This window comes from Aquidulcibacter paucihalophilus (genome assembly GCA_030285985.1).
In the GTDB taxonomy this organism is placed as follows: domain Bacteria; phylum Pseudomonadota; class Alphaproteobacteria; order Caulobacterales; family Caulobacteraceae; genus Brevundimonas.
Window position 1 is genome coordinate 1,438,576 of sequence record CP127384.1, and the last position, 115,343, is coordinate 1,553,918.

Here is a 115,343-nt window from a genome sequence, read left to right on the forward strand (position 1 = left end):
CTGGCGCAGTCGCGCTCCATCTGGATGGGCGCAAACCCCGTCTGGTCCGCATCGGGCCGGTGACAGCTGGCGCAGGTCAGGGCGGCCCCATAGCCGCGCCCGCCCAGGGTCTGGGCCATGCGCGCCGGGCCGCCGCCGGGCGACAGGTGCAGATCGTGGGGGAAGGTCAGGCCGGACGCCTCGCGCGGGCGGCTGTCGAGGGACACCCGGGTCAGACCGGCGGGGCCGGGCAGGGTGGGGCGGAAATTCGGATGGCGGGCCCAGGACGGCGCATCGGCCAGGTCGGTGTCCTTCAGCCGGTGGGTCAGGCCGGTATGGCACTGGATGCAGGTCTGGGTGGGCGTCAGGGTCGGGATCGGCTCGGGCGGACGGCCCGCGACCGGGTTGGCGACATGTTCGACGTGGCAGCTGGCGCAGCGTTGCTCGGGCAGATTGAAGGCGCGCCGGACCCAGGCGGTGGCCTGGCCGGTGATGCCGGCCGGAGGCGGTGCGCCCCAGAGAATCCGGCCGCGAGGCGCGTGGTCCCTGACGAACGACAGCGTGTCCGGCGAGCCGGCTTGGCGCACAGAGGTCGCCGCGGCGGCCATCATGGCGGGGGTCTGGTCGCCGGCGTGGCAGGTCTTGCAGGAGGCATCGGTGACCGCGACGAAGGCTTCCTGGTGGCAGGACTGGCAGTCGTCCTCGAGGAAGGCGTGCGCCGAGGAGAGGGGGCCGGTCGACCACTGCTGGTCCGGGTCGATCCGGGCCGTCAGGTGGCCGTGGAACGCGGCCAGCGGCCAGAGCAGGCAGAGGGCGACGATGCCCAGCCCGAGGGTCCATGCGATGCGACGGCGCCCGAAAATCCGGGCCTTGGGTATGACGCCGCCGGCCGGAACGCCCGAGGCGGAGTCGCCTTCCGCCGGCTCGGCGGTGGCGAGGTTGATCAGGATGCGGCCGCCGTCGCCGTGCGACAGCGTCAGGATGTGATCGCCGAAGGTCAGACGCGGGGCGCGGCTGACGTCGATGTCGGTGCGAGTGACGAACCGGCCGTCGACGCCGAACGGCTCGCGTCCGGCCGAGACGACGCTCACCTGTCCGGGCCCCGTCAGGGTCAGGGTGGCGTGGTGCAGGCTGACCGCCAGGTCGGGCAGACGGATCTCGCAGTCCGCGCCGCGTCCGATGCGTGCGACGTCGGTCGGAAGGACCTTCTCGCGGACGATTTCGGCCCCGCTGACGCGGCGTGTCACCTGGCGAAGGACAAGGGTCATCGGGCCATCACCAGTAGATGAAGACGCTGAAGACATGGGCGGTGATCGCGGCGATGAGCGCGATGGTGGTCGGCACGTGGACCGCCAGCCAGACGCTCAGCCAGGCCCGGATCTGCAGGTGGCGACGGACCTGGGCGAGGGCGGCGGCCTTGCGCTGGAGCAGCTCCTCGATCCGGTCGAGCATCTGCAGTTGGACGTCCGTCGCCTGGCGACGCAGGCCACTCAGGCGTGACAGGGCGCGTCGGTTGCCGCAGCCCCCGCGTCCGCCCGACAGCCGCCGCCACAGGTGGCCGCCGACCCGGCTTTCGTCGAGCGACATCTGTACCACCCGCGCCTGCGCCTCGGACAGCGGCTGTGCGGCATCGTTGATCTGCCGGTCCAGCGCCTTGAGCGTCTCCAGCATCTGCTTCTGGGTCGTCTCGCCGCGGTTGCGGCTGAGGTAGCGCGGGAGGATGGCGTAGACGGTGATGCCGAACAGGCCGGAGACGACGACCAGAACCATCAGGCCGTAGGCCAGGGTGTGGACGTTCCAGCCGAACTGGAAGCCCGAATGCAGGGTCGCGACCACCATGACGGCCAGGCCCAGATAGACGTGGGCCGACACCCAGGCCTTCAGCGACCAGTCGCCCGAAGTTATGGCGCGCTTTCGCAGGCCCAGCAGCGTCAGCCAGAGCACCAGCAGCGCGGCGACGGTGCCGGCCACATAGCCGAAGACGCTGCCGCCGTTCGGCCGAGGTTCGGCGTCCATCAAAAAATAGGCCGCGATGGCGATCACACAGAGGGCACCCGCCCGCCAGGCCCAGCGAAAATTGCGGTAACCCAGGAAGCCGTCGTGCTGGCCGGGATTGGAGCGTTCGCCTGTTTTCGCTGTCTTCGCCAAGGGTCTAGTCGCCCCTGTTCATGCGTTTGACGGTCAGGAACTCTTCGGGCGAAACCCGGATCGCCGCCCCGGTCGGACAGGCGCGCACGCAGGCCGGGCCGCCCGCCTTGCCGATACACATGTCGCATTTGATGGCGACCTTGGGCGGTTCGGCGCCCTTGGCCTTGTTCTTCGCACGCCAGGCCTTGTCGGGCTCGCCCGGCCCGGGTCCGACACCGAACAGCAGCCAGGAGATCAGGTCCGGCTTCTTCGGCGGCCGCGAGTCCATGCGGATCACGTCATAGGGACAGTTCCGCTGGCAGTTGCCGCAGCCGATGCAGGTCTCGTCGATAAAGACCTCTCCGTCCGGCCCGCGATGGATCGCATTGGGCGGGCAGTCGGTCATGCAGTACGGATGTTCGCAGTGCCGGCACGAGGTCGGCACGTGCAGATGGGCGTAGGTTCGACCGGCCTCGCGATCCAGCCGCGACAGGCCGTCGTGAACGTCGGCGCAGGCCTTCTCGCAATTGTCGCAACCGATGCAGAGGGTTTCGTCGATCAGAAGGACGTCGGTGGCCTCGCCGATCCCCTGGTCTACCAGGAAGTCGGCCACGGCGCTGTACATGTCGACGACGTCGCCGAACTTGCCCTTCTGCTCCTCGATATAGCCGTTGACCTTGCGACGGTCGGCCATGTCGGCGCGGAGTTTCTCCTCCAACTCGGGCTTGCGCTTCAGCAGGGCGCGGAAGCGATCGCCATCCAGTCTGACGACTTCGGAGCGGATCGCGGCCTGGACCGTGGCGCTGCGCCGGCCGCCGTCGACCAGCGCCATCTCCCCGACGTAGGAGCCCGCCGGCAGATAGGACAGGAAGACCGGCTTCCCGCCGATCTCCTTCTCGACGACCATGCTGCCCGAGCGGACGACAAAGATGTCGTAGCCGTCCTCGCCCTCGCGGATGATCGCTTCGCCGGTCTTCACCTGAAGGATTTCCGCCGTTTCCAGCACATCCGTCAGATCGGCGGGCGTCAGGCCCGAGCCGAACATCTGCAGCAACTGGCGCTCGGTGGTGATGCGGTTGACCGTGTCGCGCGCCTCCTTGACCGAGGCCATCAGGCGCAGGGCCGCGATGCGCGGAATCTCGAGCAGGATTGTGGGCTCGGCCGCCCGCACGGTGGCCCCCCGGGGGCGACCGGAGATGAGGCCGACCTCGCCGACGATCGATCCCGTCGGGATCGGGACGGTCATCCGCCTCTTGCCGGCACCGACCTCGACCTCGACCGAACCGGAGGCGATCCCGAACAGCGAGGAGCCGACGGAATTGCGCTTGAAGATGACGGCGCCCGGGTTGAAGGCGCGCACGTCTGAATCGAGCAGGAATTCCCGCATCTGAAGCGGCGACAGGCCGCGCAGGATTTCGATCTCCTGGCGCAGGAACTCCAGCCACTGGGCGACTGACCGGTTGCCGGGCAGTCCTTTGAGCCGGGCTTCCAGAATGGGTTCGTCGGCCGGCTTCAGATCGACAGCACCGCCGATGTATTCGACGACGTCATAGCCCTGGTTGATGCAGTGTTTGATCAGCGGATAGCCGGCCAGGGCCCCGATCACATAGATGCCGGGCACGGTACTTTCGAACGTCGGCGACAGTTTGGGGAAGGCCTCGCGCGCGGCGCTGGTGAACTCCAGCCCGATCGACTCCACGAATTTGCGCGGCGGGGCCGAGCCCAGTCGGGCGATGACCCGGTCGCACTGGAATCGGGTCGCGCCTTCCGGGGTGTCGACGGTGATCCAGCCCGGCTCGATCAGGGTCGTTTCTGCCGTGGTCAGCAGGGTGATGTGACCCGCTTCCTGCGCCGCCAGAAGGGCCTTGGCATTGGCCTCCTTGGCCCGTGCGAAGTCGGCACCGCGGTTGACGAGGGTGACCGTATTGCCTTGCGCCCGGTCGGCGATGAGGCCCAGCGCGTTCTCGATGCCCGCATCGCCGCCGCCGACGACGCAGATGTGTTCGTCGACATATTCGGCGGGGTCGTCGAGCTGGTACTGGACGTGGGAGAGGCCGCCGCCCTCGCAGGACATGAGGTTCGGGTTGCCCTGGGTGCCGATGGCCAGGACGATCGTCTCGGCGCGGACCACGGAGCCGTCGGACAGGGCGATGCTGAAATTGCCCCTGGTGCCCGTGATGGATTTCACCTCGGCGTGGTAGCGGACTTTGACCTTGTGCTTCGCCGCCTCGTTCGACCAGGTGTCGAGTATGGTCTCGCGCTTGCCGGGCTCGAAACTGACATCGGCGCGCACGACCAGCTGGCTGGGCGTGGCCATGATGTGTTTGCCGCGCTGGTAGCGGAATATGGTGTCCGACAGGTGGTCCGACTTCTCGAGCAGTACGTGGCTCACGCCGCGCGCAGCCGCGTGCGCGGCCGCACTCAGGCCGGCGGGCCCAGAGCCCAAGATGGCGATCCGATGGACCCCCTCCACCACGTCCCCCCAATGTAGCGCCTGGACGACAAGCGGCGCATTTTGCCGCTACGGTCCATCCCCCGCGCAGCTTTACCATAGGGGTGCTGCTCGCTACAGTACAGGTCGGGCGGTGGAGCATACTGAATGAGCGCGGAAATCGGCCAGCTGGCGCTGATCCTCGCCTTCATGCTCGGACTGGTCCAGGGGGTTGCTCCCCTGCTGGGCGCGCACCGCGGCGATCGCGTTCTCATGTCCCTCGGACGGGCCTCGGCCCTGCTGCAGATGGTCTTTGTCGTCCTGGCCTTCGGGGCTCTGGCCACGGCCTATGTGACGATGGACTTCTCCGTCGAACTGGTCGCCAAACACAGTCACAGCACCCAGCCGCTGCCCTATCGGATCGCGGCCACCTGGGGGAGCCATGAGGGCTCAATGCTGCTGTGGGTGCTGATTCTCGCCCTGCACGGCGGTGCCATCGCCTTCTTCGGACGCACGCTGCGCGAGACGCTGCAGGCCCGGGTGCTGGCGGTTCAGGGGATGCTCAGCGCGGCCTTCCTCGGCTTCTGCCTGTTCACCTCCAACCCGTTCTCCCGGCTGAATCCGATCCCGCTGGACGGGACCGAGCTGAACCCGCTGTTGCAGGACCCCGGCCTGGTGATGCACCCGCCGCTCCTCTACCTCGGCTATGTCGGCTTTTCGGTCGCCTTCTCCTTTGCCGTCGCCGCCCTGATCGAGGGCCGGGTTGATGCGGCCTGGGCGCGCTGGGTCCGTCCATGGGTCTTGTCGGCCTGGATTTCGCTGACCGTCGGCATCGCCCTGGGCAGCTGGTGGGCCTATTATGAGCTCGGCTGGGGCGGCTGGTGGTTCTGGGACCCGGTCGAGAACGCCTCGCTGATGCCGTGGCTGATGGGCACGGCGCTGCTGCATTCGGCCCTTGTGCTCGAAAAGCGCGGTGCCCTGATCAGCTGGACCATCCTGCTGGCCATCCTGACCTTCTCGCTCAGCATGATCGGCACCTTCCTGGTCCGGTCCGGGGTCCTGACCAGCGTGCACGCCTTTGCCGTCGATCCCGAGCGGGGTGCCTATATTCTGGTCTTCATCCTGATCGCCACCGGTTCGGCGCTCGGCCTCTATGCCTGGCGCGCGCCGGCGATGCGGACCGGGGCCTTGTTCTCGCCCCTGTCGCGCGAGGCGGGGATCACCGTGAACAACCTGTTCCTGCTGGCGGCCACCGCCACCGTCTTCCTCGGCACCTTCTATCCGGTGTTCATCGATGTGCTGAACGGCGACAAGATCTCGGTCGGGCCGCCCTACTACGCCATGACCTTCGCCCCGCTGTTCGTCCCCCTGCTGGTGCTGGTGGCCTTCGGGCCGATGCTCAACTGGAAGCGCGATACAGCGCGGGCGGTGCTGATGCGGCTCCGCTGGCCGATCGCTGTCACAACCATCGCGGCGGGCGTCGGGGTTGTGGCCTTCGGTATCGCGAAGGTCGGTGCGGCGCTGGGCATCGCGCTCGGCGTCTGGCTGATCGCGGCCGCCTTCATGCTTCTGGCCCGGCGCTGGGGCATCGGCCGCAAGGGGGCAGAGACCGGACGACTGATCCGCACCACGCCACTGGCTTTCTGGGCCGTTGCGGTGGCCCACGCCGGCCTGGGTGTCACCACCATTGGCGTCACGGCCATGACCGCCTGGACCGTGAGCGAGGTCGTGACCATGGTCCCGGGCCAGACCATCGAGTTCGCCGGCCGGCGCGTCACCCTGGATGCGCTCGGGCCCGGGACGGGGCCAAATTACCAGGCGGACCAGGCCCGGTTCCGCATCGAGGGCGGCGGGCAGCCGTTCCTGATGCTGTCCGAGAAGCGTTTCTATCCGTCCAGCCAGACCCAGACCACCGAAGCGGGGATCCGCGGCGAGGCGATGGGCAATCTCTATATTTCCGTCGGTGAGAGCGCGACCCTCGGCGGTGCCACCGTGCGGCTCTGGTGGCATCCCCTGGTCGGCTGGATCTGGGGCGGGGCCCTGATCATGGCCTTCGGTGGCGTCCTGTCGCTGTCCGACCGCCGTACCCGGCTTGGCATGCCTGTCCGCAAGGCCGCACCGGCCAAGGCAGGGAAGGCGGCGGCATGAGGCGGCTGGCCTTCATCGTTCCCATCGTGCTGTTCCTGATGGTCGCGGCAGCCCTCGGTCTGGGCCTGCGCCGTGACCCCAGCATCCTGCCTTCGATGCTGATCGACCGGCCGATCCCGACCTTCGACCTGCCGGGCCTGACGCCCGAGGACACCGTGGGGCTGGCCTCCTCGGACTTCACCGGCAAGCCGGTGCTTCTGAACGTCTTCGCCTCCTGGTGCGTCGCCTGCGTGATCGAGCATCCGATGCTGCTGCGCCTCCAGTCCCAGGGCGTGACCATCCATGGACTGGACTGGAAGGACGAGCCCGCCGACGGGGCCGCGTGGCTCGCCCAGCGCGGCAATCCCTACACCCTGATCGGTTCGGACCCGCGCGGCCGCACCGGCATCGACTTCGGCGTCACCGGCGCGCCCGAGACCTTCGTCATCGACGGGCACGGCCGGGTTCGCTACCGCCACGTCGGCCCGATCACCCCGGAGGTCTGGACGGAGACGCTGCAGCCGATGCTGGCTCGACTGGAGAACGAGACATGAAACGTTTCGTCCTCGGCCTGTTCTGCGCCCTGTTGATCGCCGGACCCGTTGCGGCCGTGCTGCCGGAAGAACAGCTGGCCGATCCGGTGCTCGAGGCGCGGGCGCGGGCGATCAGTCAGGAACTGCGCTGCGTCGTCTGCCAGAACCAGTCAATCGACGACTCGGACGCGCCGCTCGCCGCCGACCTGAGGGCCATTGTGCGGGAGCGGCTGTCAGCCGGGGACACCGACGCGGAGGTGATGGCCTATATCGTCGACCGGTACGGCAATTTCGTCCTGCTCAAGCCGCCGCTGGACCTCGAGACCATCCTGCTGTGGAGCGCGCCGCTGCTGGTGCTGATCCCCGGCGGCCTCGGCCTTGCTCTCTATCTGAGACGTCGCAGCCGCGCCGGCGGCGCCGATCCCGCGCCACTGTCGGCCGAGGAGCGCCGCGCGCTCGCAGACATTCTGAAAACCGGTGACGCGCCATGATCCTCTGGATTGTCCTGACCCTGATGATCGCCCTGGCCGTGGTCGGGCTGGCCATACCGCTGATCCGTCCGGGCGGCGTGCTGGACCGACGGACCACTTCCGCCGAGGTGCTCAAGGCGCAGCTGGCCGATCTCGACCGGCAGGCCGAGGCGGGCACGGCCCCGGCGGAGGACATTGCGGCCCTGCGTCTGGAGGTCGAGCGTCGCGCCCTGGCTGAGGGAGTCGAGGCGACGCCCACCGGCCGGCCTTTGGGTGAGAAGGCCCTGATGCGACTGGCATTGGGCCTCGCAGCGGTCGTGGCCCTGGGCGGGGCCGGTCTGTACGCCCTTCTGGGACGGCCTGATCTTCCCGGCGCGGGCCCTCGCAGCGCAGCCATGGCCGCGGCTCCGGCGGATGCGGCGCATGACGGCGCGGACGTCCAGGCCATGATCGGCCAGCTCGAAACCCAGCTCAGGCAAACGCCGGAGGACGTCAACGGCTGGCGGCTGCTCGGCTGGTCCTATTTCCAGACCGGCCGGTTCGCCGATGCGGCTGAGGCCTATGGTCGTGCGGCGACGCTGGAGCCGGCAAACGCCGAGCATTTCTCGGCCCAGGGCGAGGCCCTCGTTCAGGTCGGAGGCGGGCAGGTGACGCCGGCGGCCCTGACCGCCTTCCGCGGTGCATTGCGTGCGGACCCGCAGGATCCCCGCGCCCGCTATTTCATAGCCGTCGAGATGGACCAGCGCGGCGAGCGCGAGGCGGCGATGACGGCCTGGATCGACCTGATCAATTCGGCCCCGGCCGGCGCGCCCTGGGCGGCCGAGGTCCGCACCTTCGTCGAGGATCTGGCGCGTGAGCGCGGTCAGGACATCTCCAGCCGCCTGCGGCCCGCGCCGGCGGGATCTGCGGCTCCGGCGGCGGTTCCGCCCGGGATCCCCGGACCGACAGCGGCCCAGGTCGCCGAGGCCGGTTCGATGTCCGAGGCGGACCGACAGGCGATGATCCAGGGCATGGTCGGGGGGCTCGAAGAGCGGCTCCGGACCTCGCCGCGGGATCGCGACGGCTGGGTGCGGCTGATGCGGGCGCGGATGGTGCTGGGTGACGCGGCCGCGGCGACGACGGCATATCGCAACGCGATGCGCGCCTTCACCGGGTCTCCGACCGAGCAGGCCGCCCTGACCGAGGCGGCGCGCGGGCTGCGCGTACCGGGCGCCTGATCAGACGGACTAGCGCGCGGCGCGACCGCGCGTGACAAATAACAGCGTTCCGGTTCAAGGTGCCGCGCAGGCGGGGGCTGGGCGCAATGACGGTGTCATCGATAGGGGACGCGATCCTGCCGGCGGTCGCCCATCCGCTGGTGGCCGGAGCGCTTCTGGCCGGCGGGCTGATCGTCGTGCTGGCCGCCATGGCGCGGCGCCGTCGCCGGCCCGTACCGGGCCATCCTGCCGCCTCGCCGGAACAAGCCAATCCCGTAGCGCTTTCCCCATCCGCCCGGTCCGTGCCCGCGCCGGCCGCCGCTCCCGTATTGGAAAAGACGATGACCAAGGCCTCGGATCTTTTTGTCGCCTGTCTGGAAGAGGAAGGCTGCGAATACGTCTTCGGTGTGCCGGGCGAGGAGAACCTCGATTTCCTCGACAGCCTGTCACGCAGCCGGAAGATCAGGCTGATCCTCACCCGGCATGAGCAGGGGGCGGGCTTCATGGCGGCCACCTATGGCCGGCACACGGGCAAGGCCGGTGTCTGTCTGGCGACCCTGGGACCGGGCGCGACCAATCTGGTGACGGCCGCCGCCTATGCCCAGCTGGGCGGGATGCCGATGCTGATGATCACCGGGCAGAAGCCGATCAAGTCGTCCAAACAGGGCCGGTTCCAGATCCTCGACGTGGTCGACATGATGCGGCCGATCACCAAATTCACCCACCAGCTGGCCTCGGCCGACAACATCCCGGCGAGGGTGCGCGAAGCGGTGCGGCTGGCCCAGGAAGAGAAGCCCGGCGCGACCCATCTGGAGTTCCCCGAGGACGTCGCCCACGAGCAGACGACCTCGCCGGTCATCGTCGCCAGCCAGGTGCGTCGCCCGGTGGCCGACGACAAGTCGATCCGCATCGCCGTCGATCGCATCGCGCGGGCGAAGTCGCCGCTGTTGATCATCGGGGCGGGCGCCAACCGCAAGCTGACCAGCCGGATGCTGACTGAACTGGTTGAAAAAACTGGCATTCCCTACATCACTACCCAGCTGGGCAAGGGGGTGATCGACGAGCGCAATCCGAAATATCTGGGCTGCGCGGCCCTCTCCTCCGGCGACTTCGTGCACCGGGTGATCGAGGCGGCTGACGTCATCATCAACGTCGGCCACGACGTGATCGAGAAGCCGCCCTTCTTCATGAAGCCGGGTGGGTGCGACGTGATCCACATCGGCTTCCGGACGGCCGAGGTCGATCCGGTCTATTTCCCGCAGATCGAGGTGGTCGGCGACATCGCCAATGCGATCTGGCAGATCAAGGAGGGCCTGGCGGCCCAGCCACACTGGACCTTTGAGTCCATGGTCCGCGCCCACCGGGCGGAACTGGATCACACCGCCGCCGCCGTCAGTGACATGCGCTGCCCGGTCTATCCGCAATATCTGGTCGATCAGGTTCGCAAGGTCATGCCGTCGGACGGCATCCTGTGTCTCGACAATGGCGTCTACAAGATCTGGTTCACGCGCAGCTATCCGGCGCACATGCCCAACACCTTCCTGGTCGACAATGCGCTGGCGACCATGGGGGCGGGCCTGCCGTCGGCCATGGCCTCCAGCATGATCTTCCCGAACCGCAAGGTCATGGCGGTCTGCGGCGACGGCGGCTTCATGATGAACAGTCAGGAGCTGGAGACCGCGGTGCGGCTGAAGCTCAACCTCGTGGTGCTGATCCTGAACGACAACAGCTACGGCATGATCCGCTGGAAGCAGGCCAATATGGGCTTCGAGGACTGGGGCCTGACCTATGGCAATCCGGACTTCGTCAAATACGCGGAGAGCTATGGTGCCCATGGCCACCGGGTGACCTCCGCCGAGGGCCTGCCGGCGCTCCTGAAACAGTGTCTTGATACGCCGGGGGTGCATGTGGTCGAGGTGCCTATCGACTATGCCGACAACGACCGCATCCTCAACAAGGATGTCCGTGAACTCAGCGCGGCCTTGCCGGTTTAACCTCCAGTCCCCCGCCGGAGCCGTCCCATGCCGTCCCTCAAAGCCTCCTATCCGCTCTATCTGGCCAATGAGGCGCTGACGCCCAACCAGGACCTTGAGGTCACCGACAAATACACGGGCAAGGTGGCGACGCGGGTGGCCATGGCCGATGCCGCCACGATCGACCGTGCGATCGGCGCGGCGGTCAGGGCGACGGAGCCGATGGCCCGGATGGCGGCCTATGAGCGGCAGGCGGTGCTGGCCCACTGCGTCAAACGCTTCCAGGAACGCTCCGACGAGTTGGCCTATGCCCTGTGCATCGAGGCGGGCAAGCCGATCAAGGACTCGCGGGGCGAGGTGACCCGGCTGATCGACACCTTCCGCATCGCCGCGGAGGAGTCGGTGCGCATGACCGGCGAGGTCCAGCCGCTGGACATCTCGGCCCGAGCCAGGGGCTATCAGGGGATGTGGAAGCGGGTGCCGATCGGGCCGTGCTCCTTCATCTCGCCGTTCAACTTCCCGCTCAACCTGGCCGCCCACAAGATCGCGCCGGCGCTGGCCGTGGGCTGTCCCTTCGTGATGAAGCCGGCCTCGCGCACGCCGCTGGGCGCCCTGATCATCGGCGAGGTTCTGGCCGAGACCGACCTGCCCAAGGGGGCGTTCTCGATCCTGCCGGCGACGCGCGACGGGTCGGACCTGTTCACGACCGACGACCGGCTGAAGCTGCTGTCCTTCACCGGCTCGCCCGACGTCGGCTGGGCGCTGAAGGCGAAGTCCGGCAAGAAGAAGGTGGTGCTGGAACTGGGCGGAAACGCCGCCGTCATCGTCGACCGCGACAGTGATCTGGAGGATGCGGCCGAGCGGATCATCTTCGGCGCCTTCTACCAGTCGGGCCAGTCCTGCATCGGGGTGCAGCGCATCCTGATCCACGACGACATCTACAGCCCGATGCGCGACCTGCTGGTGAAGAAGGCGCGGGCCCTGATCTGCGGCGATCCGCGCGAGGAGACCACCTTCATCGGTCCCATGATCGACGAGAAGGAGGCAATCCGGCTGGAGACCTGGATCCAGGAGGCACGCGCTGCCGGGGCGACGGTCCTGTGCGGCGGCAACCGCACCGGTGCCATGCTGGACGCGACCCTGCTGGAAGGCGTCGGGCGGGGGCTCAAGATCCGGGAGGAGGAGGCGTTCGGACCGGTCGCCATCCTGTCGCACTTCTCGGACTTCGAAGCGGCCCTGGCCGAGGTGAATGATTCAAAATTCGGCCTGCAGGCAGGCATCTTCAGCCGCGATATCCACAAGGCCATGCGGGCCTGGGACGTGCTGGAGGTCGGCGGCATCCTGATCGGCGACGTGCCCAGCTACCGTGTCGACAACATGCCCTATGGCGGGGTCAAGGACTCCGGCCTCGGCCGCGAGGGCGTGAAGTTCGCGATGGAGGACATGACCGAGATCCGCAATCTGGTCATTCGCCAGCGGCCCGTGGAGAGTGCTCCGGCGGCCGCGCCGCGCGCCGCAGCGCCGGAGCCGGCCCAGCCTTCGCCATCTCCGGCCGGTCGCACAGGCTGGTTCGGAAGGAAGACCTGAGCGCGCGTCTGCCTCCGCCCTTGGCAACGGTCCGCAGAATGAACTCTTTGTCACGCGGCAGCAGGTTGTGGCGCTTCCGTGACTGGGCCATGGTCTCACTCGTTCGGGTTGGAGCCCTGAGGGAGAGAAGCATGCGTTTCCGTATGATGTTGGCCGGCGTGGCGGCGGCCGGTTTGATGGCGTTTCCGGCGATGGCCGAGGACGGCCAGTATGCGCCGCAACTGACCCGGATCATCGGCGAGGCCGCGCAGGGAACCTGCCTTGCGGCCCTGATGGCACAGCCGCTGCTTGACGCCTGCAACGGCCAGATTGCCGCGATGTCGCCGGGGCTCCAGGCGCTCGGCCCGATCGAGACAATGACCTTTGTAAGCGCGCAGGACACGCCCGAGGGCAAGGTCGAGACCTACAGCGTGAAATTCACCAGCGGCCGGACGATGAACTGGTTCATCGGCCAGGAACGCGACGGCAAATTCAGCGTCGTCGGCGCCGGAGGCTAGAGCCTTGGTTGCGGCCGCTGCCGCGGCGCTATGGCTGGCCGGACTTGCGGCGGGGCCGCAGACGCCGCCGATCTTCAATCCCGGTGCGCCGGGTGCGTCCTCCCGCGTCATCAGCGCCGCGGAGGCTGTGGAGCTCGGTCGCACCAGCTTCACGGCCGATGATGTCGCCTTCATGCAGCATATGATCGTTCACCACGGTCAGGCCGTGGAGATGGTCGAACTGCTGCGGACGCGGGGCGTCCATCCGACGGTGCGCCGGCTTGGCCAGCGGATCGCCATGAGCCAGGAAGCCGAGATCGCCGTCATGCGCGGCTGGCTGACGGATCGCGGGCAGCCGCTGGAAATGCCGGGCATGGGCGGCGGGCATGCCGGGATGGATCACTCGGCCCACGCCGGCCACGCCATGCCGGCCTCCGACACACCCATCATGGCCGGCATGCTCTCGCCGGCGCAGATGCAGGCGCTGGCCGCCGCCAGCGGTCCGGCCTTCGACCGCCTGTTCCTCGAAGGCATGATCCGGCACCATCAGGGGGCGCTCGACATGGTCGACGCCTTGCTGGCCAATCCGGATGCAGCCGAGGATACGATGTTGTCCGACTTCACCACCTCTGTCGTCGCCGACCAGTCGGCGGAAATCCTGCGTATGCAGTCCCTTTTGTCTGACCTCTGAATCCCTTCCCGAAGGACCGGCCATGAACGTTCGCAGCACACTGCTTTCCACTGTCGCCGCCCTCGGGCTGGTCCTGGGGGCCAATGCCGCCGCGGCCCAGTCCAGCGGGCCGGGCGACGCCCAGGTCATCCAGGCTGACGGCCGCAGCACCCTGTCGGCCGGGCTGGCGGACGCCGGTCAGCTGGCGTCGGGCATGGTGCTGGAGCATTCCATCGGCATGGCGCCGGGGTTTGCAGATCCGGACATCGGCTTCTCGCCCCCGACCAGCCGCGAGGAAGGTGAGGCCATGATGGCCCGCGCGCGCGGCAATCCGAACTTCAGCCCGCTGGGGCGGGCCAACACCGACATGGCGGTGTCTGACGGCAAATTGTTCGTCGGCAATTTCAACGGTTTCAACGCCTATGACATCTCCGGCGACGGCGCGCCGCAGCTGGTCATGTCGGTCGTCTGCCCCGGTGGTCAGGGCGACGTCTCGGTGCACGGCGACCTGCTGTTCATGTCGGTCGAGGAGAACCGGGGTCGCCTGAACTGCGGCGCCGCGACCAATGAGGACGACGTCGTCAGCCAGCGGTTCCGCGGCATCCGCATCTTCGACATCAGCGATCTGAACGCTCCGCGCCAGATCGCGGCCGTGCAGACCTGCCGGGGTTCACACACCCATACGCTGGTCCCGCATCCGACCGACGCCAATGTCCTGTACATCTACAACTCGGGCACGGCGGATGTCCGCGGCGCGGCGGAGCTGGCCATCTGCACCGACGGCCAGCCGGACCAGAACCCCGAGACCGCCCTGTTCTCGATCGATGTGATCAAGGTCGAGCTGAACCGCCCGCAGGACGCGGCGATCGTCAACCGGCCGCGCATCTTCGCCGACAGCCAGACCGGCCGCGTGGCGGGTCTGTGGCGTGGGGGCCGGGCCGGCATCGCCAGCCAGAACACCGCCCAGACCAACCAGTGCCACGACATCACCGTCTTCCCCGAACTCGGCATGGCGGCCGGTGCGTGCAGCGGCAACGGCATCCTGCTGGACATCTCCGATCCGGAGAACCCGCGCCGGACGTCGGACATCTTCGACCCGGACATGGCCTACTGGCACTCGGCCACCTTCAACAATACCGGCGAAAAGGTCGTCTTCACCGATGAGTGGGGCGGCGGCATCGGTGCCCGTTGTCAGGCCACGAACCCGGCGACCTGGGGCGCCAACATGGTCGCGACCATCGAGAACCGGACCCTGGCGGGCAAGAGCTTCCACAAGCTGCCGAGCGCCCAAGGCGCGACGGAAAACTGTGTCGCTCACAACGGGATGATCATCCCGGTGCCCGGCCGCGACCTGATGGTCCAGGCCTGGTACCAGGGCGGCGTCTCGATCATGGACTTCACCGATCCGGCCAAGCCGGTCGAGATCGCCTTCTTCGACCGGGGACCGATCGACGCGAGCCGGCTGTATGTCGGCGGGTCGTGGTCGGCCTACTGGTTGAACGGCCGGATCTATTCCAGCGAGATCGCGCGTGGTCTTGATGTGCTGCGTCTGGTCCCGAGCGACCAGCTGTCTGCGGCTGAAATCGCGGCGGCAGAGGCTGTGTCCCTGGAGACGATCAATCCCCAGACCCAGACCCGGATCACCTGGGCCGATACGCCCGACGTCGCCGCCGCCTATCTGGATCAGCTGACCCGCGCCGGCGGCGTGGAGGCGGACCTCGCCGGCCAGGTCCAGACCGGAATCGATCAATGGCGGCGTGGCGGTCGCGCCGACCGGCGCGGCGCGGCGACGCTCGCCGGCCTTCTGAACGAGGCCTCGGGCAAGGCTACCGGGTTGAACAAGACCCGGCTGAAATCCCTGGCCGATCTGTTCGAGCGTCGCGGCCGCTAGAAAGCGGACCGGACGGCGACGGGCGGTCGAACGGCCGCCCGTCGGGTCTCAGGCCCTGATCCACGATTCGGCCTCGCCCGGCAGTCGCCCATGACGGCGATTGCCGGGCAGGATGGCTTGCGCTCCGGCTCCAATCTTACCGTGCACGCCATAAAAGAGTGGGCGGAGAGTCCTCGCGAAAATCCCGGCCAACCCGAAAATGCTGCACTAGCGAAGAGCTTCGAGAGGCAGTAAATTTACGGTGAAGGCGCTGCGAGAGCGATAAAATACCCCCGTATCCGTCGTTTCCAGCAGCCTCAGAGCGACAATTAATCGAAAGCCCCCGGAGGCCCGCTTGCTAATTTCGCAAACGCGGTAAACATTTCGCAAATGCGTAATGTTGTCCTTGGGGGATCAAATGACACGACTTCGTATCGGGCTTTCGGGTGCAGTCCTTCTATTGGCCGGGGGCGTAGCCGGCACAGCCTCGGCGGCGGCCAGCGCGACGCCCGCGCTGCTGGCGCATCAGGTACCGCTGGCGCTTGACGGGGCGGCGACCGGCTGGATCCTGACCTCCACGGCGCTGGTCCTGCTGATGACCCTGCCGGGGTTGGCCCTGTTCTATGGCGGCATGGTGCGTCGCAAGAACGTCATCGCCACCATCACCCAGTCGTTGGGCGTTGCGTCCGTCGTCACGCTGGCCTGGTTCATTGCCGGCTACGGGCTGTCCTTCGGCGTCGGCCAGCCGATCGGCGGCTATTCGGGCGATGACGTTCAGCCCTACATCGGCTCCTTCCAGGCGCTGTTCCTGAACGGCGTCACGACGACCACGGCGCACAGTCTGGCACCCGGCCTGCCGGAGTTCCTCTGGATCGCCTACCAGCTGACCTTCGCCATCATCACGCCGGCACTGATCGCCGGGGCATTCGCCGAGCGGATCAAATACTCCGGCCTGCTGCTGTTCACCGGCCTTTGGACCCTGCTGGTCTATGCGCCCATCTGTCACTGGGTCTGGGGCGGCGGCTTCCTCGGTGCGGCGGGCGTGCTTGATTTCGCCGGCGGTGCCGTCGTGCACGTCAATGCCGGCGTGGCCGGTCTGGTCTGCGCGATCTTCCTTGGTGCCCGGAAGGGCTACGGCAAGGAGAGCATCGTTGCCCACAATCCGGTGCTGACCATGATCGGTGCCTCCCTGCTGCTGGTCGGCTGGATCGGTTTCAACGCCGGCTCGGCCTGGACGGCGGACTCGATCGCATCGGTCGCCCTGCTGAACACCATCCTGGCCGCCATGGCCGGATCGCTGACCTGGAAGATCGTCGAGATCATGGAGAAGCGGAAGCCGTCGCTGATCGGCGTGCTGTCCGGTCTGATCGCCGGTCTGGTCGCCATCACCCCGGCCGCCGGACTGGTCGACCCCAAGGGGGCGGTGATCATCGGCCTGGCCTCGGGGCCGGTCTGCTACGCGGCCTCGGTCTGGATCAAGAAGCTGCTGCGCTATGACGACAGCCTCGACGCGTTCGGCATCCACGGCGCCGGTGGCATCCTGGGTGCGGTTCTGACCGGCGTGTTCGCCTCCGCCGCCGTCAACGGCGTCGCCGAGGGCGCGACCGTCGCCAAGCAGGTCTGGGGTCTGGGTGTCACCATCGGCTGGAGCGCCGTCGCGACCTTCCTGATCCTGATCGTCTGCAAATTCACCACCGGCCTGCGGGTGACCGCGGAACAGGAGCAGGAGGGCCTCGACGGGCACCTGCATGGTGAGGTGATGGAGGGCGTCTGACCTCCATCCGACGGCGGCGCGGAGCCTCCCCTCCGCGTCGCCACCAGTATGCGTGAGTCTCGAAAACCATCGACAACAAGGGGATACGATGATGAGAACCGCTCTTGCCTGCGCGGCTGCCGTAGCCGTGCTTCTGACCGCCGGGGCCGCTTCGGCCCAGGAGGCACCCGAGGTCGCCTGGAACCTGGGGGTGACCAGCGACTATGTCTTCCGCGGCTACAGCCAGACCAGCGAAGACCCCGCCATCTTCGGCGGCGTGGACGTCACGGCCGGCAGTTTCTACGCCGGGGCCTGGGCCTCGAACGTCGACTTCGGCGACGACACGGAAGCCGAGTTCGACATCTATGGCGGCTATCGCACCGAGGTCTCCGGCTTCGCGGTCGATGTCGGCGTGGTGGGCTATCTCTACGTCTCCCAGCCCGGCGGTGCGGACTATGACTATGCCGAGTTCAAGGCGGCTGCGTCGCGGGCGATCGGGCCGGTGACCCTGGCGGCTGCCGTCTACTGGTCGCCCGACTTCTTCGGGGTCGACGAGGAGGCCACCTATGTCGAGGCCAATGCGGCCTTCTCACCGGCCCCCCAATGGACGGTATCGGGAGCTGTCGGGCGCCAGGCGCTGGACGTCAACGCCGACTACGCCACCTGGAACGCCGGCGTCGCCTATGCCTTCAGCGACAATGTCGCGATCGATGTCCGCTACCACGACACAGACGTAACGGGTCCGCTGTCCGATGATCGGGTGGTCGCAGGACTCAAATTCCTGTTCTGATATTTGCGTTGCACAAATCGAGCCGGTCGAACGTTGCGAAAAAATCTGTTCGGCCGGTTCAACTTTGCACGATGGGCGGCATGATGTGCACGCACTGCACGGAAGTTGCTGTTGCGCTGACGGACTCCTAAGCCTTGTGCAGTAGCGAAAGGCTTGCAGTGGCGTCGTTGAACCAGACATTCGTGATCACCCCGAGGACGGGACCGGCCAAGACGCCGGCGGCCGACCGCGTGCGTGACTTCTCCGAGATCTACGCGGACTTCAGTCCGGTGGCCGGGGCGGGTCAGTCGAGCCGCTGCGCCCAGTGCGGCGTGCCCTTCTGTCAGACCGGCTGCCCGCTTCAGAACAACATCCCCGACTGGCTGCGCCTCGCCGCAGAAGGCCGCGCCGAGGAGGCCTGGCGCCAATCGGAAGGGACCTCGACCATGCCCGAAATCTGCGGCCGGATCTGTCCGCAGGACCGGCTGTGCGAGGGCGCCTGCACACTCGAGCAATCGGGATGGGAGACGGTGACCATCGGTTCGGTCGAGCGCTGGCTGGGCGATCTGGCGTTTGAAAGCGGCTGGGTTGAGCCGATCCGCCCGCGGGTCGAACGCGGTCAGTCCGTGGGAATCGTCGGCGCCGGGCCGGCGGGGATGGCGGCGGCGGACCGCCTGCGGTCGGCCGGCTATGCGGTGACGATCTACGACCGGCACGACCGTGCGGGCGGCCTGCTGATGTACGGCATCCCCGGATTCAAGCTGGAGAAGCCCGTGGTCCAGCGACGGCTCGACCGGCTGGCCGACGGCGGTGTGACCTTCCGGCTGGGCGTGGACGTCGGAGGCGATCTGCCGTTCGCCGAGGTGCGGGCGGCGCACGACGCCGTGCTGGTGGCGACGGGGGTCTATCAGGCACGGCGTCTGACGGCTCCGGGATGCGGCTCGACCGGGGTGATCGCGGCGCTGGACTATCTGATCGCCTCGAACCGCAAGGGGCTGGGCGATCCGGTCGCGGCCTTCGACAGTGGTGCGCTGGACGCATCAGGCAAGCGGGTGGTCGTGATCGGCGGCGGCGATACGGCGATGGACTGCGTGCGCACGGCGGTGCGGCAGGGCGCGACGTCGGTGACCTGCCTCTATCGCCGCGATCGGGACAATATGCCGGGCAGCGCCCGCGAGGTCGCCAACGCCGAGGAGGAAGGCGTGGTCTTCGAATGGCTGGCCGCGCCCCGGGCGGTGCTGGGCGAGGCGGATCGGGTGACCGGAGTCCGGGGCCAGCGCATGACCCTCGCTGCCCAGTCCGCGGACGGCCGCTGGAGCGTTGAACCGGTTCCGGGCGGAGAGTTCGACCTGGCCGCCGATCTGGTCATTGAGGCGCTCGGCTTCGAGCCCGAGGATATGCCGGGCCTGTTCGCCGAGCCCGATCTGGCCCTGACCGACTGGCGGACGATCCGCACGGCAGGGCACACCAAGGCGACGACCCTGGAGGGCGTATTCGCCGCCGGCGACATCGTGCGGGGAGCGTCGCTCGTCGTCTGGGCCGTCAGGGACGGGCAGGACGCCGCGGCTGAAATCGAGGCCTGGCTATCCAGCCGGGAGAGGGCGGCCGCATGACCTTCGACCCGGAACACTACGCGCTCGACCGCCAGCGGCTGATCGACGGCCACGCCTATGATCCCTCATCCGAGCGCGATGCCTGTGGTGTCGGCCTGGTCGCGGCCATTGACGGCAAGCCGCGGCGCGAGGTGATCGACCTGGCGCTCAAGGCGCTGAAGGCGATCTGGCACCGGGGCGCGGTGGACGCCGACGGCAAGTCGGGCGACGGCGCCGGAATCCTGATCGGCCTGCCGAGGGCCTTCTTCGAAGCCCAGGTGCGCGATGCCGGGCACGCGCCACGGCCAGGCCCCATTGCCGTGGGGATGATCTTCCTGCCCCGCGTCGACCTGGCCGCCCAGGAGCGGGCGCGGACGATCGTCGAACGTGAGGTGATGGCGGCGGGGTTCTGGCTTTACGGCTGGCGGCAGGTGCCGACCCATGCGCTGGTGCTGGGCCAGCGGGCAGCGGCGACCCGGCCCGAGATCGAACAGATCATGCTCAGCCCCCCGGAGGGGCTGGACGGCGAGGCGCTCGAGCGGGCGTTGTACCTGCTGCGCCGCCGGATCGAGGCGCGGGCAACCGCTTCAGGCCTGCAGCATTTCTACATCTGCTCCCTGTCGGCGCGGTCGGTGATCTACAAGGGGATGATGCTGGCGCAGGCGCTGGCGGACTTCTATCCGGACCTGAACGACCCGCGGGTCGAGGCCAATGTGGCGCTGTTCCACCAGCGCTATTCGACCAACACCTTCCCGGAGTGGCGGCTGGCCCAGCCGTTCCGGATGCTGGCCCACAACGGCGAGATCAACACCCTGCGCGGCAACGCCGGCTGGATGCGCAGCCACGAGATCCGCATGACTGCGGAGGCATTCGGGGCCGATGACGGGATCGTCAAGCCGGTGATCCAGGCCGGCGGTTCGGACTCGGCGGCGCTGGACAATGTCTTTGAGGTGCTGGTCCGCGCCGGTCGCCCCGCGCCCATGGTCAAGGCCCTGCTGATGCCCGAGGCGCCGATCGAGGGCGTGATCTCGGACGACCACCGTGCCCTCTACGCCTATTGCAACGCCGTGATGGAGCCCTGGGACGGTCCGGCCGCCGTCTGCGCCACCGATGGTCGCTGGGTGGTCGCGGGCAAGGACCGCAACGGGCTGCGTCCGCTGAGGGTGGCCGAGACCATCGACGGCCTGCTGATCTGCGGCTCCGAGGTCGGGATGACCGGCATCGCCGATGACCGGATCAAGCGGCGGCTGCACATCGGCGGCGGGCGGATGATCTCGATCGATCTGGAAGCCGGCGTTCTCTACGACGAGACCCAGACCGTGGATCGTCTGGCGGCGGCGCTGCCCTATCGGCAGTGGCTCTCGAACATGGTCGAACTGGAGCCGCTGGTCGGGCCGGGCCCGGAGCCCCGGCGCGTCTCGGGCGAGGCCCTGACCCGGTTCCAGGCGGCTGTCGGCTGGACCCAGGAAGACATCGACACCTTGCTGGATCCGATGGCGGGCGACGGTAAGGAGGCCGTGGCCTCCATGGGCGACGACGCGCCGCCGGCGGTGCTGTCGCATCAGGACCGGCCCTTCGCCCACTATTTCCGCCAGGCCTTCGCCCAGGTCACCAATCCGCCGATCGATCCGCTGCGCGAGGCCGGGGCGATGAGCCTGCGGACGCGGTTCAAGAACCTCGGCAACATCCTCGCCCAGGACGAGACCCAGACGAAGGTGTTCGTGCTCGACAGTCCGGTCCTGACGACCGGCATGTACGAGCGGATGCTGGATGTCGTCGGCGCGGGCGCGACCACGGTGATCGACTGCACCTTCCCGGCCGGCGAAGGGGGGCTGAAAGCCGCGCTGGATCGTATCCGGGCTGAAGCGGTCGCCGCGGCGCGCGGCGGGGCCGGGCTGATCGTCCTGACCGACGAGCGGATGGGCGCGGATCGACCGCTGATCCCGATGATCCTGGCCGCAGCGGCGGTGCACGGCCGGCTGGTGGATGAGGGGCTGCGAACCTTCTGCTCGCTGGTGGTGCGCGCGGCCGAGGCGATCGACGCCCATGCCTTCGCCGTGCTGGTCGGTGTCGGTGCCACGGCGGTCAACGGCTGGCTGGCGCAGGAGACGTTTCTCGAGCGGCTTGAGGGCGGGCGCTATCCGGGCCTGACGCTGCGCGAGGCCTGCCTGAACCACAAGGCGGCGGTCGAGGCGGGGTTGATGAAGATCCTCGCCAAGAAGGGGATCTCGGTCATCTCCGCCTATCGCGGGGCCTGCGAGTTCGAGGCGCTGGGGCTGTCGCGGGCTCTGGTGGCCGAGTTCTTCCCCGGGATGACGTCGCGCATCTCTGGCATCGGTCTGGCCGGGATAGAAGCGCAGGCCGTCCGCAAGACGGGGCGCGGATTTGACGTCTGGAAACCGTCGCTCCGCATCGGCGGCTCGCACCGCATCCGGGCGGGCGAGGAGACCCACGGCTGGGACGCCGAGCTGATCCACCGGCTGCAGGACGCCACCACGCGCGGCGACTACGGTCGGTTCAAGGCCTACAGCCGAAGGGTGCGTGAACTACCGTCGACGGCGCTGCGCGACCTGCTGGATTTCCGCGAGGCGACGCCGGTCACAGTGGACGAGGTCGAAAGCGTCCATGATATCCGCCGCCGGTTCGTCACGCCCGGCATGTCGCTGGGTGCCCTGTCACCCGAAGCCCACGAGACACTGAACATCGCCATGAACCGGATCGGGGCCCGCTCGGTCTCCGGTGAGGGCGGCGAGGATCCCGAGCGCTACAGGCCGCGCCCCAACGGCGACAACGCCAACAGCGCGGTCAAGCAGATCGCCTCAGGGCGGTTCGGGGTGACCGCCGAATATCTGAACCAGTGCCGCGAGATCGAGATCAAGGTGGCCCAGGGTGCCAAACCCGGCGAGGGCGGTCAGCTGCCCGGGTTCAAGGTCACCGAGTTCATCGCCCGGATGCGCCATTCGACCCCGGGCGTCGGCCTGATCAGCCCGCCGCCGCATCACGATGTCTATTCGATCGAAGACCTTGCCCAGCTGATCTACGACCTGAAACAGGTCAATCCGGACGCCCGCGTCACGGTCAAACTGGTGTCCCAGTCGGGCATCGGGGCGGTCGCGGCGGGCGTGGCCAAGGCCAAGGCCGACGTCATCCTGATCGCGGGGCACAATGGCGGCACGGGTGCCTCGGCGCTCGGTTCGATCAAACACGCCGGCATGCCCTGGGAACTGGGGCTGTCAGAGGCGCATCAGGTGCTCAGCCTGAACGGGCTGCGCGGCCATGTGCGGCTGCGCACCGACGGCGGGCTGCGCACCGGGCGCGACGTCGTCATCGCGGCCATGCTCGGGGCGGAGGAGTTCGGTATCGGCACGGCCAGCCTGATCGCCGTCGGCTGTCTGATGGTGCGCCAGTGCCATTCCAACACCTGTCCGGTCGGCGTCTGCGTCCAGGACGAACGGCTGCGTGCCATGTTCACCGGCACGCCCGAGAAGGTCGTCAATCTGTTCAGCTTCATCGCGGAAGAGACGCGCGAGGTGCTGGCGTCGCTGGGCCTGCGAACGCTGCACGAGGCGGTGGGTCGGACCGACCTGCTGCGCCAGGTCTCGCGCGGCGACGCCCATCTGGACGACCTCGACCTCAACCCGCTGCTGGTGCGGGTGGGGGAGGGCGAGACGCGCTCCGCCGAGGCCCCATACAACACTGTAGCGGACACGCTTGACGCCCGGATCGTCGTGGATGCGGCGCGCTTCCTCGACCACCGGGAGAAGATGTCCCTGACCTATGCGGTGACCAACACCCAGCGGGCCATCGGCGCGCGCATGTCATCCCATATCGTGCGGCGGTACGGCTCCGATCTGCCCGCAGGGCACCTGACGCTCAAATTGCGCGGCGCGGCGGGCCAGTCGCTGGCGGCCTGGGGCATGACCGGCCTGCGCATCGAGCTGGATGGCGAGGCCAACGACTATGTCGGCAAGGGGCTGTCGGGTGCCGAAGTCGTTGTCAGGCCGACCGCCTGGGCCGTCGGCGAGGCCCTGATCGGAAACACCTGCCTGTACGGCGCCACCTCGGGAGCGCTGTTCGCGGCGGGTGCTGCGGGCGAGCGTTTCGCGGTCCGCAACTCGGGGGCCACGGCCGTGGTCGAGGGCTGCGGTGCACACGGCTGCGAGTATATGACCGGCGGGACCGTGGTGATCCTCGGCGAGACGGGCTGGAATTTCGGTGCCGGTATGTCGGGCGGCGAGGCCTTTGTCCTTGATTCGGATGGCAGGGCTCAAACGCGCCTGAACGCGGATTCGGTGGTGTGCGGCCCGATCATCGGCGAAGCCAACGAACGCTTGAAGGCGCTGGTGGTCCGGCATGCGGCGGAAACCGGTTCGCCCCTGGCGCTGCGCCTGATCGAGACCTGGCCCGATGCGGCAAGGCGGTTCCGGCATGTGCTGCCCCGCACCCAGGCGCATGCCGCGGCGAGTGTGTCTGGAGCGGGGAAGACGGCGGCGCGCCACTAACGCCGTCCGGATCCGCGCCCGCCGGCCCGGGGCTGCCCTTGGGCTGCGCGCCACAGGCCGTCAGGGCCCGTGGCGCAAGAGGCCGAAGAAATGACCTGGCAAGGCGTCTGCTCTGCGGGGCCGGCCGGGTTGTACAGACCGACGCAAGACGGTCAGGACGGGCAAACTCAGGCGGCTACTGCCTCCGTGGGGTCGAGCCCGCGGACAAAGGCCTGCAGGCGACGGAGGGCTCTTTGGTCGCGACCGTCGCCCCGGCCATCAGGGCCCTGTTCGACGAGCACCTCGAGAAGCACTTCGGCCTCGCGGGAGTTTCTCGGCCTGTGGTCGAGAATGAAGGCTTCGGCGGCGACGAAGCGATCCCAAACGATTTCAAGATCGCTGCGGTAGTGTTGGCGCCAAAATGCAATGGCCGCCTCCAGGGTCCATCTCTGAGACATGACTCCGCCCTCCTTGGGCAAGATCAAGGCGGCCACAGCCGCCGTGCTGATAGAAAAATGGCCTAGCGAGTGAGCCGGGCGGACCGGGCGTAGGGCGCGTTCCGGCACTCCCAGACGCCGAACAGGCCGATCAACATGAGCTCCACCCAGACCACGATGCGAAACGTAACGCTGGCCCAGACCTGGACGTCCGGCGTGAGAAGGGCGACCAGATAGGTGGCGATCGACAACAGCTGGATTCCCGCCGCGGCCAACAGCCACCACCGTTCAGTCGTCAGACCCAGCCAGACCAGGGTCCCGAAGAGGAGTATGGCCAGAAGGCCGACGCCCCATCGCAGACCGTCGACCTGAAAGCCGTCGACGAGTGGCGTCGCCAGCATGGCGACCAGAAAGGCCGTCGCCGCGATCCGCTCAGCCGTCCTTCCCTTCCACAGCTGCAAACCAATGCTGACTGCGCTGAGGCAGAGAATGGAGAGTTGGATGACGCTCATGCTCATTCCCCGGCCCCGGTCAGGCCGCCGCGCCGATCGCTCCGACGACCACTGGCCTGGTCTTCTCTTCGAGAGGCCCTTCAAGGCGCCAGAGGACGCCATGGGTCGAAGCGACGGCCGCAAGTCCTCCGTGGCCCTCCACGACCGCGCCCCGCGCTTCGGCAAGCTGGTTCAGGCCGCGCACGACATTGAGCAGGGCAGGGTGGCCGACATCGGCGGCGAACCCGGCATCTGCCCGCCCCTCGATCATGGCTTGAATCAGGGCCGTCGTCTCGATCATGGCCCTGTCGACCGCGTGTTCCGCTGTCTGGAGGCGGCGGGCAATCCGCACGCCGACATGTCTGCTATTCATTGGCATAGCTCCTAACGCTCAAGAGTCAGTCAGGCGTCAGGACGGCGTTCGGCGGCGCATGGGAGGCGAGGGCTCCAACGGCCCCTGACACCACATTGACGATACCGACCGTGATCAGGGCGGCGACGGCGGCGAAGACGAAGATCAGGGCCAGGCGGGCACTTGGCCGCGGAGGCGGCGGCAGAATCCAACCTGATAATTTCCCGACCGTGCTGGCCGTGTCGTCGACCGGATCGCCCGGCGCAGGCCGATCTGGGCCGGGATCGACGGGGGCCGGTATAGCCTCTGATCCGTATAGCGGATCCAAGGCTAGGCGGCGCAGGGCGGCCTTGCGTGATGAGACCTGCAGGCGTCGCATGGCCTCGCGGACGTGGAGGCTGACGGTGTGGTGCGAGATGCAAAGGTGCCGACCGATGTCCTTGTCGGTCATCGTCGCTGAGAGCCGAAGACACTCCAGCTGCCGCTCCGTAAGTCGACCCGTCATCGCCCCTCCGCTCCGGAACCTATGTTGGTCAGGGCGGGGATACCAGACGATTTTCGGACCAGGTGAGTCTGCCGGACAGCCACGCCGGTCGGGCGGACGTCCATGCCCCGGACGTCAGCGCACCCGCTTGACTGTCAGGATCGTCGTCGCCCCTCCGATGGCGATGAGACCTGACAGGGCGAACAGCAGCCGGAGATCGTCGCCGACAGGCTGCAACACCCGGTTCGCACTGAACGCAGCGGCTCTGCCAGTCCGGGTGCACCGCGTGCGCGGACCGGCGGCCTCATCCCCGGTCAAATCAGTCCATGATCGACTGATAGCTGAGCTTGAAGGCATCGCGGAGCGCCGAGACGCGACGGTTGTCGAAATCAGCGCCCCGGCAGGCGAAGGCGATCTGGCGGGTCGGCGCGTTCTTCCCGAGCGATATCTGGCGGACGGGATAGGCGTCGACCATCGCGCCCCGCGCATCGGGAATGATCGAAACACCCAGCCCGGATGAGACCATGGCCAGCACCGCTTCGATGGACTCGAGCTCGAACTTGGGGGTCATCGAAGGCGCGATCCGGCGCATGTAGGTCGCGGCGACCCGCCCGCTGGTCAGCGAGGTGTCGAACTGCAGCCAGTTGTAGCGTCGGACCAGGGCCGCGATCGATTCGCCTTCGCTGTCCGGCGGGGCGACGAACACGAACGGCTGTTCCGTCAGATCCTCCCAGTACAGCCGGCTTGATCCGCCGGAGGTAGGACGGATCAGGGCGACACCATCGAGGCGGCCCGCCTTCAGCTGGTCGAGGAGTTCGACGGAATCGCCCTGGATCACCCGGACGCTCAGCTCCGGATGCCGGCGGTTGATCTCGCGCAGGACCAGGGGAATCATCGTCGGTTGCAACGACCGGATGGTGCCCAGAACCACCCGGCCAGTGAGGGCGATGGTCTGACGCGTGCGCGCGGCCTCGACGGCATCCAGCGCGGCGCGCACGTTTTCGGTCAGTTCCCGGGCGAGCGGTGTCGGCTTCGACGTCCGTCCGGACCTGTCGAACAGCGGCTGCCCCAGATATTCCTCAAGGCGTTTGACCTGAAGGCTCACGGCACTGGCGCTCAGGCCCATGTCCTCCGCTGCGCCGGCGAAACTGCCATTCCTCAGGATGGAGTCCAGGGTGATGAAGAACTCAAACTTCATGTGGGCTCTCGCGGCTTGAGCAGCACAGTTCGCGCGCCGGACCCGGTATACGCCTATGATGCATAATCGATGAGCTTATCTCATCTTTGGCTGAACGAAACATCACTATTGCTTTAGTGCAGCCGGGTCTACGTCTCTCCATACGGGTTCAGGTCCAGGGATGAGTCCCGGCCTGCACCCCGACCGACACGCCCGGAGAGGCGCTTGCGGTTAGGAAGGAAATACGGTGCCACGCCAACAAGCGATCAAGCTGCTCATCGACGGCGTCTGGGTTGAAGGCGACGGGGAGTCCATCTCCGTTGTCGACAAATACTCGGGCCAGCCGATCGGTCTTATCCAGTGTGCCTCGACCGCCCAGGTCGACGCCGCGGTTGCTTCGGCGCGCCGGTCTTTCGAGTCCATCAAGCTTGAGCCCCATGAACGCTACCGGCTGCTGATGCGGGTGGCGGACCTGATCGAGGCGAACCGCGAGGCGCTCGCCGGGCTGATCATCAGCGAATCCGGCGTGCCCTGGAAGGATTCGAACAATGAGGTCGGCCGCGCCGCCGAGACCTTCCGCCTGTCCGCAGAAGAAGCCCGCCGCCTGGTCGGTGAAATGGTGCCGATCCAGGGCGCGGCCGGTCAGTCGCACCGGATGGCTTTCACAATCCGGGTTCCGCGCGGCGTGGTCGGCGGGATCAGTTCGTTCAACTCACCGCTCAACATGGTCGCCCACAAGGTCGCCCCGGCCCTGGCGGCCGGCAACAGCGTGGTCTTCAAACCGCCGGCGGCGACGCCCCTGTCCGCCACCCGGCTGTTCGAGCTGATGCTCGAGGCCGGCGTGCCGCCAACCCACATCAACCTGGTGCATGGCGAAGGCCGCGGCGTCGGTCAGCAGCTGGTCGACCATGAGGGCATCGACTTCTTCACCTTCACCGGCAGCACGCCGGTCGGGAAGCTGATCCGCCAGAGCCGCGGTCTGCGCCCGGTCGCGCTCGAGCTTGGCAGCATCGCCGCCACCATCGTCTGCGCCGACGCCGACCTGGACCGGGCCGCCGTGCGATGCGCCCAGTCGGGCTTCCGCCGTCAGGGGCAGGCCTGCACCTCGACCCAGCGGCTGTTCGTCCAGCGGGAGGTCCTCCGGACCTTCACCGCGAAACTGATGTCGGAGGTCGCGTCACTGGTGGTCGGAGATCCGCGCGATCACCACACCGATGTCGGGCCGATGATCAGCGAGAAGGACGCGGCTCGCGCCGAGGCCTGGGTCCAGGAGGCCGTCGCCCGGGGCGCGACGCTTCTGGCCGGCGGTGTCCGGACCGGTGCCGTCCTGCCGCCGACCGTGCTGACGGACGTCACGCCGGACATGCGGGTGATGTGCGAGGAGATCTTCGCGCCGGTGCTGTCGATCATTCCCTTCGACACGCTCGATGAGGCCATCGACCGGGTCAACGCCACGGAGTTCGGCCTCGCCGCCGGCCTGTTCACCCGGGACATCCAGCGAGCGCTCGAAGGCGCGGCGCGCCTGCATGTCGGCGTGGTCCACCTCAACGATGCCTCGAGCAGCCGCGTCGATCTCATTCCGTTCGCCGGGGTGAAGGAGAGCGGCGTCGGCGTCGAAGGCCCGAAATACGCGATCCGCGAAATGACCGAAGAGCGCCTCGTGACGGTGACCCTGTGATGGATGGAACGATGAACGACCAGGGCGTGACCGGCGCGATCTTCATGGCCCAGTGCCTGAAGGAGGAGGGCGTCGAGAAGGTCTTCGGCCAGTGCGGTCACACCAACTACGCCCTCATCGACGCCTGCCAGCGGCTGGGCATCGAATACATCTCCTTCCGCCACGAGCAGCAGGCGGTCCATGCCGCCGACGCCTACTACCGGGTGTCGAAGAAGCTGGCGGTCATCAATGTCCACCTGTCGCCCGGCCTGACCAATACGGTCACCGGCGTCGCCTCCGCTGCCATGGACGGCACGCCGATGGTGGTGATCACGGGCAACACGCCGTCCTACCATCACCCGCGTGAGGCCCATCAGAGCATGCGGCTGCATGCCGACGCGTCCCAGGGCGATATCTTCCGGCCGATCTGCAAACGGGTCTGGCGCGTCGACGACGCCAAATTCCTGCCCGAGATCATGCACCGGGCGCTGAACATCGCCCAGACCGGGCGGCCCGGCGCCGTGCTGCTCGACATCCCCATGGACGTCTTCTCGCAGAAGATCTCCGCCGCCCCGGTGACCCGCTCGCGTCGCCCCAACTTCCCCCGCTCCATGGGCGACGCCCAGGGCGTGGCCGAGGCGGCCCGGCTACTGTCCTCCGCCGTCAATCCGGTGATCTTCGCCGGCAATGGCGTGGCCCTGTCCGGCGCCTTCGCAGCACTCCAGGCGCTGGCCGAACGCCTGGGCGCGCCGGTGGCGACCACCCTGGTGGGCAAGGGCGTCTTCCCCGAGACCCACCCCCTGTCGCTCGGCACCACCGGGATCTGGGGCTCGCGGGTCGCCAACGAGAGCGCGCGCAACGCCGACGTCATCCTGGCCGTCGGCACGGCCTTCGGCGAGGCGGACTGCAGCTCATGGCGGCCGGAGCACACGTTCAATATTCCCGGGACGACCCTGATCCAGATCGACATTGATCCGCAGGAGATCGGCAAGAGCTATCCCGTCGACATCGGCATTCTCGGTGACGCCAAGGCGACCCTGGCCCAGCTCGCAACCGCGCTCCTGGATACGCCTCGCCCGTCGGCCGCAGCCCAGGCCCAGGCCGCGGTCACGGCCACGCGCAAGGCGGCCTGGCGCGAGGAGCTCAAGGACACCCAGCTGGTCGACACCAAGCCGATCCATCCGGCCCGCCTGCTGATGGAACTGTCGAAGGCGGCCCCGGCCGACGCCGTGTTCGTGACGGACGTCGGCTGGAACAAGAACGGCGCCGGCCAGCAGCTGGAGATCGCCAGCCCGGCCGGCTTCATCACCAGCGGCGGCATGGCGACCATGGGCTATTCGCCCGGTGCCGCGATCGGGGCCAAGCTGGGCGCGCCGAACCGCAAGGTGCTCGGCCTCGTCGGCGACGGCGGCCTGATGTCGGTGCTGGGTGCCCTGACCACGGCGGTCGAGCTGGATATTCCGGTCCTCTGGGTCCTGTTCAACAACTTCTGCTATTCGACGATCCGCACCGTCGGCACGACCTATTTCGACAACAGCTACGGCACCGAATTCCGGACCCCGGACGGTGAGCTCTACAACCCCGATTTCCAGATGCTGGCCAAATCCTTCGGGATCGAGTCGGCGCTGATCGAGGAGCCTGACGACCTCGAGGCGGGCATCAAGGCCGCGCTGGCGAAGGATGTCCCGTTCCTGCTCGAGGTCCGCACGCGCGGCGACGTCCCCATGCCGCGTACGGGGTACTGGGACATCGCCGACTTCCTGGCGCACGGCAATGACTGAAGCGCGCCCGGTCTCATCTCCCGCCCTGCGTCTTCGGGACTATGAACCCGGGGCCGGCGGCCCGCTGGATGGTGTGCGGGTGCTCGACCTGTCGCGCCTGTTCGCCGGCAACGTCCTGACCCAGATGCTCGGCGACTTCGGTGCCGAGGTGATCAAGGTCGAGCCGCCGAACGGCGACACCCTGCGCGGATGGAAGACGCGCGGTGTATCGACCCACTGGAAGATCTACGCCCGCAACAAGAAGAGCCTTTGCCTCGATCTTCGCTCGACCAAGGCCCGCGAACTCCTGCTCGATCTCGTCCCGTCGGCGGGGATCATCGTCGAGAGTTTCCGCCCCGGCGTGCTTGAGGCCATGGGTCTCGCGCCCGAAATCCTGCTCAAGCGCAATCCCAAACTGGTGATCGTGCGCATCTCGGGCTGGGGCCAGGACGGTCCCTACTATCAGCGCCCTGGCTTCGGCACTGTGATCGAAGGCATGTCCGGCTTCGCCTCGATCAATGGCTTTGAAGATCGCGAGCCGATCCTGCCACCCATGTATCTCGCCGACGGCGTCGCCGGGGTTTACGGCGTTTCCGCCGCTCTGCTGGCGCTGCGCGAAGCCGAGCGGCCCGAGGGCAGGGGACAGGTCATTGACCTGCCGCTCTATGACCCGCTGTTCGCCCTGCTGGGCCCGCAAGCCGCCAATTTCCGCCTCACCGGTGAGACCCGCAAGGCCACCGGCAGCCGGTCCAGCAACTCGGCGCCGCGAAACGCCTACCGGTGTCGCGATGGAAAATTCGTCAGCCTGTCGGGCTCGACCCAGTCCATGGCCGAGCGGATCTTCAATGCAATCGGCCGGCCGGACCTGATCCTTGACCCCCGCTTCCGCACCAATGCGGACAGGCTGAACAATGTCGCCGCGCTGGACGAGGTGATCGGCGGCTTCATCGCCGGCTTCGACCAGACCGACCTCGTCGCCCTGATGGAAAAGGCCGAGGTGACCGTCGGCCCGATCTACGACATCGGCCAGATCATGGTCGATCCGCATGTGGTGGAGCGCGAGATCCTCGCGGACTACCCCGACGCCGACATCGGCAGCCTGCCGATGCACCATGTGGTGCCCCGCATGTCGGAGACGCCCGGCTCCATCCGCTATCCGGCGCCACGGCTGGGCGAACACAACCGCGCCCTCCTCGGCGAGCTCGGGATCGGCGATGCCGACTACGAAAGACTGGTCGACGCCCGGGTGGCGATCGAGGATCGCGCGCCAGACGCGGGAGCGGAGGCATGACCCCCGTGTGGCGCTCGCTCCAGTATGTGCCGGCCCACGTCGAGAAATACGTGGCGAGCCCGCATATCGCGGCTGCGGACGCCGTCATCCTCGACCTGGAGGACAGTGTGCCGGCCGACCGCAAGGCGGTCGCCCGGGCCGGGCTCGCGGCTGCCATTCCGACGGTCGGGCGGGCGGGTGCCGATGTGCTTGTCCGGATCAATGACGGCGACATGGCCGCGCAGGACATCGCCGCCGCGGTGCAGCCCGGCGTGGCAGCGCTCGTCATCCCCAAGGTCCGCAACGCGACGCGGCTGAAACATCTCGACGGTCTGGTCTCGGACGCTGAGGCGCGGGCCGGGCTGGCGTCCGGATCGGTGCGGTTCGTGGTCCTTATTGAGACGGCGGATGGTTTCCTGGACATGCCCGCGATCGCCGGAGCGAGCCCGCGGACCATCGCGATCAATCTGGGCAATGAGGATTTCGCCTTCGATCTGGGCATGGAGGCCAGCGAGGAGACCCTGCTGATGCCGCGGCAGCAGCTGGTCATCGTTGCGGCGGCGGCCGGGCTGATGCCGCTGGGTCTGATGGGCCCCGCCACCCGGTTCGACGACCCCGATGCCTATCGGGCGCTGGCGCTCAGGTCCCGGCGGTTCGGCTTCGTCGGATCCAGCTGCATTCATCCGTCGCAGATCGCGCTCCTGAACGAGGCGTTCTCGCCGACCGCTGAACAGGTCGTCGAGGCGCGTCGTCTGGTTCAGGCCGCCGCGGAGGCGGACGCTGATGGCCGTGGGGCCTTCTCCATCGACGGCCGGATGATCGATGGGCCGATCGTCGCCCGGGCCCGGACACTGATCGACAGGCATCAGGCAATAGAAGCGCGACAATCGAGGCGCGAAAGAACTGAAAACAGTTCAATGAAGTCAATACACTAAAAACAAAAACAAGTGCGGCCCAGTTCAATGGAGCCGATAAAGCAACATAGAGGGAGGAAGAGTAATGAGCGTGATTCAAAAGAGTGCAGGTGTTGATATCCGGCGTGTCGGCCAGCTCGGCTGGCGAGCGGGACTGATGAGTTCGGTCGCCCTCGCTCTGGTCGCGGTGCCCTCCCTTGCCTGGGCCCAGGACACCGGCCGCACCACCGCCGCGGCGGCCGCCCGCGCACAGGATCCGGAGTCTCAAGAGGCCGACGAAGACGCCGCAGAACTCGACGACGTCGTCGTAACCGGAACGGCCATCCGCGGCGTCGCGCCGGTCGGCTCCGCCACGGTCGGGATTTCCCAGGAAGACATCGTCCAGGCCCCCGCTCGCGACGCAAGCGCGCTGGTCGCCCGACTGCCGCAGGCTTCCAGCCAGGGCACCACATTGACGTCCAGCGGCGGTCGCGCCGCCGGCGTCAACCTGCGGGGTCTCGGCAACAATGCCACCCTCGTCCTCTTCGACGGCCGTCGCGTTGTTCCCCAGGGCGGCAACGCCCAGGTGTCCGACCCCAACCTGGTGCCGTTCTCGGCCATCGAGCGGGTCGAGGTCGTCACGGACGGGGCGTCCGCCATCTACGGTTCGGACGCCGTCGCCGGCGTGGTCAACTACATCCTCCGCCGGAATTTCGACGGCCTCGAACTCAGCAGCCGCTACACCACCACCCTGTATGACCAGTACGCCATCGATGGTGTGTTCGGACGGACGTGGGACGGCGGCAGCCTGCTGGTCGCCGGCTCCTATGACACCAACGACAGCGTGGGCCGTGATGTGCGCGACTACATGTTGCAGGACCTGCGCCCCTACGGCGGCAACGACAACCGCTTCATCGGCACCACGGTCTTCCCGGACGAGCGCGGTGCCCTGATCATCGGCAACACCGTCTACGGCCTGCCGTCCACCAATGGCGTGAGACCGACGTCGGCGCAGGTTCTGCCGCTGGCGGGAAATCCCTCGCTCAATGATCAGTCGAACCTCTATGATTTCTACACGGGCCGCGAACGCTATGCCTTCCTGATCAAGGCGCGCCAGGAAATCGCGCCCGGCATCGACGTCGGCTACACCGGAATCTACAACCGACGGACCAATGAATCCCGCGCCGGTGACGGCTTCGAGCGCATTTCCATCCGGGTGCAGCCGACCAGCCCCTACTATATTCCGGGCATGCCGAGCCCCACGGGCAACCAGACGGTCGTCTACAACTATTCGCTCAACAACCCGGACACGTCCCGCTCGCAGGACAACCTCGAAGAGACGTTCAACCACTCGATTGACCTGACGGCTGAACTGCCGATGGACTATCGCTTCACCGGCCTGATCACCTACGGCAAGACGGATTCCTGCAACGTCTGCCAGGCCCAGGTGAACACCACGCGGGCCAGCGTCATCGCCAATGACCTGTCCTACGGGTTCAACCCCTATCTGACGGGACGCCAGGCCGCGGCTGATGCGCTCGTGGGTGGTTTCATCCAGCAGTACGACACGGTTCTGTTCGACTCGGTCGCCAAGATCGATGGGGCGCTCTTCACCTTGCCGGCCGGTGACGTCCGGGTGGCCGTGGGTGCCGAGTTCTCGCGCTACAAACTGTATCTGAAGGCCCAGAACACGCTCAACCTGACCAATACCTACCAGACCTCGCGCTTCACCAAGAGCGACCGGGACGTGGTGTCGGGCTTCGGTGAGGTGTTCATCCCGATCGTCGGCGGTGCGAACGCAATGCCGTTCATGGAGTCCCTCGATCTGAGTCTGGCTGTCCGCTACGACGACTATTCGGACGCTGGAACAACCACCAATCCGAAGGTTGGCCTGACCTGGCGCGCCAATGACGAACTGCTGTTCCGGGCCAGCTGGGGCACCTCTTTCCGGGCACCGACCCTGATCGAGTCCAATCCCGCCACCGTGGGTCAGACCAACCGGGCCTTTATCAGCAACGGGGCCGGCGATCCCGCGATCCCGATCACCAACGTCAGCACCGGCCAGAGCGCTGTCCTGACCCGCACCGGCAACACCGCCGGCCTGCAGCCCGAGTCCGCTGAAATCTGGTCGATGGGTGCCGAGTACACTCCGAACTTCATCCCCGACCTGCGGCTGAGCCTGACCTACTATAACGTCGCCTACGTCGACCGGATCGAGAACCTGCCGAACCAGACCCTGATCCTGGCGAGCCCGGGCAACCTCGCCCTCTACCGCGACTTCTTCATCACCGCGCCCCAGCCCACGACCTGCGTCAACGGCAACATCTCCACCTACAACCCGGCCTATGTGCCGTGGTTGACGGACCCCAATGCGGTGTTCTCGCCGTCGACGATCAATGACTGCTCGCTGGTGGGCATCATCGCCGGTGGACGCCTGAACCTCGGTGATGTGCGCCAGAGTGGTCTCGACTTCTCGGCAAACTACAATCTCGAGACCGAAATGGGCGACTTCCGCTTCTCGGGCAGCTTCTCCAAGATCCTGAACCTTGAGAAGAGCATCGTCGCCGGCGGTCCGCTGTTCGATGCGCTGGACACCATCGGCTTCCAGGTCAGCGAACGGGGGCGGTTGGGTGTCAACTTCAACCGCGGCGGCTTCGACGCCAATCTGTCCGCCAACTACACCGGATCGTATCTGAACAATGCGACCATCACCGTCGGCGGCCTGAGGTTGCCGAACACCGAGGTGCCGTCGTGGACCACGCTCGACGCCGGGATCGCCTATGAGTTCGAAGGGGGCGCATCCGGTGCCTTCGACGGTGTCCGCGCCTCCCTGAGCATCCAGAATGTCCTGGATGAGGAGCCGCCGATCGTTCTCAGCGGTGCCACTGCGGTGGATCTCGGCAATCACAACCCGTTCGGGCGGATCTTCTCGTTCGAGATCAGCAAGCGGTTCTAGGCCTCTGGTCGGTCCCGCTCACGTCGAGCGGGACCGATCGATCCAGGAAGGTTTCCCCGATGAAGACGTCAATCCTCGCACGTTTTGCAATCGCTTCTGCGGTGGCCGTCCTCATCGTCGGCTGCGCGCACGCACAGGCCCCGGCCCCCGTTTCGGCCGCCCCGACGGTCCGCCCGCAAGGGCCTCCGGATCCCTATGAGGGTCGAAAGAAGCTGCTGGTCGTTGCCGACGTCCAGACCGGCTTTCATCACAACTCGATCAGCCATGCGATGGCGACGATCGAACAGATGGGGCGCGAAAGCGGCTTCTACGTCGCCTTCCTGCGGACGGATTCCCAACTCATCACGTCCGAGCCGATCGTCGGCAGTGGCGCGCGATACGCGGGCCGGCAGATCAACGCCCGCAACCTCGACTATTTCGACGCCATCTTCTTCCTGGGCAGCGGGGAGGGGACCCTGACCGACCAGCAGAAGGCGGATCTGCTCGCCTTCGTCCACGATGACGGCAAGGGCTTCATCGGCGGCCACGCCTCGACCGTCGCCTTCTACAACTGGCCCGAATACGGCGAGATGATCGGCGGCTTCATGGATGGCGAGTTCGCGGTCCAGCCCATGCAGCTGGTCGTCGAGGACCCGGACTTCCCCGGTGCCCGCGATTTCCCGACCACCTTCACGGACCAGTTCCAGTTCCTGAAGGCGCCCTATGACACCGGAGACGTCCACACCATCCTGCGTCTGGATCCGGCCCGACTGACAGCCGAGCAACTGGCCCGGCGACCGGACGGCGATTTCCCTGTTGTCTGGGCGCGCAACTACGGCCGGGGCCGGGTCTACATCTCCACCTTCGGCCATCTCGATGATCCCTGGGACCAGCCGGCGGTCCGCGAACTTTACCTTGAAGGCATCAAATGGGCGCTGGGCCTGACCGATGCCGACGTCACACCTGACACCCAGCCCCAGCCCCAGTAACGAGACGGAGCGAGCCATGAGAACGACCATGATGAAGGGTGTGGGCGCGAGCCTGGCGCTGGCCCTGCTGGCCGGCTCCCCCGTCCTTGCCCAGACGCTGCCGACCGACCAGTGGCCGAGCTACGGCCAGAACGCGGGCAGCACCAATTTCTCGCCGCTGGACCAGATCACGGCGGCAAACGTGTCGACCCTCCGGCGGGCCTGGACCTTCAACTATGGAGGAGGCACCGACAATGAGGGCGACCGCGGCCTGAGCTTCCGCTGGGAGGCCACTCCGCTGATCATCGGCGGCGTGATGTACGTCTCGACGCCATCCAACCCGGCCATTCCGGACCTCAAGTCGACGATCACGGCGCTGGAGCCCGAGACCGGTCGTGTGATCTGGAAATATGAGTCCGATCGCAACATTCACGGCCGGGGCCTGGCCTACTGGCCGGGCGACGGCGAGGTCGGTCCGCGGCTCTTCTTCGCGACCGAGCAGGGCTATCTCCGCGCCCTCGACATGGGCACCGGTCAACTCGCTGCCAGCTTCGGAGAGCAGGGCGAGATCGATGCCTATGTGGGCGTCGTTTCCGAACTGGTGGGCGAGACGCGCCGGGATACCTGGACCATCCCCAATCCGGCTTCGATCTACCGCAACCTGGTCATCACCGGCGCCCGGCCGGGGGAGGCAGGACCTCCGGGACCGCGCGGCGACATTCGTGCCTGGGATGCCCGGACCGGCGCCCTGGTCTGGACCTTCCACACGGTGCCGCAGGAAGGCGAAGCCAACAACGACACCTATTCCAACGACGAATGGCGCGACCGCAGCGGGGCCAACGTCTGGTCGACCATGACGGTCGACGCCGAGAACGGAATCGTCTTCGCGCCGGTGGGAGACCTGAACGGCCGCGCTGCAGGGCCAGAGCTCTATTCGGCCAGCCTGCTGGCGCTGGACGCCGCCACCGGCCAGCTCAAATGGTTCTTCCAGATGACCCACAAGGATCTGTGGGACTGGGACCAGCCGACGCCGCCCGTACTGGTGGATTTCACCGCGAACGGCGAGACCGTCCCGGCCATCGCCCTGACCGGCAAGCAAAGCCTGTTGTTTGTGTTCAACCGACTGACCGGCGAGCCGTTGCATGAGGTCGAGGAGCGGCCGACGCCGCGCAGTGATGATCCTGCGGATCTGGCCTGGGCCACGCAACCCTTCCCGGTCCGGCCCGGCCCGCTCGCGCGGACCAGCATGACCCGCGATGAAATCCCCAACATCACGCCGGAGCAGTACGCCTACTGCACCACCTTCTGGGACCAGAACAACATTCTGAGCACCGGCCTGTACGGCCGTCCGCTGCTGACCCGCGGCACCCTCAGCTTCCCGTCGACCCTGGGCGGTCCGAACTGGGGCGGCCCGTCGTGGAGCCCTCAGACCGGCCTGTTCATCGTCAACGTCCAGAACATGGGCCAGTACCGCCCCGCCGGGCCGGCCGGCCGTGGCTTCGGCGTCGGCGCGGGCCCCCGTCCGCCCGCTCCGGCGGCCCGCCCCGCAGGCGAAGCCGGCGCTGCGCCGGCAATCGTCCAGTCGGGCTTCAACTTCCGGGTCGACGCCAACACGGTGTTGCCCTGCACGCCCACACCGTGGGGCGAACTGGTGGCGGTCGATATCAACAAGGGCGAGATTGCCTGGCGCGCGCCGCTCGGATCGATCCCGGGTCTCGGGGCCGAAGGCGTCGATCTCGGCGCGCGCAATCTGGGTGGCAACATCCAGACCGCGGGCGGACTGGTCTTCATCGGCGCCACCAATGACCGCCAGTTCCGCGCCTATAACTCGCGGACCGGGGAACAACTCTGGTCCGTCGAACTGGACGCCAGCGCCCACTCCACGCCGATCACCTACATGGGCAAGGACGGAAAACAGTATGTCGTGGTGGTCGGAGCGGGCGGCACCGCCGTCGGCTCGCGGCGCATGTCCGACACCCTGAACGCCTTCGTCCTTCCCTAGGAACACCCGGGCGGCCGCGTCCCTGACGGGGCGCCGCCGCCCGCCCGCGCGCCTGTCGCGTGCCGGGTCACTGCAAAAGGATTTCGACCATGGACTCCGCCGCATCCGCCGCGCCCCGCAGGACGAACGCCCGTTACGGCGTTCTCGCCCTGATCGCGGTCGGCACCATGATCAACTACCTGGATCGCTCCCTGCTCAGCGTGGCGGCGCCCTCGATGACGGCGGAGCTCGGCATCGGCGCGGCGACCATGGGCATCCTGTTCTCGGTCTTCTCCTGGAGCTATGCGATGGCCCAGATTCCGGGCGGCGTGCTGCTAGACCGGTTCGGGGTTCGCCTGACCTATTTCTGGTCTGTCACCCTCTGGTCGATCTTCACCCTGCTGCAGGGGCTGGCCACCAGCCTGGGCGCCCTGCTGGGCTTCCGGTTCGCGCTCGGCGCGGCCGAGGCTCCCTGCTTCCCGGCCAACAGCCGGGTGCTGGTCAGCTGGTTCCCGCAACATGAGCGGGCCCGGGCCAACAGCGTCTACACGGTCGGCATGTACTCGGGGATCGCCTTCCTCAGCCCGGTCCTGTTCTGGATCACGGCGACCTGGGGGTGGCGGGCGCTGTTCATCATCGCCGGCGCGGTGGGGCTGGTCTTCGCCGTGATCTGGCTGCTGCGCTATCGCGAGCCCCAGGAGAGCCCCAAGGCCAACCAGGCCGAGCTGGACTATATCACCGCCGGCGGCGGCATCGCCGCCCAGGGCCGCACGCCGTTCGCCTGGAAGGATGTGGCCTGGCTGCTCAGCAAGCGTCAGATCCTCGGCGCCTCGATCGGCCAGTTCGCGACCAACGCAACCCTGGTCTTCTTCCTCACCTGGTTCCCCACCTATCTGGTCACCGAGCGTGGCATGCCCTGGCTCAAGGTCGGCTGGGTTGCCGTCCTGCCGTTCATCGCCGCCTCCATCGGCGTCCTGATCGGCGGGCAGCTGTCCGACCGTCTGGTCAAACACAGCGGCTCGGCCACCTTCGGCCGCAAGCTTCCGATCGTCGGCGGCCTGCTGCTGTCCTCCACCATCATCCTCGCGGCCTTCCTTGAGAGCGACACCATGGTGATCGCCGTCATGTCGATCGCCTTCTTCGGCCAGGGCATGTCGAACCTCGGCTGGACCCTGATCTCGGACGTTGCCCCGAAGCGGCTGGTCGGGCTGACGGCGGGCGTGTTCAACTTCTGCACCAACCTGGCCGGCATCGTCACGCCGATGCTGATCGGCTTCATCGTCGCCGCGACCGGCTCGTTCCTGGGCGGCCTCGCCTTCATCGGCGTGATGGCCCTGATCGGGGCGCTTTCCTACACATTCCTCGTCGGCAAGGTCGAACGCATCATCGAACCCGCCGACCGCCAGCCGCCGGCAGAGGGCGTGTGAGTTCGGCCAGACCCGAACGCTCGCCGCACAGTAATTCCCAGTTCAGGAAGTTTGAGATGACGCCCCCGAAACACGAAGACAGGTCTGCCTGGCGGCAGGTTGCAGGTGCCTGTGCCGCGGTCCTGATGACGGCGGCCTGTTCCCCCGCAGGGACCTCGGCCCCCGTGCCTGCGCCGGAGCAGATCCCGCCACCCGCCGCGGCAATGCCCGCCGGCTCGTCGGCGGAGACGATCGTGGCGGCGGCCCCGGCATCGCCGGCCGTGCCGACCGGTCCGGCACCCGCAGCCGCAACCCCGGTCGTGGTGCGGCCGTCCGCGCCGTCGCCAGCCGTACCCGCGCCGGTGCCTGTGCCGGCGCTTTCCGCCCCGCCCGCGACCGTCACCCCGGTGCGGGTCGGCCTTCCGGCAGGTCCGGGACGCGAGACGGTCCAGCAGGTCTGCACCGGCTGCCATGCCATCGGCATGGTCACCGCCAACGGCCGGACCTCCGACGGCTGGGCCGAGATCATCGAACGGATGATGGGGCTCGGCATGGAGGCCAGCGACGAGGATCTCCAGACCGTACACGCCTACCTGACACGAGAGTTCCCGCCCCGCCGGGCGAACTGACGCAGACCCGACCGGGTCCAGTTCCCCCGCGGCCAGTAGTTGAGTGAGTGATAGATGACCAATGCGCTGTTGGCCGGACTGGGCGCCGAAGACCGGATGGCTCTCATGGCCGTCGGCCAGAAGCGGGCCTTCCTGAGGGGACAGCTGATCGGGGCCGCCGGCGGGCCGATCAATGCGGTGTTGTTCGTCGAGAGCGGGTCCGTGGCCGCGGCGGTTCCGATGAAGAACGGCGAGGCCGTCGAGGTCTTTTCAATCGGCGATGAGGCCGTCACGGGCGGCTGGGGTGGACAGACCCACGGGGCCTATCGTCTGGTCACGAAGACCGATGTCACCGGACTGGCTGTCGACATCCGCAGTCTGGTCGCGATCATCGAGCGACGCAGTGCGGTTCGGGCCGTACTGCTCGACTATGGCGTCCGGCTTTCGATGGAACTGGCCCAGAACTCGGTCTGCAATCTCACCCATCGTACGGACGAACGCCTCGCCAAATGGCTGTTGCGGCAGCATGACCGGGTGGGCGGGGTGCCGATCCAGGAAACCGTCGCCGGTGTCGCGCAGATCCTCGGCGTCCAGCGCAAGGCGGCGCGCGGCGCCTTCGATTCGTTCCGGGAGGCCGGTGCCATCGAAACCACGCGGGGTTCGTTGACGGTCAGTGACCGGGCGGTCCTCGAAGATCGTGTCTGCGAGTGCTACGACGCGTCCCGGTCGGTGCGCGATATCCGGATGGCGGCCGCGCATGAATGCCGCCAGGTTGCGGCCGGCGGCGGTCGCCGGATGAGTGGGATGGCATGATCCAGGACGTACCCCAGGACCTTGAGGATGTTGTCGTGACCGCGGCACGTCTGCCGCCGGCCGCCGGCGATGCGGCCTTCTCGGTGATCCGGCTCGACGGGGCGCTGCTCGATCGTGCGACGCGGCTGGACGAGGCCCTTGCGACGGTGCCGGCTGTCTCCCTGTTCCGGCGCACCTCCAGCCTCGGGGCCAATCCCACCACCCAGGGGATCAGCCTGCGCGCCATTGCGCCGTCCGGCGCGGGCCGGACCCTGGTTATCCTCGACGGGGTACCGCTCAACGATCCGTTCGGCGGCTGGGTGATCTGGTCCCAGGTCGCACCCGAGAGCCTGCAGGGCCTCGACATCATTCGCGGGGCCGGTGCGGGCCCCTATGGCGCGGGTGCCCTGACGGGTGTGATCGCGTTGCGGGAACGTGACAGCGCGGGCGGCGTGTTCGACGCCTCGCTTGGCGGCGATGGCGGCCGCCGCATGGCAGGGGCCATGACCGTGGGGCAGGGCCGCGTGTCGATCACCGGCTCGGCCCTTTACGACCAGTCAGAGGGCTATACGCCTGTGCGGGGGGCGTCGGCCGGTGCCGCCGACACTCCGCTGGATCTCGAGACGCTCAGCGGAGCGCTGCGCGCGGATATCGGTCTCGACGACACCACAACCCTCTCCCTGCATACGTCGGCCTATGATGAGGTGCGCGGCGCAGGTCTGGCGGGGGCGCGGTCATCCGGGAGCGGGCAGGGCTACAGCGCGACCCTGGCGCGGACGCCGGGCCGCAACCGCCTCGGCTGGCGTGCACAGGCCTGGCGCCGCGACAGCGATTTCGCCAACGCGTCCGTCGCCGTCGCGCCGGACCGGGCCACGACCACGCCCGCCAATGACCAGTTCGCCACGCCCGCCAGCGGCTGGGGCGGCAACCTCGCCCTGCGCGGCGCGGGCCTCGATCTGGGCAACGGCCGCCTGGAATGGGAGCTGGGCGCCGATGCCCGCTTCAGCGAGGGCGAAACCCGGGAGCGGTTCCGCTACATGGCCGGCCAGTTCACCCGCGACCGGTTCGCCGGCGGGGAGACCGCGGTCGCGGGCGGTTATGCCGAGGCGGCCTGGAGCCGCGGGCCGTGGCTGGTTGCCGGCGGTCTGCGGCTCGATCACTGGGAAAACAGCCAGGGCCGGCGGCTGGAACTGGACCGCGCGACCGGCCTGCCGACCCTTGATGAAGCCTATCCCGACCGGTCCGGCGACGTCGTCAGCGCGCGTCTCGCCGTCCGCCGGGCGCTCAACCCCGCGCTGGCGGTCCGCGCCGCCGCCTATTCCGGCTTCCGCCCCGCGACGCTCAACGAGCTGCACCGGCCCTTCCGGGTCGGCAACGACCTGACCGAAGCGAACGCCGCGCTGGAGCCCGAAACGCTGCAGGGTGTCGAGGCCGGTCTGTCGTGGGACGATGCGCGCACCAGCTTCGGCGCGACGGTGTTCGTGAACCGGATCGAGGCGGCCATCGTCAACGTCACCCTCGGCGCGGGACCCGGGATCATTGCCGCCCTGCCGCGCGCGGGCTTCATCCCCGCCGGCGGCGTGCTGCGCCAGAGGCAGAACGCCGGCGTCATCGAGGCCCTGGGACTCGAGCTGACGGCTGAGCATCGCCTCGATGACCTCACCCTCGTCGGTGCCGTCTCGGTCACCGACGCCGAGGTGGACGGCGGCATGGCGGCACCGCAGCTGACCGGCCTTCGGCCGGCGCAGGCCCCCGTGCTCAGCGCCACCGCCGGCGCGGACTGGCGCGTGAGCGACCGTCTGACCCTGGGCGTTCGCGGGCGGTACGAGAGCCGGCGGTACGAGGACGACCTGAACAGTCGCGTGCTCGAGGCGGCCCTGACGCTCGACGCTCGCGCCGACTGGCAGGTGCGCGAAGGCGTAGGGCTGTACGCGGCGGTCGACAATCTGGCCGACGCGGCGGTCGAGGTGTCGGAAACCGCCAACGGCATTGCCGGACTTGGCCCTCCACGCACCCTGAGGGTAGGGCTTTCCTTCCGCTGGTGACCTGCACAAGGCCACCCGGCGCCTCACAGGGTGGCCGGGATTGCCGCGCGGCTAGTCGGGCTCTGACACAGCCGCGATGAGGTTCAGTCGCGTGGCCAGTCCAACCTTCTCGCTCGTAGCATTGAACTTTCTCGCGACCGCGGCCTCGAGGTCGATGCCGTATTGCATGGCGATCAGATCGACGCAGATGATCACGTCGGCAAGCTCATCCGCCAGCTCTGCGACCGTGGCCCGGGAACCCCTGATCCCGCGCCGCTCGCGCTCCAGCTTCTTGATTACATTGCATGCCTCACCGACTTCGCCGGCCAGTTCGTTTCCGCGATAGGCTGCATCTATCCGGCCCTCGCTATCCCACTCGAGTTGCCGTGCGACATTCGCGGATCGGAGCGTAGAGTATGCGGTCATTTGTCGTTCCTGCTTGCAGCCTGGGGGCGGGAAATCAGCAAGTTGAGCAAGGGGGCACAGACCGGGGACAAACCGCCGACTGGGTGTGGCGGTGCTGGCGGTCCAACGTCAACCTGTCTCCAGTGGCGCACGCAGGGAGGACGCACGGACCGGGCGGCGACCATCTTCCACTCACACGAGGACGGCCAGGTGTTGGGGCTTCCATGCACGGTCATAATGGTCGCGGCGTCAGCGCACCCGCTTGATTGTCAGGATCGTCGCCGCCCCTCCGATGGCGATGAGACCTGACAGGGCGAACAGCAGCCGCAGATCGTGGCCAACCAGCTGCAAGGCACCGAGTGCGAGCAGGGGCGCGAGAACCTGCGCTGCGGTCGTCGCGACATTCATCAGACCAAGGTCCCGACCGGCGTTTCCCCGACTCGGCAAGACCTGGGCGATCAGGGCCGTGTCCACGACGCCGTAGATCCCGACGCCGATACCGAACACAATCTGTGCAAGGGCAGGGACGGGCCATTGCGGTCGGACGGCCATCAGCAGGGCTCCGGCGGCGAGACACAGGCCCCCCGCGAAGATGAGCTCCCGGCGTCGTCCGCTACGGTCCGAGGCCACGCCCGCCCACAGGCCGGACAGGATGGCGGCGGCGGTCGAGGCGGCGAGAATCCAGCCGACCACGGCTTCCGGGCGCTGATCGGGCAGGACCGACGCAATCCCGGTCTCGCGCTGCAAGAAGAACAGCAGATAGAGGACGTTCATCGCGACGGCGGTCTGGACCAGAAGTCGGGACAGGAAGGCCATCCGGAAGTCGTGGTCTTTCAGGGCGACCCAGGACCAGGCGGGCGAGGGGGGCACCAACGATGTCGCCCTTCGTTGCCGCGTGACAAGGATGAAGGGGAGGACGAGCATCAACATGGCCCCCACGACCGCCCAGAGGCGCGCAGGCTCTGTCGAGAGCACGATCCCGATCACAAGGGCGCCGAACAGGCTCGCGACGGGGTAGGCGAGACCGGCAAAGCCGCTCACGACACCCTTCTGTCGGTCGGGAACGTCATCGGGCAGAACCGCGGCCAGCGGGTTGAGCATCAGATTGAGACTGATCTGAAGGGCGACGACGGCCATCAACAGGGTCCAAGGCGTCGTCGCGAGGGCGATCAGGCCGTAGCTTGCCACGGTGGCGACCAGCCCGGTCGCCATCCATCTCCAGCGTCCGCCGGCACCTCGACGCGCCCGGTCGGAAAGCACGCCGGCGAAAACATTGGCCAGACCGGCTGTAACGGCACCCCAGAGCGCGACCAATGCGAGCAGTTCGGCCTTGCCTGCCGGGGCGATGGCGGCTGCCTTCAAGGGCAGCAGCAGGGTGAGGAGCGGGATGAAGCCGATGAAGGCCCCGATCTGGGCGGCCGTGTAGGCGACAACAAAGCCTCCCGACACCGCTGGCGGGTCTGGCTCCGGGGGACTGGCCGACAACAGGGAGGACATCATCGATACACTGGCGCGATCCAGTCCCGGTGTCATGGCCAAACGAAAGCGCCGCCCCCGGATGGGGACGGCGCAAGATCGCAGTCAGAGGTGTTTCGGATCAGAACTGATACCGGACCCGGGCGCCGAAGGTGCGGGGCCGGGTGAAGAAGCGGGTATTGTCGAACTGGGTGATGATGATCGCCGCTTCATGGACTTCCTCGGTCAGGTTGTTGACGAAGGCCTCGAAGCGGAGCGGGCCGCCTTCACCGCCCGGTGTCCAGCCAGCGCCGGCGTCGAAGGTCCAGTAGCTGCCGACCTCGTCATCGAGCCTCATCCGCGGCGCGGTCGGGTTCTGGTAATCCTCGCCGTTGAAGATCGTCATGTATTGCGACGAGCGGTATCCGGCCGAGATGACGTAGTCGAACTGGCCCGAGCTGGCCGTCGGGATGGCCTGGGTGAAGTTCAGGTTGAACTGCCATTCCGGCGAGCGGGGCAGGGTCTTGCCGTCGATCGACTGGAACACGGCTTCCGTCGGTGCGACGTCGGCCTGGAAGCGGAAGTCCTGGATTTCCTGGGCGTCCACCACCTCGGCCTTCAGGTACAGCAGGTTGAAGTCGATGCCGATGTTGTAGGGCAGATCGAAGCCGCCATCGAACTGGGCCCCGTAGATCCGGGAATCGGCGGCGTTGTAGGAATAGGAGATGACCAGGGCGGTTGAGGTGTTGGCCGGCACCGGCACGACGCTCGGGCCACCGAGGAAGTCGATGATCTGGGACACTGACAGCAGCGACGTCAGGACCTGGTCCTTGTAGTCGTTGTAGAACAGCGAACCGTTCAGTCGGGCGTGGATGTCGCCGAACCAGAACTCGTTCTTCGAACCGATCTCGTACAGGGTGACGGTTTCGGGGTCATAGGTCGGGGCAATGCCGGCGTTGCCGATGTTGTCATTGAACCCGCCGGACTTGTTGCCGGTCGCGATGAGGCCGTACAGCAGGCTGTCATCCGAAATGTCGTATTCGGCCCGGATGCGCCAGTCGACGAAGTCGGCCTGCATCTCGCCGACCTGCTGGAAGATCTGGCCGCCAAACGGGACGGCATACGTCAGGCGTCCGTCCGGCGCGCAGGTCCAGAAGTCGCCCGTGACCGTGTCCAGACACGCCGGCCGAACGGGAGCACCGCCGCCGACCGGTCCGTTGACGAAGACGTCGTCGACATTGTCCCGCGCGCCGAAGCTGCGGACGCCGTTGAAATAGAAGGCGAGCACTTCTGCGTCGGAGATCGTTCCGTTGCCGTCGGTGTCGGGATTGAAATTGGTCCGGCCCCGGCCCGCGAATTCAAAGCCTTCCGTACCCACGCGCACGCCGCCGCAGCAGGCGAAGCCGTCACCACCGAGCGCGAACCCGTAACGGGCGGCGACACCGCGGCGGCTCTTCTCGTCCTCGGTGTAGCGCGCGCCGATCGTCATACGGAACCGGTCGGTGAAGTCATAGGTCGCGTCGGCGAAGACGGCGAACGAGCTGGTGTCGACGTCAGGCATGTTGAACTCGACGCCCTGGAAGAACAGGCCGCGGTCCCCGGTCGAGCCGAGGAAGGCATACTGATCCTCTTCCATATAGAAGGCACCCGCGCTCCAGATCAGAGGTCCCTCGTTGTCGAAGAAGCGCAGTTCGTGGGTCTTGGACTGGCTGTCCGTGATCGACTGGAAGCGCGAGAAATTGTCGAGGGTCTCGTTGATCCCGCCGGGACCCGTCAGGTCCGCGATGACACCGTCGTAGAAGGGCGACAGGGGCGTTGCAGCCTCATAGTTGTACACCAGGTCGCGATAGCTGGCGGTGTATTCGACATCAAACAGATCGCCGTCGTAGCCGAGGGTCGCGCGCGCGCCCCAGTGGCGCGTGTCCAGTTCCGGCGTGAAGGCCCGGCCGATCACCCGGCGGGGGTCTTCGATATCGTCGGGATTGATGCCTTCGCCGAGCGGGCGGGCATAGTTGGTGCCCGTGTAGCCGCTCCCCGTCTCGTTGATGTAGTCGGCGGCCAGCAGAATGCTGAAGCGGCTGTCGGGCTCGTAGAGGAACTGGATGCGGGCCGCGCTGTTATCTTCCGCCTCGGCACCGCCGACGCCAGCCGGGCCGACGTCCGTGTAGTAGCTGTCGTGCTCGAGGTGATAGCCCGCGATGCGGACAGCCGCATTGTCGCCGAGCGGCAGGTTGACCATGCCCTGGAGCACGCGTTGGTCGTAGTTGCCGACCTCCGCCTCGATCACGCTGTCGAAGACGCCGAGACCCGGCCGCCAGGGGACGATATTGACCGTGCCGGCCGTGGCGTTCCGGCCGCGCAACGTGCCTTGCGGCCCGATGTTGACCTCAACGCGCTGGATATCGAAGAAGGCCGAACCGATGCCGGCGGGGCGGGGCAGGTAAACACCGTCGAAATGGGTGGCAGCCGCCGGGTCACCCAGTTCGGTGTTGTTGGAAGAGCCAACGCCGCGAATCCAGACCTCGATATTGCCGCCGTTGTTGGCGACGGACAGGCCGGGGATGCGGCCTTCCAGGTCCGTGAGGTCCTGGACCCCGACAGCCTTCATCTCGGCCCCGGAAAGGACGGCGGCAGTGCCGGCGTAGTCCTGGAGCGTCTGCTCGCGGCGCTCGACCGTCACGATGACGTCGTCAAGTTGCGCGGCCTCCTCCGTGGGGTCCTGGCCCGGGGGCGGTGTTTGCGCGGTCTGGGCGAGCGCCGGCGTCGCCAGGGCCATGGTTACGCCGCACAGCAGCGCGGATTTCAGCTTGCGCATGGTGTTCTTCCCTCCCGATGCGGCGCGTTACGTCTACCGCTTGCCCCCAAGTCGCCATTGTTTGACAACGTTGTCAAGAACGGCTGTTGGATGAACTGTGGTCAAGGGCCCGGCAACAATCTCGCGCTATCCCGTGTCGCCCGGTCCCCGACATGTCTAAGGGAGAAGGATGTCCAAGGTTACGATCCGGCACGTGGCAGCCGAGGCGGGCGTTGCCGTCAAGACCGTCTCCCGCGTGGTCAATGGCGAGCCGAACGTCACGCGGGAACTGCGCGAACGCGTTTCGCAGGCGGTCGAGCGCCTCGGCTATGTGCCCAGTATGGCGGCGCGCCGGATGGGCGGCTCCCGCTCCTATCTGCTGGTCGCGCTCAACGACCGGAACAACACCATCAACAACTGGCGCAGCGGTCGCGGAAACGACTGGATCGACCAGATGCTGCACGGGGCCATGCTGACCTGTGAGACCCAAGGCTATCGCATGCTGTTCGAACTGGTCGACGGCGCGTCGGAGGATCTGGATCGCAAGGTCGTCGGCGTGCTTTCCGCGCTTCAGCCGGACGGCCTGATCCTGACGCCGCCCCATTCGCAGAATGAGGCGCTCAGCCAGATGCTGGTGCGCCGCAAGGTTCCGGTGGTCCGGATGGGGGTTGAAGCTCACGGCCTGGGCATGGGCGTCTACATGAATGAACGCGAGGCAGGTGCCGCCGCGACCCGCCACCTTGCCGCCCTGGGACATGTGCGGATCGGTTTCATCGCGGGCAGTGCGCGCTTTGCGGCTTCAGAGGCGCGTCGTCAGGGCTATGTCGATGCCCTGATCGAGGCGGGTCTCCCGATCGACCCGTCTCTCCAGGCACCGGGCGACTTCACCTTCGAGAGTGGCATCGAGGCGGCGAACCGACTGCTGACCCTGGACGAGCGTCCGACCGCGCTGGTGGCCAGCAATGACGAGATGGCGCTCGCGACACTTCATTGCGCGGGTCGCCTTGGCCTTTGCGTGCCGGCTGATCTGTCGATCGTCAGCTTCGACGATACGCCCGGCGTTCGCCTGAGCGTCCCCGCCCTGACCAGCATCCGGCAGCCCATTTCGGAGATGGCGGCCTGCGCCGCTGAACTGCTCATCGCCGCCAGCCGGGAAGGGCAGTACGAACCGATTGACCACCAGCTGCCGTTCCGACTGATCGTCAGGGGATCGACGACCGCGCGCTCCTGAGCGTTACGGCTGGTGGCAGGTTCCGTGTGGAACCCTGACCAGTCGGACATCCTCGATCGACATCGCCGCGGGGCGGATCGCTTCGACGATCAGCAGCCGGTCGACGCTCGCGAACGATGAGGCACCTGCGCCCGGGAGGCACCGGAGCGGAATGGTCGTCTCCTGCCAGCCAGAGCCCGACGCCGCAGGCCAGTCTGTCAATTGATCCCCTATCCCGAGCTGGAAGTCGGCGCTGGCGCCACGGTCGATGCGGAAGCGGATGCTGAGCGCATTGTCCTCGTCGGGCGTGGCCGTGAGGTCGAGCGCCGGCCCGGTGATGATGGCGCGGCCCGGGCCCGAGAAGGTCAGCCTCCGTCCGCTCTCCTGGGCTGCGCCGTCAACAGGGGCGACCTGGACGCGGGATCTCGGACTGTCACCTCGCGCGCCGTCGGCGACACGCGATTCACCGCCGTCGTCGCGCAGGACCAGGTTCCAGGGCGTCGTGAACCGGCCGTCGCCGAACAGGATGCGATCGCCCCCGCCGCGTTCCACCTCGACTTCGGCAAGGCGGGGCGTCACGGCCGGGCGGCTGTAGGCAAGGCCGTAGCCCAGCGGAAACAGCGGGTCGTACCCGGGTGAGCCCGCATTCTGGGGTGCCTGGTCCGGACTGCGCGGCCAGCTGAAGGAGAGGGTTCCACGGAAGTCCGCCCGGGGCGCGCCGGCAGCGTCTGCGATCAGGATGTCGGCCAGTCCTCCGCCCTCGGACCCCGGCAGCCATGCCGCCACAAACGCATCGGCCGTATTGATTTCCGGGTTCACATAAAGGGGGCGGCCGGAGAGAAAGACCGCGACGGTCGGAATGCCGGCCGCCCGGAGGTGTCGCAGCATCGCCAGCGGTTCCTCCGGATGGAAGTCGAGATCGGCCACGTCGCCCTGGAACTCGGCATAGGGGGTCTCGCCGAAGACGACGACCGCCACATCCGGGCGCGCGTCGAATGTTCCGTCAGCACTCAGGACGGCCTCACCGCCCTGGCTTTCGACCGCTGCCTTCAGCCCTTCCCAGATCGACTCGGCGTTGGGAAAATCTGCCCGGGTGTTGTCGGAACCCTGCCAGTTGATGGTCCAGCCCCCGGCCGCCTGGCCGATGTCGTGCGCACTGCCGGCCACAAGGACCCGGGCGTCGCCGCGGATGGGCAGGACACCGTCGTTCTTCAACAGCACAAGCGACGCACGCACGGCTTCCCGCGCCAGCGCGCGATGGGCGGGCGAGCCCAGGAGGGACAGGTCGCCCTCAACAGGTCGATCGGGCTCGAATACACCCGTCTTGACCTTGACCCGCAGGATGCGCCGCACTGCCTCATCCAGGCGCTCCATCGGAATTTCGCCCGACTGCACCTGCGCCAGGGTGTTCTCGAACAGCGGCCGCCAGCTGTCGGGCGCCATGAACATGTCGATCCCGGCATTGAAGGCGGCGGCGCAGGATTCATTGGTGCAGCCCGGCAGTTGGCCATGGGCGTTCCAGTCGCCGACAACGAAGCCGTCAAATCCGAGAGGGCCCCGCAGGACATCGGTCAGAAGGTTCGCGTTTCCGGTATGTTTGACCCCGTTCCAGGCGGAGAAGCTGGCCATGACGGTCAGAACGCCCGCGTCGATCGCGGGGGGGTAGCCTGCCGCGTGGACGGCAATGAGGGCCCGTTCGTCGATCACGGCATCGCCCTGGTCCTTGCCCCCAAGGGTGCCGCCGTCCGCGAGGAAATGCTTGGCCGATCCGGCAATGTGCCCGCGTGACAGCCGACCCTCGCCCAGTTCGCCCTGAAGGCCGCGGGTCATGGCTCCGGCGTAGGAGGCTACGACTCCGGGATCCTCCGAATAGCCCTCGTACGTCCGTCCCCAGCGGTCGTCCTGCGGCACCGCCAGGGTCGGACCGAACGTCCAGTCAGCCCCGGTTGCCGCGACCTCAAGCGCGGTCGCCTCACCGATCCGGCGGATCAGGTCCGGGTCCCGTGCCGCGCCGAGTCCGATGTTGTGCGGAAACAGCGTCGCGCCGACCACATTGTTGTGCCCGTGCACCGCATCGATTCCGAACATGAGGGGAATTCGGGCACCCGGTCGTGCGGCGGCGGCGGCGCGGAACTCTCTCGCCAAGTCGACCCAGGCCGCAGCGGGGGCCCGTTCGTCAGCACCGGGCGCGGAATTGCCTCCCGCGAGGATCGACCCAAGCGGGTAGCGGGCGAGATCGGCCGGCGTGATCGACCCGATATCCGCCTGGATGACCTGGCCGACCTTTTCTTCGAGCGTCATCCGCGAGAGCAGGGCCGTTACAAAGGCCTCTGTCCGTGCGTCCGTCATGGCCGCGGGCGAGCGGCTTACGGGCCAGCGGGACACATCGACGGCACCGCCTTGCGCCGGGTCCTGGGCGCGAACGGGCGCGGCCCCCATGGCCAGGGCCGTGAGAAGGGCGGCACCTGCAACTGTGGCAGCGAGCGTGTTCCAGCGCTTGACAGAAGCGATCGCCATGACTCTTTTCCCAGCAAGGTTTTGGCGACCGTGTCCGGCATTGACAACGTTGTCAAACAGCGTTTGCAATAGGCACCGGGTCGAGGGCGGGATTTTGAGACCATGAAGTCAGCAAAGCGCCGCCCCGGGTTCCGGAGCCTGCTCGCTGCAGCGGTCTGCCTCGTCGCGGGCGCGCCGGCGGCGGCACAGGACGGGAGCCTCGAAGGCTATCGACTGGTCTGGAACGACGAGTTCAATGTCGACGGACTTCCTGACCCGGCGCGCTGGGCCTACGACACCAGTCGCAATCGGGAAGGCTGGTACAACCGCGAACTCCAGTACTATTCCGCCGCGCGACCCGAGAATGCCCGGGTTGAGGCCGGGCGGCTGATCATCGAGGCGCGCCTGGAGACGCCGGATCCCGTGACGGTGACGGATTCAGGCGGCCAGGACTTCACCTCCGCACGTCTCATCTCGCGTGGCCTCGCCGAATGGACCTACGGGTTTTTCGAGGTCAGGGCGAAGGTGCCGTGCGGCCGGGGCACCTGGCCGGCCGCCTGGCTCCTTCCGGTCGCTGACGTCATTTGGCCCGCCGGCGGCGAGATCGATATCCTGGAACATGTCGGCCACGACCCCGGCGTGGTGCACGGCACGGTGCACACGACCCGGTACAACCACACGCGCGGGAGCCAGCGGGGCGGGCGAAAGCGGGTCGCGGACGCCTGTGGAGCCTTCCACCGCTATCAGGTTCTGTGGACCCCGGACTCGATCAATTTCGGGGTCGATGACGTCGGCTATTACGCCTTCCGCAACGACGGTCGCGGCGACCCCGCCACCTGGCCGTTCGACCAGCCCTTCTATGCGATCCTGAACCTCGCCGTCGGTGGCGACTGGGGCGGGGTGGAAGGCGTCGACCGACGGGCCTTCCCGCAGACGCTGGAGGTCGATTACGTCAGGGTGTTCCAGAAGGTGGAGCCTTGACGGCGGCCCCCGCACGGCCCCCGGCCAGTCGCCGGTCGTCCCTGACCGCCACCCAGACACCTTCCATCACCGACCGTCGAGCGACGGGTTCAGGAGCGACAGAATGACCGTGAGCGAGTCAGCGAAACCGAAGGGCACGGGCCTGGCGTTCGCCTATGTGACGACCCTGTTCTTCGCCTGGGGCTTTGTGACCTCGCTGATCGGCCCGCTGATCGCGGCGGTGCGGCGGGTGTTTGAGCTCAGCTACACCGAGGCGACCCTCACCACCTTCGCCTGGTTCATCGCCTACGGCATCGCCTCCATTCCGGCCGCCGCCATTCTCGGCCGGCTGGGGTACAGCCAGGCCATTATCGTGGCGCTGGTGACCATGGTCGCCGGGTGCCTGATCGTGCCGATCGCCACCCTGGCCGACTTCTATCCCGGCGTGCTGATCGCCCTGTTCGTGATCGCCTCGGGCGTAACCCTGCTGCAGGTCGGTGCCAATCCGCTGGTCGCCGCCCTGGGCGCGCCGAAGAGTTCGCACGCCCGCCTGAATTTCTCGCAGTTCTTCAACTCCCTGGGCACGACGCTCGGGCCGCTGATCGCCGCGCCGATCCTTCTCACGGGAGGCGTGTTCGCCGCGGATGCGGTGATCACCGATCCGGCCTCGCGGGCCGAGTCGCTGCGCAGCATCGACCTCGCCTTCCTCGCGGTGGGCCTGTTCTTCGCCGTCGTGGCCGTCTTCATCTTCACCGCCCGGAAAACGATCAACGCCGCGGCCCCCACGCCGACCGCCGAGGACCGGATGTCCCCGCTGGTGGCGCTGAAGTCCCCCTGGGCCGTGCTCGGGGCGCTGGCCATCTTCTTCTACGTCGGTTCGGAAGTGACGATCGGCGACCTGCTGACCAATTTCCTGCACAGCCCGGATATTCTGAACGTCCCGCTCGCCGCCGCCGGCAGTATGGTGGCCTGGTACTGGGGCGGAGCCATGGTCGGGCGTCTCGTCGGCGGCCTGCTGATGCTGACCCGGATCCCGGCGACCACCATCCTGATCGTCAACACGGCCGTGGCGGCCTTGCTCTGCCTCGTGGTCACCCAGACCAGCGGGACGACCGCCGCCTATGCCGCGATCGCGATCGGCTTCTTCAACTCGATCATGTTCCCGACCATCTTCACCCTGACCCTGGAGCGATCGACGGCGCCGATCCCGGCCACCTCCGGCCTGCTGGTTTTCGGCATTATCGGTGGCGCGGTCCTGCCGCCGATCGCGGGCCAGATCGCGGATCGCGCGGCCACCCTCAACCCGGTCTTCTATGTCCCGCTGATCGGCTATCTGCTGCTGGCCGGCTTCGCGCTCGCCGCGTCCAAGGCCAGGATCCGGAACGCCGCCGCCTCGGGAACGCCCGGTTCGCACTGAGCGGAGCGGTGCCGGCAGCTTTGCGGGCCCGGCGCCCGCGACGGCGGTGCCATCCCTGGCGAACGCGACCCATTGTCGGCGACCGGACCCGGGTGCGGCAAGCGGGCAGTGTTGCGCGCGAGGTCCCGCGATCAGAGGCGGGCTGTCTGTCTCCGGGTTCGACGAAGGCGCGCTGATGTCGAGGCTATTTCCCGGGTCGCAGGAACCCGGCGGTTATCGAGGGAGCGCGTCGCGGTGGGGGCAGTCCAGAGATAACTTGTCTCCGGTCTGCAAACTGAGGGCAGGGGGTGATTTTCCACTCGCCGCAGTTGCCCTGTCAGCACCTTACCGAGCGGTGCAGTTGAGCTGACAGAGCCCGCCGACCCCGTCCAGAAGACAGCGCGCCGTCCCGGGCTGGGGCGGCGCGCTTTTTTGTTCCCAAGGGTGGAGTTCAAGGACGATCGAGATAGGCCGTGACCCAGACCAACGGCGCGTTCCAATTGATCGCGACTTCATTCTGGCTGAAGGCCTGGATGTCGTCTCGCCAGCAGGTCTGGGGCGCGCATGTCCCGCGCATCGTCACGGCCACCGGATCGCGCATCATCTGGTTGTTCGGGCCACCCGACATGACGCCGGCGGGTGGCTCCGGGTAGGCCGCATCCAGGGAGTGCGCCCAGAATCGGTGATGCGGATGGCGCATCGGCCGGTCGCCATAGCCCGTGACGTAGGATTGATCCAACGGATTTCGCCCGAGCACATAGTCGAGGGTCGCGACCACACCGTCACGCAATGCTTCATCCCCGGTCAGGTCGTGAGCCAAGCCCAGAATGAGCCCCCGATTCAGAAGGTCTGCGTTCGATCCCCAGACGTAGTCGGGGCCCGCGAAGGGCAAGCCATAGCCCTGGGTCAGGCCTTCGGCCAAGTAACCGCGGGCCCACTCGACGATACGGTGCCTTATCTCGTCACGGTCGGATGACGGGAGACGGTTTGGAACCGTCGCCAGGCTGATGGAACCCAGTGCGCGCACCGCGTTCCAGCTGGTATATACGCCCTCAGCTGATTTTTCACCCGAGGCTGTCGGGTGGTGAGCGGATCGCCTCAGGTCGTCCAGGTATCGGTCGTTTCCCGTTGTGACGAACATCTCCGCGGCCGCCCAGTAGAACTCGTCGGTCAGGTCGTCATCACCATAGTCGCCACCGCCATCGAACGAGCCGACTGCATAGATGTCGGGATGGCGGAGCGCGGCGGCATAGCCACGATCGGCTGCCATCTGGCAGGTCCGGGCAAACGCCGGCTCGATGTCGCGCCAAAGCCGCGCGCACTGGGCCGCGACCGCCACCAGGTTCAGTGTTGCGGCCGTATTGGGCGCATAGAGGTAGCGAGTCTCAGGGTCGTCCGCCGGTGCGATTGGCAGCACGGTCCATTTCACGTCGTGGACCTTGTGATGGACCAGACCCCCGGCATCGATCCGGGTAAAGGTCAGTGGCTGATCCGGGGCGAAGCGTCCGACTGGAACCTCCACGCTGGCACCCTCGGGAACCTGCATCCGGAGAAGGAACTCAAGTTGCCAGCGAACCTCGTCCAGGATGTCGTCAACGCCGTTTCCGGCTTCGGGGATGTCTGCCGTCCCATCTGGATAGGGGGTGATGATGTTCTGGATCCTGGCCCGCTCGTACGCGTTCAATAGCGTCCAGACCGAGATGCCGCCGTTGACGACATACTTCCCATGGTCGCCAGCGTCGTACCATCCACCCGACACATCCAGCCTGTGGTCGCAACCTGGCCAGACGTTGCCGCGGATGTCAGGGCCGGAGAAGCATGTCGCGCTGTCCGGCGTGTGGCCCGCAGGTCGCGCCAGGTCGGCGTGATCCACATGCTCTGCCAGGATCGGGATGCCGCTACGGTTCTGGTAGAAGAAGGCGAAGGCGTCTCGGTTCAGTTGTTGAAAGGGCCGATCCGAGACGGCGAATGGTCGGCTTGTGCGCTCCCCGACCTGGAGACGATACCCGTCACCCTCAGTTCGCAGAGTTCCAAAGTCCAGATCGTGGACGCTGACGCCAGCGGTCGCGTCCCAGCCGCGAGGCCGGGATTGGCCCTGCGCGACCGTGTCTCCATTCGCGTCGATAACCCGCCAGGCCTGGGGCTGCTGACCGGTCTCGACGACCGTAGCCCGCTTGGGGCCCAAGGTCTCGAAGCCGACCTGATTCATCTGGATCGCGCTTATCTCGGCATCCTGGGCGGATGCGGTGCTGGCCAAAGCCAGGCCGGCTGTAGTCGTGACGAGGAATTGGCGAAGGTTCATCTGTGAGGGTGCTTTCAGTCCAACGAGAATTTGTCTCTACTAGGCGGGCAGGGTGGGGCGGTTTCCGACCTGGCGGCGCTAACCACTCAGCACCAACGTGACAGCGCCCTCCATCAGGGCCCGCGGCTGTGGACGCCGCACAAACAGGCCGGACAGATCACCGCACCACCCAGATCATCACTTCAGTCCAAATTCACCCTTGCCTTCCAGGGGGCGTCCACAGATGTCAGCGCCCTTCTATCGAACCAGCCTTGGCCCACCGCTGCCCCTTTGGCCGTCAGCCGATTCCAGTTTCCAGTCAGTTTTGTTGAGTATCAGTGTATTGAACGCCATCGTAAGCCTGTCGCCCCGTGCGTCTGATCCTGAATTGTAGGTCATGTTGCGGCTGGGCAGGTACATTATTCCGTCAAGCTCACTTCCGCGTGAGTCATCGAAAAGGAAATTCGAATGTCCGAGTCCGGGTTTCTCGAAAATCAAAATATTACGATAGAGGCCGTCTTCAGGGGCTGACAATTTGGCCTTGACGCCACTGTTGAAATGAATTCGCGAGCTGTCCTCGAAGTAGAAGGTGATGCCGCTCCCGGTCCAATCACCGCCATTTACCATCCAGTTTCCACCACGGATCACATAGAGCCCGGGCTCAAAGTCGACATCGACCGAACCGTTGAAATTGATTCCTCCGCAGTAGACGCCCGGCCGGAAGCTCGCGGTCCTGCCCTCACGCACGCCCCCGAAGTCCGTACATGCACCGGCCGGAGGCGTCGGCAGGGTGCCTGCGAAAGGATCCTCGGAGGCCTTGCATGAAGTTTCGACATTGCCCGTCCAGCCCCCATTCTTGATCACTCTGGAGCCCGCCACGCAGATCCTCGCCAGGTCCAGTTTGGTACCCCCGTTGAAGATCGCAGCTGGTGAGGCTGTGGAGTGGACATGGATTTCACAGCTGGGTGCCATCAGTTTCGCCCCACTGTTGACCAGCAACGCCTGGCTCGCGGTCGGGTCCAGCAAAGTGATGCAGGGTCGGGCACCATCCCCCATGGCCGCTTCAGCTTCTGCCGTGACCGTTAGCGACGGCAGGCCGATTATCCCGAGAAAATGGGCGTCCACGGTCGCAGAGGCCTGACCGACGACCGTCCGCTGTTTGGTCGGGAAGTTGAAATCGGCTGTGTAGGAAGTGACGTTCTTACGCGCACCCAGGTGGCTTCCGATCATGACCTTGGCGCGTCGGTCATCTCCGTCGCCCGCGGCAGCGAGCGTCGCACTGTCGAGGACGCTCCTGAGGTCCGAGCGGACCGTTTCGGCATGCACGACGTCGATCGCTCCTCCCGTCGTCAACACCAGAACCGGGAGAAGAAGCGCTACGACCATCGCGACGTTTCCGGAACGGTCTCGCCCAAGGCTGGCGATCCAGCGCCAGAGACTCCGTCTCAGCAGATGCCTCTTGCCGGGCGAGTTGAAGGACCGGGAAAGGTTGAGCCTGGCGTGCGACTCCTTCGCAGTCCCCTGGTCCGTGACCAAGCGGTTGGAGGCCGCCTGCTTCAAGGCCACACCAGCGGGCGGTGGGGCCTCGTTCGGCTTGCCCAAGGCCGGGGCGCAGGGCGGTCATATGGGCGTGGTCGGCTTGCTCGCCGGCCTGACGCGAGAGCGTGGCAATGTGCGTCACAAGTGCGGGTTCTGCCCAGTGAGATGAAGGGCCGGGCGTGAGCTTCGGCGGGTAGCGCATCGGGTGACAGGTGGGCCGCACGGTCGGCGATTGTCATTGGACCGGGCACGCGGCACCCGCCCTTGTTTCGGTCAACCTGATGTCAGCAACAGAAACGTCTAGCTGACCGCTTGTTTCCAGGTGAAATATCGTGGGCGTCGCCGCCAGATTCTGCCCAGAGAAGCAGGACAAGGGAACGGCCACGGTGGCATAGGTGCCGGGCGCGAGGCCTCTCAGCACTCCGGCGACCGGGACGGATGCGCTGCCGACGCCCAGGCTGACATCGCCCGTCGGGGAAGCGTTGACGCGTATGCTGAGAGAAAGCAGCATGGCCCCATTGGCCTCACGCGCGATGTCCGACGGTGCGTCGGCTCCCATCTCGGCCCATGCCCTGGACCTGCCGTTCCAGGTCAGGCGAATGGCACCGTCGTCCTCCGGTTCTGCCGTCAATCCTGCCGAACCATACAGGGTCGTTCTGGTCCCGACGTAGTCCATGTGTGGCGCATTGCTGTCACCAAGCCAGAACTTGTAGCCGTTCCATTCCTGTCCGTTGGAGAAATAGACGTTCCGCTCGCCATAGCGTGTCGTATCGGCGACCTCTGGCACGGCGGGCGTTACGGTCGGGGCCGCGTAGGAAAGGCCAAAGCCATAGGCGAACTGCGGGTCGTAATCTGCATCACCGATGTTCAGTGGGGTTTGGTCAGGACGCCGGGGCCAGGAGAAGCTGAGCCGCCCCTGGAAATCATATTGCGGAGTGCCATCAGGGCGCGCCAGCAGTACATCGGCAATCCCCGCGCCCTCCGAACCCGGCAACCAGGCCGCCACAAAGGCGTCGGCGGCATTGATCTGGGGGTTCACGTACAGCGGACGCCCGGACATCATGACGGCGACAACCGGGATCCCCTGTTCCTTGAGCCTGCGGATAAGTGCCAGGCTTTCGACGTTGTCGTGATGCAGGGCCACGTCGATCTGGTCGCCCATGAACTCGGCATAAGGGGCTTCACCGAACACCACGATGGCGACATCCGGCTTCCGGGGTGACGTGCCGTCCGGGCTGAAAAGCGCCTGCCCGCCGGATGCCTCAATCTGTGCCTTCAGGCCTTCATAAATGGAGGTTGCGCCCGGAAAATCGTTGGGTCCGTTGTCTGCGCCCTGCCAGCTCAGGGTCCACCCGCCGGCTTGCATGGCGATGTTGTCCGCGCCGCGACCCGCGACCAGTACCGTCGCGTTCGAACGGATCGGCAGCACGCCGTTGTTCTTAAGCAAGACCAGGGATTTCCGAACCGCTTCCCGGGCAACGGCGCGATGTGCCGGAGTGCCGATGGGTTGGAGGCTGGTCGCCCGATTGGCGGGCGAGGCCGCGTCAAACACGCCCATCCGGAACTTGACCCGAAGTATCCGGCGGACGGCATCATCCAGCCGGCTCATCGGGATCTCGCCCGAGGTCACTTGGGCCACCAGATTGCCGTGCAGCGCTTTCCAGTCCTGTGGCTGGTTGAAAATATCCAGCCCGGCGTTGAACGCGATGGGGCAATTCGAATTCGTGCAGCCGGGTATCTGGCCGTGTGCCAGCCAGTCGCCCATGATGAAGCCGTCAAAGCCCATCCGGCCCTTGAGGACATCGGTCAGCAAGCCCTCGTTGGCGTGCATCCTGACCCCATGCCAGGAGTTGAACGAGGCCATGACAGACTGGGTGCCCGTGTTGATGGCATCGACATAGGGCGCGCCGTGCAGACGGGCGAGGTCTGCTTCGGAAACGGTTGAGTTCCCCTGGTCCCGGCCGCCATCGGTCGATCCGTCGCCAAGGAAGTGCTTGGCCGTGGCAATCACGTGATTGGGTCCCAGGAAGTCATCTCCCGTACCCTGTATGCCTGCCACCATGGCGGCTGCGTACTCGGACACGATTTGCGGGTCTTCCGAATAGCTCTCGTAGGTTCTCCCCCAGCGATCATCACGGGCGACAGCGATGGTGGGGGCAAAGGTCCAGTCCATGCCGGTTGACCGCATTTCGGCCGCCGTCACTTCCCCGATCCGGCGCAACAGGTCCGGGTCGTTCGCAGCGCCAAGTCCGATGTTGTGCGGAAACAGGGTGGCACCATAGACGTTGTTGTGCCCGTGCACGGCGTCGGACGCCCAGATCAGGGGTATGGTGACATTCTGGCCGGGTACGACGGACGCCTGGTAATAGGGCTCGATCAGGTCAAGCCAATCCTGGACGGTGGAATGCTTGTTGCCTCCCGGTACCGCGCCGCCGCCGTTCTCGATCGAGCCGATGTGATACTGGGTCACTTCCTCGGGCGTGATTGTCTTCCATTCCGGCTGGATAACCTGACCAACCTTTTGCTCGATGCTCATCTGCGCGAGCATTTCCGTGATCCTGGCTTCTGCCGCCAGGTCGAGGCCGATTGGCGAATTCGCTGCGGGCCAAATCTCCGGATGAACCGTGGCACCGGCCGGGTCAGGCTCGGCTCCGGCATCAGTTGCCGTGAACGAGGCCGCAACCCCCAGCGACAAGGTGAACATCCAGAGACTCGATCTGGCGAACTTCCTGCCCATGGCCTACCTCTCCAAGCAAAAACGCTCCAAAAATGGTAACGTTGCCATTACACGATACCTATACGTCAGAGCGCTTTGCAAGCTGATGTTTCGTCAAAATGCGGCGATCCGTAGATGTAATTGACAACGTTTCCATTCTTATGGAAAGACCCTCGCGGAAGCGACAAGGACAGGAAACCGTCGGATGCATCTACGGGTCGAACTTGGGGACTTTGAAGCGCGCCTGGCGCTCGACGCCTGCGTTGCGGAACTGAAGGCCCGCGATAAGGTCGGCAGCGTCGCCGTTGCCGACAGCCATGGCGAATTGATCGGCCTGCTGCGGATGAACGGTGCCGGGCTGGCGACAGGAACGATCGCCGCCAACAAGGTGTTTACGTCGTCCCGCCTGTGTCAGCCCAGTGGTGACCTTGGCAAGGCCGCGGCCGAAGGCGGCTGGGATGTCCACTACCACGGTGATGCACGATACCTGGGATGGGAGGGCGGGGCACCGGTGTTCCATGATGGCGTCTGCGTAGGCTCGGTTGCCGTCAGCGGATTGAGTGGCGCCGAAGACTATGAAATCGCCCTGATCGGCGTCACCGCCATTCTCGCATCCCTCGACTGATCCCCCATGGCATTCCCCATCCCCTATACGGCATCGCCTTCCCGCTACGATTCCATGCCCTACCGGCGCTGCGGCCGCAGTGGCTTGAAGTTGCCGGCCATTTCGCTGGGGCTGTGGCAGAATTTCGGCGGCGACGACGTCTTCGAAACCGGCCGTTCAATCCTGCGCCATGCGTTCGACAACGGCATCACCCACTTCGATCTCGCCAACAATTATGGCCCTCCCTTCGGTTCGGCGGAGGAAAATTTCGGCCGCGTAATGGCGACAGACTTCAAGAGTCACCGGGACGAGCTGGTGATATCGACGAAGGCTGGTTGGGACATGTGGCCCGGCCCCTACGGAGATGTCGGAGGATCGCGCAAATATCTGATCGCCTCGTGCGACCAGAGCCTCAAGCGCATGGGTCTGGACTATGTCGACATCTTCTATTCCCACCGGGTCGATGCGGAAACGCCGCTTGAGGAAACGATGGGCGCGCTGGCGACTCTGCACCACCAGGGCAAGGCGCTCTATGTCGGCATTTCGTCCTATTCACCTGAACTGACGGCCGAGGCAGCGAAGATCCTGCATTCCCATCAGGTCCCGTTGCTGATCCATCAGCCGTCCTATTCCCTGCTCAACCGCTGGATCGAGGACAGCTTGCTGGAAACGCTGGGTGATCTGGGCGTGGGCTGCATCGCCTTCTCGCCCCTCGCGCAGGGTTTGCTGTCCAGGAAATATCTCGATGGCGTGCCTTCGGGTGCGCGGGCTTCCAGGGAGGGTTCCTTCAGCCCGGACCTTGTCACGCCCGACAACATCGCCCGCATTCGCGCCTTGAATGCCATTGCCGAGGCGAGGGGTCAGACCCTTGCCCAGATGGCCATTGCCTGGGTGCTGCGGGATCCACGGGTGACTTCGGCCCTTGTCGGGGCGCGAACGGTCGAGCAGCTTGCAGACACTCTGAAGGCCCTGGACAACCTGGCCTTTGCTCCAGACGAGTTGACGGAAATCGACACCTACGCCTGCGACGGCGGCCTCAACATCTGGCGCGTATCCTCCGATCTGTAGGGCCGGCCGGGAGCCGGGCGAAAAGGCAGCCCAAGTATGCGCGTCAGTCTTGTCATGGGCCTGTTGCGGGCAAGCCTGACATTGCTGATGTGTCTGTGCTCCGGGACGGCTTTCGCTCAGGAACCTTTTGTCCATCCCGGGGCTCTGCACACGACGCAGAGTCTGGACTTCGTGAAGGCCCGGATATCCACCGGAAGATCTCCCTGGAGCGCCGCATTTCGCGAGGTCGAGCGGGCTGCGCTCCCGGCACCGGAACCTGTCGAATACGTCAATTCGCTGGACATGAACGATGTCCGGGCATCCGAGCGGAGCGCCATCAATGCCTATGCGAACGCGCTGGCCTGGCGCTTGACCGGCGAGGAGACGTACGGTCGCCAGGCCATTCTGAATCTCAACGGCTGGGCGGACTTCAAAGGCTTCACCGGCGGTACGGATCAGGACAAGCTGCATGCCGGCTGGGTTGGCTGCCTGTTGGGCGAGGCTGCGGAAATCATGCGCGGTCATCCGGATTGGAGCCCACAGAAGATTGCGGCACTTCAGACCATGTTCCGGACCGCGTTCTATCCTCAGCTCGAAGTCGCCAGCCGATGGAACGGCAATGTCGATCTGACCCAGATCGAAGCCTTGATGACCATTGCCGTTTTCAATGATGATCGCCCAGCCTTCCGGCTTGCGCTGCAAAGGCTGGAAGCGAGAAGCGCAGCCTATTTCTATCTCGGCTCGGATAACTCCGCCCGCACGGTAGAAGGCGACGCCTTCTGGTTCCATCCATCCCTCTGGGTGGACGGACTCACCCAGGAAACCTGCCGGGACAACGGGCACCATGCCCAGTTCGGTCTGGCATCAGCCCTGCACGCAGCCGAGATAGCCTGGAACCAGGGTGTCGACGTCTATGCCGGCCAGGCCGAGCGATACACCGCTGCGATGGAACTGATCGCCCGCCAGCTTCTCACCGGTGACATGCAGGGTGTCTGCGCCAATCCCGTCGCGACGCGCGTCATCCTCGATACCTTCGAGATTGGCTTCAATCACTACCACAATCGCATGGGCCTGCTGCTCCCCCATACCCGGCGGCTGATTGCCGAGCGGGTGCGGACGCAAGGGGTCTCCATCTGGAACATCTTCCACGAAACGCTGACACACGCTGAGCTGTCCCGGCCGGGTGTGCGGTAACCAGCCCGGCAATCGCAGGCTCGTTTCCCGCGTCAGCCGATCGGCCGGGTGGAACTGCGAATGACCAGCCGGTGCGGCAGGATCTCATCCCTGACAGCATTGTCTTCCGGCGTGTCGATTGCACGCAGCAGCCGCAAAGCAGCGCTGACGCCGATTTCACGCGCCGGCTGGAGTACGGTCGACAAAGGCGGATTGGCGATGGCCGCGTACCGGGTATCGTCAAAACCCATGATGGAGAGATCATCGGGCACCTTGAGCCCGCGCCTGGCGGCATAGCTCAGGACGCCCAGCGCCATGTCGTCGTTGGCGCAGAACACGGCCGTCGGCATCTGCGGCCTGGACAGTATCTCCATTGCGGCGTTGACCCCGCCGTTGGAGGTCAGATCGGAATGGATGATGCCGGCTTCATCAACCGGAAGGCCGGCAAGCCGCATGGCCTCCAGAAAGCCAAGTTCCCGATCGCTGGTGACGTAGGAGTTTCTGGGTCCGGAGACGAACAGGATGGCCCTGTGTCCCGTCTGGATAAGGTAATCCGTGGCGTCAAACGCAGCCTGGTAGTTGTCAATATGTACGCTTGGAAACTGGTTGAGATCGTCACTTATCGGCTCAAGCCCGATCACGATCGGCAGCGGCTTGGACTTGTTGATCTCTATAAGCTTCTTGCTGAAGGGGAGCGTTGAACACAGCAAGATCACGCCTTCAACCTGTTTGGCGACCAGCATGTCGATAAAGGAGTTGCCTTCCGCGACACCGGGCCGCGATTCCGTCAGCACGATGGAATAGCGGGCATCAAGAACGGACCGGATGCCTTCAAGTATCTCCGCAAACAGCCAGCTGCCGATTTCATGGACGACGACAAGCACAATGTTTGTTTTGCCGCGGCGAAAATTCTGCGCCAGCATGTTCGGGCTGAAGTTGATCTCTTCAATCACGCGACGAACTCTGGCGAGCGTCTTCTTGCCTACCTTTTCTGGTGCATTCAGGCATCTTGAGACTGTAGTTGTCGAAACCCCGGCAAGTTTGGCGACTTCCACGATTGTAGGGTTCGTCAAAAGCTTATCCTGGATGCAGAATTCTATCGCGTCCGACAGAGAACAGATTGGCCCCTGGTTGAACCCCTGTCACTGCGGTGTTGTTAGTCTAAAGTGCCACCAGTCCAACGGCAACTTGTCTCCAGCCGTCGCGGGGCAGGGAATGTCTGCTCGGGCGGGGCAAATCGCCTATGGGGCAGACTCCTGTCGGTCCGCGTTGCGGAGTTCCTCCTTAGGGCCGATTACGTGATTGCGAGGTCCCAATCACTCCACTAGTCATGGGCCACTATTCTGGAAGACGCTAATGGCCGGAGCGACCATCTACGACGTTGCCGCCCGGGCAGGCGTGTCGATCAAGACCGTGTCCCGCGTGGTCAACCGGGAAGCCAACGTCAGCAAGGCGATGCGCGATAGGGTCGAGGAGGCTGTCGTCGCGCTCGGTTACCGGCGCAGTCTCTCGGCGAGGACCCTGGCGGGATCGAACTCGAGCATTATCGCAGCCCTCGTGGATGCCGCGTTGACGATCGAGCACTGGAAGAGTGGTCGCGGCAACGACTATCTGAGCCGCCTCGAACTGGGTGCCCTGATGGAGTGCCGGCACGCCGAATATCATCTTATGGTCGAGCTCGTCGATCATGGCTCGGCGACCCTTGAACGGGATATGCTGGCCCTATTGGGCTCGATCCGCCCCGCAGGTGTCCTGTTGACGCCGCCGAATTCGGATCACCCGCTTGTCCTCGACATCCTCGATCGTGCAGGCGTCGCGTACGCCCGGATAAGCCCGGAGAAGGATCCGGGGCGCGGCGTTTCGGTCCGCATGAACGAGCGACAGGCCGCATTCGACATGACGCGGCATCTGATTGATCTTGGACACCGCCGGATCGCGCACGTGTCCGGGCCGGCCGCCTATGCCGCCAGCAGCCTGCGGCGGGAGGGCTATGAGCAAGCCCTGGCCGAGGCCGGCCTTGCCCGGGAGCCGTCCCTGGTGGTTGAGGGCGACTTCACCTTCGCTTCGGGGATCGCCTGCGTCGGAAAGCTTCTGGAGGGCGAGCGGCCGACGGCCATCTTCGCGGCCAACGACGACATGGCGCTTGGTGTGCTCCAGGGTGCGGCCGCTGCGGGTCTTTCCGTGCCGCTGGACCTCTCCGTCGCGGGCTTCGACGACACGCCGAGCGCCCTCTTCAGCACGCCGCCGCTGACGACCATTCGCCAACCGGTGGCGGAAATGGCAGCGGAAGCCACCCGCCGTCTGGTAGCCTCAACCGACCGTCCCGGGGACGACGAGGAGGCCGTTATCACCGTTCCTTATGAACTGGTGCTCCGAGGTTCGACCGCCGTCTGTCGCTAGCGGGTTGACAGCGCTGTCATTCAAACCAGAATGGATTTCGTGGAGCGGCGATCAGCTGGCTCGATACGGAATCGATGCGCCGGGCTTGTTTCAGTCCCCGCGGAGATCGGGTTTCGAGCGGGCGATAGCCGGGTTCAAAGCCATCTCCCCCTGAGAACCTTGCCGCGACGGGGAGCCGTCGCGGCTCCTTTTTCGACCCGAGGACCCTTCATGCGCAGCGCCGTTTCCGCTTTGGTTCTCCTGATCGCTCTAGGCCATCCCGCAGCGGCCCAGGTCGCGTCCGCCCCGGCCCCGGATCTCGCCGGATCGGCGTCGGCCGACCCGTTGCTGTGGCCGCGCTCATCGTCGCCGGCCGCGCTGACGGACCCGCTTACGGAAGTGTTTGTGGAAGACCTGCTTGCGCGGCTGACCGTCGAGGAGAAGGTCGGTCAAATGATCCAGGCCGATATCGGGTCCATCACTCCCGAAGACCTGCGGATCTATCCGCTGGGATCCATCCTCGCCGGGGGCAATTCGTCGCCCGGCGGGAACGAACGGGCACCGGCGCAGGCATGGGTCGATCTCGCCCGGTCCTTCCGCAGCGCCAATGCGGCGCGAGACGGGACAACCGTTCCCCTGATCTTCGGTATCGACGCCGTTCATGGCCACAACAACGTAGTCGGGGCGACCGTGTTTCCCCACAATATCGGCCTGGGCGCCGCCCGGGACCCGGACCTGATCCGCCGGATCGGCGAAGCGACCGCCATGGAGGTCGCTGTGACAGGGGCAGACTGGACCTTTGGCCCGACCCTGGCGGTTCCGCGAGACGACCGCTGGGGCCGCGCCTATGAGGGCTACGGCGAGGACCCCGAAATCGCGCAGGCGTACGCTGGACCCATGACCCTGGGACTGCAGGGCGAATTGGCGGCGGACCGACCCATTGCCGCTGGCCATATCGCGGGCTCGGCCAAGCATTTTCTCGCGGATGGCGGGACCGCCAGCGGCAAGGACCAGGGCGACTTCATCGGCACCGAGCGCGAGCTGATTGATGTCCACCTGAGTGGCTACCCGCAAGCGATCAACGCCGGCGTGCTGTCAATCATGGTCAGCTTCTCAAGCTGGAACGGGGTCAAGCACACGGGCAATGCGAGCATCCTCCGCGACGTGCTTTACGGACCGCTCGGCTTCACCGGCTTCACCGTGTCGGACTGGAACGCCCACGGCCAGATTCCAGGCTGCTCAAACGAGAGCTGCCCCGCAGCGATCAATGCGGGGGTGGACATGTTGATGGCACCGGACAGCTGGCGGCCGCTTTACGCGAACACACTGGCCCAGGTCCGGTCCGGCGAAATTCCCATGGCACGCGTGGACGAAGCGGTACGCCGCATCCTGCGCGCCAAGGTCAAGGCGGGATTGTTCCGTCCCGAGCGCCCCGTTGAAGGCCGGCTGGAGGTCCTCGGATCGCCGGAGCATCGGGCCCTCGCGCGCGAAGCCGTCCGCAAATCCCTCGTGCTGCTCAAGAACGACGGCGTACTGCCGATCAGGGCCGGTGCGAATGTGCTCGTGGTCGGGGCGGCGGCTGACGACATCGGCCAGGCCTCTGGCGGATGGACCCTGACCTGGCAGGGTACGGGCAATACCAACGCCGACTTTCCCAACGGACAGTCAATCTGGAGCGGCGTCGAAGCGGCCGTTCGGGCCGAGGGCGGGACGGCGACACTGAGCCTGGACGGCGACTATGAAACCCGTCCGGACGTGGCGATCGTCGTGTTCGGAGAGACGCCCTATGCCGAGTTCCAGGGCGACTTGAGCCACGTCGATTTTCAGCCGGAACAGCCATTGGCCATGCTGCAACGTTTGCAGGCGAGGGGCATTCCGACGGTCTCCGTCTTTCTTTCCGGCCGTCCTCTGTGGGTAAGCCCGGAGATCAATGCATCCAATGCCTTCGTAGCCGCTTGGCTTCCGGGGGGCGAGGGAGGGGGCGTCGCCGACGTTCTTGTCGGCGGTGCTGACGGCCGTCCGAGGCACGATTTCAGCGGGCGTCTGGGCTTTTCCTGGCCCAGGGACGCGACGGGAGCCCCGCTTAACCGCGGCGACGCTGGCTATGATCCCCTGTTCGCCTATGGCTATGGGCTCAGCTACGCCAGTCCCGGTTCTGTCGGTGCCGTTCCGGAAGAGAGCGGGGTTACGGCAAGTGTCTCCAGTGTCGCCGACTATCTGGTCGACGGGCGAATCGTGGAGCCCTGGTCGATCGCCCTGCAGGACGGAGGCGGGCAGACGCGCGCCGGTACAGAGGCCGCCGTCGCCAGCCCTCGCGGTCTGGTCACCATGGCGGTGGTCGACGATCTGGCGCAGGAAAGCGGCCGTCGCTTCCGCTTCGCCGGTGGCGAACAGCAACACGCCATCATCTGGGGACGGGCCGTCGATCTCAGCCGTCAGGCCAATGGCGAGATGGCGCTCAGCTTCCGCTACCGGGTCGACGCCGCGCCGACGGATCGGGTCACGCTCGCCGTCGGAGCCGAAGACCCTGCCAGCCAGCACGGCCTCGACCTGACCCCCATCCTGACTGGCACCGCGATCGGACAATGGCGCACGGTAAAGGTCAGACTATCCTGCTTCCGGGACGCCGGTGCCGATCTGACGTCCCTGGAACGACCGTTCCAGCTTACGACCAGCGGTCGCATGACCCTTTCGGTGTCCGAAATCCGCCTCGCCTCCAATGAAGGCGACGCCATTTGTCCTTCACAGTGAGGCAGGACAGTACTGGTTGAGGAAGGCGTCGTGCGCCGGCATGGCACCAGCCGTTCGGGCGATCACGTCCCGTATGCCGGCCAGACGGTTACGCAGCATTTCGGCGGGCAGGGCGTCGGCCATGGGGTCCCAGGAGCGGGGCTGAATGTTCTGACCCAACAGCACCGCCAGCCAGCTGTCGGCGGCGAAGAGCTCGTCGTCCAGACGGAAGACCCGCCCGGTCGCGCGGAACAGGTCCATGCGTGACTGCAGGCTGTCGGGAACGGCCATGGCCCCGACGTAGCGCCAGAAGTCGGTGTCGTCGCGGCGGGTGGCCTTGTAGTGGAGGATGATGAAGTCCCGCACCTGCTCGAACTGCAGCTGCATCATCCGATTGTACTCGGCGGCCAGCAGCGGCTCGAAATCCCGGTCCGGAAACAGAGCCAGAAGCCGCGAGATACCGGCCTGGACCAGGTGGATGCTCGTCGACTCGAGCGGTTCAAGGAAGCCCGACGAAAGGCCGAGCGCCACGACATTGCCGATCCACTGTCGACGTCGGCGGCCCGCGACAAACCGGAGCGCCCGCGGCTCCGCCAGGGCCTCGCCCTCGAGGCCGTTGAGCAGTGTTTGAAGCGCCGCCTCGTCGGAGGTGAAGGCGGAAGCGTGGACGTAGCCGTTTCCCGTCCGGTGCTGGAGCGGGATCCGCCAGGTCCAGCCGGCGTCCCGACCGGTGGATCGCGTATAGGGGGTGAGGGGGCCGACATTGCGGGTCGGAACCGCAAGGGCTCGGTCACAAGGCAGCCAATGGCTCCAGTCCTCATAGCCGGCCTGCATCGCGCCCTCGATCAGCAGGCCCCGGAAGCCGGAGCAGTCGATGAACAGGTCGGCCTCCAGACGTCGGCCGTCATCCGTGATGACGGCCGCGACGTGGCCCGTTCCGGTATCCTGGACCACGTCCGCGATTCGCCCCTCGTGACGGGTAACGCCCCGGCTTTCCGCGACGTCCCGAAGGAAGCGTGCGTAGAGGCCGGCGTCAAAATGGTAGGCGTATTTCAGACTGGACAGCACAGTCCGCGGGTCTGGCGATGGCAGGCACATTCGATTGCCGAGGGCTGCGACGGTCGAGAGATTGTAGTCCCGCAAGGGCGTGGCGAACCCCTCCGCGTTCGCTCGCAGCCAGACCTGGGCGAACGGCACGGACTCAATGTCCATTCCGATGGGCCCGAACGGATGCACATAGCGATCCCCCAGGGCACCCCAGTCGACGAATTCGATGCCCAGTTTGAACGACGCCTGTGTGCGCCGCATGAACTCGGCCTCGTCTATGCCCGCCAGGGCGTTGAACGCCAGAATCGGCGGGATCGTCGCTTCGCCCACCCCAACCGTTCCGATCTCGTCCGACTCGATGAGGGTGACTTCTGTCGCCCCGTTGCCGGAGACGCGGGCCAGAGCGACCGCAGCCATCCATCCGGCTGTGCCGCCGCCCACGACGAGGATACGGCGCAGGGGGCGTCGCCCCGGCTGTGAAGGTGAGGATTCGGGCGTCATATCGGTCCATACATAGCGCGGTTCGGAGTGCGTTGATCTTCTACAATCTGCATGATAGCGTCACGAAATGACAGCGCTGTCAGCTGTCCACAAAAAGATCACTCCGAGGGGGGAAATCGTGGCTATTACCCGAACGGGCGAAGGCGCCCTTGCATGCGGACGTCTGTCTTTCCTTCTTTGCGGTGCTTCCAGCCTGGCGGTTGGCGCTCTGCTGATGGCGACGCCTGCGCTGGCCCAGGACGCGCAGGACCCTGACGCGGTCGAGATCGACGAGGTCGTCGTTACGGGCATCCGCTCCAGCATCCGCAGCGCCCAGTCCATCAAGGAAAACTCGGACGTCTTCGTCGACGCCATCAGCGCCGAGGACATCGGCGCGCTGCCGGATCGCTCGGTGACCGAGGCGCTCCAGCGGGTGCCGGGTGTTTCGATCAGCCGGTTCGCCGGTGCCAATGACCCGGACCACTTCTCGGTCGAAGGTTCGGGCGTGGTCGTCCGTGGCCTCAATTTTGTCCGCTCGGAACTGAACGGTCGGGATACCTTCTCTGCCAACAACGGGCGAGACCTGTCCTTCGCGGATGTTCCTCCGGAGCTTCTCGGCAGCGTCGAGGTGTTCAAGAACGTGTCCGCTGACATGATCGAAGGCGGTATAGCCGGCACGGTCAATCTGAACACCCGCCGACCCTTCGACAGCGCCGGCCGGCAACTGGCCCTGTCTGTCGAAGGCAACTATGGCGATCTCGAACAGGCCTTGACCCCGACGGTTTCGGGCCTCGTCAGCAATCGATGGGAAACGGAGGCCGGTCAGTTCGGCGTGCTGTTGAGCGGCGTGTACTCCCAGCTCCAGTCCCGGTCCGACGGACTTCAGTCGCTCAACTACCGCCTCGACACCTCGAGCGGCAGCGACCGTTGGACCCCGTCCGGCCTTGCGTTCCGTACCCAGTCGTTCGACCGTGAGCGCACGGGCCTCGCCGGCGCCGGTCAGTGGCGCTCCAACGACCGGACGGTGGAGGCGACGCTCCAGTTCCTGCGGTCCGAGTCGACCCAGGCTTGGACAGAGAATGCGATCGAAACGATCGTCGACGACACCGGCAATCGGGTCCCGCTTCCCGGAACGACGTGGGAGTACGACGACGACGGCATTTTCACGGGCGGCATCATCACGTCGACCGCCGGCTGGCGCTCTGCAGACCCGTCAGTGCCGCTGAACGGGATCCAGCACAGCTTCATCAAGCGTGGGGTCGATCAGCGCTATGTCACCAGCGACTTCGGCTTCAACCTCAAATGGGCCCCGACTGATCGCCTGCGCCTGAATTTCGACGCGCAGTATGTGGACTCCACGGTCGAGAACACGGACTTCCAGATCGCCAACTCCTTCTTTGCCATCGATGAAATCGACCTCACTGGCGACACCCCCACGCTGGGCCTCCGGCGGCCGAATCCGACAGGCGCCGGCGACATCGGCACCTTCATGGGCGACCCCGCCAACTACTACTGGCGGAACGCGATGGATCACAAGGAAGACAGCGAAGGCGAGGAATATGCCTTCCGCGCCGATGCGGAGTACGACCTCGACACGGGTTGGCTGGACTCTGTGAAGGTTGGCGCGCGTCTCGCCGAGCGTGATCAGACCACCCGCAACTCCCTTTACAACTGGGGTGTCCTGTCCGAGGTCTGGAACGGATCGACAGGCCCGGTTTGGCTCGATCAGGGCAGTGTGGCGACGACCCGGAGGACGGGTGGGCTGCCCAGCGCGGGACTGTTCAACTTCTCGCCCATGGGCGTGCCGATCTCCGCGTTTGGGTACGCCGGCAACCCCGCAAGCGACTACGATACTGCGGTCGCCTTCGCGCGATCCATCAACCAGATCTGGGGCGGTGGCGGTTGGGTGCCCCTCAACATGCGCTCCAACGTCATCCCCGGCACGGACTACACGGCTGGCGAGATCAACGAGACGAACGAGGAAACCCGGGCCGCATACGCCCTGATGAAGTTCAGCAATCACGCAGACCCGGTCTGGGGTGAAAGCGTCTCGATCAGCGGCAACGTCGGCATCCGCTACGTCGAAACAACGATCACGGCCGCCGGCGCGCTCAGCTTCCCGACCCAGGCCCAGGTCTTCTCGGGCAACTGCGGCCTGCCGCCGGCGCCGGGTGCCCCTACACCGGCCTTCTGTCTGCTGACGCCGGCAGAGCGGGCCAGGGCCCTGTCGTTCGCAACCGGCGCATCGGTCCCGAACAACGCTGAGCACACCTATGACAACTGGTTGCCTAGCGTAAACATCAAGGTCGGCCTTACGCCCGAGTTCCTGCTGCGCTTCGGCTATACAGAGGCGATCCGCCGCTCCGATCTGGGCCTGACCCGAAACCAGCTGCAGATCACGCCCCGCGTCGTCAACAACCAGTTCCTCGGCTTCGAGGCACAGGCCGGGAATACCTTCCTGGAGCCTATCCGGTCACAGCAAATCGACGTTTCGGCCGAGTGGTATTTCGCCCCGACAGGCTCCCTGACGCTGTCTCTGTTCCAGAAGACGCTCGAAGGCGTGATAACCAACGGCTTCTATGAGCGGACCCTCACCAACGGGGGCACGAGCTACGACGTCTATGTGCGGGGCCCGACGAACTCGCCGGACGACGGCGAGATCCAGGGCTTTGAGCTGGCCTACCAGCAGTTCTACGACTTCCTGCCCGGCTGGTGGTCTGGTCTCGGCATCCAGGCCAACTACACCTACATCGACAGCTCCGGCGTGCCCCAGGAAAACCTGTCGGCCGACAAGGCCAACCCCGGCGGCTCCGAACCGGTCATCGACACCAGTCTTCTGCCGCTGGAATCGCTGTCCGAGCACAACTTCAATCTCGCCGCGATCTACGAGAACGACACGATTTCGGCCCGTCTGGCGTATAGCTGGCGGTCTGAATATCTCCTCACCACGCGAGACGAGATCGTCCCGTTCGCCCCGATCTATTCGGACGACACAGGACAACTGGACGCTTCGTTCTTCTATACGCTCAATCCGATGTTCAAGGTTGGCGTCCAGGGGGTGAACCTGCTGGATGAGACGACGAAGACCTTCCAGGTTCTGAACGACGACCTTCTTCTGGCACCGCGGTCCTGGTTCAAGAACGACCGCCGGTTCTCGTTCGTGGTCAGGGCCACGTTCTAGAAACAGAACCAGGGTGGCTCGCCGGCCTTGAGGCCTGCGAGCCACCTTGCGTCAACGCCGCGTCAACGCCGCGTCAACGCTCCGATCAGGAATGCTCGGAGCGTTTTCGCCTTTCCGGCGTCCAGTGGTCCCAGGATTCCCTGGGCGTGCTCAGGAAGATGCGCAGGCGCGACCGCGTCTGTCCCGAATATGAAATGCTCAAACATCTCCCGCCACGCCGCACGGGCCGGAGCGGGCAGCGAGCGGATGGCAAGAACGGCGTGGACCAGGGCCTCAAAGCCCGAACCGGCCAAGGGCTCCAGGTCCCACCAGTAGTTCACAAGCACGTTCAAACGCCCTGATGACCGGACGTGGTGCCACCAGAGCGGGGGTATGTAGATCGCGTCGCCGGGTTCCAGCTCGGCGGTGAAGGCCACCGCAGCTGCATCTGCGAACCGCGGGAAGGCCGGGTCGTCCACGGCCCCCAGCCGGACCATGCTGACCGGCTGGCCTGCCAGGGTGTGTTCCAGGGGGCCAGGATACAGATTGCCGGTCTGGTCCGGTGGAAACAGGGTGAAGACGCGCCGCCCCGCGACCACGCAGGCCAGGTTCTCCGAGGCGTCGAAATGGGTTTGGACCTCGACGGCGTTGCCCAGCCAAAGCCTCGGCACGGCCGCCTCCGGCACGCCGGGCGGCGGGTTCTGTTGCGAGAACCGGGGCAAGCCGGCCGGCAAGGAGGAGGCACCCATATACAGGGCCGGGGCATCCGTGTCCGGGGCTGTCAGCAGGTCCGTGATCATCGCTGAAACCGTGGTCGGTTCGCGCGTGAAGTTGTGGCCCCGCATGTCGGGGCCGTAGAAAAAATGCCCGCCGATGGAGGCTGGCGCGCGCATGCGCGTCCCGGTGGCACCTGAATCCAGGTCTGCGAGATAGGCTCCGATCTGGCGGTCGCCGGCGAGGGCGGCCCGGACCGCCGGCCAGTGTGACACACGCCCGCGCAACACAACGGGCTGGCCGGATGCTCGCGCCTTTGCCAGTGCGGCATCGCCGCCCGACGGATTCTCCTCGATCATGCGATGCTCCTTGACAGCGCTGTCTTTCACCGGCGCACTATGCCCGGGACACCCTGATTTAGACAGGGCAGGGGAGTGAAAGCGGGGGCATGGCCGGTCCGAATTTGCATGGCGACCCAATGGCATGGACAGTGCCTGTCGGGATGCCCAGGGATGATGTGCCAAAACCGTCGGCCGGTGCGGTGAGCGGAGGGTTCATCGCCCTCTATACCCTTGCCCAGATCGGTGCCTTCATCGCCTTCATACCGATGTTCAACCTGCTTCTGCCGTTGAAGGCCGAGGCGGTTGACCTGTCCGGCAAGGCCATCCTCCTCAGTCAGGTCACGGTCCTTGGGGCGGTGGTCGCCGGCCTGGCCAATCTGGGTGCGGGCGTTCTCAGCGACGCCACCCGGGGTCCATGGGGACGGCGGCGTCCGTGGATCGCCGGCGGAGCCGTCGCCGTCGCCGTCGCGCATGGTTTCATCTATCTCGCTGACAGCCTCTGGAGTTTGCTCGCCGCGATCGTGGCGTTCCAGGTTGCGCTCAACCTGATGTTTGGGCCGCTGAACGCTGTCCTGGCTGACCGCGTACCGGACCGACAGAAGGGCACGGTCTCCGCGCTCCAGGGGCTCGCACTGCCGACGGCGGGGCTGTTCTCGGCCTTGGTCCTGGCCATGGCGCTCGAGGGCCTTGCGGAGCGCTTCCTGCTCACCGCCCTCGCCGTTCCGGCGCTGGTGTTGCCCTTCGCCCTGCTCGTGCCGGATCACAGCGAGCCCGGCCCTCGGCCGGAGGGGCCCCGGATCAGCCTGCGAGTCCTCGCCGACCAGGACTTCCGACTGGCCTTCGTCTCCCGGCTGCTCGTTCAGGTCAGTATCACGCTCAATGTCCTCTATCTCCTGTTCTATCTGCAGGATGTCGCACACCTGCCGGACGCCTCGTTCGCCGCGCCGGAGTCGGCGTTCGGCTGGCTGCTGACCGCCGGGACGATCGGGGGGCTGATCATCGGTTTCGTCGGCGGCCTTCTGTCCGATCGCACGCGACGTCGCCGGGTGCTGGTCATGAGCGGCGGCCTGCTGATCGCGCTCGGCGCTGGCCTGATGGTGGCGCAACCTGGCTGGCCAGGGCCTCTGATCGCGCAGATCCTGTTCGGGATCGGCCTCGGCCTCTATTCGACCGTCGACATCGCCCTCGTCGCCGAGGTGCTGCCGGAGCGGGCCAGCGCCGGTCGCGATCTGGGCGTCATGAACCTGGCCATCACCGTGCCGCAGATCGCCGCGCCGCTGATTGGCCTCGGTGTGCTCGTTGCATTCGACGGCGAACTCCGCTGGGTCTTCGCCATTTCAACGGCCTTCGCGCTCATGGGCGCCGTGGTGATCATGGGCATTCGGAGGGTGAAATGACCGATCGGGGCATCCGGCGCGTTGTCATCGTGGGAGGCGGAACGGCGGGGTGGATGACCGCGGCCGCCCTGGCGCGTCTGGTCAAGACACCCCGCATCTCCGTCCAGCTGATCGAGTCGGCGGAAATCGGGACGGTTGGCGTCGGGGAATCGACGCTGCCTCACATCAGGGCATTCAACGAGCGTCTCGGGATCGACGAAGCCGAGTTCATGAAGGCCACGCGGGCCACATTCAAACTGGGAATCCAGTTCGAGGATTGGGGTCGCATCGGGGACCGATATATCCACCCGTTCGGTGACTACGGCATGCCGGGAGGCGAGGCGCCGTTTCATCACTACTGGCTGAAGGCGAGCGCTGAGGCCGACGTCGGGCCGCTCGACGATTATTCCCTGCCAGTCGTCGCCGCGCGCGAGGGCCGGTTCGCCCCGCCGTCCGACGACGCCCGCTCCCTCATGTCGACCTATGGCTATGCCTATCAGCTCGATGCGTCGCTCTACGCCCGCTTCCTCCGCAAGGTCTCCGAGGCGGGCGGCGTCGAGCGTCTTGAGGGACGGATCGTCGGAACACGACGCGACGGAGAGTCGGGCCTGCTCACCGCTGTGGAAATGGAGGGCGGAGCCATCGTCGAGGGGGATCTCTTCATCGACTGCTCGGGCTTCCGCGGGCTTCTGATCGAACAGGCGCTGGAGGCCGGTTTCCACGACTGGTCCCACTGGCTGCCTTGCGATCGGGCCGTCGCCATGCCGTGCGCCACCGATCAAGCCACCGTGCCCTACACGCGCGCGAGGGCGCTGGAAGCCGGCTGGCAGTTCCGCATTCCGCTGCAGCATCGGGTCGGGAACGGCTATGTCTACTGCAGCGCCTTTCTCGACCAGGACGCCGCGACCGACCGACTGCACGGGCTGCTGGAAGGCGCGGCGCTGAACGCCCCCAACCACCTGCGTTTCACCGCCGGACAGCGCCGGCGGACCTGGTCCGGCAACTGTGTCGCCATAGGTCTGTCAGGCGGGTTTATCGAGCCGCTTGAGTCGACCAGCATCTACCTGATCCAGCAGGGCATCACCCAGCTGATCGCCCTTTGGCCCGACCGCGACTTCGCGCCGAAGGCCGTCAACGAGTACAATCGCTGGATGGATCTGGAGTTCGAGCGGATCCGCGACTTCATCATCCTGCACTACTGCGCCACCAAGCGGGACGACTCCGATCTGTGGAACCACGTCCGCACCATGCCCCTGCCCGACAGTCTGTCGGCCAAGCTGGAGCTCTGGCGCGAAGGCGGGGTGGTCCAGGAATACCGGGATGGCCTGTTCCTCCACCCCAGCTGGGTGGCGGTCTATCTCGGGCAAGGGGTTCGCCCCACGCGCTGGCACCCGCTGGCGGATCGGCGTGAGACCACCCAGTTGATCCCGGCCCTGGCCCGCCTGCGCCAGACCGTGGCCGCCGCCGCCGCCCGCCTGCCGACCCAGGACGCCTATATCGCCGGCCATTGCGACTACAGAACAGCGGAGGCCGCATGAGCCCGACCCCTTCCGGCCACCCCGCCCGTATTCGCAGCGTCTGTATTGTCGGCGGCGGCACTGCGGGCTGGATGACGGCCTCGGCGCTCGCGAAGGTGCTGGGGTCCGACTACGCCGAGATCACCCTGGTGGAGTCCGACGAGATCGGCATTGTCGGCGTCGGCGAGGCAACGATCCCCCAGATCCGGCTTTTCAACCAGATGCTTGGCCTGGACGACAGCGACTTCGTGCGCCGCACCAATGGCAGCTTCAAACTGGGCATCGAGTTCGTCGACTGGGGCAAGCCCGGCGACCGCTACATCCATCCCTTTGGCCGCTACGGCATCGATATGGCGGGCGTGTCCTTCCACGCCTTCTATCTGAAGGGCCGGATGCTGGGCGAGACCCATGATCTGGAGCGCTATTCGCTTGAAGCCTCCGCAGCGCGAGCCAACCGTTTCATGCGGTCGATCGACGCCGGCAAGTCGCCCTTGTCCAACATTGCTCACGCCTATCATTTCGACGCGGGCCTCTATGCCCGCTACCTGCGTGAATACGCCGAAGCCCGGGGTGTGCGGCGGGTCGAGGGTCGTATCGTCGATGTCGCTCTCCGGGCCGGGGATGGCTTTGTCGAGAGCGTGGCGCTGCAGGATGGATCACGTATCGAGGCAGACCTCTTCATCGACTGCTCGGGCTTCCGTGGACTGCTGATCGAACAGGCCCTCCAGACAGGCTACGAAGACTGGTCACGCTGGCTGCCGTGCGATCGGGCCTTGGCCGTCCCCTGTGAAAGTGCGGTGGCATTGACCCCCTACACCCGCTCCACCGCGCGGGAGGCAGGATGGCAGTGGCGCATCCCCCTGCAGCACAGGATCGGTAACGGTTACGTCTACTGCAGCGGTCATCTGTCGGACGACGCGGCGGCGGAGACCCTGCTGGCCAATCTGGACGGCCGGCCGCTGGCGGACCCGAGGCCGATCCGGTTCACAACGGGTCGACGCAAGGCCTTCTGGAACCGCAACGTCGTCGCCCTCGGCCTGGCGTCGGGCTTCATGGAGCCGCTGGAATCGACCAGCATCCACATGATCCAGAGCGGCATCGCCCACCTTCTGGCGATGTTCCCTGACCGGAATTTCGATCCCGTCGAGACGGCTCGCTACAACCGTGTGATCGGCGAGGAGTACATCCGCATCCGCGACTTCCTGGTGTTGCACTACAATGCCAACCAGCGGCCGGGCGATTTCTGGGCGCAGATGCGCGAGATGGAGATCCCCGACGGTCTTCGGGAGAAATACGAGCTCTATCGCGCCCGGGGACGGATATTCCGTGAGAACGATGAACTCTTCAGCGAGACCAGCTGGTTTGCGGTTCTGGCCGGCCAGAACCTCTGGCCGGCGGCCTACGATCCTGTGGCCGATGTGCTGGACGATGTGGAGACGCTGAAGCGACTGGCCGCCGCCCGCTCAGTCTATGACGCCTGCCTGGCCCAGATGCCGGACCACGCGGATTTCATCGCCCGAAACTGCGCCATGGCGGCTGCCGCCTAGGGGTTCATCTCGCGCAGCATCTGACGCACGATGACTCCCGACGGGGTCAGCATATCGTCCGTCCAGGGGCCGGTCCCCGGCGCGCCCGGCAACAGGGCGGCGGCGGTTTCGTCCTTGTCCATGATCGACCAGTTCAGATGACTCAGTTTGTGGGTTTCCATGAACTCCCACCACAGGCGGGTCTCCACCTCGTCGAGTATGCCGTCTCCGCTCGCCTCGCTGGTCCCCCATTCCGTGACAAACAGCGCAGCCCCGAGCTCCATGGCTCTCAGGGCCTTGTCCCGGAGTTCCTGCCGGTGCGTCCCGGCGTAGAAGTGCAGCGTGTAGGCGATGTTGGTGAAAGGCAGCGGGTCCGCGGCGGCGATGTCGACATCCTGTGACCAGGTCGGCGTCCCGGCAATAATCAGGTTGTCGGGGTCGATGGCGCGGATTGCCGGGACGACCGCCATGTGGAAAGGCCTGACGACCTCCGCCCAGCCGTGGGTTCTGAGCGGCTCGTTGTAGACTTCGTAGATCAGATTGGGGTGCTCGCCGTATTTGGCGGCAATGCGCTCAAAAAAGGCCGCAGCGGCCGCTGGATGCGGCTCGTGAGCGTGCCAGTCGACGATCACGTATAGGCCTTCCGCGATCGCGGCCTCGATCACCGCCTCAGCCTTGGCCATTTCGACCTCCGGATTGGCGAGGTATCCGTCGAAGTCGACAGCGATGGCAGCCCGCACGACGGTCACGTTCCAGTCGGATTTCAGATGCCGGACCGCGGCCGCGTTGTAGTAGTGCCCGCCCCATTGGCTCCAGAACAGGGACATGCCGCGAAGGACCACCGGCGACCCGCTCTGGTCGACCAGCTGGCCGGACTCCACACGCAGCGCGCCATGACGCTCCACGGGCGTCTGGGACGAGGCGGACCCGGCGAACAGCATCACTGAAACACCGACGGCCAGCATGAGAACAAGTCTGGGGAAGATCATATCGCACCTCGGGTTGACAGCGCTGTCAATCGAGTGGACGGTCCCACTACAGCGGTCGAAGTCCAGTCACTTCGAGTTACAGGGACAATAGGGGTCCGCAGGGGCCGGGGGAAAGCACCATGCCAGAATCAACGGAGCGGGCGGCTTCGCCCGGGGCCGACGCGGACCGCGTCAATCTTCGGTTCATAGTCCTGATCGTCGCCGTGGCCACGCTCGGCGGCTTCATGTTCGGCTATGACTCGGGCGTCATCAACGGCACCCAGGACGGGCTGGAAGCCGCGTTCGATCTGTCTGCGCTCGGTACGGGGATGAACGTCGCCGCCATTCTGTTGGGCTGCGCCGTCGGTGCCTTCGTCGCGGGGCGGCTGGCCGACCTGGTCGGCCGTCGCAGGGTGATGTTGCTGGCGGCCGTGGCCTTCCTGATCAGCGCGCTTTGGGCCGGCGCGGCCGACACCTCCATCCACTTCATCCTGGCTCGCTTCGTAGGCGGGCTCGGCGTCGGTGCCGCCAGCATTCTGGCCCCGGCCTACATTTCCGAGGTCACGCCTGCCGCCATCCGCGGTCGCCTTTCCAGCATCCAGCAGATCATGATCATCTTTGGTCTGACCGGGGCCTTCGTGGCCAACTACGCCCTGGCGGCGACGGCCGGCGGGTCGACGGCCGCGTTCTGGTTGGGCTTCCCCGCCTGGCGCTGGATGTTCTGGATGCAGGTCATTCCGGCCGGCGTCTACCTCATCGCCCTGCTCTTCATCCCGGAAAGCCCGCGCTACCTGATCGCCAAGGGGCGCGATGCTGAGGCGGACGCCGTCCTTTCGAAACTGTTCGGGCCCGGTGCGGGCAGCCGCAAGGCGGCGGAGATTCGCGCCTCCCTGGCGACTGACCATCGCCCGCGCTTCTCGGACCTGCTGGACCCCGCGACGCGCAGGATTCACCCGATCGTCTGGGCTGGTCTGGTGCTGGCCGTGTTCCAGCAACTGGTGGGCATCAATATCGTCTTCTACTACGGCGCAGTGCTCTGGCAGTCGGTCGGCTTCTCCGAAAGCGACGCCCTGCAGATCAACATCCTGTCCGGTGTGCTCTCGATCGTGGCCTGCCTGTGCGCCATCGCTGTGATCGACAGGATCGGGCGCAAACCACTGCTGCTGGTCGGATCGGCCGGGATGGCGATCACCCTCGGCGTGATGGCCTGGTGCTTTTCACAGGGCGGGCTGGTCGACGGTGCCCTGCGGCTGGATGACCGCACTGGCCTGATCGCGCTGATCGCGGCCAACGCCTATGTCGTACTGTTCAACTTCAGTTGGGGCCCGGTGATGTGGGTGATGCTGGGCGAGATGTTCCCCAACCATATGCGCGGATCGGCCCTCGCTGTGGCCGGCTTCGCCCAATGGATCGCAAACTTCGGGATTTCCGTCAGCTTTCCATCGATGGCGGCTTCGCTCGGCCTGACCATCACCTACGGCTTCTATGCGGTCAGCGCCGCAATCTCGTTCTTCCTCGTCTCCGCACTGGTCAGGGAAACACGGGGCAGGGAACTCGAAGAGATGACGGGCTAGGCTGCAGCGGATCTTTGTAGCCATGCGAAAAGATGCATCGGGCGGGGCGGAATGAACCACATAACGAGCACGGCGGAGCTCTTTCTCATCGCCATGCTGATCATCTTCAGTGTGCCCTATCTGATTTGGCGCGGCCTTCGGACTGAGTATTACGCGCCGTTGGTCGTCGTTCAGATCATCGCCGGCATCCTGCTGGGACCGGGCGTGCTCGGCGCGATTTTTCCGGACGCGCATGCGGCTGTATTCAATCCCCAGGTGATCGGTGCACTGAACGGCGTCGCCTGGTGGGCGGTGATGATCTTCGTCTTCATCGCCGGACTGGAGCTGGACCTCAGCCACGCCTGGAAATACCGGATCGAGACAGGGGTGACGGCCGGACTGTCCCTTGTGGTACCCTTGGCTTTCGGTGCGGTCGCAGCCATCGGTCTGCTCCGGTTCCCGGGCTGGGCTGGCCCGGGCGGGCAGGAATGGCAGGTGGTGCTCGGCATCGGCATGGCCTGTGCCGTTACCGCCCTGCCGATCCTCATGCTGTTCATGGAGAAGCTGGAGATCCTGAGACAGCCGCTGGGTCAGCGGATATTGCGCTACGCAAGCCTGGACGACATCGCGATCTGGGGAGTCCTGGCCCTCATCCTGCTCGACTGGGATCGTCTCGGCCGTCAGGCGATTTTCGTCGTGGCCTTCACCGTCGCCGCTATCGCGATCCGGTCGCTGATGAAGCGCATTCCCGAGCCGGACCGCTGGTATGTCAGCCTCATCTGGCTGGCGGCGTGCGGCTTCGCGGGCGACTGGTCAGGCCTGCATTTCATGGTTGGCGCCTTTCTGGCGGGCGTGGTGCTGGACCAGTCCTGGTTCGACCGCACGAAAATGGATCAGTTTCGGGATCATATCCTGCTGGCCATCATGCCGGTCTTCTTCCTGAGTACAGGCCTGAGGACCCAGTGGGACGTCGGCGGAACCGCAGTATTCCTCGCAGCCGGCGTTCTTCTGTTCGCCTCCGTGACCGGGAAGCTGGCAGGCGTTCATCTGGCCGGCCGCATCCTCAAATGGCGGAAGGGCGAGGCGTCAGTGATTGGTTGGCTGCTGCAGACCAAGGCCCTGATCATGATCATCTTCGCCAACATCCTTCTGGACAGGCAGATCATCACCAATGACGCCTTCACCGCCCTGCTGCTGATGGCTGTCGGGTCGACGATGCTCACCATTCCGATGGTGACGCAGCTGTTGAAGCCCGGGCAGCATCCGCCAGGCTGACCGGATCGTCCCGTCCCCGGACCGCAGCACCCGCTGCGGTCCGGGTTCGCATTCAGTGCGGTGCCGGAGCGTTGGCGTCGACGCTGTTCGACGCTGACGTCCGTGCACATACCACCGCAAAGACGGTGAGCAGGGCATAGCCTGCCAGCGGTACATAGAAGACGGGGTTCATGGTCGACGATCCATCGGCGACCATGCCGCCAATCCACGGCAGTACCGCGCCACCCACGATCGCCGTGCACAGGAGGCCAGAGGTGGCCGACGGAGCCGCCGAGGACCGCTCCAGGGTCAGGGTGAAGATGGTGGGGAACATAATGGAGTTAAACAGGCCGATGGCGATGGCCGCATAGGCCGCGGTCACGCCCGTCGTCTGGGTTACGGCGAAGCAGAGACCGCCGGCCATGACGGTGCATATCGCCAGAAGAACACCGGGCTTGATGCGGGTCAGTAGCGCACTGCCGATCAGCCGCCCCACCATGGCCCCGCCCCAGTAAAAGCTGACCATTTTTCCGGCCTGCTCGAGCGGAATGTCGAGAATATTGGGACTGTTGAGGAAATTGGTCAGCAGGGCGCCGATCGTCACTTCAGATCCGACATAGAGGAAGATGGCGGCCGCACCGAACAGGGCCCATTTCGAGCTGAAGGCCTTGAGCGGCGAGGATATTTCGACCTTGGATCCGGCCGCGGCGGCGTCGATCTTCCTGCGTGCCGTGAAGATGAAAACGGCGATGAAGGCGAAGAAGCCGCCCAGGGCGAGGAAGGCGAAGTCGATGCTGCGGAGGGATTCCGCCCTTGTGACCTCTGTGACCACGGCACCGGCCGCAAACACGCCGCCGGTGAGCAGCACGGACGAGCCGAGGAACGGTCCGAGTGTGGTGCCCAGCGAGTTGAAGAACTGGGAGAAGTTGAGCCGGGCGTGCGACCCCGTCGCAGTCCCCAGGCCCGCGACCAAGGGGTTGGCGGCCACCTGCAGCAGGGTGACGCCAGAGGCGATGACGAACAACGCCAGCAATACGCCCGGATACCAGTCGAGGATGGTGGCCACCGGAACGATCAGGCAGCCGCCCACAATGGTCGCCAGGGCGGCGATGACCGCGCGGCTGTAGCCCAGCCTTGATAGCACTCCCGCAGCCGGCACCGAGACAACCGCATAGGCGATGAACCAGGCAGAGGCGGCCAGGGTCGTCTCGGTATAGGTCAGCTCGAAGACCCGCTGGGTCGCGGCCATCAGGGGGTCGATGAGGGAGGTCGCAAAGCCCCAGGCGAAAAACAGGGTGGTGACATAGGCGAAGGCCGTGCCTGTTCCCTGGGCGACCCGTGCAGACTGCGGAGCGGTTTCGGTCATTGTCTTCCCTCAAGGCAATGGAGCACCCGCAGGTGGATCCGGCAGACGTCGCATTGTTATGACAGCGCTGTCATTCTAGGCGCGCGCGATCTGGAATTGCAACAATCAGTCTGGGTTACCGCGGATGGTGCCCGTCACCCGACGCCCGATCACCAATGCAAAGCCTATGCTCGCCGGGAAGCTGTGTTGTGTGCGTTGGCTTCGCGTCTCCCGGCGGTTATCGAGGAAGCGCGTGGCGGTGCTGTCAGTCCGGCTACAACTCGTCTCCGCCCGGCGCCGGCTGGCCGGTCAGACCCCTTCGAAAGCCTGGTTTCCAGCGAGCCTATGAGCCGACCTGGGTATCTGCCTTCCGGGGGAAGAAATGATTGCTCTCCGCCCGTAGCACCGCAAGGAAGGCTTCCGCGAGCCGGTTACGTTCGGCACCGGCAGAGGTCGCAAAGCCATATTCGTGGCGGATGCCCGGCGTGAAACGTCTCAGAACGGTGCCCTCACGCACATAGGCTGAAGCCAGGGTTTCATTGACGATGGCGACCCCGACGCCCCGTGCCGCAAGGGCGCAGGCCGAGGCGATCGTGTGGGTCTCGACCTTCACCCGGGGTACCACGCCCGCATCGGCGAGCGCGGTCTCGACCTGCCCCCGAAACCTCTGGCCCTGGCCCAGCAGGATCAGGGGCACGCCGCGCAGATCGGCGGCGTCGATCGTTTCCTGATCCGCCAGGGGATGAGATCGTTCGAGCACACAGGCCGTCTCGCTTTCCAGAACGGTTTCGGCGTGCAGATCGGCCCGATTATGCGGCAGCTTCACAAAGCCGGCGTCGACCGCCCGGGATGCGATCATGGCCTTCGCGACCTCGACCCCGTGGGAGTCGATCGACAGGTGGACTTGAGGATACCGGGCCAGAAACCGGGTAATCAGGTCCGGCAGAACCGCTTCGAGCAGGCTGGGTGGTGCCACCAGTCGCAGATGACCGACGCGAAAGCTCGAGATGTCGCGGGCGAGGGACTGGACGCGCTCGACCGTATCGAGGGCTCTCTCGACCTCCTGATGCATCAGGAGACCGTCGGCTGTCAGAATCAGGCGCCCACGATCGCGGTGGAACAGTTCAAACCCGACATCGCTCTCCAGCTGCGCAAGAAGCCGGCTTGCCGCGGGCTGGCTCAGGCCGTGCTGGCGGGCCGCGGCGGTGACCGAACCCAGGCGGACTATCGCGCTGAAAATACTCAGCGCCCTGAGCCGAAGTGGATGGTGCGCCTGCTCCGTGGCGACGCTCATCGCTCACTCATCACGGGCAGGCCGGACCGGAAGCAGGATCCGCGACGGCGTGTCCGGGCCGATATGCACCGTGCAGACCGCGAGGACCGGGTCGCTCGCCTCTCCCGCGGGAACACCGGTTCCGGGATTAACGTCGAAATGCGGGAAATTGCTCGAGGCGATGTCCAGTCGGATGCGGTGTCCTGCGGCAAACAGGTTCGCCGTAGGGAAAGCCCTGATCTCGACCTCATAAACTTCCCCCGGTCGCATAGGACGCACCGCGTCGAAGCCGTCCCGAAAGCGTAGGCGCAGAATGCCGTGGGTCAAGTTCAGGGCGAAGCCTTCGGGGTAGTCGGGGCTCGGCGGATAGACATCGACGAGTTTCACCGTCACGTCGGTGTCGACGGCCGTGCATGACACCCACAGGTGGGCCACGATCGGACCGGTGATTTCGACCGCGTCCGGCAAGGGCCCGGTCTGGAATGTCACAACGTCGTCGCGGTCCGCCAGTGCCCGGCCCGGCAAGGTCGCGCCGAACAGCGCCTCTGTCTCGCGCTGGTCGAAGCCGCCCGCTTCCATCAGGGGCGCACCGGAGGCCACCGCTCCACCGATGGTCGGCACCGGTTCAAACGGGTCATGGTGCCAGTGGCATTGGCCTGGTGCCGCGACGGCGGTCGTAAGCCCGCCATCTGCCGACAGATGATAGGCGGTGGGAAGGGTTGCGCGCGGCGGCCAGTCGGCTTCCTCCACCCAACGCCCGCCGTGGTCCAGTCGGCCGCCTGCCGTTCGGCGTCCCGAGCCGCCGCCCATGACGAAAAGACGGACCGGTGCGCCCAGAGGCTCGACCGCCGGGCGGTCGCCCCGAAGATGCTTGTCGAACCACGCCAGCCGCAGGGCGACATAGTCCTCGGCCAATGCCCCATCGAGGGTGGCGTGCGGGCCGAAGTCCACGTCGCCTGCATGGCTGACCGAGCGCTGGCCATGGGTCCAGGGGCCCATCACCAGCCGCACGGGTCCAGTCTTCATCCGGCTGAGCGCAGAGAAGTTATCGGTCGCGGACAGGGCATAGGGGTCATACCAGCTGCTCATGAAGACCATGGGCACATCGCTGAACCGGTCGTAGTGGGCCGCGGCGCAAATGTCGGGCTGTTGCCAGAACGGACCGAAGGTCTCGCGCGACCAGAGACCGACGACGAAATCTTCGTACTCGGGCGCGCTCGTCAGGGGCGAGTGGCCGGCCCGCCAGGGGTTCACCCGGGCCCAGGCTCCGATGTCCTGTGCCTCCAGGGCCGTGCGACGGACCGGATCAGTCACGGTGGCGGGTGCGAGCAGGGCATGCCGATAGGCCCAGGTAAGCTGCTTCAGCTCGAAGGCTCCGCCTTGGCGAATGCCGCTGTGATAGCCGCTGGAGAAGCCCCCGGAATCCATGAAAAGGGCCGCCAGCGAAGGATGGCCGAGGGCCGCGACCGCAGCCTGGACATGCGCCGAGTAGGACAGTCCGGTCATGCCGATGCGACCGTCGCACCAGGGCTGGTCCGCGAGCCAGGTCAGGGTGTCGAAGCCGTCTTCGGCCTCATTCAGATATTTGGAGAAGCGGCCCCCGGAACCATAACGGCCCCGACAATCCTGCAGGACATAGACATACCCGGCACGAGCGAACTGGGCCGCGATTTCGGGCTTTGACAAGGGCTCGAGTCGCGCACGGGTCCGGTCCGCATGGCTGGTGCCGGTCTTGTTGTAGGGCGTTCGCTCCAGGATCACACTGCGGGGTCCGGATGGGCCCGCCGGCAGATAGATGTCGGTCGCCAGGCGGACGCCGTCACGCATCGGCACCATGACGTCGCGGACTACCGTTCCTGCGACCTCGGGATCTGCAGGGATCGCCGCGAGGGTCACGACGGCCCCACCTGGGACTGGACGATCGCAGCGGGGGGGCTGTAGGTGGCCGGGGCCCCGGGGCCTACCGGCAGGGCCAGCGAGACCCAGGCTGTAACCAGGGCGATCCCCGCCAGGCCGAAGGCGACACTGTAGGGCAGCATCAGGGCTATCATCGACCCGATCCCGAAATCCCGCTGCCAACGTTGGCAGATGATGAGAACCAGCGGGAAATTGCTGGCCAGCGGGGTAACGATGTTGAAGATCGAGTCGCCCATCCGGTAGGCGGCCGTAGTCATCTCCGGCGATACGCCCAGAAGCATCAGCATCGGCACCACGACGGGTGCCATGGCGCTCCATTTGGCGGAGGCTGAACCGATGAGAAGGTCGAGCCCTGACGACATTCCGAGCAAGGAAACGAGCAGCAACGGCCTCGGCAGATCCAGCCCCCTCAGGGCGTCGGCACCGTTGACCGCCAGTACCGGCCCGAGGTTCGACCAGGCGAAGAGGGCGACAAAATGGGCGGCAAAAAAGGCCAGCACGATGTAGGGGGCCACATCGCGCATCCCCTCAGCCATCATCCTGATGAGAGTTCGATGCGACGGGATGGTGCCCGAGACCGCGCCATAGGCCCAGCCGCATCCGAGAAAGAGTATCATGAAGGCCGCGACCAGTGACCCATAGAAGGGGGCAAGGCGTCTGGGGCCTTGCTCGGACATGTCGAGCAATGGGCCACCGCCCGGCCAAAGCACCAGGGCTGCGAAGACGGTGACGACGACCATGGCTACGACGCCCGCCCAGATCAGGCCCCGACGCTGAGCGCCAGAGAGGACGCCGAGCGCGTCCGCTTCCTCCACGCCGTCGGGGAAGCCTCCCGTCCAACGGCCGAGGCGGGGCTCGATGATGCGATCCGTCACATACCAGGCGATCGGTGTGAACAGGACGCCGATCGCAAGGGTGAACCACCAGTTCCCCAGTGGATTGACGCCGTAGGCGGGATCGATCAGCTGCGCAGCAGGAGCTGTGATGCCCAGCATCAGAAGGTCGAACTGGCCAGGAATGATGTTGCCGGCAAAGGCCCCCGAGATCCCGGCATAGGCAATGGCCACGCCGGCCAGGGGGTGACGACCGGCCTTGGCGTACACCAGGGCCGTGAGCGGGATCAGGACGACATAGGCCGCGTCCGCTGCATGGTGCGAAAACAGGCCGATGATGAAGACAGCAGGCGTGAGCAGCGGCGAAGGCAGCCGCCGAACCCCACCGCCGAGCAGGGCCGCGAACAGGCCGGAGCGTTCAGCCACGGCTGCCCCCAGCATCACGGTCAGCACAAGCCCGAGTGGAGGAAACCGTGTCAGGGTTTGGGGCATTTCGACGAGCAGGCGGGTGATGTTCTCGCCCGAGAGCAGGCTGACGGAGACGAGGCGCTCGCCGGTGATGGGGTTGGTCGCGCCCCAGCCGGCCGCAGCGGCGACAACCGACACCGCGACCAGTACCAGAATGCAGCCCGCGAGGATGAAGACCGGATCCGGCAGGGCATTGCCCAGGCGTTCGATCCGGTCGAGCCAGCCCCCCCGCCTTGGCGAGAGGGCTGGCCCGGAACCTGGGGCGGGGTCGGCGGCGTCCGTCATGGTGACGACTGAACCCTAGAACTGAAGTCCGACGCGAACATAGACGCTGCGACCGCGGGCGTCATAGGTGTAGATGTCGTAGTTGATCGGCGCATTGGCATAGGAGGCTGGTGGCTGTTCGTCGAACAGGTTGCTGACCCCGACCGTGACCGTGGCGTCGTACTGGTCGAACGAATAGCTGCCTTCCAGATCCTGATAGAAGATGGCGTCGGTCGTCGCGTCCTTCACTGTGTTCACGATGTCTGTGGTCTCGCCGATGTAGCGCCCTCTCCAGAGCGCCATCCACGGACCGTCGCTCCAGCGCAGTGAGCTCTGGCCCTTCCAGTGCGGATAGGTGGAGCGGGCGCGGTCGCCCTTGCCGGCGCGTTCGTCGAGGATGTCCGGCCCACCGGTGGGGTCGGGGCTTACGGTGGTGAATTCCTCCAGATAGGAGGTGTCGAGCACGGCAGCGAACCGACCGATGTCGGTCGTAAACTCATAGCGCAGCGTGGCGTCTATGCCCGACGTCCGGATCTCCGAAAGGTTCTGGGCACCTTGGGTCAAGCGCGTGACCGCACCGGTCGCCGGATCGCGCTCGACCAGATCGCAGAAGGTCCCGGCTCGGGCCGCGCAAAGGCCGAGAATCTGGGCTGCGGCCTGGGAGGCGATCGCGTCACTTATGGTGATGTCGTACCAATCGGTTGTCAGCGTCAGCCCGGGAATGGCGCTGGGCTGGAAGGCGAAGCCGGCACTGAAGGTATCCGCGGTCTCGGGCTCGAGCTGGGTGTTGCCTGAAGTCACTCCGGGAATCAGACCGTTCAGGTTGAAGTTGGCCTGGTTGTAGTTGGCCGGGATGCCGGCACAGCCCGGCAGGGTCGGCAGGGTCGGCCGGGCCGCCGCGCCGCCGTTGCAGGGGTCGATCGCCTGCACGCTGACTTCGCGGCCGCCCTGGAACAGTTCAAGGATCGAGGGCGCGCGGAAGCCTTGCGAATAGGTCCCCCGGATCAGCAGGTCCTCGACCGGACGCCAGCCCACGCCCGCCTTGAAGGTCGTGGCATCGCCGACGGTGTCATAGCTGGAGTAGCGCGCAGCCAGGCTGACATCGAGGCGGTGGGCCAGCAGCATGTCCGCGAACACCGGGATGGCCAGTTCGACGTAGCCCTCGTGCAGCGAATACTCGCCAACGGTCGGCACGCGGGTCTGGGCGGTCGTCGTCGTATAGAGGCTCGACAACAGCACAGGCGCCGAGTTCGCATAGACGTCAGGACGGTCTGTCGCCTTGTTTTTGCGGTACTCGTAGCCCGCCGCGACCGACAGGGGGCCGGCAGGAAGCTCGAACAGGTCGCCGGTGATATTGTAGGTCACGTCGAATATCTCGGTTGAGTTGAATTCCCGAGTGGTGAAGCGGATGTAGTCCGCCATTTCCGACGTCATTGGCCCGAACAGATTGATCGGTACACAACCGGCCGACACCAGGCAGTTGGCTGGGTTGCCAAGGCCCCGGAACAGGTTCTCGTAGTTGACCCCGTTCAGCGCCGAGGACTGGATCTCGTTCTTGGACCAGCTGGCGAAGGCGTCCCAGGACCAGTCGCGACCGATGGCATTGAATGTTCCCTCAAGGCCGGCGGCGAGACGGTAGGTTTCAACGTCCTGAATGTTGTCACGGTTGCCGAGGTCGGTCAGGACCTTGCGGACCCGCCAGGCTTGGGTTGAAGCGAACGTCAGGGCATTGGCGATCGGCACGCCGTTTGCCGTGCCGAAAGGATTGAACGGATGGTTGTTGGCCAGTGAGAAGCCCCGGATCGTTCCCGAGGTCCCGCCGATGTCGAGCAGTACCGGGGAGAAGAGCTGGTTTGACTGGCGTCGGTTGTAAAGGCCTTCCAGCTGGACCGAGACAGTGTCGGACAGCTGCGACCGGAACCGGCCGTAGACACCGTAGCGCTCGCTCGGTCCCGCCGAATAGATGCCTTGGGCCTGGGTATTGTAGAAGTCGGTCGGCAGGGCCGCGGTTCGGAAGCTGTCGTCGGCGAGGCTACCGACGCCGTAGGTGCCAAGCCCCACCGCTGTTGCCGGCGTGGTGCTGGAGCCAAAGCCCGTAGCCGTTCCGAAGTAGGCATTGTTGGACAGCCCCGGCAGGACGAACAGCCCCCGGGGGCTGGTGCCGGGTGAAGTCAGGGGCACCAGGCTGAGCGTCGTCAGTTCCCGGTCGGAGGTCAGGATCGCGTCTTCACGGGCGTAGCTGGCGGACAGGATCACCGCGCTGCTGTTGAAGCGGCGTCCGAAATTGGCCGTGGCTGAGTACTGTTCGCCATCGCCCTCCGAGGTGATGCCGGTTCGGGACGACAGCCGCACCCCGTCAAAGTCCCGGATGGTCTGCACGTTGACGACGCCGGCGATCGCATCGGCTCCATAGATGGCAGAGGCACCGTCCTTCAGGACCTCAATGCCTTCGATCATGCCGAGCGGAATAGTGTTGAGATCGACAAAGTCGCGGAAGCCCCGCTGGCCAACGCCGTCGACCCACCGATGTCCGTCGACGAGGACGAGGACGCGGTTGCCACTGCCCTCGGCACCGCCGAGGTAGCGGAGGTTGATCGATGAGGCCCCGTAGGACGTGCCCTGGGTGCCGTTGCTGTTCAAACTGACGCCCGCCGACGGCAGGCGCTGGAGAAGGTCTCCGACCGAAACAGCGCCCGAGTTTCGGATGTCTTCGGCCGTGAGGGTCAGGAGGGGACCGACCGCATCGGCGTCACGGCGCTGGATCCGCGAGCCGGTGACCACGACCTCGTCGATGGTTATGCCCGGTTCGGAGGCGTCCTGGGCCCACCCGGCCGATGGCAGGGCCATCAGGCCGATTGCGAGGGCCGCGACGGCGCTGCCCGAGAGCCAGTCGGCCCTGCTGCGTGTATTGGTCATGGTTGATCGTCCCCGATGTCCGGCCGCCGGCGATCGCGCCCTGCGGCTCCCCTGAAGGAACAGTGGCAGGCGTTGTCATGGCTTCGCAACGGCATGGCTTCACCGTATCAGGCCATACGTCAGGCGCATGGTCTGGGCTTGTTCCGATTGATGTCAGTATGGTCCTGCCGGAGCAGGAGGCGCGACATGGGCCCCAACAGGCGACATCTGATCATCGGCGGCGCGGCTGTTCTTGGCCTTGCCAGCTGCGCAGGCTTGCCGCGCCCCAGGCGAGTATTCCGGGTCGCCTTGCTGGGCCAGGCCCTGATCGAACATGCGGCGACCGAGGCGGAATGGCCGGGCCGGTCTGCCATAGCCGCCCGGCTGGCCGGTGCCGACGCGGTCTTCACCAACCTTGAAACCGTAATCCGGGGGACGCGGGCCGGAGCGCCTACACGCGAGCTCCTGACCCTGCACGCCGCCGGGCCCGAGATCATCGAGACGCTCAAGTCCGTCGATGTCGGCCTTCTGACTACGGCGAACAACCATGCCTTTGACCTCGGCGCGGGCGGCATCCTCGACACCCTGGCCGCGATCCGGGCCGCCGGTCTGGTCACCTCGGGCAGCGGCAGCCATCTCGCCGAGGCCTCGGCCCCCGCCTACCTCCCGACGGTCACCGGACGCGTGGCCGTCGTCGGATTCGCGACCGGCAAGGTTCGCGAGGGGGGGATGGCCACCCCTACGCGTCCGGGCGTCAACGAGCTGCGCCGAGGCGCGGATGGCGTGCCGGACCCGGGCGATGAGTCCCGGATCCTGACCGCGATCCGGGAGGCGGCCACCCGGGCCGACCTGGTCATCGCCTGCCATCACAACCACGACTGGGAGGAGGACAACGCCCTCGTCCCCGGCTGGCAGGAGGAGCTGGCGCGTCGCTGCGTCGATGCCGGCGCCGACGTCTTCGCCGGTCACGGTTCCCCCCTGCCACAGGGCGTCGGTCTGTACCGGGGCAAGCCTCTGCTCTACGGCCTAGGCAATTTCATCTTCCAGACAGAGAAGGTGGCGGGCAGCTATCCTCCCGATGCCTGGACCAGCGTCATCGCCGAGGTCGAGCGCGCACCCGACGGCACCCTGCGAACCTCTCTCGTCCCTGTCACCATGAACGAGACCGGCCTTGGGGGCGAGAATGACCTGAGCACCCGCGGCTTCCCCAGCCTGGCCGGGCCCCAGGCCGCGGCTGCCATTCTGTCCCGGCTTGACCGGCTGTCCCGTGCCCTGGGCGGAAGGGTTAGCCCGTCAGGCAGTGTCGGTGCTCTGGTCAGTCCGATCTGACGCGGTCGTCTGGCGCGCGACTGTGCTGTCAGTCCAGCGACAGATCTTCTCCGGTCGGCGCGGCCATGGCGGGGCTATTCCCAAGGTGTAAAGGACCCGGCGGTTATCCAGGAAGTGCGTGGCGGACAGGGTGGAACTGCTTTTAGCTAGGAAAAGCAGTGCACTTAGCAGACTGAAAGATCACAAAACGCTCCTGATTTTGCTCAGCTTTCTCTCGCACTGACTAACGCATTTGGGCGTTGTCAGGCTGCATTCCAAACCTGGTTGAGAATCTGCGCAGCCAGCGCTGACTTATCCTCGGGCAGGAACCGGCCATAGTGTTTGGCGACCATCTCAGGTGTGTCCTGGATGGCGTAGCTCGCCTGTTGGTAGGAGCCTGTCTGCTTGAGCACATGGGTTGCCAACACGTCCCGCACGTTATGGGGACCATGCGGCAGAAGGCCGTCGATTGCGCCGCGACCGGTATATGGATTGTAGATGCCGTACCGCTGAATGGTCAGCCGCCAGGCCTCGTAGAAAGTGGTCTGGTTGTACGCAGCGTCGCGCGATCGCGAGGAAGCGCTCTTTACGAAGAGCGTGCGGGGGTCCGCACACCCATTCAACAAGCGGGCCCGGTGGCGTTCGAGATACGCTTCGAGGTGCTCATAGAGCCCTCCGAGATCAGGAAGGACCAGACGAAAGGGCTTGCCGCCAAAGAACGACGAGTCTGCATTCTTGAACGCAGCCGAAGGGATGAACACCTCCCAGCCCGACTCTTTCGAACTCCAGCGCAGCTCGCCGCACTTGAGATCGGCGAGCGCTCGCTCCGAGCGGGGCAGGGTGCCTTTAGGGCAGAACAGCAGCTGACGCAGGTTCTTCTGGCGTAGACCGGTATGCAGGCCGAACCGAAGGATCAAAAAGGACCGTACTGCCTCGGCGGCAGCTTTCGGGAAGTGCTGCTCGTTTGGCATTAGCCGGAGGATCTCTTCGGTGATCTTGCGGTACTCTCGCAGCGGGCTGTCAGCCTCGAGTACCGGGAGAATTGGCTCAAACGGGTCGCGGTGCACGCGGCAGATCCTGCTGATCTCTTTGCTGGTCGCGCGCGCGTATTCGAACAGACGCTCACACTGACTAGCCCAATCACCCTGCGCAGCGGCAATGTCGCTTTCGTTGATCAAGCCTGGGAAAGCGATGAGCTGACGGGCTAGGGCTGGGGTCTGGCGGAGCCAGCCGGTGTCTTTGCGAACCAGCGACATCGCCACTGTCAGCATGTTGAGTTCCCAAGCCGTATAGAACCCCCTCCGCTGATAGCGCCATCGCAAGTACCAGTCCCAAACGGCTGGAAACGCTAGCATTGCGAACGTCATCTGCTGCTTGGGCATGTCGAGGCCTTTGACCTCTCCATCGGCGGGTGCGGCCAAGGCACCGAAGAGCAAAGACAGATGCTCAACCTTTTGAGCCGCGGTTTCTGGCCCCCAGACGCCGCTGCGCTGATAGCCAAGCGCCGTCAAAGGGGCGGTCTTGAACTCGAGTAGTGCATTCATTTCGTTGGCCAACGCAGTTGGTGCATCGAGGGGGCTGGCTCTCGGGCCGGAGGTTTCGCGCCCGACCTGACCATGCATATGGGCGGGGAAGCGGAGAGCGAACCGATGCTTGGCGGCGGCGGCCTGATACCGCCGATAGTCGGTGCTGCCCGAGATCACCACCGTGCGAACCCAATGCAGGATTTCCGCCTGCTCTGCCGCAGATCGACGCCGAAAATCAGCAGGCAGATGCCAAGCCAACCGGCGCTGCTCGCTCGACGCGATGTTGGGCAGTGGCGCACCAGTTACGGCACGCGACTTGTGACCGAGCTTTTCAGAGAAGTAGCCGTCAGGAAGGCGATACCGACGCTCGATGCGCGCGAGCATGTCGCGACTTTCGTTTCGGCGCGGTTCGCGGGTTCCCTGTGACCAGCTTCTGAATGTGCGTTGGTCAAAGGCTTCGCTTGGTCTGACCAGGGCGCGATGTAATGACCAAGACGTGTCGCCGTGGCGGGTCATCTGGAGACGCAGGGCGGTCGCGAAATCGTCGACGTCGCGCCAATCGGTTGTCAGAGGCTCAGGAAACTCGATGACGGCTCGGGGTTTGCGGCCGCGTTTGGCTGGGGTCGGCTTGGGAGGCGTCGGCGCCTGTGTACTTGATGGCGCCGTGACTCGACGCTCAAGGCGGTACGGCGAGCCAAATGGAAACGCGCGAGCGATCGCGTCGAGCGCGGGTTTGATTTGAGCTGAAAGCAGTTTGACCGTTTCGAGGGGCAACTCAGCGGCTTGCGACACCACGCGCCAGTCGATCCCTTTGCCCCTCGCCGGCGCGTGCGAACCTTGGTCGATCAGCAGCAGCAGAAAGCGCTCAAGCGAAGCGCGCTGGTTAGCGTCTAAGGTCTTCGCAAACTTGGTCTGACAATAGGTGCGCAAGCGGTCTGCGAGCGTGCGTTCAGGGCGGACAGTCATCGGCGAGAGCAGGGGGAGGGCGTGGTCGGGCCGAGCGACCTATACGATTCTCACCGTGCGCTCACGGGACTGCAGGCGGCCGAGACCGCTATCAGTGTAGATCAAGCCAAAACCACTGCTTCAAGGGCAGCTGGATGATGCGCTGAGTTCAAATAAATTCAGCGCGCTTGGCAACTTCTCGATAGCTGAAGTGAATATCTATGATTGAATGGGGCCAGGGGGAGTTTCATGCCGGAACGCGAGACGTCGATCGATAGCGACTTCATAGAAGACCGCGACGCCTCGGTAGATCCCAACCTGCACTACAAGCTGACCGAGATCGCGTGTGGTCGCGTCGCGATCCCCGCTGACAGCGAGCTAAACTGGTCGTCCAGCATTCACTTCGTCGGTCGTTTTTGGGTCATCCCTTCGCTGAACGATGAGGCCGAGATCGTCAGCTACCGTCTCCCGTTCAGCCAGGCAGAACTAATCGACGATCTCTATCTCGATCTCCATCCATCGCAGACCTTCGAGGCCTGCTGGAGCCAGTTACTATCGGGCGACCAGCACCTGACACCTCATCAGCGCAGCACCGTCGAAGGTAGAAGCTCAAACGAGTGGCCGCGTGGCCATGTCGCCTATGACCCGCACATCCGAACCTGGTTGGTGCGTATCGCATCGGAGTTGCTCGACGACGGCGAAGTGCTGCTCGCCGCGCGCCGACGCTTCACGATTGATGCTGCTCGCTGCGTCATCGTTGGCGATGAACACCTGAACTGACCTGAAAAAGAGATCACGATGCCGAGTTCAAAGTCGTTCGCTCGTTCATTGAGTGATGCGCAGATGCAGGCGCTTCGCGAGGCGACCGACGATCCGAACCATTGGTGGCGAGATCTGCTGAGCTTGTGGCGGCCGAGTGGCCACCAAACCGCTGACGATGGTCTCAGACTCGCAGTCCGAAACGGCTACCTCAACCTCTATCGTCGCGGTCAGTCGGTGGCGCGTGTCGCGTTTGACGCAGGCGGCCGCCCGACCCTGTCAGTTCATGCGAAGTACGTCATCGACGACGAAGAGCGTCAGCTGCCGAAGCTGAGTTATGCACGATTGGTCGACAACCAACTCGTCCACCGCGGACTGCCGTCGAGGCCCTACGTGGGCTCGGCTTCGCTCAGAGCATGGATCAAGGTCATCGATAATCACTTCACAGTCGCTGACGGCGAGAAACCGCTCATTGATCGGCTGCTCGATGTTTCGGGAAACGGCAATGTCTTGGATCTTGAAATGGCGTTGCCGGCGTGGGGCGAGGTGAAGAGTGCTCCGCGCATGGATCTAGTGACGATCGAGGACGTCGGGGGCGCTCTGACTGTCGTGTTCGGCGAGGTGAAAACGATCGATGACGGTCGCATTCGCTGCCAAGCGGCTGAAGGCCAACCGAAGGTCGTCGGGCAACTTGGCGACTATAAGCGGTACCTCGACCAGGAGGGGCATTGCGAAGCGATTGCCGTGGCTTATCGATCAACAGCTGAGCGATTGGTTGAGCTGAACGCGATGGCCGCGAAGGTGCGAGGCGAGCTCGAACTCGGTGCAAACATCGTGCGTGTGGCGCGCGGCGAACCGCTGAAGGTGGCGCGTGAAGCGACGCTCGTTGTGGTGCGTCGAGGCGACTACAGCGAAGCTCATTGGAAGCGACACAATGATCGGCTTCGGGACCGAGAGAAGGTCAAAATGACCGTGCTCAATGCGAGCGATGCAATGAACCTCGGAGCGCTGGTCTGAGCATGCGTCTGACCGTTCATCGCGCCACTGACCAAATCGGTGGCAACTGCATCGAGCTTTCGACCGCCGAGGGCAGGATCATTCTCGACGTCGGCCGACCGCTCGACGCGCCAAACGATGCAGTTGGACTCCTACCCGCAACTCTCGACCGCGACCGACCGCTTGACGGCGTGCTGGTCTCTCACCCCCACCAGGACCACTACGGTCTGCTCGAGGAAACACCGGCGCACTGGCCGGTCTACAGCGGGGCGGCGACTGAGCGGCTGATGCAGCTGACGGCGAGCATCTTCGGCAAACCAATGCAGCGCGACTTTCGCTCATGGACGACGGGGCAGGCCAACCAGATCGGACCGTTCACGGTCACACCGTATCTGACCGACCACTCAGCGTTTGATGCGCACATGCTGCTGATCGAAGCGGCGGGCAAACGCGTGCTCTACTCTGGGGATTTTCGAACACACGGTCGCAAGTCGAAGCTGGTCGAGCGTTTGATGGGGTCGCCGCCTCCCGATATTGACGTGCTGCTTATGGAAGGCACCAACCTCGGTAGCGACAAACAGTGCATGACCGAGACCGACCTCGAAGACGACTACGTCGCGCTGTTTCGGGCGACCAAGGGGAGGGTGTTTGTCGCGTGGTCTGCGCAAAACATCGACCGCACGGTGACGCTCTATCGCGCGTGTCTGAAGACCAAACGCACGCTGGTCATCGACCTCTACACGGCTGAGGTGCTCGACGCGCTCGCGGCGCATGGGCGACTGCCGCAACCGGATTGGTCATCGATCAAAGTGGTCATCACCAGCGCGTTCTCGCGTCTCTACAAGCGCAAGGGCGAAGAGGTGTTCGTGACGCGCATGGCAGGCAACGGCATCTCGGCCAAGGCTCTCGCGGCATCACCTGAGAAATGGGTGATCATGGTGCGACCGTCGCTGATCAAAGACTACGAACCAGCTGGGGTCTCACCGACCGCCGACGATGCGTGGAGCTACGCGATGTGGCGCGGTTATCTCAAGAACGAAGACGGCCAACGGCTACAGAACTGGTTCGACCAGGGAGGCGCGGCCGCCAAACATCTGCACACCAGCGGTCATGCGTCACCGTCTGATCTGCGTGCGTTTGCCAACGCGATGAAACCGAAGACGATGGTGCCGATACACGGGGTTGCGTGGGACACCGACGTTGAGGGGTTTCCGCCGATTACGCGTCTTGTCGACGGTCAACCGCTCGAGCTTTGAGCGCCGAAACCGTCGCTCAGTGTACAATCAGTCAATCGCACTGAGCGTGCGAAGTCGAAGCGCAGAAGACTGAGGGACAGGGAAGCCAAATGTCGCGTCAACACAGCACGCCTGTCCTTTTGCCGAGCGGGAACACGCCGGCGATCGCATTGCGGCCGCTTGGTTTCCGCAGCGGCGACAACTCGGTCAGCGAGGCCGAGATTCAGAACTTGGTCCACGCCCACCCGACCATCCTCCCAATCGCCGAAATCGACCCGCTGTTCGTCAATCCGGTCCCGATTTGCACTGAGCTCAACACGCCAGCCGGCCCGATCGACAACTTCATGGTGACCGCCTCAGGATTGCCGGTGCTCGTCGAGTGCAAGCTCTGGCGAAACCCCGAGGGGCGGCGCGAAGTCGTCGGGCAGATCCTCGATTATGCCAAAGAGCTGAGTCGTTGGTCGTCGTCTGATCTGCAGCGCGAGGTGAATCGGCGTCTCAAACGCGAAGGCAACTCGCTGCTCGAGCTCGTTCGAAAGACCGATCCAAGCGTCGACGAGATACAGTTCAATGACGCGCTGACGGCCAACCTACGGCGAGGTCGTTTTCTGCTTCTGATCGTCGGCGATGGGATTCGCGAAGGTGTAGAAGCGATAAGCGAGTATCTGCAGCGTCATGCCGGGCTACACTTCTCGTTGGGCCTGGTCGAACTGCCCATCTTCGTATTGCCGGGCGGCGATCGCATCGTCGCGCCGAGAGTGCTCGCCAAAACGCACATCATGGTTCGAGAGGTCGTATCGCTCCCAGACGGTTACGCACTCGCCGAAGACCAGGTCGCAGCCGGCCGTGAGGTTGACCCCGATCGTGCAGCTCTTTCGGATGCCCAACAACGGTTTTGGGCAGAGTTCTTGGACGGACTTGAACTGGACGACCCAGAGCAGTTGGTGCCCAAACCAGCGAAGCTGGGGTACCTCTCATTCTCTCTGCCAGCTCCGGGCGGGAACTGCTGGCTGACGGTTTATCGCAGCATGAAAGCCGGCGAAGTGGGTGTCTTCGTTTCCTCCTCGAGAAACACTGCAGGGGAGGCCGCAATGTTCGCGCTCGTCGACCAATGGCCAGATTTTCAAGCTGAACTTGGCGGTGATGCAAGGCTCATCGAGCGCGATGGTCGGCCAACGATAGCCGAAGTGAAGGTGTTTGGCTCGCTGGAGGATTCGCAGGTGCGAAAAGCAGCGTTTGCGTGGTTGGCCGAACGCGTGAATGCGTTCGTGAACGTGACGCGCGCGCGCGTTCGGTCAGCGGTCGCCGATTACCAATCTACAAGTCAGAGCTGACGGCTTGGTTTGTGCAGGGGAGCAAATGGATCAAGTTCGACGGATAGTTCAAAACACGGTTACGCTGGCCGGTCTCGCGCAGATCCAACTGAATGCGAGCAATAGCGAGCGGCTAACACCAGAACTGCAAAGTCTGCTGAATGACCGTGCGATTGAGCTGGGGCGGGAGTATCTCAAAGCGCAACTCGATTGGCCCTTGGACACGCTGACTGCCGCCGAAGAACGGATCGTTAGAGCAGTTTCAGCTTACATCGGCTTGAAGGTGAGAGGGGGCACGAACGCAAACCTCACCATCAGACAAATCAAGAATCGAGGCGGCCTTCTTGCCGCCGCTGAAGCGGCCGTAGACAAGGTGCGACCGACCGCCGGTTTCGAAACGCTGACCGAAGCTGGACTCGATGAGCTGTCCTACGAGCAGATCATCCTTGATCATCCGGAAGAGTTTTCCAGCCGGGCCCTGTGGAATGCACGCCGAACCTTAGGCCTGCCCAACACCCTGCCGAAAGCCCCGTCTAAGAGCGGAACTCCGATTCAAGAGCAGACCGACCGACTGCTTGACTGGCTGATGTCGCGCCGGGGCCCCGATCGGCGAATAGCGCCGTTCACGAATGCCGAGGGGGCTGCCGCTTTGGGATGGCCGGATCTGCAGGTCTTCGGCCGAGCGTATGGCAACCTGCAATCACGCCTGGATTTTGCATGTTATCGCGCCGGACTGCCGCCGCTTGGTCTCACAGCAGAGCAAGCGTTTGCACGCGCGTGGGGAGTGAAGGACCGGGATTGGCGGTATCCCGTCGAAGCCATGCGCCTTGCGGCAAACACCCGGGCTTGGTCGAACGCTGACTTCGACCTCATACGAGCCGAAGCCAATGCCCTGCCGGGACAGGCGCATATCGCCTGGCAGGAGTCGATCGCGACAGAGGAGAGCGCTGTGCGAGCCTGGGCGGAAGGCTTAGCGCCCGATACTGCCGGAGAGGACAATCCGGCCGATGAAGCCTCGACGCGTCAGGATGCTGCTGGTTCTCGCAATCCGGTTTGGTCTCGCGACGAACTTATCTTGGCACTCGAACTGTATTTCTCGCTTACCGGCTCGGCCTTCGGAAAGACGGATCATCGCATTCTGGAGTTGTCGACTGTCCTCGCGGAGCTGGCTGCTTCACGAGGGGTGGCAGGCCAGAGCGACTTTCGAAATCCAAATGGCGTGCACATGAAGCTCATGAATTTTCGGAGCTTCGACCCCGAATACACATCAGACGGGCGGGTCGGGCTGACGCGGGGCAACCGGCTAGAGGCGGTGCTCTGGGAAGAGTTCGCAACGGATCTCGTTGCGCTCGGGCGCGCGGCGGAGGACATCCGTCAGAGCATCCAGTTGGTGCCGTCATCGTCGGCTGTCGTTCCGTACTGGGTCTTCGTCTGCAATCCAAAAAAGTGGAATATCGACCGTTTTCTGGCCGCTGGGATTGAACGCGACACCTGGGGGGTAAGGCCATCGGATCGCCAGCGATTTGCACCAGGGCAACTCGGCATCGTCAGAGTGGGCGTAGATCAGCGCACCAACGCGGAACGACAAGGGAAGCCGCGCCTCGACGCCGGGATCTACGCGCTCTGTGAGGTTGAAAGTGAAGCGTTTGACGGCATAGGCGCTTCCGAACCCTATTGGGCCGAAGGCCAGGCGCGCGAACCAGGTTGGCCGACAGTCAACATCCGCTACCTGCGATCATTCGCTGAAGCGCCGCTTACGATCGAACAGCTGAAGCGAGACGCCAGTGAGCTCTCGCCCTTGCTGTTAAATGGGTTCCAGGCGGCTTCATTTCCGATCTCGGAATCCGACTTCCGAGCTGTCCTCGACCTGCTGAGCGTCTCGGTCGAAGACGCCGCTGCAGCTGTACCTACCGAACCCGTAGAACCTCATGATCTCTCAGACCTTGAGGCGAGGTACCAATCCGCGTGCCCCGAGGTGAAGCATCGCGTTAGTCGCACGATCGAGCGGGGCCCTATCGGTGCGCTTGTGAAGAAGAGAAACGGTTATCGCTGCCAAGTCTGCGAAGCGCTTGGCGCCGATCCAATCGGATTCCGAAAACGGTCCGGTGCCCCCTATGTCGAGGCCCATCACGTTATGCCGGTGTCGCGCGGGCAAGTCGGGTCTCTTGCAGCGTCCAACATTTTGACCGCCTGCGCCAATCACCATCGCCAGCTGCACTATGGAGATGTCGAGGTTCGGATCGAGCCATCGACCTTTGAGATTACGATCGACGGTAGAGTGCTGAGCTTGCCTAAATCAGCGGTGCTGTAGTTCGCATTCAGCACTCTAGGTGCGACGGATCGAGGGGGAGGGGCGCTTGGTGTGGATGGCGAAAAGCGCACTGACTTGAGAAGCTCAGAAATCTCGCAGCGAGCACGCTGCGCAATGTCGCTTGCATAACCACAGTCCGCCAACCTAGACTTGAACTGTAACGGTTCGGGGAAACCGGCTAGGGGGAGCTATGTCATCAACTGCCGCGCGAAAGCGCTTGGCCGCCATGTTGGTGGTGCTCTCGATCATCGGTGCAGGATGCGCGCAAGAACGCGAAAATTCTCCTCCAGCTAACGAGCAACCTCAAGCCGACCTGCAGCAAACGGTGTCGAGCATTCAGCTTGCCATCGCCGAGAAAAACTACGGTGACGCAGCGTCGCTCGCAAAAGCAGCTCAGGCCGCCTTCCCAACGGCAGCAGAGGTTCACCTTCTTGCCGCTCGGGCCGAGGGATATCTCGGCAATTCTGGCAACGCTGCAACGGCTTTTCAGCGTGCGGTTGACAACGGACTAGCCGATCCTCGCTCGGCGCTGGCCGATCCCGCATTCGAGAGCGTGAGAACAAGCGACGCCTTTGCTCGCATACGCTCCAACTATTCGCCTGTGGTCGCCAACGGCGCCACCAGAGCACCCACTGTCGCTCGCGAGCGCATTCGCGCTGGTGACGTCGAAATCGTCGAAGACGAGACTGGCAGCTACGTACGCGCCGGCGACGTCGTGCTCGACCTCAATAAATAGAGCTGAGATACGAACATGCGCATCAACCGCTTCTCAGCATGCCTGGTGGCCGCCGTCGCCTTCGCAACCCCGCTCAGCGCGCAAGAGAACGTTGTCAGCGGTGGTGGTTCGGCTCCTGTCACGCGGGACCTGGTCGCGGTTCGGACGCTCTCGGAAGACAATGCGAGATTAGATCTTGTTCGTGCGATGGTGCGGCAGGCGATCGGCGATGAACGTCTTGGCGAACTTTCGCCCGAGCTGCTCAGACGGCTTGCGGCGCAGATACGGCCGGAAATGATCGTCGATCGCTCATCGCAACGCGTGGGGCAGGAGTTCAGGACGACGTTGTCAGCGCGCATCGATCGCGCGTGGTTTCAACAGCTGCTCGATGACGAGGGAATTCGATCTTCGACGGACCGCGCGGGTGGTCAAGGCCAGCGGATTCTTGTTCTTCTCGACGAGTCTGTCGGCACGGCGCAAGACTTCGAGCGACCGGTTGAGGTCGTAACCGAATACGATCGCGATAGCGGTTCGTCGTTCAACGACACTTCGGTTTTGGCAGCTTCCGAACGAAGCCAGTCCGCATATAGCTCAAGCGCGGCGCGCGGTAGCACGTATCAAGGCGCTGCGGCGGGTGGCTACAGCGACGGCTACGGCTCTGCCGCGGCGCGAGCGTCTGCTAGTGGCGCTAGTGCGGCAAGGTCGCGCGAATCCGCCGCCTCGGCAGAATCGAGCTCGCTGATTGATCGAACCGACGTCCAGGCGAGCACGCATGATGACGTCAGCTATCGCCAACGCATCACCTATCAGTCAGCGGCGTCCAGCCGAACAGGTGACGCTGCGATGGCCGCTCTTACGGGTAGCTTGCAGCGGTACGGCGTCGCGACCAGCAATGCGGTCGGCGCACTTGCGAGCTTTTCGCCTGGACCTACGCCTTTGTATTCCGAGTTGAGGCAGTCTGGGGGGCTGAGGGACTTCTTCAGCTACGCCGCTCGAAGCGCAGACGCGCCATTCTTCATGGGGGGCGAGCTCAGCATTCGTTATGATGGTCGAAATCCCGCGACCGGTGCCGCGACTTGCAGTGGGCGGCTGACGGCTGCGACTTTCGCGACTGCCGACATGGCCGACGTAGCGTCGACGACCGTGTCCGCCCCAATGTCGGCCAGCGACTACGAGCTTTGCGCTGATCAGCTTTCAACGGCACTGGCTCGACAGGCGGCCGAAGAGATGGGGCCGCGGATTCAAAACTATTGGCGCCGACAGAACCGCGACCAAGCCGAGCGGGTCGCGGCCAGCGCAGGGCCTTCTGACTACACACTCACGGTACGAGCGGCTGACCTGACGATGGCGGCTCAGGCTGATTTTCTCGATGCGTTGACGGGCTTGCCAGGCGTCGAGAGCCAAGTCTTTCTCGGCCAATCCGACGGCCAGATGAGCTTGCAGGTGCGCTACGGCGGCGCGATGCCGTTGCACCTCGCACTCTACCAGCGCCTCAGATCAAACCCTGCATTCACGGAAATGAAGACCGAGTCTGTGGGCCAGCAAGTGATCGTTTGCCTGTCCGGGTGCTGACGTTGCGACGGCGCGTCGTCTGGTTCGCGGTGTGCGGTTGGCTCGCCGCGAGCGCGGTCACCGCGCAGGAAAGCACGCTAAAGATTCACCCCGTCGCCGGCCTGTTCGGACCGGATCAATCGGCATGTGTGACGGGCGCTGCGGCGAGTTCGGTTCGAATCGCACCAGCGCTTTGCGCTCAGTTTGCAAGCATCGAACAGCGAGCGGCTTGGGGCCGGCAATTCGAGTCGCTGATGATCTCGCGTTTCGGCGACAACATTCGCCTCAGACTCGATGAGGCTCTGCCTGCTGGTCTGACTCGCGAAGCGATGCTTTCGCAGACTGTCGTCGCATCGCTGCACCTGTCGCGCGCTGATTTATGGGCGGTGCCCAAACGCAGCGTCCTTGACGTGCACATGCCGATCACCATCAGCCTCCTGCTGACCAACGTGCTGACCGGCGAGGTCATGATGGTCGAGAATTATTCGATCGACGTGCAAGGCGAGATGACATTCGAAGGTTACGAAGCGCGCGCCGTCGAAGAATTTCCTGACCACCTCAATCGGGCGATCAACGCTCTCGTTGAGGCTGCGGCGCTTCAGTTTCGGCCGAACTCAATCACTGGTGTGGTGCGTGGCCGGGCGGGCCAACGGTATGTGCTTGATGTTGGACGGCGCGGCGGGTTGAGGGAAGGCGACCAGATTGGTGCAGATGCGACGGTCGTGTTCGCCGACGCAAACTATTCCATCGTTGAACCAGCGCTCGGGAGCCTGGCTGTCGGTCAGGCTCTTGTTCGCCAAGTCGCGCAGCCGGTCGATAATCTCGCGAGACCGTCGATGATGGTCGTCGTTGCGCAAGCGTCAGACGGTTTGGCTGCTGCGTATCTGACGTCGCGTATGGAAGACGCGCTCGGCGACGCCGCTGGCTTTGCCGTTATGCCGGTGAATCACAGTCTGCCTCTCATCAGGGATCCAGCGCTTACCCAGGCCGGCGTTGCGGGCCGACCACGTACACTGCCCGACTATTTCCTGAGGTTATCTGTTGCGGCGCTGGAGCCGATAGAAGCTGACACCAACGTTGGCGGCGTTCGCCGTCGGGTGCAGGAGGCACGCGCATTCGTCGAGGTCATCAACCACGAGGGTAGGGTGGTGTTTGCGGCGCAGGGCGTCGATCGGCAGGTTGATGAGATCGTGGGCGGCATGGCTCCGTCAACCGAGCAGCGTCGAGACGCTGCAGTGAATAACGCGATCATCAGAGCTGCGACGCAGCTTTCAACGACCTTTCAACCATCGCCGTTGCGCTTGGAAACCTCACCGTCGCGCGAAGAGGTTCGCATTACCGACGCGGGGGGTGTGCTCAGCGCGGGTGTCGACCTTGTGGTGGTTCGTCGCGTTGGGCGCATGTCAGGCATCACCGGTGATGTGTGGGCTCCCGTCACGAGCATTGAGGTGGTGTCGAGCGACGGCGCCGAAGCGGTGGCTCGATATGCGGGCGTTGAAACGCCGAGAATACAGAGCGGCGACCAGGTCGCCTACGAGGCTGCCGGGCGTGGAACGCGATCTCGCCGTTTGTTCGCTCAATGTCTGACCGACGGGCGACCGAGCGTCAGTGTGCGAGGATCCATCACGCAACCGCTGTTCGAGCAGATTGCTGTGAACAGCTTTGCAGGTGAGTTTTCGGGCGCGGTGCATATCGCGACCTTCGATCAAGAACTGCGCGTCTTTGGCCTTGAAAGTCAGTTTGGCGGCTCCACGGACCTAGGGGTGCTAGCACCGCCGGCAGCGGATATTTGTTTCGAACCGGTTCATCAGGTCACCTCGAGCGGCGAGCGCCCAGATAGGGGGCAGTTTGTCGTCGGTAGCTATGATCTGACGGTCGGCTACACGTTGCGGCAAAACGGTGCGCGAGTTGGAGGCGGGGGGCTTCAAGCCGCGCTGTCGGCGAGCGCCATCCCAGCCGGTTCAACCGAACAGTACCGAGACCGATCGCTACAGATCGACCTTGCCGAAGAAGTCACGAAGCTCGCGCGCGCATCAGCGCGTCAACTTGTTCCGCCACTCTAGGCGAACGCAGTACATCAACATCGAGGGGCACCAACTATGTACCGATCAAAGTTTGCCGTAGCCGTTGTCGTCGCTAGTTCACTTGTCGCCGCGTCAGCACCGGCTTCCGCCCAAATTGGGCAGCTACGCGGCTTGCTGCCGGGCGGCCGGACAAGCGCCGCCGCTGCAGTCGATCCAGACGCGTTTCTCGCCGAAACGATCGAGACGACCAAGTTCATGATGATCGCAGCGCTGGTGCTCGCAAATGCAGAGAAGACTGATACCGAACGCGACGCTATTCGCGCTCAGATCGCGACGATCCAAGGAGCCAGCGATATTGGTGAGCTGAATACGCACCGTGCGTCGTTTACGGAGAACGCGGCGGCCATCGCGCTGAACTATGGCGATGAGACCGCCACGCAAGCGGCGTATGATGCGATGACACGGGAACAGCAGCAGTTGATGCTTTCGGCTGCGTACAATTTCGCTCTTGGCATGGCGCGCAATGTGCAGCTCGCCGAACAGGCACCGCAACTGATCAGCAGCATTCAGTCGAATCCAATGCTCTTGCGACGTGTCGGCAGTCTCAGAACGGCGGCTGGGCTTCTAGGGCAGCAGGTGGATGCTACGCGGTCGATGGCGGGGACGATGCGTACTCTGCTCTCAAGGGGCGGGGTGGAAGTTCCTGCGGATGCTCACGCGGCTCAGCCGCGCGCGGTCGAGCTCTAGGTCAATTCATAGCAGCGAGGTGACGGTTCACCTCGCTGCTCTCACCTCTCGTCGAAGCCAAAATTCAGTTGCTCAGTGTAGATGGGGGATTTCGCACTGAGCTAGGCCTTTCGGTCGCCGGTCGTGACGATGGCCGGTCCACCCGGCGCAGGCGCCCCGAGAGTTGCAGGTCTCTTCATCCATCCTTCAACCTTAAAGCGTGTAAATATCTTTCAGCTTGCTTGAGCAGCGGCTGGGGCTGGCTCTGGAAGCCGCTTTGGCTGTGTCTGAACGACCTTGCTGGCGGACGCTGCACTCCATGAACTCTCGGAGGTTTGCGCCGTAGTTGATTGTCGCGTGTCGAGCCTTTGAGGACTCTTCGTGCAAACAGGAGTACCGCGTATGACCACCCCCCCGACACCTCTTATGTCCCGGCCTTTCATGAGCCGCGTTTCGGCTATCGCGCTATTCTCAGCTGCGTCACTGGTAGTGGTGAGTTGCGGCGAAAACGCCCCTCCCGCTGCTGACGTTGAACAAGCCGCAGAGCAGCCATCTGCTGAGAGCCAGGTCGCCGCGGTTTCAGATGAGCAACTGACTGCCATGGCATTCCGGACGGCTTGGGGCGGCGCGCCGCCGGTTGAGAATGTGGAAGGCCCTGACGGGTACCCGGGCCCTTACGTCTATCGCTCTGGGAAGCTCGTGCCGCTGGGCGGGGATCGGTTTGCGCTGGTCTCAAGTGGGCAGGGGGGCGATGCGCATGCTAGCGCCGGATCTCTCGCGATCCATTATCTGACACGCACGGCCGATGGTTTCGAGAAGACCGGTGGCTGGCCTGGGCTTATCGCAGGCGGCGGGTGGGGCGAGGCGCCCAATTGGTCTGTGCGCTCTGACTTGATGCCGTCTCCCACTCTTGTGGTGGTCTCTGCCGGAGGAGGGCAGGGGGTCTCTTGCGAGGTGACCGAACTGGTCGAGCTGACGACGGCGCGACCAGTCAGTCGAGTTGCACAACTCAGCACAGGCTATGACAGCAGTGGGGCGTCAGCGACCGGCGAAGGGGATACCGTCGAAGCTCGCATCTTGCCGGGCCGCAAAGGACAGACAATCCGTGTGGAATACACGGGTGTGCGCGAAGCGATCGTCACCTTCGCCAAGGTGGGTGAGGTGTACGACGCCGTCGACATGCCGGAGATACCCAGCTGTATTGGCTAGCGCGCGGCCTTGGGTACAGCGTGGGTCGCTCAGGGTAGATGAGGGATCTCGCACTAAATGGTGCGAGCAGGGACGCAGGTGATCGTTCTAAATTTGATCGCGTACGCACGATCGAGCTCTTTGAAAGTGCTCCCGGATCGCCTGTGCCGCCATGCCGGTTCGGCCTTCTGCCTGAGCGGTATCCCAGAGGCTCTGGTCATAATCGCTTAGTGCGGCGGCGTAGCAAATCATGCCGTCGTCGCACGCCTGTTGGTTCGCCAAATGGGAAGCAAGAAAGGTCATGTGCACCATGTCGTTGAAGCTGTCCTTGGTGATGATCGGGAGAGTTAGTGGGTGCTCTCCCATCCCAGCTGCGTCATCAAACAAGGAAGGATCGAGACGGCTTCGGTCTTTCACAGACCCAAGGAACACGGTGCCGGAGTCATTCACAGCGGCGATTGAGCGGATGCCGACATTAGCGACCGCGAGCCTCCAATCTGCCGAGCTCAGTGAACCTCGACTCGGGTGGTTGTGCCACAATCTGACGCCTTCCGAGGCCATCGCAACCCTCATCAGATCAGTAAGTTCAGCCCGATCCGTAGCCCCCTCAACGCGATCAACTTCCACAGTTCCATCGCTGTTCAGGCAAATGAGAAGTTCGGTTTCCCGTGGCTTCGCCAGCTCTTGAGCGATCGCCAGTTCAAAGTCTGTGAGTTGCACGATAGGCGATCCAAACCAGGGCCAACGACGGGCCTCAATGCAAAGCCTAGTGGCTCAGTGCACATTCGGAAAATCGCACTGCGCGACGGCGCTGACCAACAGCTACGAGATGCGATGGCGTTGAGAGAACGCTGATTCTCGGCTTGCGTGTTACGCAGTTCGATGTTCCCCTTTCGCTATCGCAAAAGGGGAGCAGCATGATGATCACAAGAATGGTCGCTGTCGGCATGACGGCATGCCTACTCGCAACGCCAGCGACTGCGCGGGTCTCGTTGCAGCAAGCAGACGCTAACGATCAGACCGCGCCTGAGCAGACGGTGTCCTCCCGCGGTTTTCGCTACGCCCTACCTGCGACGGTTGCGAAAGTTCGTCTCGACCTGCTGTTGGTATCGTGCTCGTCAGGTCCACGAGCAGTCCCAACCGTGACCATCACACCAGTCGGAGCCAGTTCGCCGGTCGACTTCGCCTTTGACACGCCGCCGAGCCGATGGTTCTCGCGCCGAAATGTAGACGTCGCGCTGCATGAGAACGGTACGATCAAGTCGATCAATGCAGGCGCGACCGATCGAACGCTCGACATTGCTGTCTCAGCTCTCAAAGTGGTCATCAGCCTTTCGTCTCTCAAGTTCAACCCGACGAACAAGGACAAGGCTGATCAGGAGGCGGCGGCGACAGCCCCGGCCGGGGCGGCGACCTGCAATGGCGACACTGTTGAAGCACTACGCCGCGTCGAAGTGCTTAGACGCAGAATTGAAGCTCACCGAGCTGATCTGCTCTCAGAAGCACCAAGCTTGCCGGCCAAGGAACTCCAGGAGCGGATCACATTTCTAGCGGCAGAGCTTGTTCGAATTCGAACCGACCATCTCTCGCTAGCGCTCGAGCAAAACATCCAGTTCGACGGGCCGATCGGCACGTTGCGTTGGGGCGGCAATCCGGCGCTCTCCAAGTGGATCACAGGTACGGTCGGGACCAGTGACAATCTGTTCGCGCTGCACTGGGAAGCCGCGAGCCAGTCTCCGAATGGCCCGACAATCACCGCAGCTTCTGATCTCAGTGCGCTCGCAAGCAGTTGCAGGACTGACTGTTTGGTTCTTCCGACCCCACATCCGGTGACGCTGACGATCTCGTCAAATGCGGATCAGGGACTGGTCAATGCGCAGGGGCTCGCGTTGGCAAGTCCGCGTTTGGCTTTCGCAGCAATGCCCTTAGCGCAGTGGGGCGAGTGGAGAACCTTGAGGCTCGCGCCGAGATTTGGTGAGCAGTTGACGTCAGGTGCAAGCTTCGACGCGTTCGGTCGCCAGCTCACTTTCGCCGCGACTTCCGAGGCCCGCGCGCAAGCGTTCGCGACGGCAGCGCAAACGGCTGTGACAGACTATTCGGCGTGGCGAACTGCGGAGCAGGCGAGCGAGATCAATGATCTCAGGGCTGAAACTGCCGAGCTACAGGCACGGCAGTTGCGCAACCAGCTGCGGTATTGCGAAGCGGTGATCGCAGCCGGCGGATTTGTCTGTCCGACCGCGCCTACCGCGCCGCCTGCGGTGCCCTGAGAGACGGTTAGGCGAGACTGAGGGTAGATCGAGACAAACGCACTCTGCCGAACCCGTCAGCTCGCATATACGGCGAGGTCGGTCGCTCGATGTGACCGCCGCCTGAACCATTTGGCGAAGCTGACCCTCGGGGAGCCCATCGGCGAGAATGGCTTCGAGGCGACCGCGAAACTCGCTGAAGGCTTCAGAGCCGATGAACTCGCGGGCCTCGACGACCTTTGTCGCATGATGGGCATTTAGGGCGTTGTGAGGGCGGCGGTGTTGATCTCCGTCATTATGTATTTATGAGATCGGAGTGCCCAGACCCTGACCGGCCCGAACCTTGAAGGTCGTTTCGAGGGCAAACCGGTCGCCCATTTTGCTGACACGTTGGACCTCGCCTCCAGCGGACGACTGGGGTCGAGGTAGTTCGAAACATACTTGATATTGTTGGTCCCGTGACGGAGCGCGGGGAGGAATGCAGCCGTCGGCTATTCAGGATGGCGGTCGCCTCACGGTAGCGTGTTTGCGACGTAGCAGAACGGACCACCCGTTCACCGCAACGTTACCGCAATAATATTCCCGTCTGTCGCTGACAATTAAGCCAATGCGGGCAAACAATTGCGCTCAATCTTTGGGCAAAATATACCATATTTCCCGCCTCAAGGGAATTAGATCACGAAACGCATAGGGCGGAGCCTTGGCTGTGGCGAGATTTATGTCATGGTGAAGACGGGGACATCCCCACGTTCAAAATGGAGGGTATCGTGATTACGCGTAACGAGCCCCCGCTGACACGGAGCATCCCCTAACTGCGGGGACTAACTCCACTACTTTATTCCATATAGGTGAATTCTAATGAACGTCCATCTGACGGCGCTTTTCTGCGCCCAAATTCTCAACCTTCATCTGTGCCACGGCGCGTCTAATCTCGCGTTCTCGCCCGGAAAACTTCATAGGTGTCGCTATGACTAATCCTCCCTTCAGTATTCCGCTAACGAGAACCTCGCTGGCGGCATGGTTCGTTTTGGGCCTGATAAGCGCCTTCCTGCAACGGGGCGCGCCTTTCCCAGCGGAGACGCCCCCGCGTCCTCCAGACCCTCCCAAGATGGTGGTGGTCCCGGCAACCGCTCCACCAAAGCCCGACTTCGATCACGGCGATAAGGTCGCCACAGATGATTTCTCGAAGCCGCGCGCACAGATCGGAGGGAAGCCTACCTGAGAACATTCCTCCCCCGCGTGGCAAGCGCGTCATTTCATCCGCTTGGCCTGTTGAAGCGTAGCGATGTTTGCCTGGGCGATCTCATGGCGAATGTCGTCACGCATCACGGCGCCGGCCTGGTTAGCCCAGGCATCGTCAAGCCGTCAGATTACGATGGGGTCGTCTGGGTTCCGTTCGATGAATAGAAAGGTTGGCAGCGGAGGCTTGTGAATGAGCTGCACGCCGCCGAGGACCCCGGGAATCCATATTGGTGGCAGCAGCGAACGTACCATCCGACGTGCTAGCTGCGCTGAGGGTACATCCGGAAAAGTGCACTGACAGTTTCGTTGCTCCGGTCTCAACCGGCAGTTAGAACCATGCCTCAGTTGGGGAGTGCCTATGGCGCGCGCGGCCAAGACGAAAGCGAACGGCCGGGGTGGCGGGTTCGATCAGACGTTCAACGCCATCGACAAAGTGCTGCGCAACGAGGCGGGGCAGACGACGGAGCTCGACTATACCGAGCAGACGTCTTGGATGCTGTTCCTGAAATATCTGGACGATCTGGAGCGCCAGCGCGAGGACGAGGCCGGGCTGAAGGGCGAGGCCTATGCGCCGATCATCGACGATGAACATCGCTGGGGCGTGTGGGCTGCTCCGAAGACGGCGGACGGCGCATTTGACCATGACAAGGCGCTGACCGGCCCGGACCTGATCGCCTATGTGAACACCGAACTGTGGCCGTATCTGAGGGGCTTCCGCACCCGGGCCGCCGGGCCGGACACCGTTGAGTACAAGATCGGTGAGGTGTTCGCCGAGATTCAGCCGAAGTTCCAGTCGGGCTATTCGCTGCGCGACGCGCTGGAACTGATCGACGGACTGAGCTTCGGATCGCAGGCCGAGAAGCATGAGCTGTCGTCGCTGTACGAAGACAAGATCAAGCGGATGGGCAACGCCGGGCGGAACGGCGGCGAATACTACACGCCCCGGCCGTTGATCCGGGCGATGATCCAGGTGGTGAAGCCGCGGGTCGGCGAGCGCATCTATGACGGCGCGTGCGGCTCGGCCGGCTTCCTGTGCGAAGCCTATCAGCACATGCTGCCGCTGGCCCAGAGCACGGCGGACCGCGAGACGCTTCAGCGGCGGACCTTCTACGGCAAGGAGAAGAAGAGCCTCGCCTACGTCATCGCCATCATGAACATGATCCTGCACGGGATCGACACGCCCAACATCCTGCACGCCAACACCCTGTCCGAGAACGTCCTCGATATTCAGGAGAAGAACCGGTTCGACGTAGTGTTGGCCAATCCGCCGTTCGGCGGCGGCGAGCGGCCGGAGGTGCAGCAGAACTTCCCGATCCGTTCTGGCGAGACGGCCTATCTGTTCCTGCAGCATTTCATGCGCTCGCTGCGCGCCGGCGGGCGGGCGGCCATCGTCATCAAGAACACCTTCCTGTCGAACACGGACCAGGCGGCGACGGCGCTGCGGAAGGAGCTGCTGGAAACGTGCGATCTCCATACGGTGCTGGACATGCCTCAGGGCACCTTTCAAGGGGCGGGTGTGAAGACGGTTGTTCTTTTCTTCGAAAAGGGACGGCCGACGCAGCGCACTTGGTTCTACCAGCTCGATCCGGGGCGCAATCTCGGAAAGACCAACGCGCTGAACGATGCCGACGTGGTGGAGTTCGTGGCATTGCAAGCGGGATCCGAGGCCGGGCCCAAGAGCTGGACGATCGCGGCGACCGAGGTTGATCCCGAGACTTGGGACCTGTCGGTTAAAAACCCCAACGCGCCAACGGCGGCGGAACTGCGGTCGCCGGGTGAGATCCTGGACGCGATAGCGGCGTTGGACGCCGAAAGCGCGCGCGTACTTGAGCGCGTGAGGGCCTTGTTGTGATGCCGCTCCCGGCGCTTATTCCACTGGGTGATCTTGTCAGCGTGCGTGGCGGAGGCACGCCGGACACCAAGATAGACAGTTATTGGCGTGGAGACATTCCTTGGGTTTCCCCGAAGGACATGAAGTCAGATGACGTCGGCTCTTCGCAAGATAATGTCACGCCGGAGGCACTGGCAAACAGCGCGGCTTCATTGATCCCGCAAGGCAGTATTCTGGTTGTGGTCCGATCGGGAATTCTCGCCCGCACGGTGCCTGTGGCGAGAACCACCAGACCGTTGGCCATCAACCAAGACATCAAAGCGCTCGTACCAAGCGGACGGCTGGACACCCGATATCTCCACTATTTTTTGAAGGCTTCTGAAAGCCTGCTTCTTGAGCGGGTATCAAAGGGTGCGACGGTTCACCGTCTGAGCACAGACGACCTGCGCAAACTACTCATCCCGCTCACATCTCTCGCCGAGCAGAAGCGCATCGTCGCCGATCTGGACGAGGCATTTAGGGGCATCGACGCGATCATAGCGGTGGTCGAGGCTCAGCTCGAACAAGATCGAGAGCTAAGACTGGCTACTCTCACCGACTCACTCCCGAGATTGGGGAGCGTTGTGACACTCGCTGAACAAGTCGAAATGTTGGTCGGCTTTGCTTTCAAGAGCAGCGATTACGTAAACGACCCTAACTCCGTCCGGCTATTACGCGGCGATAACGTTATACCCGGCGCTATCCGTTGGGCTGATGCAAAGGCTCTCTCGAAGGATGTCGCTTCCGAATTTGGTCGCTATCAGCTCGCTGTCGACGATGTGGTCGTCGCCATGGACCGACCTTGGATCAAGGCAGGCCTGAAGCAAGCAAGACTGACTGAGAAGGACGTACCGAGCCTTTTGGTGCAGCGAGTGGCGAGGTTGCGTTGCAGACCAAGCCTCAAGGTCGGCTATCTACAACATCTGATTGCGAGCCCACTATTCGAGAGGCACGTTCTAGATCACGCGGCCGGAAGCGGGGTTCCTCACATTAGCGGAGGTCAGTTGGGGGCGTTCTCGTTCACACTGCCGGCGATCGAAGATCAAGCGGCCATCGTCGACCGATTGGACGCGTTGCAGGTTTCATATTCGGCCTTAGCTAGAATCCGGCTTCAGAAGCTTGCTGCCCTTGCCGAACTCAAGCAATCCCTCCTAGCCCGCGCCTTCACCGGCAAACTAACAAGCGAGCCGCTCGCCGCATGAACGAATCCGAGACGCGCGCCGACCTGATCGATCCCGCCCTGAAGGCGGCCGGTTGGGGCGTGGTCGAGGGCAGCAAGGTCAATCGCGAGGTCATCTGTCCGGGGCGCATTCTCGGCGCCGGGCAGCGGGGCGAGGCGACGACGGCGGACTATGTGCTGAGCTATCGCGGGCGCAAGCTGGCGGCGGTAGAAGCCAAGGCCGCCGGCAAGGGCGTCACAGCCGGGCTCGGGCAGGCGAAGATCTACGCCGGCAAGCTAAAGACCCGCTGGGCCTTCTCGACCGACGGGACCGGCCAGTATCAGGTCGATATGGAGACGGGAAATGAAGGGCCGGTTGCGGACTGGCCCACGCCCGAGGCCCTGTGGGCCGCGACCTTCGCCGAGGAGAATGCGTGGCGCGACCGGTTCGCGGCGGTCCCGACGGGGGGGCTGCAGTCAGCGCGCTACTATCAGGACAACGCCGTTCAGGCGGCGCTGGACGCCATCGCGGAGGGCCGGAAGCGCATCCTGCTGACGCTGGCCACCGGGACGGGCAAGACCTTCATCGCCTTCCAGCTGGCGTGGAAGCTGTTCCATGCGCGGTGGAGCCTGACCGGGGAGCCGACGCGGCGGCCGCGCATCCTGTTCCTGGCCGACCGGAACATCTTGGCGGACCAGGCCTACAACGCCTTCTCGGCCTTTCCCGACGACGCGCTGGTGCGGATCAAGCCGGATGCGATCCGGAAGAAGGGCCGCGTGCCCAAGAATGGCAGCGTCTTCTTCACGATCTTCCAGACCTTCACCAGCGGCCAGACCGGCGCGG

At 65.1% G+C, this 115,343-nt stretch carries 80 protein-coding genes (2 of these 80 only partly in view); 54 read left to right on the forward strand and 26 right to left on the reverse strand.

Features of this window, described 5'->3' with window-relative positions; translation table 11 throughout:
• The 3 genes in view from KB221_07050 to KB221_07060 are tightly spaced (at most 7 nt apart) and all read right to left on the reverse strand, a layout consistent with a single transcriptional unit that may run on beyond the window.
• Positions 1-1,247, reverse strand: the 5' portion of a protein-coding gene (locus KB221_07050; protein WIY70770.1) for a hypothetical protein. The gene continues 610 nt to the left of window position 1, outside the view; only the first 1,247 of its 1,857 coding nucleotides appear in the window; it begins with the start codon at positions 1,245-1,247; the stop codon falls past the left edge of the window.
• A 7-nt stretch (positions 1,248-1,254) separates the two neighbouring features.
• Positions 1,255-2,127, reverse strand: a complete 873-nt coding sequence (locus KB221_07055; protein ID WIY70771.1) for a hypothetical protein — start codon at positions 2,125-2,127, stop codon at positions 1,255-1,257.
• A gap of 4 nt (positions 2,128-2,131) precedes the next feature.
• Positions 2,132-4,579 carry a cyclic nucleotide-binding domain-containing protein gene (locus KB221_07060; protein WIY70772.1) on the reverse strand — a complete coding sequence of 816 codons (2,448 nt, stop codon included), beginning with the start codon at positions 4,577-4,579 and terminating at the stop codon, positions 2,132-2,134.
• A gap of 126 nt (positions 4,580-4,705) precedes the next feature.
• On the opposite strand from KB221_07060, the gene KB221_07065 reads away from it, so the two are divergent.
• The 13 genes from KB221_07065 (at position 4,706) to gltB (ending at position 24,055) form a co-directional block, all read left to right on the forward strand.
• Positions 4,706-6,685, forward strand: coding sequence for a heme lyase CcmF/NrfE family subunit (locus KB221_07065; GenBank protein ID WIY70773.1), 1,980 nt, complete (start codon positions 4,706-4,708; stop codon positions 6,683-6,685).
• Entirely contained in the window at positions 6,682-7,218 is a 537-nt protein-coding gene (locus KB221_07070) for a DsbE family thiol:disulfide interchange protein (GenBank protein WIY70774.1), read from the forward strand. The genes KB221_07065 and KB221_07070 overlap by 4 nt, the downstream gene beginning before the upstream one ends.
• Positions 7,215-7,688: a cytochrome c-type biogenesis protein CcmH gene (locus tag KB221_07075; GenBank protein WIY70775.1), complete on the forward strand. Its 474-nt coding sequence runs from the start codon at positions 7,215-7,217 to the stop codon at positions 7,686-7,688. The genes KB221_07070 and KB221_07075 overlap by 4 nt, the downstream gene beginning before the upstream one ends.
• Positions 7,685-8,884, forward strand: coding sequence for a c-type cytochrome biogenesis protein CcmI (gene ccmI / locus KB221_07080; protein ID WIY70776.1), 1,200 nt, complete (start codon positions 7,685-7,687; stop codon positions 8,882-8,884). The genes KB221_07075 and ccmI overlap by 4 nt, the downstream gene beginning before the upstream one ends.
• An 86-nt stretch (positions 8,885-8,970) precedes the next feature.
• Positions 8,971-10,857 (forward strand): acetolactate synthase large subunit, encoded by a 1,887-nt coding sequence (locus KB221_07085; GenBank protein WIY70777.1) that lies wholly within the window; start codon positions 8,971-8,973, stop codon positions 10,855-10,857.
• A gap of 27 nt (positions 10,858-10,884) precedes the next feature.
• Positions 10,885-12,423, forward strand: coding sequence for an aldehyde dehydrogenase family protein (locus tag KB221_07090; GenBank protein WIY70778.1), 1,539 nt, complete (start codon positions 10,885-10,887; stop codon positions 12,421-12,423).
• Between the two features lie 131 nt (positions 12,424-12,554).
• Entirely contained in the window at positions 12,555-12,920 is a 366-nt protein-coding gene (locus KB221_07095) for a hypothetical protein (protein ID WIY70779.1), read from the forward strand.
• Positions 12,921-12,924: 4 nt separating this feature from the next.
• Positions 12,925-13,590 (forward strand): DUF305 domain-containing protein, encoded by a 666-nt coding sequence (locus tag KB221_07100; protein WIY70780.1) that lies wholly within the window; start codon positions 12,925-12,927, stop codon positions 13,588-13,590.
• A gap of 22 nt (positions 13,591-13,612) precedes the next feature.
• A complete protein-coding gene (locus KB221_07105) occupies positions 13,613-15,460 on the forward strand; it encodes a hypothetical protein (GenBank protein WIY70781.1) in 1,848 nt (615 codons plus the stop codon).
• A 397-nt stretch (positions 15,461-15,857) separates the two neighbouring features.
• Positions 15,858-17,213, forward strand: a complete 1,356-nt coding sequence (locus tag KB221_07110) for an ammonium transporter (GenBank protein WIY70782.1) — start codon at positions 15,858-15,860, stop codon at positions 17,211-17,213.
• Between the two features lie 91 nt (positions 17,214-17,304).
• On the forward strand, positions 17,305-17,982 hold the full coding sequence (locus tag KB221_07115; GenBank protein WIY70783.1) for a TorF family putative porin: 678 nt from the start codon (positions 17,305-17,307) through the stop codon (positions 17,980-17,982).
• Between the two features lie 182 nt (positions 17,983-18,164).
• A complete protein-coding gene (locus KB221_07120) occupies positions 18,165-19,574 on the forward strand; it encodes an NAD(P)-dependent oxidoreductase (GenBank protein WIY70784.1) in 1,410 nt (469 codons plus the stop codon).
• Positions 19,571-24,055, forward strand: a complete 4,485-nt coding sequence (gltB, locus tag KB221_07125; GenBank protein WIY70785.1) for a glutamate synthase large subunit — start codon at positions 19,571-19,573, stop codon at positions 24,053-24,055. Before KB221_07120 ends, gltB begins: the two co-directional genes overlap by 4 nt.
• Positions 24,056-24,222: 167 nt before the next feature.
• Here the strand turns inward: gltB and KB221_07130 are convergent, their stop codons facing one another.
• From KB221_07130 to KB221_07150, 5 genes are all read right to left on the reverse strand, one after another.
• On the reverse strand, positions 24,223-24,492 hold the full coding sequence (locus KB221_07130; GenBank protein WIY70786.1) for a hypothetical protein: 270 nt from the start codon (positions 24,490-24,492) through the stop codon (positions 24,223-24,225).
• Between the two features lie 62 nt (positions 24,493-24,554).
• Entirely contained in the window at positions 24,555-24,983 is a 429-nt protein-coding gene (locus KB221_07135) for a hypothetical protein (GenBank protein ID WIY70787.1), read from the reverse strand.
• A gap of 19 nt (positions 24,984-25,002) precedes the next feature.
• Complete coding sequence (locus KB221_07140; GenBank protein ID WIY70788.1) at positions 25,003-25,335, reverse strand: hypothetical protein; 333 nt, start codon at positions 25,333-25,335, stop codon at positions 25,003-25,005.
• A gap of 25 nt (positions 25,336-25,360) precedes the next feature.
• Positions 25,361-25,765: a LuxR C-terminal-related transcriptional regulator gene (locus KB221_07145; GenBank protein ID WIY70789.1), complete on the reverse strand. Its 405-nt coding sequence runs from the start codon at positions 25,763-25,765 to the stop codon at positions 25,361-25,363.
• A 352-nt stretch (positions 25,766-26,117) separates the two neighbouring features.
• The gene (locus KB221_07150) at positions 26,118-26,996 is read right to left on the reverse strand and encodes a LysR family transcriptional regulator (GenBank protein WIY70790.1); all 879 of its coding nucleotides are present in this window, start codon (positions 26,994-26,996) and stop codon (positions 26,118-26,120) included.
• A 226-nt stretch (positions 26,997-27,222) separates the two neighbouring features.
• On the opposite strand from KB221_07150, the gene KB221_07155 reads away from it, so the two are divergent.
• From KB221_07155 to KB221_07205, 11 genes are all read left to right on the forward strand, one after another.
• The gene (locus KB221_07155) at positions 27,223-28,653 is read left to right on the forward strand and encodes an aldehyde dehydrogenase family protein (GenBank protein ID WIY70791.1); all 1,431 of its coding nucleotides are present in this window, start codon (positions 27,223-27,225) and stop codon (positions 28,651-28,653) included.
• A gap of 11 nt (positions 28,654-28,664) precedes the next feature.
• A complete protein-coding gene (locus KB221_07160; protein ID WIY70792.1) occupies positions 28,665-30,413 on the forward strand; it encodes a thiamine pyrophosphate-binding protein in 1,749 nt (582 codons plus the stop codon).
• A complete protein-coding gene (locus KB221_07165; GenBank protein WIY70793.1) occupies positions 30,406-31,683 on the forward strand; it encodes a CoA transferase in 1,278 nt (425 codons plus the stop codon). The genes KB221_07160 and KB221_07165 overlap by 8 nt, the downstream gene beginning before the upstream one ends.
• Positions 31,680-32,597 (forward strand): CoA ester lyase, encoded by a 918-nt coding sequence (locus KB221_07170; protein WIY70794.1) that lies wholly within the window; start codon positions 31,680-31,682, stop codon positions 32,595-32,597. The genes KB221_07165 and KB221_07170 overlap by 4 nt, the downstream gene beginning before the upstream one ends.
• Before the next feature lie 64 nt (positions 32,598-32,661).
• Positions 32,662-35,511, forward strand: coding sequence for a TonB-dependent receptor (locus tag KB221_07175; GenBank protein ID WIY70795.1), 2,850 nt, complete (start codon positions 32,662-32,664; stop codon positions 35,509-35,511).
• 101 nt (positions 35,512-35,612) lie between these two features.
• Positions 35,613-36,479, forward strand: a complete 867-nt coding sequence (locus tag KB221_07180; protein WIY70796.1) for a ThuA domain-containing protein — start codon at positions 35,613-35,615, stop codon at positions 36,477-36,479.
• Positions 36,480-36,495: 16 nt separating this feature from the next.
• Positions 36,496-38,460, forward strand: a complete 1,965-nt coding sequence (locus KB221_07185; GenBank protein WIY70797.1) for a PQQ-binding-like beta-propeller repeat protein — start codon at positions 36,496-36,498, stop codon at positions 38,458-38,460.
• Between the two features lie 89 nt (positions 38,461-38,549).
• Complete coding sequence (locus KB221_07190) at positions 38,550-39,866, forward strand: MFS transporter (GenBank protein WIY70798.1); 1,317 nt, start codon at positions 38,550-38,552, stop codon at positions 39,864-39,866.
• A 56-nt stretch (positions 39,867-39,922) separates the two neighbouring features.
• A complete protein-coding gene (locus KB221_07195) occupies positions 39,923-40,474 on the forward strand; it encodes a cytochrome c (GenBank protein WIY70799.1) in 552 nt (183 codons plus the stop codon).
• Positions 40,475-40,528: 54 nt separating this feature from the next.
• Entirely contained in the window at positions 40,529-41,266 is a 738-nt protein-coding gene (locus KB221_07200) for a Crp/Fnr family transcriptional regulator (protein WIY70800.1), read from the forward strand.
• Positions 41,263-43,290 carry a TonB-dependent receptor gene (locus tag KB221_07205; GenBank protein ID WIY70801.1) on the forward strand — a complete coding sequence of 676 codons (2,028 nt, stop codon included), beginning with the start codon at positions 41,263-41,265 and terminating at the stop codon, positions 43,288-43,290. Before KB221_07200 ends, KB221_07205 begins: the two co-directional genes overlap by 4 nt.
• A gap of 51 nt (positions 43,291-43,341) precedes the next feature.
• Here the strand turns inward: KB221_07205 and KB221_07210 are convergent, their stop codons facing one another.
• From KB221_07210 to KB221_07220, 3 genes are all read right to left on the reverse strand, one after another.
• On the reverse strand, positions 43,342-43,695 hold the full coding sequence (locus KB221_07210; GenBank protein ID WIY70802.1) for a MazG-like family protein: 354 nt from the start codon (positions 43,693-43,695) through the stop codon (positions 43,342-43,344).
• Positions 43,696-43,923: 228 nt separating this feature from the next.
• Positions 43,924-45,207, reverse strand: coding sequence for an MFS transporter (locus KB221_07215; protein ID WIY70803.1), 1,284 nt, complete (start codon positions 45,205-45,207; stop codon positions 43,924-43,926).
• A 64-nt stretch (positions 45,208-45,271) separates the two neighbouring features.
• Positions 45,272-47,944: a TonB-dependent receptor gene (locus KB221_07220; GenBank protein ID WIY70804.1), complete on the reverse strand. Its 2,673-nt coding sequence runs from the start codon at positions 47,942-47,944 to the stop codon at positions 45,272-45,274.
• 169 nt (positions 47,945-48,113) lie between these two features.
• Here KB221_07220 and KB221_07225 point away from each other — a divergent pair, with 169 nt between their 5' ends.
• Positions 48,114-49,154, forward strand: a complete 1,041-nt coding sequence (locus KB221_07225) for a LacI family DNA-binding transcriptional regulator (GenBank protein WIY70805.1) — start codon at positions 48,114-48,116, stop codon at positions 49,152-49,154.
• Positions 49,155-49,157: 3 nt separating this feature from the next.
• On the opposite strand, the gene KB221_07230 is transcribed toward KB221_07225, so the two are convergent.
• On the reverse strand, positions 49,158-51,650 hold the full coding sequence (locus KB221_07230; GenBank protein WIY70806.1) for a glycoside hydrolase family 3 N-terminal domain-containing protein: 2,493 nt from the start codon (positions 51,648-51,650) through the stop codon (positions 49,158-49,160).
• A gap of 102 nt (positions 51,651-51,752) precedes the next feature.
• On the opposite strand from KB221_07230, the gene KB221_07235 reads away from it, so the two are divergent.
• Positions 51,753-52,610: a glycoside hydrolase family 16 protein gene (locus tag KB221_07235; protein ID WIY70807.1), complete on the forward strand. Its 858-nt coding sequence runs from the start codon at positions 51,753-51,755 to the stop codon at positions 52,608-52,610.
• 103 nt (positions 52,611-52,713) lie between these two features.
• Complete coding sequence (gluP, locus tag KB221_07240) at positions 52,714-54,006, forward strand: glucose/galactose MFS transporter (protein WIY70808.1); 1,293 nt, start codon at positions 52,714-52,716, stop codon at positions 54,004-54,006.
• A gap of 430 nt (positions 54,007-54,436) precedes the next feature.
• Here the strand turns inward: gluP and KB221_07245 are convergent, their stop codons facing one another.
• From KB221_07245 to KB221_07255, 3 genes are all read right to left on the reverse strand, one after another.
• Positions 54,437-56,287, reverse strand: a complete 1,851-nt coding sequence (locus tag KB221_07245) for a glycoside hydrolase family 9 protein (protein WIY70809.1) — start codon at positions 56,285-56,287, stop codon at positions 54,437-54,439.
• A gap of 237 nt (positions 56,288-56,524) precedes the next feature.
• Positions 56,525-57,652, reverse strand: a complete 1,128-nt coding sequence (locus KB221_07250; protein ID WIY70810.1) for a pilus assembly protein TadG-related protein — start codon at positions 57,650-57,652, stop codon at positions 56,525-56,527.
• Positions 57,653-58,040: 388 nt separating this feature from the next.
• Positions 58,041-60,542: a glycoside hydrolase family 3 N-terminal domain-containing protein gene (locus KB221_07255; protein ID WIY70811.1), complete on the reverse strand. Its 2,502-nt coding sequence runs from the start codon at positions 60,540-60,542 to the stop codon at positions 58,041-58,043.
• Between the two features lie 184 nt (positions 60,543-60,726).
• Here KB221_07255 and KB221_07260 point away from each other — a divergent pair, with 184 nt between their 5' ends.
• From KB221_07260 to KB221_07270, 3 genes are read left to right on the forward strand one after another with little or no spacing between them, the layout of a single operon-like run.
• Positions 60,727-61,146, forward strand: coding sequence for a heme-binding protein (locus KB221_07260; GenBank protein ID WIY70812.1), 420 nt, complete (start codon positions 60,727-60,729; stop codon positions 61,144-61,146).
• A 6-nt stretch (positions 61,147-61,152) separates the two neighbouring features.
• The gene (gene mgrA / locus KB221_07265; GenBank protein WIY70813.1) at positions 61,153-62,193 is read left to right on the forward strand and encodes an L-glyceraldehyde 3-phosphate reductase; all 1,041 of its coding nucleotides are present in this window, start codon (positions 61,153-61,155) and stop codon (positions 62,191-62,193) included.
• Between the two features lie 36 nt (positions 62,194-62,229).
• Positions 62,230-63,366 (forward strand): alginate lyase family protein, encoded by a 1,137-nt coding sequence (locus KB221_07270; GenBank protein ID WIY70814.1) that lies wholly within the window; start codon positions 62,230-62,232, stop codon positions 63,364-63,366.
• A gap of 32 nt (positions 63,367-63,398) precedes the next feature.
• Here KB221_07270 and KB221_07275 read toward each other — a convergent pair whose 3' ends face one another.
• Positions 63,399-64,400 carry a LacI family DNA-binding transcriptional regulator gene (locus KB221_07275; protein ID WIY70815.1) on the reverse strand — a complete coding sequence of 334 codons (1,002 nt, stop codon included), beginning with the start codon at positions 64,398-64,400 and terminating at the stop codon, positions 63,399-63,401.
• Positions 64,401-64,701: 301 nt separating this feature from the next.
• Here KB221_07275 and KB221_07280 point away from each other — a divergent pair, with 301 nt between their 5' ends.
• Positions 64,702-65,745 carry a LacI family DNA-binding transcriptional regulator gene (locus KB221_07280; GenBank protein ID WIY70816.1) on the forward strand — a complete coding sequence of 348 codons (1,044 nt, stop codon included), beginning with the start codon at positions 64,702-64,704 and terminating at the stop codon, positions 65,743-65,745.
• A 210-nt stretch (positions 65,746-65,955) separates the two neighbouring features.
• Positions 65,956-68,475 carry an exo 1,3/1,4-beta-D-glucan glucohydrolase gene (locus KB221_07285; protein WIY70817.1) on the forward strand — a complete coding sequence of 840 codons (2,520 nt, stop codon included), beginning with the start codon at positions 65,956-65,958 and terminating at the stop codon, positions 68,473-68,475.
• Here KB221_07285 and KB221_07290 read toward each other — a convergent pair.
• Complete coding sequence (locus KB221_07290; GenBank protein ID WIY70818.1) at positions 68,467-70,002, reverse strand: tryptophan 7-halogenase; 1,536 nt, start codon at positions 70,000-70,002, stop codon at positions 68,467-68,469. The genes KB221_07285 and KB221_07290 overlap by 9 nt on opposite strands.
• 214 nt (positions 70,003-70,216) lie before the next feature.
• Here KB221_07290 and KB221_07295 point away from each other — a divergent pair, with 214 nt between their 5' ends.
• Positions 70,217-73,162, forward strand: coding sequence for a TonB-dependent receptor (locus KB221_07295; protein WIY70819.1), 2,946 nt, complete (start codon positions 70,217-70,219; stop codon positions 73,160-73,162).
• A gap of 62 nt (positions 73,163-73,224) precedes the next feature.
• Here KB221_07295 and KB221_07300 read toward each other — a convergent pair whose 3' ends face one another.
• A complete protein-coding gene (locus tag KB221_07300; protein ID WIY70820.1) occupies positions 73,225-74,214 on the reverse strand; it encodes a cupin-like domain-containing protein in 990 nt (329 codons plus the stop codon).
• Positions 74,215-74,357: 143 nt separating this feature from the next.
• Between KB221_07300 and KB221_07305 the strand changes: the two genes are divergently transcribed.
• From KB221_07305 to KB221_07315, 3 genes are read left to right on the forward strand one after another with little or no spacing between them, the layout of a single operon-like run.
• Complete coding sequence (locus KB221_07305) at positions 74,358-75,593, forward strand: MFS transporter (GenBank protein ID WIY70821.1); 1,236 nt, start codon at positions 74,358-74,360, stop codon at positions 75,591-75,593.
• Positions 75,590-77,110: a tryptophan 7-halogenase gene (locus KB221_07310; protein ID WIY70822.1), complete on the forward strand. Its 1,521-nt coding sequence runs from the start codon at positions 75,590-75,592 to the stop codon at positions 77,108-77,110. The genes KB221_07305 and KB221_07310 overlap by 4 nt, the downstream gene beginning before the upstream one ends.
• Entirely contained in the window at positions 77,107-78,636 is a 1,530-nt protein-coding gene (locus tag KB221_07315) for a tryptophan 7-halogenase (protein WIY70823.1), read from the forward strand. Before KB221_07310 ends, KB221_07315 begins: the two co-directional genes overlap by 4 nt.
• Here the strand turns inward: KB221_07315 and KB221_07320 are convergent.
• Positions 78,633-79,604 carry a glycoside hydrolase family 5 protein gene (locus KB221_07320; GenBank protein WIY70824.1) on the reverse strand — a complete coding sequence of 324 codons (972 nt, stop codon included), beginning with the start codon at positions 79,602-79,604 and terminating at the stop codon, positions 78,633-78,635. The two genes, KB221_07315 and KB221_07320, sit on opposite strands and share 4 nt — an antisense overlap.
• Before the next feature lie 119 nt (positions 79,605-79,723).
• On the opposite strand from KB221_07320, the gene KB221_07325 reads away from it, so the two are divergent.
• Positions 79,724-81,157, forward strand: a complete 1,434-nt coding sequence (locus KB221_07325; GenBank protein WIY70825.1) for a sugar porter family MFS transporter — start codon at positions 79,724-79,726, stop codon at positions 81,155-81,157.
• Positions 81,158-81,208: 51 nt separating this feature from the next.
• A complete protein-coding gene (locus KB221_07330; GenBank protein ID WIY70826.1) occupies positions 81,209-82,411 on the forward strand; it encodes a cation:proton antiporter in 1,203 nt (400 codons plus the stop codon).
• Between the two features lie 52 nt (positions 82,412-82,463).
• Here KB221_07330 and KB221_07335 read toward each other — a convergent pair whose 3' ends face one another.
• The 5 genes from KB221_07335 to KB221_07355 all read right to left on the reverse strand — a co-directional run bounded on the left by KB221_07335 (position 82,464) and on the right by KB221_07355 (position 91,406).
• The gene (locus KB221_07335) at positions 82,464-83,756 is read right to left on the reverse strand and encodes a sugar MFS transporter (GenBank protein WIY70827.1); all 1,293 of its coding nucleotides are present in this window, start codon (positions 83,754-83,756) and stop codon (positions 82,464-82,466) included.
• Between the two features lie 322 nt (positions 83,757-84,078).
• A complete protein-coding gene (locus KB221_07340) occupies positions 84,079-85,029 on the reverse strand; it encodes a LysR family transcriptional regulator (protein WIY70828.1) in 951 nt (316 codons plus the stop codon).
• Between the two features lie 3 nt (positions 85,030-85,032).
• Positions 85,033-86,844, reverse strand: coding sequence for a CocE/NonD family hydrolase (locus KB221_07345; protein ID WIY70883.1), 1,812 nt, complete (start codon positions 86,842-86,844; stop codon positions 85,033-85,035).
• A 56-nt stretch (positions 86,845-86,900) separates the two neighbouring features.
• Complete coding sequence (locus tag KB221_07350) at positions 86,901-88,511, reverse strand: AbgT family transporter (GenBank protein WIY70829.1); 1,611 nt, start codon at positions 88,509-88,511, stop codon at positions 86,901-86,903.
• Positions 88,512-88,526: 15 nt separating this feature from the next.
• Positions 88,527-91,406, reverse strand: a complete 2,880-nt coding sequence (locus tag KB221_07355) for a TonB-dependent receptor (GenBank protein WIY70830.1) — start codon at positions 91,404-91,406, stop codon at positions 88,527-88,529.
• A gap of 255 nt (positions 91,407-91,661) precedes the next feature.
• On the opposite strand from KB221_07355, the gene KB221_07360 reads away from it, so the two are divergent.
• Entirely contained in the window at positions 91,662-92,714 is a 1,053-nt protein-coding gene (locus KB221_07360) for a CapA family protein (protein WIY70831.1), read from the forward strand.
• Positions 92,715-92,956: 242 nt separating this feature from the next.
• On the opposite strand, the gene KB221_07365 is transcribed toward KB221_07360, so the two are convergent.
• Positions 92,957-95,185, reverse strand: coding sequence for a hypothetical protein (locus tag KB221_07365; GenBank protein WIY70832.1), 2,229 nt, complete (start codon positions 95,183-95,185; stop codon positions 92,957-92,959).
• 228 nt (positions 95,186-95,413) lie between these two features.
• On the opposite strand from KB221_07365, the gene KB221_07370 reads away from it, so the two are divergent.
• From KB221_07370 to KB221_07415, 10 genes are all read left to right on the forward strand, one after another.
• Positions 95,414-95,944, forward strand: coding sequence for a hypothetical protein (locus KB221_07370; protein WIY70833.1), 531 nt, complete (start codon positions 95,414-95,416; stop codon positions 95,942-95,944).
• 18 nt (positions 95,945-95,962) lie between these two features.
• Positions 95,963-96,940, forward strand: coding sequence for a hypothetical protein (locus KB221_07375; protein WIY70834.1), 978 nt, complete (start codon positions 95,963-95,965; stop codon positions 96,938-96,940).
• Positions 96,941-96,942: 2 nt separating this feature from the next.
• Positions 96,943-98,175, forward strand: coding sequence for an MBL fold metallo-hydrolase (locus KB221_07380; GenBank protein ID WIY70835.1), 1,233 nt, complete (start codon positions 96,943-96,945; stop codon positions 98,173-98,175).
• 89 nt (positions 98,176-98,264) lie between these two features.
• On the forward strand, positions 98,265-99,488 hold the full coding sequence (locus KB221_07385; protein WIY70836.1) for a hypothetical protein: 1,224 nt from the start codon (positions 98,265-98,267) through the stop codon (positions 99,486-99,488).
• A 25-nt stretch (positions 99,489-99,513) separates the two neighbouring features.
• Positions 99,514-101,778: an EVE domain-containing protein gene (locus tag KB221_07390; GenBank protein ID WIY70837.1), complete on the forward strand. Its 2,265-nt coding sequence runs from the start codon at positions 99,514-99,516 to the stop codon at positions 101,776-101,778.
• 217 nt (positions 101,779-101,995) lie between these two features.
• Positions 101,996-102,514, forward strand: a complete 519-nt coding sequence (locus KB221_07395; GenBank protein ID WIY70838.1) for a hypothetical protein — start codon at positions 101,996-101,998, stop codon at positions 102,512-102,514.
• A 15-nt stretch (positions 102,515-102,529) separates the two neighbouring features.
• On the forward strand, positions 102,530-104,065 hold the full coding sequence (locus tag KB221_07400) for a hypothetical protein (GenBank protein ID WIY70839.1): 1,536 nt from the start codon (positions 102,530-102,532) through the stop codon (positions 104,063-104,065).
• The gene (locus KB221_07405) at positions 104,059-106,107 is read left to right on the forward strand and encodes a hypothetical protein (protein WIY70840.1); all 2,049 of its coding nucleotides are present in this window, start codon (positions 104,059-104,061) and stop codon (positions 106,105-106,107) included. The genes KB221_07400 and KB221_07405 overlap by 7 nt, the downstream gene beginning before the upstream one ends.
• A 36-nt stretch (positions 106,108-106,143) precedes the next feature.
• On the forward strand, positions 106,144-106,815 hold the full coding sequence (locus KB221_07410; GenBank protein ID WIY70841.1) for a hypothetical protein: 672 nt from the start codon (positions 106,144-106,146) through the stop codon (positions 106,813-106,815).
• 933 nt (positions 106,816-107,748) lie between these two features.
• Positions 107,749-108,003, forward strand: a complete 255-nt coding sequence (locus KB221_07415; GenBank protein ID WIY70842.1) for a hypothetical protein — start codon at positions 107,749-107,751, stop codon at positions 108,001-108,003.
• Between the two features lie 87 nt (positions 108,004-108,090).
• Here KB221_07415 and KB221_07420 read toward each other — a convergent pair whose 3' ends face one another.
• Positions 108,091-108,702: a hypothetical protein gene (locus KB221_07420; GenBank protein WIY70843.1), complete on the reverse strand. Its 612-nt coding sequence runs from the start codon at positions 108,700-108,702 to the stop codon at positions 108,091-108,093.
• 422 nt (positions 108,703-109,124) lie between these two features.
• Here KB221_07420 and KB221_07425 point away from each other — a divergent pair, with 422 nt between their 5' ends.
• The 5 genes from KB221_07425 to KB221_07445 form a co-directional block, all read left to right on the forward strand.
• The gene (locus KB221_07425) at positions 109,125-110,249 is read left to right on the forward strand and encodes a hypothetical protein (protein ID WIY70844.1); all 1,125 of its coding nucleotides are present in this window, start codon (positions 109,125-109,127) and stop codon (positions 110,247-110,249) included.
• A gap of 111 nt (positions 110,250-110,360) precedes the next feature.
• Positions 110,361-110,489 carry a hypothetical protein gene (locus tag KB221_07430; GenBank protein ID WIY67952.1) on the forward strand — a complete coding sequence of 43 codons (129 nt, stop codon included), beginning with the start codon at positions 110,361-110,363 and terminating at the stop codon, positions 110,487-110,489.
• Positions 110,490-111,828: 1,339 nt separating this feature from the next.
• A complete protein-coding gene (locus tag KB221_07435; GenBank protein ID WIY67953.1) occupies positions 111,829-113,322 on the forward strand; it encodes a class I SAM-dependent DNA methyltransferase in 1,494 nt (497 codons plus the stop codon).
• Positions 113,322-114,542: a restriction endonuclease subunit S gene (locus KB221_07440; GenBank protein ID WIY70884.1), complete on the forward strand. Its 1,221-nt coding sequence runs from the start codon at positions 113,322-113,324 to the stop codon at positions 114,540-114,542. Before KB221_07435 ends, KB221_07440 begins: the two co-directional genes overlap by 1 nt.
• A protein-coding gene (locus KB221_07445) for a DEAD/DEAH box helicase family protein (protein WIY67954.1) crosses the window boundary here: on the forward strand, positions 114,539-115,343 show its start. It continues 1,502 nt past the right edge of the window; 805 of the gene's 2,307 nt are visible here — the first part of the coding sequence; its start codon is at positions 114,539-114,541; its stop codon lies beyond the right edge, outside the window. Before KB221_07440 ends, KB221_07445 begins: the two co-directional genes overlap by 4 nt.

Excerpts from the sequence above, each read along its gene's own strand:
- mgrA (WIY70813.1), top strand. The coding sequence starts at position 61,153 with ATGGCATTCCCCATCCCCTATACGGCATCGCCTTCCCGCTACGATTCC.
- KB221_07400 (WIY70839.1), top strand. The coding sequence starts at position 102,530 with ATGCGCATCAACCGCTTCTCAGCATGCCTGGTGGCCGCCGTCGCCTTC.
- KB221_07370 (WIY70833.1), top strand. The coding sequence starts at position 95,414 with ATGCCGGAACGCGAGACGTCGATCGATAGCGACTTCATAGAAGACCGC.
- KB221_07390 (WIY70837.1), top strand. The coding sequence starts at position 99,514 with ATGGATCAAGTTCGACGGATAGTTCAAAACACGGTTACGCTGGCCGGT.
- KB221_07065 (WIY70773.1), top strand. The coding sequence starts at position 4,706 with ATGAGCGCGGAAATCGGCCAGCTGGCGCTGATCCTCGCCTTCATGCTC.
- KB221_07280 (WIY70816.1), top strand. The coding sequence starts at position 64,702 with ATGGCCGGAGCGACCATCTACGACGTTGCCGCCCGGGCAGGCGTGTCG.
- KB221_07095 (WIY70779.1), top strand. The coding sequence starts at position 12,555 with ATGCGTTTCCGTATGATGTTGGCCGGCGTGGCGGCGGCCGGTTTGATG.
- KB221_07285 (WIY70817.1), top strand. The coding sequence starts at position 65,956 with ATGCGCAGCGCCGTTTCCGCTTTGGTTCTCCTGATCGCTCTAGGCCAT.
- KB221_07200 (WIY70800.1), top strand. The coding sequence starts at position 40,529 with ATGACCAATGCGCTGTTGGCCGGACTGGGCGCCGAAGACCGGATGGCT.
- KB221_07075 (WIY70775.1), top strand. The coding sequence starts at position 7,215 with ATGAAACGTTTCGTCCTCGGCCTGTTCTGCGCCCTGTTGATCGCCGGA.
- KB221_07315 (WIY70823.1), top strand. The coding sequence starts at position 77,107 with ATGAGCCCGACCCCTTCCGGCCACCCCGCCCGTATTCGCAGCGTCTGT.
- KB221_07160 (WIY70792.1), top strand. The coding sequence starts at position 28,665 with ATGAACGACCAGGGCGTGACCGGCGCGATCTTCATGGCCCAGTGCCTG.
- KB221_07380 (WIY70835.1), top strand. The coding sequence starts at position 96,943 with ATGCGTCTGACCGTTCATCGCGCCACTGACCAAATCGGTGGCAACTGC.
- KB221_07165 (WIY70793.1), top strand. The coding sequence starts at position 30,406 with ATGACTGAAGCGCGCCCGGTCTCATCTCCCGCCCTGCGTCTTCGGGAC.
- KB221_07255 (WIY70811.1), bottom strand. The coding sequence starts at position 60,542 with ATGGGCAGGAAGTTCGCCAGATCGAGTCTCTGGATGTTCACCTTGTCG.
- KB221_07300 (WIY70820.1), bottom strand. The coding sequence starts at position 74,214 with ATGATCGAGGAGAATCCGTCGGGCGGCGATGCCGCACTGGCAAAGGCG.
- KB221_07245 (WIY70809.1), bottom strand. The coding sequence starts at position 56,287 with ATGAACCTTCGCCAATTCCTCGTCACGACTACAGCCGGCCTGGCTTTG.
- KB221_07340 (WIY70828.1), bottom strand. The coding sequence starts at position 85,029 with ATGAGCGTCGCCACGGAGCAGGCGCACCATCCACTTCGGCTCAGGGCG.
- KB221_07305 (WIY70821.1), top strand. The coding sequence starts at position 74,358 with ATGCCCAGGGATGATGTGCCAAAACCGTCGGCCGGTGCGGTGAGCGGA.
- KB221_07215 (WIY70803.1), bottom strand. The coding sequence starts at position 45,207 with ATGACACCGGGACTGGATCGCGCCAGTGTATCGATGATGTCCTCCCTG.
- KB221_07170 (WIY70794.1), top strand. The coding sequence starts at position 31,680 with ATGACCCCCGTGTGGCGCTCGCTCCAGTATGTGCCGGCCCACGTCGAG.
- KB221_07435 (WIY67953.1), top strand. The coding sequence starts at position 111,829 with ATGGCGCGCGCGGCCAAGACGAAAGCGAACGGCCGGGGTGGCGGGTTC.
- KB221_07320 (WIY70824.1), bottom strand. The coding sequence starts at position 79,604 with ATGATCTTCCCCAGACTTGTTCTCATGCTGGCCGTCGGTGTTTCAGTG.
- KB221_07235 (WIY70807.1), top strand. The coding sequence starts at position 51,753 with ATGAAGTCAGCAAAGCGCCGCCCCGGGTTCCGGAGCCTGCTCGCTGCA.
- KB221_07110 (WIY70782.1), top strand. The coding sequence starts at position 15,858 with ATGACACGACTTCGTATCGGGCTTTCGGGTGCAGTCCTTCTATTGGCC.
- KB221_07150 (WIY70790.1), bottom strand. The coding sequence starts at position 26,996 with ATGAAGTTTGAGTTCTTCATCACCCTGGACTCCATCCTGAGGAATGGC.
- KB221_07085 (WIY70777.1), top strand. The coding sequence starts at position 8,971 with ATGACGGTGTCATCGATAGGGGACGCGATCCTGCCGGCGGTCGCCCAT.
- KB221_07070 (WIY70774.1), top strand. The coding sequence starts at position 6,682 with ATGAGGCGGCTGGCCTTCATCGTTCCCATCGTGCTGTTCCTGATGGTC.
- KB221_07295 (WIY70819.1), top strand. The coding sequence starts at position 70,217 with ATGGCGACGCCTGCGCTGGCCCAGGACGCGCAGGACCCTGACGCGGTC.
- KB221_07105 (WIY70781.1), top strand. The coding sequence starts at position 13,613 with ATGAACGTTCGCAGCACACTGCTTTCCACTGTCGCCGCCCTCGGGCTG.
- KB221_07185 (WIY70797.1), top strand. The coding sequence starts at position 36,496 with ATGAGAACGACCATGATGAAGGGTGTGGGCGCGAGCCTGGCGCTGGCC.
- KB221_07410 (WIY70841.1), top strand. The coding sequence starts at position 106,144 with ATGTACCGATCAAAGTTTGCCGTAGCCGTTGTCGTCGCTAGTTCACTT.
- KB221_07135 (WIY70787.1), bottom strand. The coding sequence starts at position 24,983 with ATGAGCGTCATCCAACTCTCCATTCTCTGCCTCAGCGCAGTCAGCATT.
- KB221_07365 (WIY70832.1), bottom strand. The coding sequence starts at position 95,185 with ATGACTGTCCGCCCTGAACGCACGCTCGCAGACCGCTTGCGCACCTAT.
- KB221_07115 (WIY70783.1), top strand. The coding sequence starts at position 17,305 with ATGAGAACCGCTCTTGCCTGCGCGGCTGCCGTAGCCGTGCTTCTGACC.
- KB221_07260 (WIY70812.1), top strand. The coding sequence starts at position 60,727 with ATGCATCTACGGGTCGAACTTGGGGACTTTGAAGCGCGCCTGGCGCTC.
- KB221_07385 (WIY70836.1), top strand. The coding sequence starts at position 98,265 with ATGTCGCGTCAACACAGCACGCCTGTCCTTTTGCCGAGCGGGAACACG.
- KB221_07375 (WIY70834.1), top strand. The coding sequence starts at position 95,963 with ATGCCGAGTTCAAAGTCGTTCGCTCGTTCATTGAGTGATGCGCAGATG.
- KB221_07130 (WIY70786.1), bottom strand. The coding sequence starts at position 24,492 with ATGTCTCAGAGATGGACCCTGGAGGCGGCCATTGCATTTTGGCGCCAA.
- KB221_07335 (WIY70827.1), bottom strand. The coding sequence starts at position 83,756 with ATGACCGAAACCGCTCCGCAGTCTGCACGGGTCGCCCAGGGAACAGGC.
- KB221_07270 (WIY70814.1), top strand. The coding sequence starts at position 62,230 with ATGCGCGTCAGTCTTGTCATGGGCCTGTTGCGGGCAAGCCTGACATTG.
- KB221_07440 (WIY70884.1), top strand. The coding sequence starts at position 113,322 with ATGCCGCTCCCGGCGCTTATTCCACTGGGTGATCTTGTCAGCGTGCGT.
- KB221_07350 (WIY70829.1), bottom strand. The coding sequence starts at position 88,511 with ATGACGGACGCCGCCGACCCCGCCCCAGGTTCCGGGCCAGCCCTCTCG.
- KB221_07190 (WIY70798.1), top strand. The coding sequence starts at position 38,550 with ATGGACTCCGCCGCATCCGCCGCGCCCCGCAGGACGAACGCCCGTTAC.
- KB221_07090 (WIY70778.1), top strand. The coding sequence starts at position 10,885 with ATGCCGTCCCTCAAAGCCTCCTATCCGCTCTATCTGGCCAATGAGGCG.
- KB221_07140 (WIY70788.1), bottom strand. The coding sequence starts at position 25,335 with ATGAATAGCAGACATGTCGGCGTGCGGATTGCCCGCCGCCTCCAGACA.
- ccmI (WIY70776.1), top strand. The coding sequence starts at position 7,685 with ATGATCCTCTGGATTGTCCTGACCCTGATGATCGCCCTGGCCGTGGTC.
- KB221_07225 (WIY70805.1), top strand. The coding sequence starts at position 48,114 with ATGTCCAAGGTTACGATCCGGCACGTGGCAGCCGAGGCGGGCGTTGCC.
- gltB (WIY70785.1), top strand. The coding sequence starts at position 19,571 with ATGACCTTCGACCCGGAACACTACGCGCTCGACCGCCAGCGGCTGATC.
- KB221_07220 (WIY70804.1), bottom strand. The coding sequence starts at position 47,944 with ATGCGCAAGCTGAAATCCGCGCTGCTGTGCGGCGTAACCATGGCCCTG.
- KB221_07330 (WIY70826.1), top strand. The coding sequence starts at position 81,209 with ATGAACCACATAACGAGCACGGCGGAGCTCTTTCTCATCGCCATGCTG.
- KB221_07325 (WIY70825.1), top strand. The coding sequence starts at position 79,724 with ATGCCAGAATCAACGGAGCGGGCGGCTTCGCCCGGGGCCGACGCGGAC.
- KB221_07195 (WIY70799.1), top strand. The coding sequence starts at position 39,923 with ATGACGCCCCCGAAACACGAAGACAGGTCTGCCTGGCGGCAGGTTGCA.
- KB221_07290 (WIY70818.1), bottom strand. The coding sequence starts at position 70,002 with ATGACGCCCGAATCCTCACCTTCACAGCCGGGGCGACGCCCCCTGCGC.
- KB221_07175 (WIY70795.1), top strand. The coding sequence starts at position 32,662 with ATGAGCGTGATTCAAAAGAGTGCAGGTGTTGATATCCGGCGTGTCGGC.
- KB221_07210 (WIY70802.1), bottom strand. The coding sequence starts at position 43,695 with ATGACCGCATACTCTACGCTCCGATCCGCGAATGTCGCACGGCAACTC.
- KB221_07355 (WIY70830.1), bottom strand. The coding sequence starts at position 91,406 with ATGACCAATACACGCAGCAGGGCCGACTGGCTCTCGGGCAGCGCCGTC.
- KB221_07230 (WIY70806.1), bottom strand. The coding sequence starts at position 51,650 with ATGGCGATCGCTTCTGTCAAGCGCTGGAACACGCTCGCTGCCACAGTT.
- KB221_07145 (WIY70789.1), bottom strand. The coding sequence starts at position 25,765 with ATGACCGACAAGGACATCGGTCGGCACCTTTGCATCTCGCACCACACC.
- KB221_07205 (WIY70801.1), top strand. The coding sequence starts at position 41,263 with ATGATCCAGGACGTACCCCAGGACCTTGAGGATGTTGTCGTGACCGCG.
- KB221_07345 (WIY70883.1), bottom strand. The coding sequence starts at position 86,844 with ATGGTGCCGATGCGTGACGGCGTCCGCCTGGCGACCGACATCTATCTG.
- gluP (WIY70808.1), top strand. The coding sequence starts at position 52,714 with ATGACCGTGAGCGAGTCAGCGAAACCGAAGGGCACGGGCCTGGCGTTC.
- KB221_07250 (WIY70810.1), bottom strand. The coding sequence starts at position 57,652 with ATGGTCGTAGCGCTTCTTCTCCCGGTTCTGGTGTTGACGACGGGAGGA.
- KB221_07310 (WIY70822.1), top strand. The coding sequence starts at position 75,590 with ATGACCGATCGGGGCATCCGGCGCGTTGTCATCGTGGGAGGCGGAACG.